Source organism: Pseudonocardia phyllosphaerae (assembly GCF_046546475.1).
In the GTDB taxonomy this organism is placed as follows: Bacteria; Actinomycetota; Actinomycetes; order Mycobacteriales; family Pseudonocardiaceae; genus Pseudonocardia; species Pseudonocardia phyllosphaerae.
This window is the reverse complement of the sequence record NZ_JBKGXS010000005.1, coordinates 57,369-171,346: the sequence shown is the minus strand read 5'-3', so window position 1 is coordinate 171,346 and position 113,978 is coordinate 57,369. Positions and strand designations below refer to the sequence as shown.

The following is a 113,978-nucleotide window of genomic DNA, read 5'->3' as shown; positions in this document are numbered from 1 at the left end:
GCCCGTCGCCGTCGAGCAGCGCCAGGCCCGCCCGGTCGCGCAGTGCGGCCCAGTGCCCCCAGGTCGTGCCGTCGGTGGGCACCGGCGCGCCCTGCTCGACGATCCCGCCGAGATCCGGGTAGTGCGCCAGCAGCTCCCGCTGCTCCCCCGCCGGGGCCGCGAACAGCTCCTCCTGCAGCGCGGCGCGCAGCGACTCGCGGTCGGTGTACCCGCCGCGGGCGTGCACCCGGGCGGGTACCTCGGTCGGGCCCTCGAACAGCCTGCCGAGCAGGTCGGCGAACCGGGCGCGGTCGTAGCCTGCGACCTCGTCGTAGGGCACGGCGTCGGGGCTCACGGTGTCCGGAGCCGGTGCGGCCGGGCTCCGGCGCCGTCCGATGTGGAAGAACAGCAGGTTGAGCCCGATCGCGACGATGCTGCCCGCGGTGATCCCCGAGCCCAGGACGATCTGTGCCCAGCCGGGGAGCGCGTTCGCGACGTCGGGCTGCACGGTCACGAAGAGCGCCACCCCCAGCCCGGACCCGACGACCACGACGTTGCGGTGGTCGGTGAAGTCCACCCGCGACAGCGTCTGGATCCCGACGACGGCGACAGTCGCGAACATCGCCAGCGCCGCCCCACCCAGCACCGGGTGCGGCACGGCGGCGACCAGCGCCCCGGCCTTCGGCACCAGCCCGAGCAGGATCATGAACACCCCGGCCGCGGTGACCACCCACCGGCTGGAGACGCGGGTGAGCCGCACCAGGCCGACGTTCTCCGCGAAGCAGGTGTAGGGGAAGGAGTTGAGGACCCCGCCCAGGGTGGTGGCGACGCCGTCGGCGCGCAGGGCGCGGGCCACGTCGTCCGGGCCGACCTTCTTGTCGACGATCTCGCCGGTCGCGACGACGTCGCCGGTCGTCTCCACCGCGGTGATCATCATGACGACGACCATCGAGACGATCGCGGCGGCCGAGAACTGCGGCCATCCGAAGTGGAACGGCGTGGTCACCCCCAGCCAGGCGGACTCGTGCAGCTCGGAGAGGTCGACCAGGCCGAACGGGACCGCGGCCAGGGTGCCCAGTACCAGTCCGGCGAGCACCGCGACGGTGGCGAGGAACCCGCGGAACAGCCGCTGGATCAGCACGATCACCGCCAGCGTGCCGAGCGCGAGCGCCAGGTACAGCGGGTTGCCCGGATCCGGCGCGGTGGAGCCGCCGACGGCGTCCTGCGCGGCGACCGGCAGCAGCGCCAGCCCGATCACGGTGATCACCGTGCCCGTGACCACCGGCGGGAAGAACCGCAGCAGCTTCGCGAAGTACGGCGCGGCGAAGAACGTGAGCAGCCCGGCCACGATTACCGCGCCGTAGATCGTGGTCAGCCCCTGGACGCCACCGCCCGCGGCCGTCCCGATCGCGATCATCGGCGAGACCGCGGTGAACGTGACGCCCTGGAGCAGCGGCAGCCGCACCCCGACCTTCCCGATCCCGACCGACTGCAGGATCGAGGCGATCCCGCAGGTGAACAGGTCGGCGTTGATCAGGTGGACGAGCTCGGCGCCGGACAGACCGATCGCGTTCGCCAGCAGGATCGGGACGACGACGGCCCCGGCGTAGAACGCCAGGACGTGCTGCACGCCGTAGACGGCGAGCCGGGCCGGTGGCGGCACCCGGTCGACCGGGTGGGTCCCGGCGGTGCTCGTGGCGGTGGGTCGTGCTCGGCGCAGGCGTGTCACGGGGAACCTCGGCAGGGGCTGGATGCGGAGAACGTGCGGAGCCGCGAATGCGACCCGCATCACGGTCCTCCCGGCGGCGCGGGCCCCGGCACCACCGTTCCCGACGAACACGGCCCCTCGCGAACCCGGGAGTTTCGTAGGTTCGGACAGTCGACCCGGGCCGCGCGGACGATCACGGCGCCGGGCGGAACGCAGACGAAACAGGGCCGCAACGAGCCGTCGGTGGTGCCGGGGACGATCTCGGAGAGAATGCGGGCATGCACCTGAGCCCCCAGGAGCGGGACAAGCTCCTGATCCACGTCGCGGCCGACGTCGCGCGCAGGCGCCGCGAGCGGGGCCTGCGGCTCAACCACCCGGAGGCGGTCGCGCTGATCACCGAGCACGTCCTAGAGGGCGCCCGCGACGGGCGGACCGTGGCCGAGCTGATGTCGTCGGGCCGTGAGGTCCTCACCCGCGACGACGTGCTGGACGGCATTCCCGAGATGCTCGACTCCGTGCAGGTGGAGGCCACCTTCCCCGACGGCACGAAGCTGGTCACCGTGCACGGGCCGATCGCATGAGCGGCGGCGCGGGAGCCGGCGGCCCCGGCGAGATCCTGGTCGGCGACGAACCGGTGGAGCTCAACCCGGGCCGCGAGCGGGTCACGCTCACCGTGGTCAACGGCGCGGACCGGCCGGTGCAGGTCGGCTCGCACTACCACTTCGCCGCCGCCAACCCCGGCCTCGTGTTCGACCACGACGCCGCCTGGGGCATGCGGCTCGACGTCCCGGCGGGCACCTCGGTGCGGTTCGAGCCGGGTGTCGAGCGGGAGGTGACGCTGGTGCCGATCGCCGGTGCCCGCCGCGTCCCCGGCCTGCGCCCCGAGCGCGCCGGGAACCTCGACGAGCCGGGGTACGAGTCGTGACCGGGCCGGGCATCGACCGCGCCCGCTACGCCGACCTGTTCGGCCCGACCGTCGGCGACCGGATCCGCCTGGCCGACACCAACCTGCTGATCGAGGTCACCGAGGACCTGTCCCGCGGCCGCGGCTCCGGCGACGAGGTGGTGTTCGGAGGCGGCAAGGTCGTCCGCGAGTCGATGGGGCAGGCCGCGGTCACCGCGGCGCACTGCCCGGACCTGGTGATCACCGGCGCCGTGGTGCTCGACCACTGGGGCGTCGTCAAGGCCGACGTCGGGGTCAAGGACGGCCGGATCTGCGGGATCGGCAAGGCCGGCAACCCGGACACGATGGACGGCGTCGACCCGGCGCTGGTCATCGGGCCCGGCACCGAGATCCTCGCCGGCAACGGGAGGATCCTCACCGCGGGCGGCATCGACCCCCACGTGCACTTCATCTGCCCGCAGCTGGTCGAGACCGCGCTCGCCTCCGGGGTGACGACGCTGTTCGGCGGCGGCACCGGCCCGGTCGACGGGTCGAAGGCCACCACCGTCACGCCGGGCCCGTGGAACATCGGCCGCATGTTGCACGCCATGGACCACCAGCCGGTGAACGTGCTGCTCATGGGCAAGGGCAACACCGTGTCCGCCGAGGCGCTGCACGAACAGCTGCGCGCCGGGGCGGGCGGGTTCAAGCTGCACGAGGACTGGGGCACCACCCCGGCCGCGATCGACGCCTGCCTGCGGGTCTGCGACGAGACCGGTGTGCAGGCCGCGCTGCACTCCGACACGCTCAACGAGGCCGGGTTCCTGCAGTCCACCCTGGACGCCATCGCGGGGCGCTCGATCAACGCCTTCCACACCGAGGGCGCCGGTGGCGGGCACGCCCCGGACATCATCGAGGTCGTGTCGACGCACAACGTGCTGCCGTCGTCGACGAACCCGACCCGCCCGCACACCGTGAACACCCTCGACGAGCACCTCGACATGCTCATGGTGTGCCACCACCTGAACCCGTCGGTGCCCGAGGACCTGGCGTTCGCCGAGTCCCGGATCCGCCCGACGACCATCGCCGCCGAGGACGTCCTGCACGACCTCGGCGCGATCTCGATGATGAGCTCGGACTCCCAGGCGATGGGCCGGATCGGTGAGGTGGTCGTCCGGACCTGGCAGACCGCGCACGTCATGAAGGACAAGCGCGGCCCGCTGCCCGGCGACGGCCCCGCCGACAACCACCGCGCCCAGCGCTACGTCGCGAAGTACACGATCAACCCGGCGCTGGCGCACGGCGCGGGAGAGCACATCGGCTCGATCGAGGTCGGCAAGCTCGCCGACCTCGTGCTGTGGGAGCCGAAGTTCTTCGGGGTCCGCCCGCAGGTGGTGCTCAAGGGCGGGTTCGCGGTGTGGGCGCAGATGGGCGACGCGAACGCCTCCATCCCCACACCCGGCCCGGTCTACGGCCGCCCGATGTTCGGCTACGCGCACTCCCCCGCCGCGCTGGGGTCGCTGACGTTCATGGCGCGGTCCGCGATCGACGACGGTCTGCCCGAGCGCCTCGGCCTCGCGACGCCCGCGGTGCCGGTCGCCGACACCCGCGCCGTGCGCAAGGACACGATGGTGCTCAACGACGCCACCCCCGACGTGCACGTCGACCCGGACTCGTTCGAGGTGACGATCGACGGCGACGTCGTCGTCCCCGACCCGGTGTCGGAGCTGCCGATGACCCAGCGCTACTTCCTGTTCTGATGCCGGGTCTCGTGTCGCTGGTCCTCGCCGACGCCCGGTTCCCCGGCGGCGGGCACGTGCACTCCGGCGGGCTGGAGCAGGCCGTCGCGCAGGGCCTGGTAGACGACGTCGCGTCGCTGCACGCGTTCCTGCGCGGGCGGCTGCGGACGGCGGGGCTGGTCGCGTGCTGCGTCGCCGCGGCGACCGCGGTGCGGCTCGGCGACTTCGCCGCGCTCGACGCGGCGCTGGACGCGCGGACCCCGTCGGCGGCACAGCGCGAGGCGTCCCGGGCGCAGGGGAAGGCGTCGCTGCGCGCGGCGCGGGCGGCGTGGCCGTCACCGGAGCTGGAGACCCTGGTCGCGGTCGACCGGCGCCCGCACCACCCGCTGCTCGCGGGCCTGCTGATCGGGCTCGGCGGAGCGGGATCCGCCGGGGCGGGAGCGGCTGCGGACAACGCTGCCGGCACCGCGGCCGACGCGGCCCGCTGCGTCGGCTACCTGGCGGTCTCCGGGCCCGCCTCGGCAGCCGTGCGGCTGCTGGGGTTGGATCCGTTCGCCGTCAACGCCGCCGTCGTCGCGCTCGGGCCCGAGCTCGACGCGATCGCCGAGCAGGCCGTGGCGCACGCGTCCGGCCCGCTCGCCGACCTCCCGGCGCCCGGTGCGCCGGTCCTCGACCTCATGGCGGAGTCCCACGTCCGCCGCCACCACGAAAGGGTGTGCCTCTTTGCCTCCTGAGAACGCCGCCGGGACCGCCGGTCACGGGCACGGCCACATGATCAGCTTCGATCCGACCGAGACCGACCACGACCACCACGACCCGTCGCCGGCCGGTGGGCGCGCGGTGCGGATCGGGATCGGCGGGCCCGTCGGCTCCGGCAAGACCGCGCTGGTCGCGGCGCTGGCCCGCAGCCTCGCCGGGACGCTGCGGCTGGCCGTGGTCACCAACGACATCTACACCACCGAGGACGCCGACTTCCTGCGTCGCGCCGGTGTGCTCGCCGCCGACCGGGTCGAGGCGGTGCAGACCGGCTGCTGCCCGCACACCGCGATCCGCGACGACATCACCGCCAACCTCGACGCGATCGACCTGCTGGAGGAGCGGTTCGGCGACCTGGACCTGGTGCTCGTCGAGTCCGGCGGGGACAACCTCACCGCGGTGTTCTCCCGCGGGCTGGTCGACCGGCAGATCTTCGTCGTCGACGTCGCGGGCGGGGACAAGGTGCCGCGCAAGGGCGGGCCCGGCGTCACCACCGCCGACCTGCTGGTGATCAACAAGACCGACCTGGCGCCGCTGGTCGGCGCCGACCTCGGCGTGATGGCCGGGGACGCGGCCGAGATCCGCGGGGAGCTGCCGGTGATCCAGCAGTCGCTGGTCGAGGACCCGGCCGCGTCCGACGTCGGCGCCTGGGTGCTCGAGCAGGTCGCCGCCGTCCGCGCCGCGGTCTGAGCCCCGGGTGCGTGCCCGGGCAGCGCTGACCGTCGTACGGCGCGGCGGCCGCAGCGTCGTGACGACGCTGCGCGCGCAGGCGCCGCTGGCGCTGGTCCCCCGGCGCGGGACGGCCGGAGCCGCGAGCCGCGCCGCGCAGGTGCACCTGGTCGGGTCGGCGTCGACCCCGCTGATCGGTGACGACGTCGAGCTGGAGGTCACCGTCGGGCCCGGTGCGGCGCTGAAGCTGGCCGGGGTCGCGGCGGCGGTCGCGCTCGCCGGGTCCGGACGCGCGAGCCGCACCGTGCTGCGTGCCCGCGTCGCCGACGGCGGGTCGCTGACCTACCGGCCGGAGCCGACGGTGGTCACCGCCCGCGCCGACCACGAGACCCTGCTCGACGTCGACCTCGCACCGACGGCGTCGCTGCGGGCTCGCGACGTGCTCGTCGCCGGGCGCAGCGGCGAGACCTCCGGCCGCTACCGCGGCACCGTCCGGGTCACCGAGGACGGGCTCCCGCTGCTGGTGCAGACCCAGGAGCTGGGCGACCCGCTGCTCGACGGCTCCCCCGCCCACCTCGCCGGACGACGCGTGCTGGGCACCGAGGTCGTGATCGGGCCCGCAGGCACCGGCCCGGTCGAGCCCGCCGCCGGTGACTGGTGGAGCGTCTCCCCGCTGGCCGTGCGCGGTGCGCTGGCCACCGCCGTCGCCGACGACGCGGTGACCGCCGGACACCGGCTCGCCGCGGCACTCGCCGTACTGGACGGCGAGGCCGCGGCGGCCGCTGTCTGACCGAGTGCTGCGCGGGTCAGGCCTGCGCGGGCAGCACGTACTCCCCGGTCTTGTCCGTGCTCAGGCACAGCGAGCACACGTACTCGCCGGGCTCCTTGCCACTGGCGGTCATGTCCGGGCGCTCCAGCTCCTGGTGGCACACCGAGCAGGGCAGCACCGCCGACGACGGGTTGCCGTGCTCGTCGAAGCGCGGCAGGTCGATGCCGTCGTCGGTGCGGCGCAGGTACCAGCGGCCCTTCGTCGCGACCGCCAGCACCGGCGGCAGCACGATGCCGAGCACGATCGCGACCAGCGGCGAGTACGGCTGGATGCCGTCGCCGAGGCCACCGAAGAACGCCAGGATCGACACCCCGCCCGCCACGAGCAGCGACACGAAGCCGACCGGGTTGACCGGGTGCAGCATGCCGCGGCGGAACTCGGGCACCTTCGGCGAGATCTTCAGCAGGTACTTGTTGACCACGATGTCGGTCGCGACGACCACGATCCAGGCGATGCCCATGTTGGCGTAGAAACCGAGGATGGTGTTGAGGAAGTCGAACATGTTCGCCTCCATCAGCACCAGCGCGATCACCAGGTTGACGGCCAGGAACACCAGCCGTCCCGGGTAGCTGCGGGTGGCCCGGGTGAAGGAGTTCGTCCAGGCCAGCGAACCCGAGTAGGCGTTCGTGACGTTGATCTTGATCTGGCTGATGACGACCAGGATCACCGCCAGCGTCACGGCCAGCCAGGCAGGCATCAGGTCCTGGTAGATCAGCAGGAACTGGTGCACGGGCTCGTTCGCGACAGCCGCGCCGTCGGCGGTGTGTGCGATCAGGTAGACGGCCAGGAACAGGCCGACGGCCTGCTTCGCGGCGCCGAACAGCACCCAGCCCGGCCCGGCGAGCAGCGTCGCGGTCCACCAGCGGCGCGCGTTGTCCGGGGTCTTCGGCGGCATGAACCGCAGGTAGTCGATCTGTTCGGCGATCTGCGCGATCAGCGACAGGCAGACACCGGCGGCCAGCATGACCGAGCCGACGCTCGCCGCGCCCTGGCCCTTCTCCCCCCGGTAGGCGAAGAACGTGCCGAGCGAGTCCGGGTGCGCGATCAGCAGGTAGGCGAACGGCAGCACCATCAGGACCAGCCACAACGGCGTCGTCCACACCTGCAGGGTCGACAGCAGCGACATCCCGTAGACGACCAGCGGGAAGATCACCACCGTCGAGATGATGTAGCCCAGCCACTTCGGCAGCCCGAGGCCCAGCTCGAGCCCCTGGGCCATGATCGAGCCCTCGAGCGCGAAGAAGATGAACGTGAACGTCGCGAAGATGACGTTGGTGACGATCGAGCCGTAGTACCCGAAGCCGCTGCCGCGGGTGATCAGGTCGAGGTCGAGGTTGTAGCGGGCGGCGTAGTACGCCACCGGCAGCCCGGTCGCGATGATCACCAGGGCGAACACCGCGATGCCCCACAGGGCGTTCACGGTGCCGTAGGCGATCCCGATGTTCGCACCGATCGAGAAGTCCGCCAGGTAGGCGATGCCGCCCAGCGCCGTCACCCCGACGACGCCCGGTGACCACCGCCGGTAGCTGCGCGGGGCGAACCGGAGGGTGTAGTCCTCCAGCGTCTCGCGTGCCGCACCCGCCGCCGGAGCGGCCGGCGCGCTCCGCGTGATCGCGGGATCCATCTCCTGGGTCATGGTTCTCCTCTCGGGTGTCCCCGGAGGACAGATGCTCCGTTCGCGATGGGCGGTCATGGGTTTCCCGGGTGTGACGTCTCGGTGACGCCCGAACCGGACGTAGCGGACTTTCGCGGCGGCACGTGACGGTGATCTTTCCGCTCACGACGAGTGCATGACGTCTGCTCCGGACGCGTGCGCGCGAGGGGGTCCAGGCGTCACCGTCACCGTCGGCGACGTCCGGCTCGGCCGGGCGAGGGAGCGCCACGGATCCGGCACGACCTTCGGCGAGGAGACACCGCATGACCCTGGACGAGCGGGGCACCGCGACCGCGGCGGGCACGCCCGGCACGAGCGCTGCGGCGACGAACCCGGCGCACGATCCCCGGCTCACCAACGCCGACCTCGCCCCGCTGCGGACCCGGACCTGGCGCACCTACAACTACGTCGCGTTCTGGATGTCCGACGTGCACTCCGTCGGCGGCTACGTGACCGCGGGCAGCCTGTTCGCGCTCGGGCTGGCCGCCTGGCAGGTGTTCGTCGCGCTGATCGTCGGGATCGGGCTGGTGTACCTGTTGTGCAACCTGGTCGCGCGGCCCAGCCAGGAGTCCGGGACGCCGTACCCGGTGGTGTGCCGGGCGTCGTTCGGCGTGCTCGGTGCCAACGTCCCGGCGATCATCCGCGGGCTGATCGCGGTGGCCTGGTACGGCATCCAGACCTACCTGGCGTCGCAGTCGGTGGTCGTCGTGCTGCTGAAGCTGTGGCCCTCGCTGGGTGCGATGGCCGCACCGGACAGCGGGATCGCGGGCCTGTCCGGGCTCGGCTGGATCGCGTTCCTGGCGATGTGGGCACTGCAGGCGGCGGTGTTCTGGCGCGGCATGGAGGCGATCCGGCGGTTCATCGACTTCTGCGGCCCGGCCGTCTACGTCGTCATGTTCGCCCTGGCCGGCTACCTGCTGTACCGCTCGAACTGGGACGTCGACCTGAACCTCTCGGCCACCTCGGTGACCGGCTGGGCCGCGGTCCCGGTGATGCTCGGCGCGGTCGCGCTGGTCGTGTCCTACTTCTCCGGCCCGATGCTCAACTACGGCGACTTCGCCCGCTACGCCGTCTCCTTCTCCGCCGTCCGGCGCGGGAACCTGATCGGGCTGCCGGTGAACTTCCTGGTGTTCGCGCTGCTGGTCGTCGTCACCTCGGCGGCGACGCTGCCTGTCTACGGCGAACTGATCACCGATCCGGTGGAGACCGTCGCGCACCTGGACAGCACCACCGCCGTCGTGCTCGGGGCACTGACCTTCATGATCGCGACGATCGGCATCAACATCGTCGCCAACTTCGTCTCCCCGGCCTTCGACTTCTCCAACGTCGCGCCCACGAGGATCAGCTGGCGCACCGGAGGGATGATCGCCGCGGTCGCCTCGGTGCTAATCACGCCGTGGAACCTCTACTCCTCACCCGAGGTCATCCACTACACGCTCGACACGCTCGGCGCGTTCATCGGCCCGCTCTACGGCGTGCTGATCGCCGACTACTACCTGGTGTCCAAGCGCCGGATCGACGTCGACGCGCTCTACACGCTGTCCCCGGACGGCCGCTACCACTACCGCCGCGGCTACAACCCGGTCGCGATCGCGGTGACCGTCGTCGGGGCCACCGCGGCGATGCTGCTGGTGCTGCTCGGCTCGGCCGACGCCGCGGCGTACTCCTGGTTCGTCGGTGCGGTGCTCGCATTCGTCCTGCACGCGGTGCTCTCCCGGAGCCGGGCACGCGCCGCCGCCTGACCCGTCCTCGCCGATGCGCCCGGTCCCGCCCCGCGGAGCCGGGCGCATCGGCGCTTGACACCCCGGCGGCGGCGTCGAAGACTGCACTGTGCGCGGAACCACAGTTCCGCGATACGGAATCTGCGCAGGAAGCAGGCACGATGCACGACGCCGTTCCCCTCGACCGGTTCAACGCCGCCACCGCCGCCGAGCTCGACGAGCTGCTCCGGGCGTGCGTGTCCTCCCCCGCCTGGGCCGAGCGCATCCTCGCGGGCCGACCCTACGGCTCCATCGACGACCTGGTCGCCGCGGGCGAGAAGGCCGTGCGCGACCTGGACACCGGCGAGGTCGACGCGGCGCTGGCCGGGCACCCGCGGATCGGGGAGCGCACCGAGCGGTCGTCGTTCTCCGCCGACGAGCAGGCCGGGGTGCGGCGGTCCTCCGGCCAGGCCTGCGTGGACGGGGGCTCGTCCGGCCAGGGCTCGCCGGGCTCGGACTCCCCCGGCCCGGGTGACGACACCGCCGCCCGCCTCGCCGACGGCAACGCCCGCTACGAGGACCGGTTCGGGTACGTCTTCCTGATCCGCGCCGCAGGCCGCGACGCCGAGGAGATCCTCGCCGAGCTGGAGCGCCGCCTCGGCAACGACCCCGCCGCCGAACGCGCCGAGGCCGCCGGGCAGCTCGCGGAGATCACCGCGCTGCGCCTGCGCCGGGTGGTGACCCCGTGAGCAGCTTCTCCACCCACGTCCTCGACGCCGCCGCAGGCGCGCCCGCCACAGGCGTCCCGGTGACCCTCACCCGGGTGGACGGGCCCACGAGCACCGTCCTGGCCTCCGGCACCACCGACGACGACGGCCGCTGGCGCGCACCGGAGTCCGCCGCGCTCACCGCCGGGGTGCTGCACCGCATCACCTTCGAGACCCCGAGCGACTTCTTCCCGGAGGTGTCGATCGCGTTCCGCCCCCAGCGCACCGACCGCCACCACCACGTGCCGCTGCTCCTCTCGCCGTACTCCTACTCCACCTACCTCGGGAGCTGACCCATGCCCGTCCTCGGCCACACGCAGTACGGCAAGGCGGAGGTCCGCGTCGTGCGGATCTTCCGGGACACCGACACCCACGAGCTCGCCGACCACAACGTCTCGGTAGCACTGTCCGGCGAGTTCGCCGACACCCACCTGACCGGCGACAACACCCGGGTCCTGACCACCGACGCCATCAAGAACACGATCAACGCCTTCGCGAAGGAGGCCGGGGACGCGGTCCGTACCCCGGAGCTGTTCGGCCTGGAGCTGGCCCGGCACTTCACCGAGGTGCCGCAGGTGGAACGCGCCCGGGTGCGGATCGAGACCTATCCGTGGACGCGTCTGGAGCACGGCGAGACGCCGCACCCGCACGCATTCGCCCGCGACGGCAGCCACGTCCGCACCACCACCGTCACCCGCACCGCCGACGACGCCGAGTGGGTCGTCTCCGGGGTGGCGGGCCTGGTCGTGCTCAAGACGACCGACTCGGAGTTCCACGACTTCTACACCGACCGCTACACCACCCTGGCGCCGACGACCGACCGCGTGATGGCCACCGAGGTCACCTCGCAGTGGTGGCACGCCGAGCCGCCCGCGGACTGGAACCTCGCCTACTCCGCGGTGCTCGGCACGATGACCTCGGCCTTCGCCGGGCACCACTCCCGCGCGTTGCAGGAGACCCTCTACGAGATGGGCGTGCAGGTGCTCGGCGCGGAGCCGGGCATCGGCGAGATCCGGTTCTCACTGCCGAACAAGCACCACTTCCTGGTCGACCTCGCGCCGTTCGGGCTGAAGAACCCCGGCGAGGTCTTCCACGCCGACGACCGGCCCTACGGGCTGATCGAGGGCACCGTCCGGCGCGACGACACCCCCGACCCGGGCCCCGCGTTCGACCCCGGCCAGGGTTGGTGACCCCTCCCCGCCCCAAGATCGCCGCTTTGCCGGTGTTCCGTGCCGGATGGGGCACCGGACACCGGCAAACCGCTGATCATGCGGCCTCGGCGGCAGCGACGGCGTGCCGGATGCGGCGCACGACCATGTCCGGGCGGCGGTCCAGGTCGTCCCAGGTGAAGCGGAGCAGCCGCCACCCGGCCGCCACCAGCGCGTTGCCCTTGCGCCGGTCGTTGCGGAAGCGCTCCACGTCGACGTGCCACGCCCAGCCGTCGATCTCGACGGCGACCCGCTCGGCCGGGAACGCCACGTCGACCGCCCACTCCTCGAACGGCAGCGCCCGGACCCAGCCGTCGACCCCCGCCTGCCGGAGCAGGCCGAGCAGCCGTCGTTCCGCCGCGGAGTCGGCACGGTCGGCGGCCGCGACGAGCAGCTCCCCGGACCGGCGGCTGCCCCAGGATCCGAGCGTCCGGCAGTGGGCCTGGTGCAGCGCGTCGAAGGAGACCCACCGCTGAAGGGCACGGTCCAGGAACGTCGCACCGCCCGGCACCGCCGCCGCGGTCTGCAGGACCGTCAGCGGCGCCGAGGTGACCGCGACTCCGCGATGGCGGCCGACGTCGATCGGCGCCAGGTCCCGGCCGCGGACCCGCACTCCGCTGCGAGACGGCCGGTCGGTCCGGCGCGGCAGGGTCAGCTCGATCCGTTCCGGCGGCCGCTCCCACATTCCCAGCCAGTACGCCGCGGCGATCCCGCTGACCACGGCGTCGTCACCTCCCCACAGCGCGGCCGCGCGAACCCGGCCGTCGGCGGTCAGCCGGTGGCCCGCGACGAGGTAGACGCCGGGGTGCAGCTCCCGCCACCCTCCGGCGCCCCGGCGACGGGCGATCGTGCGGGTCGAGACACCGCACGCGAGGGCCTGCCGCCGTGCCACGACGCCGTCCTGCCGCGCGACGAGGTCGACGAGGTCCATCCGGGGAGCGTGCACATCCCGGCGTCCGGGCACGCCCGATCCGGTCGCACCGTTCGCGATGGCGACCGATGATCAGCGGATTGCCGGTCTCCGGTGCCACATCCGGCACCGAACACCGGCAATCCGCTGATCATGGTGCGCGGAGCACCGCTCAGGCGCTGGCGGCGTCGTGCCGGGCCATCTCGTCGGTGAGCGCGTCGGCGGCGGAGCGCAGCAGCGGCACCGCGGAGGCGATGAGGTCGTCGGTCATCCGGGTGGTCGGGCCGGAGATCGAGACGGCGGCGGGCAGCGGCCCGTCCAGGGCGACGGCGACGCAGCGGACCCCGAGCTCCTGCTCCCCCTCGTCGAGGGCGTAGCCGAGCGCGCGGACCTCGTCGATCTCGGCAGCGAACACGCCCACGTCGGTGATCGTCTGGTCGGTGTGGGCGACCATGTCGGTGTGCCGCAGGACGTCGCGGACCTTGTCGTCGGGCATCCGCGCCAGCAGCGCCTTGCCGACGGCCGTGCAGTGCGGCGAGACGCGGCGGCCGACCTCGGTGAACATCCGCATCGAGTGCCGACCGGGCTCCTGGGCCACGTAGACGATCTGGGTGCCCTCCAGTAGCGCGAGGTTGGCGCTCTCCCCCAGCGCGTCGACGAGCTCGACCAGCCGCGGCCGCGCCCACGTCCCGACCAGCCGGCCCGCGGTGTCGCCGATCCGGACGAGCCGGGGCCCGAGGGCGTACTCCCGCGGTGACTGCTGGCGGACGTACCCGCGCCCGGCCAGGGTCCGGACGAGCCGGTGGATCGTCGGCAGCGGGAGCCCGGACGTCGCGGCCAGGTCGGACAGGCTGACGGTGCCGCCGGCGTCGGCCATGGCCTCGAGCAGGTCGACAGCCCGCTCGACGGCCTGGACGGTGCCGGAACGGGCCGGCGCGGTCTCCGAGGGGGCCGCACCGGCGTCGTCGCCGGACTCGCTGTTCCGCATGACGGAAAGTCTAGCCGTGATCCGGGTCATGCTGCGGGACCTCCCCGCCCCCGGGGAGCCGCTCGACCGCGCCCCGGCGCAGCAGCCGTCCGCGCGGCGTCCCGGTCACGTCGACGTCGGCACCGGCCAGGATCGTGCGGCGCACCACCCCGGACAGCGACCGGCCGGAGTAGGCGCTGACCTTGTTCTTGTGCAGCAACCGATCCGGGTCGACGACGTACGCGGCGTCCGGTGCGAAGACGGTCAGGTCCGCGTCGTAGCCGAGTGCGATCCGGCCCTTGCTCGTCAGCCCGACCAGGTCCGCGGGCTTCGACGCCATCCACTGCACGACCTGCTGCAGCCCGATCCCCCGCCGGCGTGCCTCGCTCCACACCAGTGACAGCCCCAGCTGCAGCGACGACACCCCGCCCCAGGCCTGCCCGAAGTCACCGGAGTCGAGCAGCTTCAGCTCCACCGTGGACGGCGAGTGGTCGGACACGATGCAGTCGATCGTGCCCTCCAGCAGCCCTTCCCACAGCAGCTCCCGGTTCGAGGCCTCACGGATCGGCGGGCAGCACTTGTGCGTGGTGGCGCCGTCGGGGATCTCCTCGGCGAACAACGTCAGGTAGTGCGGGCAGGTCTCGGCGGTGATCCGGACGCCGTCGCGCCGGGCCGAGGCGAGCATCGGCAGCGCGTCCGAGCTGGACACGTGCAGCACGTGTGCCCGGGAGCCGGTCCAGCGCGCCCGCTCGATGACCTCGGCGATCGCCAGGTTCTCCGCGCCGCGCGGACGCGAGGCAAGGAACGAGGAGTAGCGGGCCCCGTTCGCGGCCGGTGCCTTGTCGATCGACCGGGAGTCCTCGGCGTGCACGATCATGACGGCGTCGAACGTGACCAGCTCGGCCATGTCGCGTTCCATCTCGTCGGCGTCGAGCGGCGGGAACTCGTCGACCCCGGAGTGCAGCAGGAAGCACTTGAACCCGAACACGCCCTCGTCGTGCAGGCCGCGCAGGTCACCGATGTTGCCGGGCACCGCACCGCCCCAGAACCCGACGTCGACGTAGGCCTGGTCGGCGGCGACCTTGCGCTTGACCTCCAGCGCCCCGACGTCGACGGTCGGCGGGATCGAGTTCAGCGGCATGTCGACGATCGTGGTGACCCCGCCGGCCGCGGCGGCCCGGGTCGCCGACGCGAAGCCCTCCCACTCGGTGCGGCCGGGCTCGTTGACGTGCACGTGCGTGTCGACGAGCCCGGGCAGCAGCACCTCGTCGTCGGCGAGCTCCAGGACGCGGTCGCCCTCGAGGCCGTTGCCGAGCGGCTCGATCGCGACGATCCGCCCGGCACTCACCCCGACCTCGCGGGGCTGCTCACCGGCCGTGGTCATCACACGGCGCGCGCGGACCACCAGGTCGAAGCGTTCGTGGTCGTGGCTCATGGGGTGTCCTCTCCCGCGGCCGGGGCGGGCCGCGCGGTCACGGCGGCCGGGACGTCGTCGTCCCCGGCGGGCCGGTCGGATCGGGTCTCGGACCGGGTCAGGGCGGACACGGCCGCGGTGACCAGGATGTTCACCACCAGCGCGACGACGCCGACGTTGAGGTGGCCGAGCGCGGCGGGCAGGAACGGGAGCAGCTGCCCGGTGTTGATCTTGCCGAGGGTCAGCCAGGTGACCACGACGACGCCGACGACCATCCCGGCCCCGGCGCCCCAGCGGGTCACCGGGTTGCGGCGCAGCAGGCTCGCGAGCACCGCGGGCAGCAACTGGGTGACGAACGCGTAGCCCAGGAGCAGCAGGTTCACGATCGCCGAGCCGCCCTGGAAGGTCAGGTAGAGCACGATCGCGGTGACCACCGGGACGAGGATCTTCGCGAGCCGGCCGACCTCGGCGTCGGTGGCGCTCGGGCGGACGAACTCGCGGTAGACGTTCTGCGCGAGCATCGTCGCCGACGTGGTCAGCAGCATCGCGCCGGGGACCAGCGCGCAGAACAGCCCGGCCGCACCGACCAGGCCGACCACCACCGGCGGCAGCGACTCCCGCGCGACCCGCAGCAGCGACAGGTCGCCCTGCGCCAGTCCGGGGACCGCGACCGACGCGGTGAGCCCGACGAAGATCACGAACAGCAGGATCAGCTGGTAGAGCGGCAGGAACATGGCGTTGCGCCGGAAGGTCTGCTCGTCCTTCGCGGCGTAGACCGCGCCGAAGTAGTGCGGCCACATGAAGAAGCCGAGCGCGGAGAGCAGCACCGAGGTGAGGAACCATCCGGTGTCGTGCGAGGCGTCGGCGAGAGCGAGGAAGCCGGGCTTCGCGGTCTCGACGGTGTCGAACATGGTCCCGAGGCCGCCGAAGAAGTGGACCGGGATGTAGATCCCGATCGCCACCACGACCACCAGCACCAGGATGTCCTTGAGCACCGCGTTCCAGGCGGCCGAGTGGATCCCGGCGACGATCACGTAGGCGGCCAGCACGATCGCGCCGATCCAGATCGCCGCGGTACTCGACAGCGCGCCGTAGCTGGTCTCCTCGACGATGATCCCGAGACCGGTGAGCTGGAGCTGCAGGTAGGGCACCATCGCGACGACGCCGATGATCGACACGAGCAGCCCGAGGCCGCGGCTGCGGTACTTGCGCACGAACCAGTCGGGCTGGGAGACCAGCCGCTCGCGGGCGGCGTAGCGCCAGATCGCCGGGGCCAGCCAGTAGGACATGACGTAGGCCAGGGCGCCGTAGCAGAGGATGTAGTAGGAGGCGCCGCCGTAGCTGTAGGCGTAGCCGCTGGCGCCCAGGAACGTGAACGTCGTGTAGATCTCGCCGGCGAGCAGCAGGAACACCAGGACCGAGCCGAACCCGCGGCCGCCGACGCTCCACTGCTCCAGGTCCATGTCCTTGCCGCGGCGCGACAGCAGGCCGAGCGCGAACGCCGCGACCAGGAACAGCACGAGCACGATCGGTGCGACGATCATCGGCGGGCACCCGCCTCGGGGTCACGGGTCCGGTTGACCGGGTCGGTGACGTAGACCAGCGACATGCAGACCGCGGTCAGCACCACCCAGGTGACCACCCAGAACAGCAGGAACGGCAGCCCCAGGACGTAGGGCTCGACGCGGTTCGCGAACGGTACGCCGCCGAGGAAGCCCAGCCAGGGCAGGACGGCGAGGCCGAACCGCAGGCCGCGGCCGGAGCCACGGCGCCTGCGCTCGGGTGGGACGTCGGTGTCGGTCATGTCGCCTCTCCCCCGGCCAGCGGGAACCCGCTGATCCTCTTCGGTCGTGGTGCGGCGTAGGTCCGCACCTTCGACGTCGTCAGTCCTTGGCGTACCAGCGACTCGGCGACGGTGACCGCCGCCGGTACCCCGTCGACCACGGGCACGCCGGTCTCGGCGCGCACGTGGTCCTCCAGCCCCGCCATCCCGCCGCAGCCGAGGCAGATCACCTCGGCCCGGTCCTCGTCGATGGCCAGCCGAGCCTGCTCCACGATCGCCGCGACCGCACGCTGCGGCTCCTGTTCCAGCTCCAGCACCGCCAGCCCGGAGGCGCGCACCGAAGCACAGCGCCGGTCCAGCCCGGCCAGCAGCAGCCGGTCGGCGATCAGCGGGACCGTGCGGTCCAGCGTGGTCACCACCGAGTAGCGGTGCCCCAGGTACATCGCCGTCGCGGCGGCGGCCTCGGTGATGTCGACGACGGGCACGTCGAGCAGCTCCTGCAGCGCCTCGCGGCCGTGCTCGCCGTACCCGGCCTGCACGACGGCGTCGAAGGGCTCCCCGGCACGCAGCAGCCGGGACACCGCGTCGGCCATCCCGACGGCGGCCAGGTAGCTCTCGAGGTTGCCCTCCACCGACTCCGCACCGAACTCCGGCGTGATCCCGACGATCTCGGTGCCGGGAGCGGCGACGGCGCGGGCGGAGGCGACGATCGCCTCGGTGACCGAGGCGGTCGTGTTGACGTTGACGACGAGGATGCGCACGTGCGCCCTTTCCGGATCGGCTGGTCAGTGGCGGGAGGGTTCCACGGAGATCGACTCGCCGGACACCTGCTCGTGGTGTTCCCCACGCGGCGCGAGGGCCACGGTGAGCACCGCCCCCAGTGCGGCGCCGACGAACCAGGAGAACGGGGCGGCGTCCTCGAGCGCCGGGACGAAGCCCAGCGCCACGGCGATCGCCGCGGACGGCACGAACGCGACGACGGCGCGCACGTTCACCCCGCTGCGGTAGTGGTAGGTCGTCCCGGGCCGGTCGGTGTAGAGGCCGGGGACGTCGATCCGGCCGCGGCGCACCAGCCAGTAGTCGGCCGCGACGATGCCGAACAGCGGCCCGAGCAACGCGCCGAGCACACCCAGGAAGTAGACGATCACGACCGGCGAGTCGTAGAGGTTCCACGGCAGGATCACGACGCCGATCAGCGCGGCGACGATCCCGGCCCGGCGGAAGTCCAGCGTGCGCGGCATCAGGTTGGCCAGCGCGTAGCAGGGGGCGACGAAGTTGGCCATGAGGTTGACCGCGACCGTCAGGACCAGCAGCGCGGCCGAGGCGAGCAGCAGCAGCGGGGTGTTCGGGATGGTCCGGACGACGTCGGCCGGGCTCTCGATGGTCTGCCCGTCGATCGTCAGCTGCCCGCCCGCGAGCACGACGGCGATGGCCCCGAAGAACAACGAGTTCGGCAGGATGCCCCAGAAGTTGCCGCGCCGGATGGCCCGCGCCGACGTCGCACCGCGGGTGAAGTCGCAGAAGTTCAGCAGGAACGTGCCGTAGATCGCGGTCCACAGCGACGCCCCGGCCAGGATCTGCCACCACATCGCCCCGCCGGTGAGCGGCCGCGGCGGCGCGAGCGCGATCGAGGGCCCGGTGCGCGCCAGCATCCAGACCGCCAGCGCCAGCAGCGTCAGCAGCACGACCGGGCCGGCGAACGCCTCGTAGCGGCGGATGCCCTCCATGCCGCGCAGCAGGATCGCCACCTGGAGCACCCAGAGGGCGAGGAAGCAGACCCAGCCCAGCCCGGACAGCCCGAGGAACTCGACGGCGTCCCACGCCGCCGCACCGGGCGCGACGGCCAGCACCATCACCATGAGGACCTGGGTGGCGAGGTACGTCTGGATGCCGAACCAGGCGATCGCGACGACGCCGCGGATCAGCGCGGGCAGCTGCGCGCCCCGCACCCCGAACGCGATGCGGGACAGGACCGGGAACGGGACCCCTGTCCGCCGGCCCATCTCGCCGGACACGGTGAGCAGGACCAGCAGTCCCAGCGCACCGAGGCCGAGGGCGGCGAGGATCTGCCACCCGCCGAGGCCGAGCGCGAAGAGTCCGAGGACGAAGCCGTAGTTGCCGAGGCTGTGCACGTCGCCGGCCCAGAGGGTGAAGATGTTGTACGCCCGCCAGGTGCGTCCGGTCCGCGAGGTCGGCGCCAGGTCGGCGTTGTAGAGCCGCGGCTCGAGGCCGGGCGGAGCGTCGCCGGCCGGGCCGTCGCCCGCCTGCCGCGCAGCGGCCTCGGCGCCTCGGGTGATGTCGGGTCCCGCCATTGGGCTCCCTCACTCATATTCCGCGATGCGGAATTACGGTGTTGACTGGCGAAATAAAGCTAGGAGCCGTCCGCACCGCCGTCAAGGACCCGGAGGCGACGGATCCGCAGGTGATCGACACGCACGGCCGCCCGGCAGCACCCTTGACACCCGCCCCCACGTTCTGGTCCAGTTCTAATCGCAGTACGAAACGGTGCTTCCGCATCGTGAAATCAACATCACGAAACAAGCGAACGGAGATCGACAGGTGACCGCACTGTTCTGTTCCGGCGACGCCATGCGCGGCGGCCGGCTGCACCACAACGTGTCGGACCACCCCTTCCTCGGCGAGGTCCGCACCGCGCCGCACTACCGGATGTTCTCCGTCCGCGACGAGTTCCCCGCCCTGGTCGAGGACCCGACCGGCGGCGTGCCCCTGGCGGGCGAGATCTACGACGTCCCGCTGTCGGCGATCCGCACCGACTTCCTGCCGGACGAGCCGCCGGAGCTGGAGCTCACCGTCATCGAGCTCGACGACGGCCGCGACGTCCTCGCCGTCGGGCTGCGGCCCGGCGTGCAGGAGAACCAGGCCGGCGAGCTCACCGACATCACCCGGCACGCCGGGTGGCGGGCCTACCGGGGCCTGCCCGACCCGGTCTGAACCGGGTCACCGACCGCATCCGACCTCACCGTGGAGGCCGCCCGTGTCCCCGCATTCCTTCCCCCTGCCGCTGACGGTCAACTGCTCGATCGTCTTCGGTGACCGCCCGATGCTCGAACGCCCCGCCGCCGCCGCGGCGGCCGGGTTCGAGCGCGTCGAGTTCTGGTGGCCGTTCGACCGGTCCGTCCCGGCCGACGCCGACGTCGACGCGTTCGTCCGCGCCGTCCGCGACGCCGGGGTGACCCTCACCGGCCTCAACTTCGACGCCGGCGACATGCCCGGCGGCGAGCGCGGCATCTTGTCCGACCCGCGGCGGGCGACCGCGTTCGCCGACAACGTCGAGGTGGCCGTCGGCATCGGCGAGCAGCTCGGCACCCTCGGGTTCAACGCCCTGTACGGCAACCGGATCGAGGGCGTCGCCGCGCAGGAGCAGGACGAGCTCGCCCGGGAGAACCTCGCCCTGGCCGCCCGCGCCGCCGCCCGGATCGGCGCCGTCGCGCTGCTGGAGCCGGTCAGCGGCACCGCCGCCTACCCGATCACGACCGCCGCCGAGGCCGTCGCGGTGCTCGACGCCGTCGGCTCGCCGGACCTGAAGCTGCTGCTCGACGTCTACCACCTGGCCGTCAACGGCGACGACCCGTCCGCGGCGATCGAGCGCTACGCCGACCGGATCGGCCACGTCCAGATCGCCGACGCCCCGGGGCGCGGCGAGCCCGGCACCGGGGAGCTGCCGATCGCCGCGCTCGTCGAGCAGGTGAAGGCCGCCGGCTACACCGGCCCGGTCGCGCTGGAGTACAAGCCCACCACAGCCGCGCCGTTCGCGTGGCTGGACGCGTTCGAGGGAGCACGCGCATGAGCACGGTCGCCTTCATCGGTCTCGGGATCATGGGCGGGCCGATGGCCCGCCACCTCGCCGGAGCCGGGTACGACGTCGTCGGGTTCAACCGGAGCCCGGAGAAGACCGAGCAGCTGGTCGAGGCCGGGGGCCGGGCCGCGGACTCGGCGGCCGGTGCCGTCGACGGCGCCGACATCGTCGCGCTGATGCTGCCCGACTCCCCCGACGTCACCGACGTCGTGACCGGGGCGGTCTTCGACACCGCCAAGCCGGGCACGCTGATCGTCGACTTCTCCACGATCCGCCCGGACGTCGCCCGGGACCTGGCGCAGCAGGCCGCGGACCGCGGCCTGCGCATGATCGACGCGCCGGTCTCCGGCGGCCAGGCAGGCGCCGAGAACGCCGCCCTGTCGATCATGGTGGGTGGCGCCGACGCGGACGTGGCCGACGCCCGCCCGCTGCTCGACGTCGTCGGGAAAACCGTCGTCCATGTCGGGCCGGCCGGGGCAGGGCAGACCGTGAAGGCCGCGAACCAGCTGATCGTCGCGGGCAACATCGCGCTGCTCGCCGAGGCGGTCACGTTCCTGCAGGCGCACGGCGCCGACCTGCCCGCCGCGATCGAGGTGCTCGGCGGCGGGCTCGCCGGGTCGGCGGTGCTGAACCAGAAGGCGCAGAAGATGCTCGACGGCGACTTCGCGCCCGGCTTCCGGATCGACCTGCACCACAAGGACATGGGCATCGTCGCCGAGTCCGCGCGCCAGGCCGGCGTCGTGACGCCGGTGGCCGCGCTCGTCGCGCAGCTGGTGGCCGCGACCCGCGCCGCGGGCGACGGCGACCTGGACCACTCGGCGCTGCTGCGCACCGTCGCGAGGCTGAACGGGGCGAGCTCATGACGCGCATGCGGACCGTCGACGCGGTCGTGCGGATCATGGAGATCGAGGGCGCCACCCAGGCGTTCGGCGTGCCCGGTGCGGCGATCAACCCGCTCTACGCGGCCATGCGCCGCCGGGCAAGCGAGGGCGGGCCGGGCATCCGGCACGTGCTGGCCCGGCACGTCGAGGGTGCCTCGCACATGGCCGAGGGCTACACCCGCTCCGGGGCCGGGAACATCGGCGTCTGCATCGGGACGTCCGGTCCCGCGGGCACCGACATGGTCACCGGGCTGTACTCGGCGGCGGCGGACTCCACGCCGATCCTGGCGATCACCGGGCAGGCGCCGGTGGCCCGGCTGCACAAGGAGGACTTCCAGGCCGTCGACATCGCGGCCGTCGCGGCGCCGGTCACCAAGATGGCGATGACGGTGCTGGAGCCCGGGCAGGTGCCGGGGGCGTTCGCCCAGGCGTTCCACCTGATGCGTTCCGGGCGGCCGGGCCCGGTGCTGATCGACCTGCCGGTCGACGTGCAGCAGGCCGAGATCGACTTCGACCCGGACACCTACGAGCCGCTGCCGGTGCACCGTCCAGCGGCGACGCAGGCGCAGGCGTCGAAGATCCTCGACATGCTGGCCGCCGGGGAGCGGCCGCTGATCGTCGCCGGAGGCGGGGTGATCAACGCCGACGCCTCCGCCGAGCTGGTGGAGCTGGCCGAGATCCTCGGCGTGCCGGTCGTGCCGACCCTGATGGGCTGGGGCGCGATCCCCGACGACCACCCGCTCGCGGCCGGGATGGTGGGGCTGCAGACAGCGCACCGCTACGGCAACGCGAGCTTCCTGGCCTCCGACGTCGTCGTCGGGATCGGGAACCGGTGGGCCAACCGGCACACCGGCGGGCTCGACACCTACACCCGCGGGCGCACGTTCGTGCACGTCGACATCGAGCCGACCCAGATCGGGCGGGTGTTCGCCCCGGACTACGGCGTCGTCTCCGACGCCGGGGCGGCGCTGCGGGTACTGCTCGACGAGGCCCGCCGCCGGCGCGACGCCGGGACGCTGCCGGACCGCACCGCGTGGGCCGAGGCGTGCCGGGAGCGGAAGGCGACGATGCTGCGCCGCACCCACTTCACCGACATCCCGATCAAGCCGCAGCGGGTGTACGAGGAGATGAACCGGGTGTTCGGCCCGGAGACCCGCTACGTGACGGCGATCGGGCTGTCCCAGATCGCGGCCGGCCAGTTCCTGCACGTCTACCGGCCGCGGCACTGGGTGAACTGCGGTCAGGCGGGGCCGCTGGGCTGGACGATCCCGGCCGCGCTGGGCGCCTCGGTCGCGGACCCGTCGTCGCCGGTCGTCGCGATCTCCGGGGACTACGACTTCCAGTTCATGCTCGAGGAGCTGGCCGTCGGGGCGCAGTTCTCGATCCCCTACGTGCACGTCGTGGTCAACAACTCCTACCTGGGGCTGATCCGGCAGGCGCAGCGGGCGTTCGAGATGGACTTCCAGGTGCAGCTCGGCTTCGACAACCTCAACGCCGACCCCGACGGTGACCTGCCGAAGGGCTACGGCGTCGACCACGTCCGCGTCGCCGAGGGGCTGGGGTGCGTCGGGCTGCGGGTCACCGACCCGGAGCTGCTGGAGGGCGCGTTGCGCCGGGCCGGTGAGCTGGCCCGCGAGCACAAGGTGCCGGTCGTCGTGGAGATCGTGCTGGCGCGGGTCACGAACATCGCGATGAGCGGCGGCGAGATCGACGCCGTCACCGAGTTCGAGGCCCTCGCGACCGGGCCGGAGGACGCGCCCACGTCGGTGGCGGGCCTGCCGTGACTCCGATCCTGCTCGCCCCGGACAAGTTCAAGGGCTCGCTCGACGCGGCCGGAGTGGCCGCGGCCCTGGCCGCCGGGATCGCCGAGGCCGACCCGGGCCGCGAGGTCCGGTGCTGCCCGGTCGCCGACGGCGGCGAGGGCACCGTGGCCGCCGCGCTCGCGGCGGGCTGGACGCCGGTCTCCGTGCCGGCGTCCGGCCCGACCGGGCGATGTCTCACCGCGACCTACGCCCGCCGGGACGGCACCGCGCTGGTGGAGCTGGCGGCCACGTCCGGGCTGGGGGTGCTGCCGTGCGGGGTGCTCGACCCGCTCGGGGCGGGCACCGAGGGCCTGGGCACGGTGATCGCGCACGCGCTCGACGCAGGGGCGACCGAGATCGTCGTCGGTCTCGGCGGGAGTGCGACGACCGACGGCGGCGCCGGGGTGCTGCGCGGCCTGGGTGCCCGCGTGCTCGACGCCGACGGCCGGGACCTGCCGCCCGGTGGGGCGGCGCTGGGTGCAGCGGACCGGCTGGACCTCACCGGGCTGCACCCGCGGCTGGGTGCGGCCCGGATCGTGCTGGCCGCCGACGTCGACAACCCGTTGACCGGCCCGCACGGCGCGGCCGCCGTCTACGGGCCGCAGAAGGGCGCCACCCCGGTCCAGGTCGAGCTGCTCGACGCGGCCCTGGGCCGCTGGGCCGCCGTGCTGGCAGCCGCGGCGAGCCGCGCGCCCCGCACCACCCCGGCTGCGCTGCGCGGTGATGCCGGGTACGGGGCGGCGGGCGGGGCCGGGCTGGGGCTCATCGCCCTGGCCGGCGCCGTGCTGCGGCCGGGGGTGGGCACCGTCCTGGAGCTCACCGGTTTTCCGGAGGCGTTGCGCGGGGCGGGGCTCGTCGTCACCGGCGAGGGCCGCCTGGACGCGCAGACGTTGCACGGCAAGGCCCCGGCGGGCGTCGCGGCGGCGGCCCGGGACGCCGGGGTGCCGGTCGTCGCCGTCGCCGGGCAGGTGGCGCTGAGCCCGGACGAGGTCGCCGGCGCCGGGTTCGCCGCGGCGCACGCCCTGACCGACCTCGTCGACGACCCCGCCGACGCCATGACCCGCACGGCGGCGCTGCTGCGCGAGACCGGCCGCCGGATCGCCCGCGACGAGACCGCCGCTGCGGCGGTCCTGCCTGGTAAGGAGAAGACATGCCCGACCCGTCCCTGACCGATCTGGCCTCCCGCGTGCTCGGCGCGTCGGTGGTCGCCGCCAACGACGAGTTCTTCGCCCAGCGCGAGAACCTGATCACCGCGGCGCCGCCGCGGTTCGACCCGGACGAGTTCGGGCTCAAGGGCAAGGTCTACGACGGGTGGGAGACCCGCCGTCGTCGTGAGCCGGGGTTCGACTGGGCGCTCGTCCGGCTCGGCGCGGCGGGGGTGGTCGACCACGTGGTCGTCGACACGGCCTGGTTCAAGGGCAACTACCCGCCTGAGGTCTCGGTGGAGGCCGCCTCGGTGGAGGGCTACCCCTCGGCGGACGAGCTGGCCAAGGCGACCTGGCACGAGATCGTTCCGCGCTCGGCGTGCGCCGGGCACACCGAGAACGTCTACGACGTCGCCGACGACCGCCGCTTCACCCACGTCCGGCTGCTGATCCATCCCGACGGCGGCGTCGCCCGGCTCCGGGTGCTCGGCCGGGTGCTGCCGGACCCGCGGTTCCTCGACGGCACCGTCGACCTGCTGGCCACCGAGAACGGCGGCTACGTCACCGGCTGCTCGGACGAGTTCTACTCCTCGCCCGCCAACATGATCGCGCCCGGGAAGGCACGGCACATGGGTGAGGGCTGGGAGAACGCGCGCCGGCGCGACGGCGGCAACGACTGGGTCGAGTTCGCCTTGGCCGCGGCAGGCGTGCCGCGCCATGTCGAGGTGGACACGACCTGGTTCGTCGGGAACGCACCCGGCTGGGTGACGGTGAGCGTGCGCGACGACCGCGCCGCGGACGCGGCGTGGCGGCCGCTGCTGGAGCGTGAGCCGGTGCAGCCGGACACCCGGCACCGGTTCCTGCTGCCCGACGCGGGCGCCGCCACGCACCTGCGCCTGGACGTGTTCCCGGACGGTGGGCTGTCCCGGCTGCGGCTGCCCGGCGAGCTCGACGCGACGTCGGCCGAGCAGCTGCGGCGGACGTGGCTCGCGGCGCTGCCGGAGGAGCATCGCGAGCGTCTGTGACCTCGGGCGCGCGACCGCCTGCCTGCGCCGGTGACTGTGACTGTGACGACCTGCTACGGCCTGCGACGAGCAGGAGGTGGCGAGGGCGGCTGCCCGGGCCGTGCCGGACGGCCCGGGTGGACGCCGCCGCGGGCGAGCGCGACCAGCATCTCGACGATCGCGTCGACCGACGGGTAACGACCCTCGGGCAGCGGGACGAGCTGGTGGCGGACCACGCCACTCACCCCCCACGCCTCGGCCTCGGCGAGGATCTGCCAGCGGGCGGCGGGCCAGTGCAGGCCGGCGAGCACGCGGCGCAGGTTGTGCCGGAGGCGTTCGACCTCCTGCGCGGGGTCGGGCGGACCGGCGGGACGCCGCGGCGCCGGGCGGAACGTACGGGGCGCCGGGTGGACCGTCGGCGCAGGTCCGATCGCGGCGGGGGACGTCGGCCCGGCCGGGGCGGGGGTCCCGGGCCGACGTGCTGCGGGGGCACTCACCCGTCAAGTGTGGGGCACGCCACATTGACCCGCCACCCCAGGGGGAGTATCGGAGCCCTCCGGTCAGGCGCGGCGGCGCCCCGACCACTCGGGTTCCACTGCGGCCCAGCCCAGTTCCCACGCCCGGTCCAGCCGCGTGCCCGTCCAGCGGACACCTCCCCGCCAGCACAGGGCCAGCAGCAGACTCGAGCCGACGAGCGTCAGCAGCCCGGCGGTGACCGCGACGACGATCGCGTCGCCGTCGGTGGTCGGCGGGGCCGTGAGGGCACCGCTGCGGTCGGTCCACAGCAGCACCTGGTCGCCGACGTCGGAGAACGCACCGAGCGCGGTGTCACCGGTGCGCGGGCGTCCGTCCGGCCCGGGCCAGCTCACCGTCGCCGCCTGCTGCCCGGCCTGCAGGTCCGCGAGCGAGGAGGCCCTGTGGACGACGACGCCGCGGACCGGGATCCGGGTGCCCTTCTCCGCGGCCGCACGCTCGTGCACCGGCTCGTACGACGACCAGGCCGCGAGCGCCGCCAGGACCAGGCCGCATGCCGCCACCAGCCCCAGGACGACGACGAGCACGTCACGCCAGCGGGTGGCGCGGCGGTGCATGCGGACGGCCTCGGACACCGCTGCGTGCGGTCCGTCGGTGCGGCCGGGCCCGGGTCCGGTTCGCATGCAGTCCTCCTGCCGTTCACAGCCGCCTCGGTCCGGCGACCACCTGTGGGCGTGGTCCGACGTCCTGACTACCCGGTGGTAGCGCGTGGTGATGCACCGGTGCGGCCGATATCACGCCGGTGGACGTACCGCCCGCCCGTTCGCCCGTTCGGCGCGGCGTTCGATCCGTTCGCCGCGCCGCCCCACCAGGGGGCAACCCGGAGGATCCGGACACGTCTGCATCATCGAGACGCCACCCGCACGGGTGACGCGGCACAGCACACACGAACCGGCGGGTCCCCGGCCGCCGGACATGCGAGGAGTACCGATGCGCGAGCACCCCCGAGCCCGCCGGACCGTGATCGGCGCCCTCGTGCTGGCCGCCGGGATCGGCCTCAGCGGGACCGCCGTCGCGGCCACCGCCGAGTCCGGCCCCAGCAAGGCCGCCCGTGCGGCGTGGGCCGAGTCGGCCGCGCCCGGCACACCCTGCTCGGTGTCGGTGCGTGCGTGCGTGGACCTGGAGACCCGGCAGGCCTGGCTGGTCGACAAGGGCAAGGTCGTGCGCGGGCCGCTGCGGGTCACCATCGGCGGCAAGGGCCAGGAGACCCCGGTGGGGCACTCGTTCCGGGTGTACCGCAAGGAGCGCGACCACCGCAGCGGCGAGTACAAGGGCCCGGACGGGCGTCCGGCGCGGATGCCGTACACGGTGTTCTTCGCCGACGGCGGCGTCGCCTTCCACGGCGGCAACCTCAACCGCGCCTCGGCCGGCTGCGTGAAGCTGGGCCCGAAGGACGCGCCGGCGTTCTTCGACTTCCTGCAGGTCGGGGACAAGGTCCAGGTCGTGCACGGCTCGGTGGAGCGCAAGGAGCGGGCCAAGGCACACGGCGGACGGTGACGCGCATCCCTGGCACACCCCTACCCCCCAGGGGTACGGTGGAGGCGTAGTGCACGAGGGAGGACCGGCGTGAACGGATACCACGACGCCAAGGACGCGTACCTCAAGCGGATGAGCCGCATCGAGGGACAGGTCCGCGGGCTCACGAAGATGATCGAGTCGGACAAGTACTGCATCGACGTCCTGACCCAGATCTCGGCCGTGAACAAGGCGTTGGAGGCCGTCGCCCTCGGTCTGCTCGACGAGCACCTCAAGCACTGCGTGGCCGACGCCGTCGCCGAGGGCGGCGGCATGGCCGACGAGAAGATCAGCGAGGCCAGCGCCGCGATCGCACGGCTGGTCCGTTCCTGATCCGACCGCTCCCCCACGCGAGGAAGGACAGCCCATGAGCGCCGCCACCTACACCGTCACCGGCATGACCTGCCAGCACTGCGTCGCCTCGGTCACCGAGGAGGTCTCCGAGATCGACGGCGTCACCGCCGTCGACGTCGACCTGCCGACCGGCGCGGTCACCGTCACCAGCGATGCCCCCCTCTCCGACGACGCCGTCAAGGCCGCCGTCGAGGAGGCCGGCTACCAGCTGGCCTAGGAGGCCGCCGTGACCAGCGTCCAGCAGCGTGACGGCGCCCCGCAGCACGAGGTCGAGCTCGCCATCGGCGGGATGACCTGCGCCTCGTGCGCGAACCGCGTCGAACGCAAGCTCAACAAGCTCGACGGCGTCTCCGCCACCGTCAACTACGCCACCGAGAAGGCGACGGTCTCCACGCCGTCGGGGCTCGGCCTCGACCGGCTGGTCGAGACCGTCGAGGCGGCCGGCTACACCGCCACCCCCGCCGGTACCGGCGAGGACACCGACCCCGACGCCGAGGTCCGCTCGCTGCGGGACCGGCTCGCCGTCTCCGCGGTGCTGTCGGCGGTCGTGATCGTGCTGTCGATGGTGCCCGCCTGGCAGTTCACGAACTGGCAGTGGGCGGCGCTGGTACTGACCCTGCCCGTGTGGGCGTGGGCCGGCGCCCCGTTCCACCGGGCCGCACTCACCAACGCCCGGCACGGCGCCGCGACCATGGACACCCTGGTGTCGCTGGGGACGACGGCGGCGATGGGCTGGTCGCTCTACGCCCTGTTCCTGGGCACGGCAGGCATCCCCGGGATGCGGCACGCGTTCACGTTCACCATCGAGCGCACGCACCACGCCGACAGCATCTACCTCGAGGTCGTCGCGGGCGTCATCACGTTCGTGCTGGCCGGGCGCTGGGCCGAGGCCCGCGCCAAGCGCCGGGCCGGGGCCGCGCTGCGGGCGCTGCTGGAGCTGGGGGCGAAGGACGTCGCCGTCCTCGGCGACGACGGCACCGAGCACCGCGTGCCGGTCGAGCGGCTCGCCGTCGGCGACCGGTTCGTCGTGCGGCCCGGCGAGAAGATCGCCACCGACGGCGAGGTCGTCGAGGGGCGGTCCGCGGTCGACGCGTCGATGCTCACCGGCGAGTCGCTGCCGGTGGAGGTCGCGGCCGGGGACACGGTCGTCGGGGCCACGGTGAACGCCGGTGGCCGGCTGGTCGTGCGCGCCACCCGCGTCGGGTCCGGGACCCGGCTCGCGCAGATGGCCCGCCTGGTCGAGGACGCGCAGAGCGGCAAGGCCGCCGTGCAGCGCCTCGCCGACCGGATCTCCGGCATCTTCGTGCCGGTCGTCATCGTGCTGGCGCTGGGCACCCTGGCCGCCTGGCTGGTGCTCGACGGCGACGTCACCGCGGCGTTCACCGCCGCCGTCGCCGTACTGATCATCGCCTGCCCGTGCGCGCTCGGTCTCGCGACGCCGACGGCGCTGCTGGTCGGCACCGGCCGCGGCGCCCAGCTCGGCATCCTGATCAAGGGCCCGGAGGTGCTGGAGTCGACGCGGCGGGTGGACACCGTCGTGCTGGACAAGACCGGCACCGTCACCACCGGGACGATGACGCTGCACGGCGTCTACACACCCGACGCCGTGGGCGCCGCGGGCCTCGGGCACGCGGGGTCCGGGGACGCTACGGACCTCAGGGACGCGGGCTCCGTGGACGCTGCGAGCTCCGGGAACGCTGCGAGCTTCGAGGACGCTGCGGGCTCCGGCAGTGCCGCCGAGGTGGCCGAGGCGACCGCACTGCGGCTCGCCGGGGCGTTGGAGGCCGCGTCCGAGCACCCGGTCGCCGCCGCGATCGCCGCGGCCGCGGCCGAGCGGACCGGCCCGCTGCCCGCGGTCACCGGGTTCGCCAACCACCCCGGGCTCGGCGTCGAGGGCGTCGTCGACTCCCACGACGTGCTCGCCGGGCGCCCGCGGCTGCTCGCCGAGCACGGGATCGCCCTGACCGGTGAGCTGGCCGCGGCCGCCGAGCGGGAAGCCGCCGCCGGGCGCACCGCCGTCGCCGTGGCCTGGGACGGCGTCGCCCGCGCGGTGCTCGTCGTCGCCGACCGGATCAAGGACACCTCCGCGGAGGCCGTCGCCGGGTTCCGCGACCTGGGGATCACCCCGATGCTGCTGACCGGGGACAACCGGGCCGTCGCCGAGTCGGTGGCCCGCGAGGTCGGGATCGCCGCGGACGCCGTCGTCGCCGACGTGCTGCCGGAGGAGAAGCTGGCCGTCGTCGAACGGTTGCAGGGCGAGGGGAAGGTCGTCGCGATGGTCGGCGACGGCGTCAACGACGCCGCCGCCCTGGCCCGCGCCGACCTCGGACTGGCCATGGGCACCGGTACCGACGTGGCCATCGAGGCCTCGGACATCACCCTGGTGCGCGGCGACCTGCGCGCCGCGGTGGACGCGATCCGGCTGTCCCGCAAGACACTCGGCACGATCAAGAGCAACCTGTTCTGGGCGTTCGGCTACAACACCGCCGCGATCCCGCTGGCCGCGTTCGGGCTGCTCAACCCGATGCTCGCCGGTGCGGCGATGGCCGTCAGCTCGGTGTGCGTGGTGCTCAACAGCCTCCGGCTCCGCAGCTTCCGCGCACACGCCGTCTGATCGCCGGCCCAGGCGTCCGGCTGTCGTCGCGGCGCACCCCGCGCGGTCGCCCCCTGTCCACGCCGTCGCCGTGATCACCGATTCCGAGGGGTTCGGTGCCAGAAGTGGCACCGAACCCCTCGCAGCTGCCGATCATGGGCTCGGCGCCGCCACGCGCACCCGTCCGGCTCACAAGATCACCGTTCTGCCGGTGTCCGGTGCCACATACGGCACCGATCACCGGCAAACCGCCGATCATGGGCGGCTCCGGGCCATGGGCAGCCCATGATCACCACATCCGAGGGATCCGGTGCCGGAAGTGGCACCGGATCCCGCACGGCCGCTGATCATGGGCGCCGCGGTCAGCCGGCCAGCAGGACCTGGGTGCCCTCGGGGACCGCGTACGCCTCGGTGATCTTGTTCAGCTCGCCCTGGTAGTACAGGACCTGCAGGCCGAACACGAAGCAGAGCAGCAGGCCGATCACCGGGTTGCAGGTGACTGCGATCCCCGCGGAACGCTGGGCGGCGGCGATCCGGTTACCGGTGTTGTAGAACGAGATCAGCGTCGCGATGCCGGTCCAGCTCAGGAACAGCAGCACCAGCATCGGGCCCGCGACGGGCTGCGTGCGGCGCGGGTCGAAGTCCGCCATCTCGCGGTGGATCTTGTAGTACCAGACGAGGCTGTAGATCCCGAGTGTGATCAGCGGCAGGCCCAGCCACACGGCGACCGGGCCGCGGCACTTCATCGCGGCGCCGGTAGCGCCCCAGCCGGGTCCCGTCAGCTCGCCCGGCCGCCACGGCGCGACCTCGACGTCGCTGATCATGGACGCGCGGCAGCGCACGGGGAGGCCGGGCAGACGAGATCACCGTTCTGCCGGGCATCGGTGCCACGTCCGGCACCGGACACCGGCAGATCGCCGATCATGGGCAGCCCACGAGCCACCGGATCAACGCGGCAGAGGACGTCGCCGCCGGAGATGGGACCGAACCCCTCGTCGCGGCCGATCATGTACGGCGAGCGGCCCCGGACACGCGAACGGGCCGGGGCGCGAGCGAACTCGCGGCCCCGGCCCATCAGCTCGAGGTCCGGCCCGTCGACTCGCGGCCCGGCCCATCAGCTCGAGGTCCGGCCGATCAGCTCGCGGTCCGGCCCGTCGACTTGCCGCCCGGCCCATCAGCTCGCGGCCCCGGCCACCTGTGGTGGCGACGAGCGTCAGCTGGACGCGGCGGTCCGCCTCGGCAGGACCCATCCCGGACGCGGGAAGTGGCAGGTGTAGCCGTACGGGAACTTCTCCAGGTAGTCCTGGTGCTCCGGCTCGGCCTCCCAGAAGTCCCCGGCCGGCACGACGTCGGTGGTCACCCGGCCCGGCCAGAGACCGGAGGCGTCGACGTCGGCGATCGTGTCGAGAGCGACCTTCCGCTGCTCGTCGGTCAGGTAGAAGATCGCCGACCGGTAGCTGCGGCCGACGTCGTTGCCCTGCCGGTCCTTGGTCGACGGGTCGTGGATCTGGAAGAAGAACTCCAGGATGTCGCGGTAGGAGATCACCTCGGGGTCGAAGACGATCTCGACGGCCTCGGCGTGGTCGCCGTGGCGGCGGTACGTGGCGTTCGGCGTCCGGTCGTCGCCGGTGTAGCCGACGCGGGTGGACACGACCCCGGGACGCTTGCGGATCAGGTCCTGCACGCCCCAGAAGCACCCGCCCGCGAGTACGGCGGTCTCGGTCACGTCTGCACCTCCTGCTCTGTGGTTCCGCTCCGGTCAACACCACGACGTCCTGCGGTGTTCCGCCGCGGAGCCGACGAGAGATCCGTTACGCCGAGCATACGAGCGTCGGGGGACCTTCGGCCCTACGACGGGCTCCCCCGCCTGCCGACACTCGTCCCCGGACCGGCTCGCCCGCCTCGAGCGATGCCCCCGACCCGGGGCGGACGGGCCGGTCCTGCACGTCCGGGCCCCGCGCGGCGGCCGGCTCACTCCGTCGCAGGGACCGCGCCCTCGCCGGTGTCGTCCGAGTCCTCGGCCCCGGTCTCGTCCGCCGGGGGCGCGACCGACTCGTCGGCCGGCTCCGGGTCGGGCACCGTCGGGTCGTGCCGGTCGATCTGCTCGCCCAGGTAGCGCAGCAGCACCGCGACGACGGCAGCGACCGGCACCGCGAGGAACGCGCCGCCGATCCCGCCCAGCGAGCTGCCCGCGGTGACCCCGAGCAGCACGACCGCGCCGTGCAGCTTGAGGCTCTGCCCCTGCAGGAACGGCTGCAGGACGTTGCCCTCGAGCTGCTGCACGACCACGATCAGGATCAGCACCAGCAGAGCCGTCGTCAGGCCCTTGGTGACCAGCGCGATCAGCGCCGCGAGCGCCCCGGCGACCACCGCACCGACGATCGGGATGAACCCACCGAGGAAGGTCAGCACGGCCAGCGGCAGCGCCAGCGGGATGCCGAGGACCAGCAGCCCGATCCCGATCAGGATCGCGTCGATCGCGCTGACCAGGGCCTGTACCCGGATGAACCCGCCGAGCACCGCCCACATCCGGCCGAGCACCTCGGCGATGTGCCGGCCCGCGCGCGGCCCGACGACGCCGACCAGCCACGGCACGAACCGCGGGCCGTCCTTGACGAAGAAGAACGCCAGCACCAGGGCCAGGACCAGGTTCAGCAGCCCGGACGCGAACGCCGTCACCCCGGTCAGCACACCACCGGCGATCGAGCTCGCGGACTGCTGGAGCTGCTGGGTGCCCTGGTCGAGGATCTGGCCGAGCTGACCGTCGCCGAGGTTGAACGGCGGGCCCTCCAGCCAACCCCGGATCTGCCCGATCCCGGCGACGACGCCGTCGGCGATCTGCTGGGTCTGCTCGGCGACCGACGGTGCGATCGCCACGAAGATCCCCGCGACGACGCCCACGGCCACCAGCAGCACGATCGCCGCGGCCAGCGCGGCGGGCACCCCGCGCCGGATCAGCCAGCCCGCCGGGGGGCGCAGCACCGTGGTCAGCAGGATCGCCAGCACGATCGGCCAGACGATCGACCAGAACAGGCCGATCACGTAGCCGATGATCACCAGCCCGAGACAGATCAGTGCGAACCGCAGGCTCCAGCGGGCCAGCCAGGTGACGCCCGTCCCGATCGCCGCGCCGCGCGTCCGCTGCGCGCCGTCCTCCATCATCAGACCCCGTCCGGTGCTCGTGTGTGCTCCGGACGAACCCTATCCGCGGACGCCCGCTCCGGCTGCCGGCGCCACGGCGTCGGCCGTCACGGCCTCGTCGAGCCGCGGCGTCGCGATCCGCCGCGCGATGGACACCAGCTCCCCGGCCAGCAGCGGCAGCGGGTCCGCGGACGGCAGCACCAGCGCCACCGGCGCCTCCACGGGCAGGTCGTCCAGCGGGACGGTCGCCACCCCGGCGGGCCACGCCAGCGAGCGCGCCCACACCTCGGGCAGCACGCTCACCCAGCGCCCGGTCGCGACGTGCGAGACCAGCGCCACCAGCGAGTCGGTCTCCAGCCGCGGGGTGACCTCCATCCCACGGCGGGACAGGGCGTCGTCGAACAGCTCACGGCTGCGCATGCCCTTGTCCAACAGGCACATCGGCAGGTCCAGCAGGTCCTGCCACTCGGGCGGGTCCTTGCGGCCGGCGAGCAGTGCCGTGCCGGCGATGAGGACGAGGCGCTCGTCGTAGAGGTGCAGGACCTCGAGCTCGGCACCGGGGTTCTCCGGCGGGTGCACGATGGCCGCGTCCAGCTCCAGGCGCCGCAGCCGCTCGAGCAGCTCGCCCGAGCCGAGCCGGGTGTCGAGCCGGACCCGGACCAGCGGGTGCGCGGTGCACAGCGGGTCGGTGAGCAGGGTGGCGGTGCTCGTCGCGGCCGGGATGACTCCGAGGCGCAGCTGCCCGGTGAGACCGTCCTTGAGCGCCGCGACCTCCTGCTTGAGGGAGTCGTGGTCGGCGAGGATCCGGCGGGCCCACCGTACGAGCCGCTCCCCCTCCGGCGTCAGGCCGTCGAAGCGGTGGCCGCGCCGCACCAGGGGGACCTTGAGCTCGTGCTCGAGCTTGCGGATCGCCTCGGACAGGGCCGGCTGGGACACGTGACAGGCCTGCGCGGCGCGGGCGAAGTGCCGCTCGCGGGCCAACGCCACGAAGTACTCGAGCTGGCGGAACAGCATGCGTCATTCCACCACGCGCTAACGCGTCACCGCGCAGGGTCCTCGCCGCCGGGTCAGTGCTCCGCGGACGGCGAACCCCCCAGGTCACGCCCTGTGTCGGACACGCTCCGCACCTTCGGAGCCGATGCCCCTTCCGAAGCAGCAGATGCGGACTCGGAGTCCGTGAGGGAGCCCGCGGAGGACGGCGTCGTCGGGTACGACGAGGACTCCTCGGGAGGAGGGGGCGGCGACCCGCCGGAACCCCGGACGTGGCCGCGGCCACGGGCGGCACCGCGCTGGCGGACCTCCTCCTGGTGCGCGTGGCGGGTCCGCAGGATGCTGCTGGCCAGCGCGGCCAGGCCGACGATCACGACGCCGAGCACCGCCATGCTGACCAGCAGGACCGGGTAGGGCGCGGCACCGGAGCCGAGCGCGAGCAGCAGCGGCGTGAGCAGCCCGCCGTGTGCGAGACCCTGGTAGATCGAGGTCGCCGAGGACAGCCCGTCCTTCGGCGCGAGCCGCTCCATCTCGCGCAGCCCGGCGGCGAGCACCAGGCCGTAGCCCGACCCCAGCCAGGCGGCGGCGAACACCACCAGCCCCGGGGAGTCCCAGGCGGCGGCCCAGGCACCCACGCACAGCCCGATCACGACCATGATCAGCGCGAAGAGAATGGCCCGGGCGCTGCCCTCGCGGTCGATCCGGACCGCGATCGGCTGCGAGATGATCCCGACGCCGAGCGTCACCGCCGCGACGATCCCGCTGAACAGCGGGGCGTAGGACGCGACCTTGTCCGCGACCAGCGACGGCAGCACGACGTAGGCGACGGTGGCCGCGGCGAACACCGCGGGCCCGGCGGGCAGCACGATCCGGCGGAACCGCGGATGCCGGATGGCCTCCCAGTTCACACCCCGCTTGCCGTGCGGGACCAGATGCGGCGGGACGCCGTCGGGCAGACCGCGCAACGCGAAGTACGCACCGAGGGTCAGCGCCGCGTGCACCAGCACCGGGATGATCGCCGGGTAGGGCAGGAACTGCATCATGATCCCGGACGCCAGCGCACCGCCACCGAAACCTCCGGCGGCGGTCAGCGTGGCGCGGCGGGCGCCGGCCCCGGGCGGACCGTGGCCGACCGACAGCTCACCGACCCAGGCCGTGCCCGCGGAGAGGATCACCCCGCAGGACAGGCCGGTGACGAAGCGGCTGATGAAGACCGCGGTCTGGCCGAGCTCCCCGAACGGCGTGGCGGCGCTGAGCAGCAGGCTCGCGCAGCAGGACAGCAGCAACGCGTGCTTGACGATCTTGCGGCCGTGCCGGTTCGACGCAGGCCCACCCCAGAGCAGGGCCGGCAGCAGGCCCAGCAGGTAGATGCTGAACATGGCCGCGACCCGCAGGCTGGACCAGTGCTCGTCGAGGCGGTACACCGTGGCCATCGGCGTGAACTGGTTCACACCCCAGGCTCCGACGAACACAGCCATGGCGGCGCGTACCCACGGCCGTCCGGCTAACTGCAGCATTCTGCGGGCGGCCCTTTCCTCAGGAACGAATGAAGGATCGGGCGCCACGAGATCGCGCCCGATTTTCCGCGCGACCTCGGCAGCGCGCGCTTCCGACGGTATGGGCCGGACCGGTGCGCGTCAAAACGTTCTATCCGATACCCCGACAGGCCCCGCCTATGGCCGCAACTGCGGAACCGATCACGACTTCAACTCCGGAAATGCGTCGTCGCGCCACTCGGTGACAGCCACGCCCTCGGCGTCGTCGCGTTCGCGGGCCCGCAGTTCCACCCGCCGGATCTTTCCGGAGATCGTCTTGGGCAGCTCGGAGAACTCGAGCCGCCGCACCCGCAGGTACGGCGCCAGATTGTCGCGCGTATGCCGGAAGATCGCCAGTGCCGTTTCCCGATCGGGCGTGAAGCCGGGCGCGAGGGCCACGTAGGCCTTCGGGACGGCGAGGCGCACCGGGTCCGGCTGCGGCACGACCGCGGCCTCCAGCACCGCCGGGTGCTCGACGAGCACGCTCTCCAGCTCGAACGGCGAGATCTTGTAGTCGCTGGCCTTGAACACGTCGTCGGTGCGCCCGACGTAGAACAGGTAGCCGTCGTCGTCGCGGGTCGCGGTGTCGCCGGTGTGGTAGAAGCCGCCTGCCATCGCGTCGGCGGTGCGCTCTGGCATGTCCAGGTAGCCGGCCATGAGGCTCACCGGCCGCTGGGCGAGGTCGATGCAGATCTCGCCCTCGCGCTCGGAGACCTCCCCGGTGGCCTCGTCGACCAGGACCACCGGGACGCCCGGCAGCGGCCGGCCCATCGACCCGGGCTTCACGACCTGGCCGGGGGTGTTGCCGACCTGGGCGGTGGTCTCGGTCTGGCCGAACCCGTCGCGCAGGGTCAGCCCCCACTGCCGTCGCACCTGCTCGATGATCTCCGGGTTCAGCGGCTCCCCGGCCGCGATGACCTCGCGCAGCGACCCCGGGCCGCCGGACAGGTCGGCCTTGATCAGCATCCGCCACACCGTCGGCGGCGCACAGAACGTCGTGACGGCCTTCTCGCGGAGCTGGGCGAGCAGCGCCGCGGCGTCGAACCGGGCGTAGTTGTGGACGACGATCGTCGCCCCGGCGATCCACGGCGCGAAGAAGCAGCTCCAGGCGTGCTTGGCCCAGCCGGGCGAGCTGATGTTGAGGTGCACGTCGCCGGGGGCGATGCCCAGCCAGTACATCGTCGAGAGGTGCCCGACCGGGTAGGAGACCTGGGTGTGCTCGACGAGCTTCGGGCGGCTGGTGGTGCCGGAGGTGAAGTAGAGGAGCAGCCGGTCGTCCGGGGCGGTGCCGGGGTGCTCCAGCGCGGAGTCGTCGGGCGAGTCGACGTCGGTGTAGCCGGTCCAGCCGTCCGCGGAACCGCCCACGGCGATCGCCACCCGCCCGTCGAGCAGGCCGTCGAACTTCTCCGCGCACGCGACGTCGGCGACGACGAACCGCGCGCCGCCCCGCTCGAGGCGGTCGGGCAGGTCGACGGCGCCGAGTGCGGTGGTCGTCGGCATGATCACCGCGCCGAGCTTCATCACCGCGAGCATGGTCTCCCACAGCTCGACCCGGTTGCCCAGCATCACCAGCACACTGTCCCCGCGCCGCACGCCGAGACCGGCCAGGCCGCGGGCCAGCCGGTTCGACCGGCGGCGCAGCTCGTCGTAGGTCCAGGCGCCCTCGCTGCCGTCCTCCTCGACGATCCGCAGCGCGGTGCGGGTGTCGCCGTCGGCGATCACGTCGAACCAGTCGTGCGCCCACTGGAACGGACCGTCGAACTCCGGCCACCGGAAGTCGGCCACGGCCTTGTCGTACTCGTCGTGCTGGGCGACGAGCCGGTCCCGGGCGTCGCGATAGATCTCGTGGTTGGTGGCCGGCATCTGCTGCGCTCCTCGTCGAGCTCGGGCTACGGTCGCCGAGCAGCATGGTCGGGCCCGGGAGGACCGCGGTACCGACCGAAGTCGGTACGGCGCGAGGAGGCGACGGTGACGATCGATGCCGGTCCCCCGCGCCCGGACGTCCCCCACTCCGACGGCGCCGGCTCCGACGGCTCCGACGACGCCGTGCGCCGCGCCGTCGACGAGGTCCTGCCCCGTCACCTGGCCGAGTTCGGCCGCCGCACCGGACTGCCGGTGGTGTTCGGCGGCAGCACGCACGCCGTCGCCGGGGAACGGCAGCTCACGATCAGCCGGCTCAGCGGCACCTACGGCGAGTCGCTGCGGCTGCTCAACGTCGTCGCCGGGCGCGGCCTCGGCGGCGCGGCGATGGTCCGGGCGATCCCCTGCCGCGTCACCGACTACGCCTCCACCACCGGCATCACCCACGACTACGACCACGTCGTCGTGGGCCGCGAGCGGCTCACCTCGATCCTGGCCCAGCCGGTCGTCGTCGCCGGGGCGGTGCGGGCGGTGGTCTACGGCGCCGTGCGTGACGACGGCCCGATCGGCGACGTCGCCGTCCGCAACGCCGTTGCCGCGACCGCCCGCTTCGGCCACGAGGTCACCGGGCTGCTGGCCCGGCGGGCCCGGCCCGAACCCCTCGCGCCCACCGCGGCCGGGGCGCTCGACGAGCTGGCCGAGCTGGCCCGCAGCACCGGCGACCCCGCGCTGCGCGCCCGCCTCGCCCGGATCCACGACGAGCTGACCGGCCGTAACCTCTCTCCCGCACCGCAGCCGGGCGTTCCGGGCCCCTCGCTGACCCCGCGCGAGGTGCAGGCGCTGCGGCTGGTGGAGACCGGTGCGAGCAACGCCGAGATCGCCGCCGAGCTGGGGATCACCGTGGTGACGGTGAAGGCCTACCTGCACTCGGCCATGCGCAAGCTCGACGCAGGAAACCGGGTCCGGGCGGTCGTCACCGCGCGGACGGCCGGGCTGCTCTGAACGCGGGTCGGCTGTTCGGTTCCCCCGGACCCCGTTACACTCCGACGTCATGTCGCCGAGTGATGACACGTCGTTCCGGGTTGGGCGCGACCCCGACCTGGCCTTCGACGCGCTCGCCGACCCCATCCGCCGCCAGATCCTCGCGGTGCTGTCCGAGACCGAGTCCTGCAGCGCGGGCGAGCTGGCCGAGCAGATCACGACGGTCGGCCGCACGGCGGTGTCGACGCACCTGCGGGTGCTGCGCACGGCCGGGCTGGTCCAGGAGCGCCGCGAGGGCCGCTACCGGTACTACTCGATCGAGCCCGGTGGCGCCGCCGCCGATGTCATCGCGTTGCTGCGCACACTGTTCCGCTCCTCGCTGGACGACGCACGATCGGCCGCCGAGGACAGCGCGGCCCGGCCCGTGCGCGACGCCGCCGGATGACCCTGCGGGAGCAGAGGACACGCTGAGGTGGGCACGCTCGCGATCGGGGTGGACGAGTTCGCCGCCGTCGCGCCGAGCCTGGTGTTCGACCAGTTCGGCCGGGACGGGAGCGGCTGGCTGTTCGGTGCCGCCTGCGACCGCGTGGAGGTCGGTGCCGTGGTCACCCTGCGGGCCCCGCTCGGCGGCGGCCCGCCGGTCGAGATCCTCGGCCGGATCAGCGAGCTGCGCCGCCCGCGCTCGCTGACGATCACCCACGACCAGCCATGGCGGGGCCGGATCCGGCTGCGCTTCTCCCCCGCCCCCGGCGGCACCCGCATCCGGCTCGACGCCGAGATCGACGAGCAGGGCCTGGAGTGGCTGATGCGCCGGCGCGGGCACCCGGTGCGCGACCGGGAGCCGTCCGGGCCACGGCTCGGGGCGCTGACCAGCAGGTCCGGGTCGGGGAGCCTGTTCGCCGCGGCCGTCGGGAACGTCGCGGCACTGGCCGTCGACGAGATCAACGCCGCGGACGGCGTCGCGGGCCGGCCGGTCGAGCTGCTGCAGGGCGACGACGCGACCGACCCCGGCACCGGTGCGCTGGAAGCGCTGCGGCTGGCCCGCGCGGGTTGCCGGACGATCCTGCTGACGACGACCTCGGCGACCTACGACGCCGTGTCCGCCGCGCTGGAGGGCCAGGACGTCCTGGTCCTGCTGACCAACATGAACGAGGGCGGCGGCGAGTCCCGGCTACGGATCCGGCTCGGCGAGCGGCCGCAGACCCAGCTCCGCCGGGCCGCGGTCCCGCTGATGCGCTCGGCCGGCGGGCACCGCTGGTTCCTCGCAGGCAACGACTACGTGTGGCCGCGCACGGTCAACGCCATCGCCCGCGAGGTGCTGCCCGAGCAGGGCGCGACGCTGGTCGGCGAGAGCTACGCCGCACTGGGCGCCCGGGACTTCACCCCGCTGATCGAGCGGATCGCCGCGTCCGGCGCGGACATCGTGCTGAACACCTTCGTCGGCGCCGACGGGGCCGCGTTCGAACGCCAGTGCCACGCGATGGGACTGCGGGACAGCGCGATCAGCCTCGCCCCTGCGATGGACGAGGCATCCCTGGAACGCATCGGCGCCGACGCCGCGACCGGCATCCACGGCGTCTCCGGCTACTTCCAGCACCTGCAGACCGAGCGGAACGGGACGCTGCTGGAGCGCTACCGGGAGGCCTTCGGCCCGTGGGCTCCCCCGCTGTCGTCGCTGTCGGAGTCGATGTTCGAGGCGATCCACGTGTGGGCCGCCGCGGCACGCAAGGCCGGTGGCGTCGACCCGTACGCGGTGGCCGACGCGATCCGGCACGGCCGGTTCGAGGTGCCCCGCGGCACCATCTGCATCGACGGCGCCGACCACGCCGACCGGCACCTGCACCTGGCCACGGCCCGGGGCGGGACGTTCGTCGCGATGACCGACTCCGGGCGACGCCGGTAACGGCGACCGGTCGTTCCGTGTTTCGATCTTGTCAATGCGTCGCTATCCATTGACATGACCATCTTCGCTTCCTAGCTTTCACGCATCCACGGATGTGAGGAGAGCCGCTCGATGGCAGCACCGAACCCGATACCTCCCCCCGACGGGGCCGCGATCGCAGCGCTGAACGAGCACTACGCCTTCGGGCTGTCCGAGGCCGAGCAGGCCGAGTTCGGCCCGGCCGTCGCCGCGACGCTGGCCGCGTCCGAGCGCGTCGAGGAGCTCTACCGGCAGAGCGCGCCGCAGGCGCCGCACCGGGAGTGGAGCGAGCCCGCGGACAACCCGCTCGGCGGCTGGTACGTCACCACGTCGGTCGCCGGAGCCGCCGAGGGCCCGCTGGCCGGGCGCACGGTCGCGCTGAAGGACAACATCTCCCTGGCCGGCGTGCCGATGACCAACGGCTCGCGCACCGTCGAGGGCTTCGTCCCGCTGCGCGACGCCACGGTCGCGACCCGGCTGCTCGAGGCCGGGGCGACGATCACCGGCAAGGCGGTCTGCGAGGACCTGTGCTTCTCCGGTGCGAGCTTCACCTCGCAGCCGGAGCCGGTGCGCAACCCCTGGGACCCGTCGCGCAACTCCGGCGGCTCGTCCAGCGGCAGCGCGGCGCTGGTCGGCAGCGGCGCCGTCGACCTCGCCGTCGGCGGCGACCAGGGCGGGTCGATCCGGATCCCCAGCTCGTTCTGCGGGACGGTGGGCCACAAGCCGACCCACGGCCTGGTGCCCTACACCGGCGCGTTCCCGATCGAGTCCACGATCGACCACCTCGGCCCGATCGCCCGCACCGTGTCCGACGCGGCGCTGATGCTGAACGTGCTGGCCGGTGTCGACGGCTACGACGCGCGCCAGCCCACCGTCGTCGACGAGGTCGACTACCTCGCGACGCTCGGCGAGTCGGCGTCCGGGCTGCGGGTCGGCGTCGTGACCGAGGGCTTCGGCCGGCCGGAGAGCGACCCGGCCGTCGACGAGGCCGTCCGCGACGCCGTCGAGACGCTGCGCGGCGCCGGGCTGACCGCCGAGGACGTGTCGATCCCCTGGCACCTCGACGGGTTCGCGGTCTGGAACGTCATCGCCACCGAGGGCGCGGCGTACCAGATGCTCGACGGCAACGCCTACGGCCAGAACTACGACGCGCTCTACGACCCGGAGCTCGTCGCGCACTACGCACGGCAGCGGATCGAGCGGGGCGCGGAGCTGTCGAAGACGGTGAAGCTGGTCGGGCTGTCCGGCCGCTACACCTTCGAGCACGCCGGCGGCGCCTACTACGCGATGGCCCGCAATCTCGCCTACGAGCTGCGCGCCGCCTACGACCACGCCCTGACCAGCTACGACGTGCTGGTCATGCCGACCCTGCCCTACACCGCGCCCGAGCTGATCTCCCGGGGCTCCCCGCTGGAGACCTACCTGCCCACGGCGCTCGGCATGGTCGGCAACTGCGCCCCGTTCGACGTCAGCGGCCACCCGGCCGCGTCGGTCCCGGCCGGGCTGGTCAACGGCCTGCCCGCCGGGCTGATGGTGATCGGCAAGCGCTTCGACGACGCAACCGTGCTGCGCGTCGCGCACACCTTCGAACAGGCCGTCGGCGGCTTCCCCGCCCCGCCGGCGCTCACCACCGTGGGAGGAAACCGATGAACGGAGTCTTCGACCTCGGCGGCACCGACGGCATGGGCAAGGTCGACAACGACCACATGTCCGAGCCGGTGTTCCGCGCCGACTGGGAGCGCGTCGTGTTCTCCATGTTCGCCCAGAGCGCCCGCGCCGGGCTGTTCAACGTGGACATGTTCCGGCACGGCATCGAGCAGATCGAGCCCGCCGACTACCTGCTCTCCAACTACTACGAGCACTGGCTGCACTCGATCTCGCACTACGCCGAGGCCGCAGGCGTCATCGACGCCGACGAGCTCGACCGGCGCACGCAGTACTACCTGGAGAACCCGGACGCGCCGCTGCCGGAGAAGGAGACCGACCCCGAGATCGTGGAGTTCGTGAACTGGGCGTCGGCCAACGGCTTCCCGGCGAACCGGGAGTCGGACAAGACCGCGCAGTTCTCCGTCGGTGACGAGGTCGTCATCTCCGACGACAGCCCGTACGGCCACACCCGCCGCGCCCGCTACATCCGCGGCAAGCGCGGCGTCATCACCGGGGCGCACGGCACCTACCTGTACCCCGACACCGCGGGCAACGGCCTCGGGGACTGCCCCGAGCACCTCTACACCGTGAAGTTCGACGCCACCGACCTGTGGGGCCCCGAGGTCGCCGACCCCAACGGCACCGTCCACTTCGACGTGTGGGAGCCCTACCTCACCCTCGCGCCTGCCACCGCCACCCAGGGAGCCTGACCCATGTCCGAGACCCGTACCGACACCGCGCTCCGCTCCCAGGAGGAGATCGCCGCCCGGGTGAAGGCCCTCGAGGCGATGCTCATCGAGAAGGGCGTCATGACCACCGCGGCCGTCGACCGGCTCGCCGAGATCTACGAGAACGAGGTCGGCCCGCAGCTGGGCGCCAAGGTCGTCGCGAAGGCCTGGGTGGACCCGGACTTCAAGAAGCGGCTGCTCGAGGACGCCTCCGCGGCGTGCCGCGAGGTCGGCGTCGGCGGCCTGCAGGGCGAGGAGATGGTGGCGGTGGAGAACACCGACACCGTGCACCACGCCATCGTCTGCACGCTGTGTTCCTGCTACCCGTGGCCGGTGCTGGGGCTGCCCCCGAACTGGTACAAGGCGCCGGCCTACCGCGCGCGCATCGTCCGCGAGCCGCGCAAGGTCCTCGCCGAGGACTTCGGCCTGGAGCTGCCGGACACCGTCGAGATCCGGATCTGGGACTCCAGCTCCGAACTGCGCTACTGGGTGCTGCCGCAGCGCCCGGCCGGCACCGAGGGTCTGTCGGAGGAGCAGCTGGCGACCCTCGTCACCCGCGACTCGATGATCGGCGTCGGCCTGCCGAAGTCCGCCACCGAGGTGGCGCAGTGAGCGGCGCCGAGGAGCACGACGGCATCCGGCCCGGCGCGACCGAGCTGGGCGACGCGCGCCGCCGCGTCGAGCAGCTGATCTGCGACATCCCCGGCACGGACAAGCCGTTCGACGAGCCGTGGGAGCTGCGCGCGTTCGCGATGGCGGTGGCCGCGTACCACGAGGGCCACTACGAGTGGAGCGAGTTCCAGCTGTCGCTGATCCGGTCGATCCAGCGCTGGGAGTCCGGCGAGGGCGACGAGCCCTGGAGCTACTACCTGCACTGGCTCGAGGCGCTGGAGACGACGCTGGCGAGCAGCGGCGCGCTGTCGGACTCCGCGGCGCTCGACGACCGCACCCGCCAGGTGCTCGCCACCCCGCGCAACGCCAACCACCACGAGGCGCACCGCGAGCCGGTCGCGATCGCCCCGGCGCTGCGCTGACACCGAGCACCACGAACAGCCGAGCGCCCCGCACGCCGGTGGCCCGGTCCGCGACGACACGGGCCGGGCCACCGGATCAGGTATGCCTGTCCCCATGACCTTCCCGGACGATCCGGCCGCCGTCCCGGTCGCCACGGCGCCGCTGGGCGACCGGTTCGTCGCCCGGCGCGGCCGTCCCACGGGCTTCACCCCGGCCGATCTCGTGTTCGGCGCCGGGCTCGACGACGCGATCGCCCGGGTGCAGCGCGAGCGGGGTGCGCGCACCCGTGCCGTCGCCGCGATCCTGCTCCTCGACCGCTACGCGCTGCGCCTCACGCCGCCGGTGCTGGCCGCGTTCACCCAGCTCGACGTGCTGCTCGACGCCCGCCCCGCCGCCGTGTCGCTGGGCCCGGACGAACGGGTCCCGGGCTGGGTCGCGTTCGCCGCCGACGGCGTCCCCGCCCACGGCGACCGCGCCGCGCTCCGCCGCAGCCTGCTCACCGAGGGGCTCCTGCCCGTCGCCGACGCCCTGGCCGCCCGCACCCGGGCGAGTCCGCGGCTGCTGCGCGGCGCCGTCGCACACGCCGTGGCGCTGTCCTATCTGCACCTGTCCTGGCCCTGCCCGGACCACGACCGCCACACCGGCGCCGCCCGGGAGCTGCTGTGCGCGGCCGAGCTGGACGAGCTGGTCGCCGTGGACGACGTCGTCGTCGACGGGCGGGCGTGGACGTCGGTGGAGCGCCGCACCTGCTGCCTGGCGTTCCGCTGCACCGGGGCACACGGCTGGTGCGGGACCTGCCCGTGCCGCCCGGCCGCCGACATCGCCGCCGACGTGGCCGCCGCCTGCCGCTCCTACGCCGCCCGGCACCCCTGAGGTACACGCCGCCACCGCTCGCCGCGCGAGTACCGGCTCACAGCGGGTCGGACGGCACCTGCTCCAGCGCCCGGGTGACCTGCGCGAGCACCGGGTGCCCCGGGTCGAACGGGGTCCCGTCGACGGCCGCGATCGGGCGTACACCGGTGGCGTTGGTGGCGAACGCGGCGTCGTAGCCGCCCAGCTCGGCGAGGGTGACGGTCGCGTCGGTCTGGGTGACCGTGCCGGGCAGCGCCTCGCGCAGCAGGGCGCGGGTGACGCCGGGCAGTGCCGGGCCGGACGGCCACACCACCGTGCCGTCGCGGACCAGGCCGATGTTCCAGGTGCTGCCCTCCAGCACGACACCGCCGGGCCCGGTGAACAGGACGTCGTCGGCGCCGGCGCGCTCGGCGGTGCGGCGCAGGTGCATCGTCGGGAACAGGCCGACGCTCTTCACGTGCGGCAGGTACCGCTCGTGCTCGACGGCACGCACCCGGATCGGACGCGGCGGCCCGGCCGGGGCCGGGCGGGCACTGACCACGAACTGCGGTGACGCGCGCCCGCCGAGGTGCCCGAGGGCGAGGTCCGGATCGGCGACGGTCACCCGCACCACCACCGCACCGGACGCGGGCGCGACCGCACGGACCCGATCGCGCACGGCGTCCACGTCCAGCTCGGTACCGAACAGGGTGCGGCAGTCCTCGCGCAGCCGGGCCAGGTGCCGGTCGAGGCCGCGGACCCGACCGTCGACGGGGAGCACGGTGGTGAAGTGGCCGTAGCCGGTGATCGCCAGTGCGCGGAGCAGCGCCTGCTCGTCCGGGGAGGCGACGGTCATGGGGCGAACGGTGTCACACCGGCTGCCCGGTGACGGTCCCGGCGGGGCATCCTGGTCGGTCCGTGATCCACCGAGGACGAGGCCCCAGGACATCGATGCGCGCACTGCTGGTCGACAACCACGACTCCTTCACGTTCAACCTGTTCCACCAGCTGGCGCAGGTGACCGGGAGCGAGCCGGAGGTCGTCGCCAACGACGACCCGCGGTGGCGACCGGACATGCTCGACTCGTTCGACGCCGTCGTCCTCTCCCCCGGTCCGGGCACCCCGCACCGGCCCGGTGACGTCGGGATCTGCGCCGGCCTCGTCCGGCAGGACCGGGTGCCGGTGCTCGGTGTCTGCCTCGGGCACCAGACGATCGCGGCGGCGTACGGCGCGCGGGTCGGGCACGCGCCGGAGCCGGTGCACGGCCGCGTCTCGGCGGTGCACCACGACGGCACCGGGCTGTTCGCGGGGCTGCCGGACCCGGTCGAGATGGTGCGCTACCACTCGCTGGCGGTGACCCGGCTCCCGCCGGAGCTGGTCGCGACCGCATGGACCGGCGACGGTGTCCTCATGGGACTGCGGCACCGCGACCTGCCGCTGTGGGGCGTGCAGTTCCACCCGGAGTCCGCGGCCAGCGAGCACGGCATCGTGCTGCTGGCGAACTTCCGGGACCTGGCCCGCTCGCGCCGGGCCGCGACGGCACCGCGGGTCATGGCGCCGGGGGCATCGCCGGACCCGTCCACGCGCCCCACCGCGCGCACGCCGCGGCGGCTGCGGGTGCTGGCCGAGCAGGTGACCGGCCCCGCGGATGCCGGCACGATCGACACCGGGACAATTGACACAGAGGCCGCGTTCGACGCGCTGTTCCGGCGCGGGCAGCACCCGTTCTGGCTGGACAGCAGCGCCCCCGGTGGCCCGCTGGGGCGGCTGTCGGTGCTCGGCGACGCGTCCGGCCCGCTGGCCCGCACCGCGCACGCGTCGGTACCCGACGGGACGGTCACGGTCCGCTCCGCGGCCGGCACCGAGGTCGTCGCGAGCGGGTTCCTGGACTGGCTCGACCGTGACCTCGCCGGGATCGACACCACGGTGCCGGAGCTGCCGTTCGGCTTCGCGCTCGGCTGGGTCGGGTGGCTGGGCTACGAGCTCAAGGCCGAGTGCGACGGCGACGCCGCGCACCGCAGCGACGTCCCCGACGCGTCGATGGTGTTCTGCGACCGTGCGCTGGTCATCGACCACCACGCGGGCACCGCGCACCTGCTCGCTCTGGTCGAGGACGGTGCTCCGGACGGCCCCGAGGAAGACACCGCAGGCGACGGCCCTGGGGACGACGGCTCTGCGGGCGACGGCCCTGGGGACGACGGCTCTGCGGACGGCACCGGGCGCGACGCCGAGGCGGCCGCCCGGGAGTGGCTGCGCTCCGCGGCGGACACGCTGGCCGGGCTCGCTCCCCTGCCCGAGCCCGATCCGGCCCCTGTCGGGGTGACGGCCGGGGTGGCCCTGCGCCACGACCGCGACACCTACCTCGACCTGGTGCAGGCCTGCCGCGCCGAGATCGCCGACGGCGAGACCTACGAGGTCTGCCTGACCAACCAGATCACCGCCGAGGCCGGCCTCGACCCGTGGACGGCCTACCGGCGGCTGCGCCGCGACGCCGCCGCCCCGTTCGCCGCGTTCCTGCACTTCGGCGACGTGGCGGTCCTGAGCGCGTCGCCGGAGCGGTTCCTGCGGGTCGGCGCCGACGGCGTCGCCGAGTCGCGGCCGATCAAGGGCACCCGCCCGCGCGGGCGCACCGGCGCCGACGACGCCCTGCTGCGCGACGACCTCGCGCACGCGGAGAAGGACCGCGCCGAGAACCTGATGATCGTCGACCTGGTGCGCCACGACCTCGGCCGCTGCGCGGAGGTCGGGTCGGTCGTCGCCGACCCGCTGTTCGCCGTCGAGACCTACCCGAGCGTGCACCAGCTGGTCAGCACGGTGCGGGCCCGGCTGCGGCCCGGCACGAGCGCGGTCGACATGGTGCGGGCCGCGTTCCCGCCCGGCTCGATGACCGGTGCCCCGAAGATCCGCACCATGGAGATCCTGGACCGGTTGGAGGGCGGCCCGCGGGGTGTCTACTCCGGCGCGATCGGCTACCTCTCGCTGACCGGCGCCGCGGACCTCAGCGTGGTCATCCGCACCGCGGTGCTGCACGACGGGCGGATCGGCTACGGCGTCGGCGGGGCGGTGATCGCGCTGTCGGACCCCGATGCCGAGTTCGAGGAGACCGCGGTGAAGGCGGGGCCGCTCCTGCGGCTGCTCGGGGCGTCGTTCCCGGGCCGGCGCACTCCGGTGGTTGCCGCGCCCGCCGACGGGTAGCCCACGACCGGAACGCCCCCACATCTCCAGGAGGAACCGTGAAGGTCGTCGCCGTGCTCTACCCGGACGACAACCCCGACCGCCACCCGGACGTCCTGGCCAGCGCGGTGCGCGGTCTCGACCTGGGCGACCACCTGGCCGACGCCGGCCACGAGCTCGTCCTCACCAGCGAGACCGGGGAGAAGCTCGACGAGCTGCTCACCGACGCCGAGGTACTGATCACCACGCCGTTCTGGCCGGTCTACTTCGACGCCGACCGGATCGCGAAGGCGTCGAGCCTGAAGCTGGCGATCACCGCGGGTATCGGCTCGGACCACATCGACTCCGACGCCGCCGTCGAGCACGGGATCACGGTCGCCGAGGTGACCGGGTCGAACGTCGTCGCCGTCGCCGAGCACAACGTGCTGCAGATCCTCGCGCTGGTCCGCAACTTCGTGCCCGCCCACGAGCAGGTCGCGAACGGCGACTGGGACGTCGCGGAGGCCTCCCAGGAGGCCCACGACCTGGAGGGCAAGACTGTCGGGATCATCGGTCTCGGCGCGATCGGCGGACGCACTGCGCTGCGGCTCAAGGGTTTCGACGTCACGATGCTCTACCACGCCCGGCACCGCCGCAGCCCCGCCGAGGAGGCCACGCTGGGTGTCCGCTACGCGCGCCTCGACCACCTGCTGGAGACCTCCGACGTCGTCTGCGTCGCGGTGCCGCTGACCGACGGCTCCAGGGCGCTGTTCAACGCCGAGCGGATCGCGTCGATGAAGAAGGGCGCGTGGATCGTCAACACCGCCCGCGGCGCGATCGCCGACGCCGACGCCGTCCGCGAGGCCTGCGAGTCCGGGCAGCTCGCCGGTTACGCCGGTGACACCTGGTACCCGCAGCCGGCACCGGCGGATCACCCGTGGCGGACCATGCCGCGCAACGCGATGACCATCCACTACTCCGGTATGACCGTCGAGTCCCAGGTCAAGATCGCCGACGGGGTGCGGGAGATCCTGGACCTGTTCCTCGCGGGCGAACCGGTGCCCGAGGACTACGTGGTGGCCGCGCCGCAGGAGTGAGGTCGCGGCACGATGGACCGATGAGCGGATCGGTCGACGCCGTCGTGGTCGGGGCGGGGCACAACGGGCTGGTCGCGGCCAACCTGCTCACCGACGCCGGCTGGAGCGTCCTGGTCTGTGAGGCGGCCGAGGCGCCCGGTGGCGCGGTGCGCTCGGCGGAGATCACCGCGCCCGGCTTCGTCAACGACCTGGGCAGCGCGTTCCACCCGTTGGGGGCGGCGTCGCCGGTGCTCGGCGGACTGGACCTGCCCGCGTACGGGCTGCGCTGGCGGCACGCCCCCACCGTGCTCGCCCACCCCACCCTCGACGGGCGGTGCGCGGTGCTGCACCGCGACGTCGACGACACCGCCGTGACGCTGGACCTCGACCACCCCGGCGACGGCGACGCCTGGTACGAGCTGGTCTCGCAGTGGGACCGGATCGGCGACGACGTGCTGGCCGCCGCGCTGCGCCCGTTCCCGCCGGTCCGCGCGTCGGCACGGCTGCTGCGCACGCTCGGCACCGGGGACGCGCTGCGGCTGGCCCGGATGCTCGTCGCCCCGGTGACCCGCACCGCGCAGGAACGGTTCGGCGGGTCGGCGGCGGCACTGCTGCTGGCCGGGAACGCGCTGCACACCGACCTCGGCCCGGACGCCGCCGCGAGCTCCGCCTACGGCTGGCTGCTGGCGATGCTCGGGCAGCGGGTCGGGTTCCCGGTCCCGGAGGGCGGTGCGGGCGCGCTGACCGACGCGCTGGTGGCGCGGCTGACCGCCCGCGGCGGGCGGATCGACTGCGACCGGCCGGTGACCGAGGTGCTGATCCGGCGGGGCCGTGCCGCCGGGGTCCGGGACGCGTCCGGGGACACGGTGCGGGCCCGCCGCGCGGTGCTCGCCGACGTCGACGCGCCACGCCTGTACCGCGAGCTCGTCGGCGAACAGCATCTGCCGGCCCGGTTCGTCGCCGACCTGGACCGGTTCCAGTGGGACTTCTCGACGGTGAAGATCGACTGGGCGCTCGACGGGCCGGTGCCGTGGACCGCCGACGGCGCGCACGGCGCCGGGACCGTGCACCTGGGCGCCGACGTCGACGGGCTGCGCCGCTACGCCGGTGCCCTCACCGCGGGGCGGCTGCCGGAGACCCCGTTCCTGCTGTTCGGGCAGATGACCACGGCCGACCCGTCCCGGTCCCCCGCCGGGACGGAGTCGGCGTGGGCGTACACGCACGTGCCCCGCGGGCTCGGCTGGGGCCGCGACGACGTGCTGCGCTGGGCCGACCGCATGGAGCAGGTGGTCGAGGCCCACGCGCCGGGGTTCCGGTCGCTGGTCCGCGCACGTGCCGTCGCCGGGCCCGCGGACCTGCAGGCAGGCAACGGCAACCTCGTCGACGGCGCCATCACCGGCGGCACCGCCGCGGTGCACCAGCAGCTGGTGTTCCGCCCGGTCCCCGGGCCGGCGCGGGCCGACACCCCGGTGCCGGGGCTGTTCCTGGCCGGGGCGTCCGCGCACCCGGGCGGTGCGGTGCACGGCGGGCCGGGCGGGAACGCTGCCCGGGCGGCGCTGGCCGCGTCGGGCCCGGCGGGGCCGGTGTACCGGGGCGCGATGCGGTTCGCGCACCGGCGGCTGTACGGGCCCGCCTGAACCGCGACGTTCTCGGACCGGCTACGGGAACGGCTGGGCCACGGCTCCGTCGTGCGGGCCGCAGGACGGCCGGATGCGCAGCTCGTAGTCGCTCAGCACGTGCGCCGCGGGCACGGGCTCCGCGGCGCCGGCTGCCCGGCCGAGCAGCTCGACGGCCGTGCGGGCCATCGCCCCCAGCGGCTGCACCACCCCGGACAGCCGCGGCACGCAGTACTCGGAGGCCTCGGTGCCGTCGAAGGAGATGACCGCGACGTCGGCGGGGACCCGCAGCCCGGCCTCGTCCGCGGCCACCAGCAGCCCGATGGCCTGCTGCTCGTTGGAGGCGAACACCGCCTCCGGCCGGTCGGCGCCGGCCCGGGCGAACAGGGCCCTGCCCGCGTCCAGCCCGCCGCGGCGGCTGAACGGCGCCTCGACGACCCACCGCGGGTCGGGGTCGAGACCGGCCGCGGTCAGCGCGTCGTGCCAGCCGGCGAGGCGGTCGCGGGCGGGGTCGAGACCGGCCGGGCCGGCGGTGATCCCGACGCGGGTGTAGCCGTGGCCGAGCAGGTGCTCGGTGACCACGCGGGCCGCGCCCACGTTGTCGATCGACACCGACATCGAGACCGCGGCGGACACCGGGGCGGCCGGGTCGTCGCGGTCGGCGGTGCGGGCGTCGCGGTCGAGGATCACGACGGGCACCCCGTTGCCGGTCAGCGTGCCCAGGGCCGGGCTGTTGTCGACGCCGACGAACAGCAGCCCGTCGATCCGCCGCCGCATGAAGGTGTCGATCAGCTCGGACTCACGCTGCTTGCTCTCCGCCGAGTCGCCGAGCAGCACGACCTTCCCGACCGCCGAGGTCGCCTCGTCGACGGCGTGCGCGAGCGCGGCGAAGAACGGGTTGGCGATGTCGGGCACGATCAGCCCGTAGGTGCCGGTGGCCCCCGACGCCAGCGCCTTCGCGATCGTGTCCGGGACGTAGCCGACCTGCTCGATCGCGGCCAGGACACGTTCCCGGGTGGCCGGCGCGACCGGCCGCGGTCCGTTGTTGACCACGTAGCTCACGACGGCCGTCGACGTCCCGGCGACGCGGGCGACGTCGGCGCGGGTCACCCGACGCCCGGCCCGCTCCGCGCTCACCGCCGCTCCCCCGCCGTGGCGCCCGGCGGTCGCTCCGGCGGTGTCATCAGGACCGGCGGTGTCGCCCGGATCGGCTGAGTGGCCCGGACCAACGGGGCCACCGGCACCGGCAGGGCCGGCGGAGTCGAGGCCGGCAGGGTCATCGGTCGCACACGGCTCCTCTCGGTCACCAGTCGTCCACCCACGGTGTCTACGCGCGTCACATCCGGCGTCAGGACCCTAGGCAGCGTCTGCGCCACAGGACAACCCCGGCGAGGTCCGGGGGCCGGACCGGCCGGTGTGCCGCGGCACCGGTTGCGTGCCCGGCCGGGCACCGCGCCGCACCGGGTGCGACCCGCCACAGGACCGGCGGCCCCGCCGCGGCGATCCTTTACAGTGGAAACAACCGGTCCGGGTGATCTCCGCGCACCGGACCGACCAGCAGGAGGCGGCATGACCACGGGCTCCGATGTGGAGACCGGCACCCCGGACACCCCCGGCACCCGGACCGGCGGCGGGACCGACACCGAGACCTCGCTCCGGTCGCTGTCGGCGCTGCTCAGCCGGGCCGAGCGGTACACCTCGCGCCGGCTCGACGCCGTGCTCGTCCGCCACGACCTCACCCCCGACCGCTGGCGCACCCTGGACCTGCTCTCCGACGGCCACGGCCGCACGATGTCCGAGCTCGCGGAGCGGCTGCTCGTTCCCGGCCCGACGATGACCAAGATCGTCGACCGGCTCACCGACGCCGCTCTGGTCTACCGCGCCGTCGACGAGCGGGACCGGCGCCGCGTCGTCGTCCGGATCTCCGACGCCGGGCAGGAGACCCTGGCGGCGCTGCAGTGGCGGGTCGACGAGGTCGAGCGCGAGGTCCTCGCCGACCTCGACGACGACGCCCCGGCCCTGCTCGAGCTGCTGGCCCGCCTCGGCTCCTGAGCTGCGTCCCGACCGGAGCCCTGACCGGGGCCCGCTCACACCTGCACGTCGAGATCGGTCAGCACGTCGAACTGCAGGCCACCGGCCCGGGCCAGGTAGATCTGCTGCACCAGGTGCCGGTCGTGCAGCCGGACCGCACCGCGCGGGCTCTGGTAGCCGGGCACCTGCCCGGACGCCGCCGCGACCACCTCCGGGTCCAGCGACCCGGCCGTCTCGGCCAGGCGTGCCAGCAGGGTCAGCCCCTCGAAGCACGACTCCCCCGGTGAGGTCAGCGCGGGCGCCCCGGCGCCGAGCCGGTCGACGTAGCGGCGCTCGAAGTCCAGGCCGCACGGCGAACCGAGCGTCTCGAAGTACCCGGCGACGGAGTGCACGCCGACGTTGTCCTCCGGCGCGGAGCCCATGAGCATGTTCTCGTCCATCAGCGGGCTGAGCCGCACCATCCGCTCGGCGAGCCCGGCGCGGGCGAACTCCCGGTTGAACGCGACCGCGTCGGAGCCGAGCAGGAACATCAGCACACCGCCGGGCACGCCGCTCGCGGCGCCGTCGCGCAGGCCGGCCACCACGTCGGAGAAGTCGCGGGTGCCGAGCGGCACGAAGATCTCCCGGTCGACGTGCAGGCCCAGCTCGTCGGCGTAGTGGGCGGCGGCGCGGGCCGAGGCACGCGGCCAGATGTAGTCGCTGCCGACGACCGTCCAGCTCCGGACACCGGCCTCGGTGCGCATCCAGTGCAGCGCCGGACGCAGCTGCGCGCCGGGGGTCTCACCGGTCAGGTACACCCCGGGCGCGCGCTCGCCGCCCTCGTAGACCGCGGTGTAGACGTAGGGCACGCTGCCGCGCAGCCGGTCGGCGACGCTGCGCCGCACCGCGGAGGTGTGCCAGCCGACGACGGCGTCGGCGCGGCCGGTGGCGGTGAGCCGCTCGACCTCGTCGGCGACGGCGCCGGGGCTGCGGCCGCCGTCGACGGCGTGCAGCTCGACCCGCCGGGACAGGATCCCACCGGCCTCGTTGATCTCGGCCGCGGACAGCTCGCCGCTGGCCCGGCAGGACGGGCCGTAGATCCCCGACGGCCCCTGCCCGGGAACGACGAAGGCGACCGTCAGCACGTCGTCGGCCCCGTCGGCGGCTCTCTCGGCGACTCGGTAGCCGCCGGCCCTGTACCCGTTCCCGTCCATCGCACCCGAGTCTCGTCCGCCCGCGTTGCGTGCGGGTTTCCGCGCTGATCCGTCCCCGTTGACACCCTGCTTCGGTGCTGAATAGTTTCCGATGGAAGCTTTGACGGAGCAAGCCCGAGGAGGCAGCACCATGCGGCACGGAGACATCTCGGCCAGCCCGGACACCGTCGGCGTCGCGGTCGTCAACTACAAGATGCCGCGGCTGCACACCACCGAGGAGGTCCTGGACAACGCCCGGAACATCGCCGAGATGGTCTCCGGGCTCAAGCAGGGCCTGCCCGGGCTCGACCTGGTCGTGTTCCCCGAGTACTCGACCATGGGGATCATGTACGACCAGCAGGAGATGTTCGCGACGGCCGCGACGATCCCCGGCCCGGTCACCGAGATCTTCTCCGAGGCGTGCCGGAGCACCGGGGTGTGGGGCGTCTTCTCCATCACCGGTGAGCAGCACGAGGACCACCCGGACAAGCCGCCGTACAACACGCTGGTGCTGATCGACGACCAGGGCGAGATCGTGCAGCGCTACCGCAAGATCCTGCCCTGGAACCCGATCGAGGGCTGGTACCCGGGTGACTCCACCTACGTCACCGAGGGCCCGAAGGGCATGAAGATCTCGCTGATCATCTGCGACGACGGCAACTACCCCGAGATCTGGCGCGACTGCGCGATGAAGGGCGCCGAGCTGATCGTGCGGCCACAGGGCTACATGTACCCGGCCAAGGACCAGCAGGTCATGATGGCCAAGGCGATGGCATGGGCGAACAACTGCTACGTCGCGGTCGCCAACGCCACCGGCTGGGACGGCGTCTACTCCTACTTCGGGCACTCCGCGATCGTCGGGTTCGACGGCCGCACGCTGGGCGAATGCGGCGAGGAGGACTACGGCGTGCAGTACGCACAGCTCTCCCTCGGCGCGATCCGCGACGCCCGCTCCCACGACCAGTCGCAGAACCACCTGTTCAAGCTGCTGCACCGCGGCTACACCGGTGTGCACGCCGCGGGCGACGGGGACAAGGGCGTCGCCGAGTGCCCGTTCGACTTCTACAAGCTCTGGGTCACCGACGCGCAGAAGGCGCAGGAGGCCGTCGAGTCGATCACCCGCAGCACGATCGGCGTCGCCAGTGCCCCGGTCGGCGACCTGCCCCACGAGAAGGAGCGGGAGGCCTGAGCGGTCGATGCCCTACCTCACCGACCGCTTCCACCAGCAGAATCCGCAGCACGGCGACAACCACCGGGCGCCGAACCGCACCGGGACCTTCGACGCCGCCGCGGTGATCGACGGGGTCCGGCGCGCCGTCCTGGGTCAGCCCGACGCCGTCGACGCGCTGGAGCGGGCGCTGACCATCGCCCAGGCCGGGTTCGGCGACCGGGAACGCCCGCTGGCGAGCATGCTGCTGGTCGGGCCGACCGGCGTCGGGAAGACCGAGATCGTGCGCCGGCTGGCCGCCGAGCTGCGCTCCGGGCCCGACGACCTCTGCCGGATCGACATGGGGCGGCTGTCCCAGGAGCACTACGCGGCGTCGCTGGCCGGGGCGCCGCCCGGCTACGCCGGCAGCAAGGAGGGCTCCAGCCTGTTCGACAAGGCCACCGTCGAGGGCGACCCGATGACACCGGGGATCGTGCTGTTCGACGAGGTCGAGAAGGCGCACCCGGTGGTGCTGCGGGCCCTGCTGGGGGTGCTCGACCACGGCGGGCTCACCCTCGCCAACGGCGAGCAGAAGCTCACGTTCCGCAACAGCTTCGTGTTCCTGACCTCGAACCTCGGGTCGGCCGGGCTGGCGCGGCGCCGCGCGGCGCGGTGGTGGCGCCCGGTCGAGCGGGCCGGGGAGAGCGTGCCGCGGGTCGCCGACCTGCTGGACCGGCACGAGCAGCACACCGTCGACCGGGCACTGCGCACGCACCTGGCGCCGGAGTTCCTCAACCGGCTCGACGACGTCGTCCGGTTCCGCGGGATCTCCCCGGACACGGCGCGGAACATCGTGGAGCTGCGTCTCGACGACGCCCGCGCCCGCTTCGGGCGCCGCGAGGTCACCCTCGACGCCGGGCCGGACGCCGTCGACGCGCTGGCCCGCGCCGGGTTCGACCCGGTCTACGGCGCCCGCGCGCTGGCCCGGGTGGTGCGGGAGCAGGTGCTGCTGCCGGTGGCCCGGGCGCTGGTGGAGCACCGGCGCGCCGGGGAGGGCCCGCTGCATCTGCGGCTGGTCGCCGGTCCGGGGACGGACGGGGTGGACGTGGTGCCGGCCTAGCGTTCGCGCAGACCGATCCGGTCCAGGAAACCCAGCGCGCGCCCGACCAGCTCACCGGCGGCGACGGCGTCGTAGGAGGGCAGGGAGTCGTCGGCGAACAGGTGCTCGGCGCCGGGGTGCAGGACCAGCTCGGCGCCGTCGCCGACCAGGGCGACGATCTCGCGGGCGGCGTCGAGGTCGCCCTCGCCGGAGAAGTACGGATCGTCGGCCATGCCGTGGATCTGCACCGGGACGCCGTCCGGCCACGGCCCGAACGCCCACGGCCCGGTCAGCGGCACGCAGCCCTCCAGCAGCAGCGCGCCGGCGGCGCCGGGGCGGGTCTGCGCGAGCCGCTGGGCGTGCATGGCGCCGTAGGAGATCCCCGCGTAGACCAGGTTCTCCGGCAGCTCCGCGGCGACGGCGTCGGCGCGCTCGTCCAGGTCCGGGCGGCTCTGCGCGTAGGCGAAGCCCTCGTCGATGGTGGCGAAGACGTGGCCGTCGTAGAGGTCGGGGACGTGCACGACGTGCCCGGCGGCGCGGAACCGCTCGGCGAGTGCGAGCACCCCGGGCGTGCGCCCGAGGACGTGGTGGAACAGCAGTACCTCGGTCATCGTCTCCCCCGCTCGTCCGACCGGCCCCCGCCGACGCGGTCAGTGTGCCCCGACCCGGCGTCGTTCGTCGCGCAGGAACCGGCGCAGCACCAGTGCACCGGTGGCGCCGAACCCGAGGCACAGCCCGACCCACACGCCCGGCGCACCCCCGCCGAACACGAACGCGCACAGCAGCATCGCCGGGACACCGACGCCCCAGTAGCCGATCAGGCTGGCGCGGAACCCGATCTTGGTGTCACCGAGGCCGCGCATCAGGCCGACGGCGATGTTCTGCCCGCCCTTGGTTGCCTGCTGCACGATCGCCAGCACCAGCAGCGTCGTCGCGATCGCGTGGACGGCCGGGTCCTGGGGCCCGAGGAACAGCCCGAGCACCGCGGCCGGAGCGGCCAGGTAGAGCACCGCGAGCACCACCTGCAGTGCCCCGGACAGCGCGAACGCCCGGGCCGCGATCCGCCGTGGCTCGTCGGTGTCGCCGCGCCCGACCGCCCGGCTGACCAGGATCGACGCGCCCTGGGAGAGCCCGATCGTGACCTGGTAGGCGATGTAGGCGATGTTGTTGACGACGTTGTGCGCGGCCAGCGCGACCGGCCCGAAGATCCCCATGACGACCGTCGCGACCGAGGTGATCCCGGCCTCGGAGGCGAAGGTGAGGCTGATCGGGGCGCCGAGCCGGACGATCTCGCCGATCCGCCGCGGGTCGGCCCGCCAGCCCTGCAGCGACAGCGCCGGGGTCAGCTGCGGGTCGCGGCGCACGAGCGCGAGGTAGGCCAGGAAGCTGAGCAGCTGCACCAGCGTCGTCGCCAGGCCGATGCCGGTGACGCCGAGCAGCGGCATCCCGAACCAGCCGTGCACGAAGCCGCCGTCGAGCGCCAGGTTCACGCCGATGGAGGCGATCGTGACGCCGAGCAGCGACCCGGCGCGGTGCATCCCGACGGCGTACTGGCGCAGCACCTGCAGCCACAGCATCGGGACCAGCCCGGGGGCGAGCGCGGCCATCATCGGCAGCGCCGTCGCGACGACCGCCGGGGCCTGCCCGAACAGCGGCAGCACGAACCCGAGCCCGACGAGCACCGCGGCGGCGAGCAGCCCGGTGAGCGTGGCGACGGCGAACGACGCGCGGACCAGCGCGCGCACCTCGTCGTCCCGGGCGGTGGGTGGGCTGTTGTCACCTGCGGCGGGTGGGCCGTTGTCACGGGTGCTGGTGGAGGGTGCGTGGCCGCGCTCGTGGCGGCCCACCGTGCCGGCGACCAGGTTGCCGACCGGGGTCACCAGCCCGACGCCCATCGTGCGGATCTGGTTGTAGAGCAGTGCCGCCAGTCCCCCGCCCGCGACGGCGTCGACGCCGAGGTCGGCCATCATCACCAGGTCGGTGGTGACCAGTGCGACCTGCGCGAGCTGCACGCCGGCCAGCCGGGAGCCGATGGCGACCAGCGGGCGGACGCCGTCGCGGCGGGGGTGGGTCATCCGATGTGCATAGCAGCCGCCGCGCCGGCGTCGACGCGGTCGTGCCAGATCCCACCCGGGTGTTCGACGACGAGCGGGCCCAGGTTGCACGGCCCGAGGCAGCCGACCGGGCTGACCTGCGTGCCGGTGCCCCGGGCCCGCGCGGCGAGCTCGCGGGCGGTCGCGCCGGCTCCATGGGCGGTGCAGCGCGGGCCGCGGCAGACGAACAGGTGCCGGTCGGGGACCTCGAGCACCGACCAGGCGGGGCTGCGGAACGCGGCCGGGGACGCGGTGACCGGTTTGCCGTCGTCGTCGCCGAGGCGGGCCAGCGCGGCCGCGAACCCCTCCGACGACGACGGCCCGGCGCCCAGCCGGATCTCCAGCGCGGCGTCGCGGGTCTCGCGCCAGTTCGCGATCGTCCGCTCGGTCCAGGTCGTCAGGTAGCGGTCGGCGGGCAGCGCCACCGGCACGACCAGCACGCCGTCGTGCCCGGCCGCGACGAGGTCGTCGAGCACCTGGTGCAGCGACGGTTCGCCCTGGTCGAGGTGGGCGGCGAGCACCGGCCCGGGCCGGTGCGCGGCGACGGCGGCGGTGAGCCGGCGCAGTGCGCGGTCGTCGACGCCGGCCGGGGTGGGGCGGACCATGAGGACCATCGGGCGGGTGTCGGGCACCGGCGCATGCTAGATCATCTGACGAGCTGTTCAGGTGTGACAGAGGAAATGCTCGACGGTCACGCGACCTGGATGCGCTGGTCGCCGACGACGTACTCGATGGCGAGGTCCCCACCGACGGCCTCGAGGTAGCTGCGGATCGTCCCGACTCTCGCGCTGTCGAGATCGCCGCGTTCGATCTTGGACACCTGGCGCTGCCCCACGCCGATGCGCTCGGCCAGCTGGGATTGCGTCAGCCCCGCCTGCTCGCGGAGTTCGCGCAGGCGGAAGGCGCGTACCTCGGTGAGCAAACGGTGCTTGTGCTGCTCGATCCGCGCCCGCTGGGCGGGGCCGGCCGGACGCTTCGCCGCGTAGTCCTCGTAGCTGAGAGCCATCTCGGTCACTCCCGTCCCAGGGATGTCAGGTGTTCGTCGAACAGGTCATCGGCGATGGGGATGGTGGCGCCGTACCAGCGCACCCAGTTCCCGGCCTTGTTCCCCGCGACAAGCATGATCGCTCGCCGCTCCGGGTCGAACGCGAACAGGATCCTCAGCTCACTCCTGCCGGAGGAGCCCGGTCGAAGCTCCTTCATGTTCTTGTGTCGGGAGCCCCTGACGGTGTCCACGAGCGGGCGCCCCAGCTGGGGCCCGTGGTCCCTCAGGATCTCGACGGCCGCCATCACCTGCTCCCATGAGTTCTCGTCGAGCGAGTCGAGCCAGCTCTCGATATGCTCGACGTCCACGCTCCACACCCAGCACAGTCTAGACCCTGCAAGGTCTGAGATCCACGCTGCGAACCTCGTCGACCCCATCCCGTCGGCGCACCCGGCGCGTGCTCAGCCGAGCATCGACGGGTAGTCCTTCGGCACCACGTCCTGGTCCTCGCCGGGTTCCTCCGCCTGTGCGGCCATCGCGTCGATCCGCTCCTGCTCGGGCTGTGCGAACAGGTACTGGCAGTACATCGCCCCGAGCTCCTGGTTCTCCTCGGCGAGCGGGCGGAGCAGCTGCTCGTAGGCGGCGAACGCGGACGCGTGGTCGCCTGCGGCGAGCGCCAGCTCACCGGCCAGCACGTAGGCCCCGAGCAACGCCTGCGACGTGCCACGCCCGGACGCCGGAGAGGCACAGCAGGCCGCGTCCCCGAGCAGCACGACGCGCCCCCGCGACCAGGTGTCCATCCGGATCCGAGTCATGGCGTCGAAGTACAGGTCGTCGGCGTCGGCGAGGCGTTTCAGCAGCTCCGGAGTCTCCCAGCCCAGGACCGCGGTGTGCTCGGCGAGCAGGCGTTTCGCCTCGTCGGTACCGACCCGGGCGTCCACTGCGGGGACGTCGCCGCGGTACATCAGCCCGACCCGCAGCGCGGGCTCACCATCGGGGCCGTCACCGACGCCGACCACCATCGACGCCGCGCCCTCGCCGTCGGACATGGCGCGGCCCTCGCGGCCGAGCCCCAGGTAGTCGCCCGTCCCGAAGTAGCCGAACCGGACACCCAGGTCGTCGGCGAAGTCCCGCTCGGGCCCGAAGACGAGCGCACGGACCCCGGAGTGCGCCCCGTCGGCCCCGACGACCAGGTCGAACCGCTCGGTCGCACCGCCGGCGAAGGTGACGTCGACGCCACCGCCGGCGTCGTCGTGCTCGGCCAGGGCGGTCACGTGGTCACCGAAGCGGTACTCGGCCCCGGCGTCGGCCGCGGCGCGGTGCAGGGTCGCGATCAGCTCGTCGACCGGCACCTCGAGCTCGCCGGCGAACAGCACAGCCGGCATGACCGCGACCGGCGCGCCGTCGTCGTCGACGATCGTGCAGTCGCCGGCCTCGGTGTCGTGCTCCCGCAGCTCGTCGAGCAGGCCCATGCGGTCGAGCACGGTCATCGCGGACCCGCGGAAGTCGACGGCCTGCCCGCCGCTGCGCAGCCCCGGAGCCCGTTCGACGACGGTGGGCCGGAACCCGAACCGCCGCAGCCAGTAGGCGAGCGTCGACCCCGCGACACCTGCGCCGGAGACGAGGACCCGTGGTCCCTCGGTTGCCGTCATCGTGGTTCTCCCAGGTGGTGTCGAAGGAACGACGCCGTGGCGTCCAGGACCCACGGGGCGCCGTAACGCGGGTCGGCGTGCCCGGCGCCGCCGAGGACGAGCAGATCCGACTCGCGTCCGGCGGCGACGAGGGCCTCGTGCAGCCGCCTGCTCTGCTCGACCGACACCTGCTGGTCCCGGTCACCGTGCACGATCAGTGTGGGGGGTGCCGCCGCCAGCCGCTGGTGCAGCGGGCTCGCCGCTCGCGCCTGGTCGACGTCGAGGTCCTCGACGGTGGTGCGCAGATACTGCGCGTCGGGCGGGACGCGGACGAACCGTCGCTCCATCTCGGTGCGCGCGAGCCGGGCGAGGAGGTCGGTCGGGCCGAACCAGTCGGCGACGGCGTCGACCCGCTCGCCCTCGTCGGCGGCGGTCAGCGCGGCCATCAGCGACAGGTGCCCGCCGGCGGACCAGCCGGCGCACCCGACCCGGCCGGTGGCGAGCCCGAACCGCTCCCCCTCGGCACGGACCCAGCGGACGGCGGCGCGGACGTCCTCGACCGAGGCCGGGAACGCACCCGCGTCACCGAGCCGGTAGTCGGCCGACGCGACGGCGATGCCCCGCTCGGCGAGCCCGCGGCAGGTGGTGGCGGCGTCGTCGGTGCGGCTGCCCAGGAACCAGGCGCCGCCGTGCAGCCAGAGCGTGACCGGATGCGGGCCGGGGCCGTCGGGCAGGTGCAGGTCGAGCAGCAACGGCTCGCCGGCGGGCGCGGCGAACTCCACGGCCCCCTCGGTGCGCATGCCCCCGACGGTACCAACTGCAACTGATAATCAGCACCGTTAGTATGCTGGGTTCGACGCCGACCCCCGAGGAGGAAACGTGAAGGTCCGCAAGTCGCTGCGGTCGCTGAAGAGCAAGCCGGGCGCCCAGGTCATCCGCCGGCACGGCAAGGTCTTCGTGATCAACAAGAAGAACCCGCGGTACAAGGCCCGCCAGGGCTGATCACCCCGGCCCCGGTTGCCCCGAGGGGCACCCTCGTCGCCACCGGCGGCAGCGAGGGTGCCCCTCGGGGCAACGGGAGGGGTGCACGGCGCGGAGGCAGCGCGACCGGGGCGGCCGCTCAGACCGCCGCCAGCGTCGTCCGCAGTGCGAACGGGTCCGGCAGCGCGGCCCAGCCGTCCGCCCCCAGTGCCAGCTCGTCGTCGTCGAGCTCGCAGTCCGCCAGCAGCTCCGCGACCTCGGCGGCGTCGACCTCGTCGCCGGTCAGCGCGAGCACCGTGCCCCGGTCCCCGTGCGGCGAGCCCAGCGCCAGCAGGCTCTCCAGTGGCGCCTCACCGCTGTCGCCACCGTCGCCCCCGCCGTCACCGCCGTCGGCGAGCCAGGTACCGGCCGGCTCGAACCCGACCTCCGGCCCGACCCCCGCCCAGGCCACACGCCACTGCGGCACCGACGCCACCCACAGCACGCCGCGCGACCACACGCAGCCGGCCGCGATCGCGCCGATCCGCTCGGCGAGCCGGGTCGGGTGCAGCGGGCGCTCCGCGCGGCAGACGACGGTGCGGTAGACCCCGCCGCTGTCGTCGCGCACCGGGACCACGACGGCGCCGGGCCGCGTCCGCGACCGCACCTCGCGGCGGTCGTAGCGCCCCGGCTCCGGCTTCGGGAGCCCCGCGGCGGCGTCGCTGGAGGTGGCCCGGGCCCGCGGCGCGAGGTGCTCGAGCAGCGACAGACCGCGCCGCACCGGCCGTGCACCGGCCCGGACGACGTAGGTGTCGCACCAGTTCAGCGCCCCGACGACGAACTCGCCGACGGTCCGCTCGTCACCGGGGACCGTGGCCAGCCCGGCGTCGGCCATCGTCACCGGCGACCAGAGCCGGTCCTCCAGCCCGTCCAGCTCCACAGCGGCCACGACCGACTCGACCTCGACCCCGGAGGCGTGCCCGTCGCCGTCGACCCGGTCGGCCGCATCGGCACCACCGGCACCGCCGGTCCGCCCGGCCCGCTCGGCCACCAGGTCCAGCACGAGGTCGGCGTCCATCCCGGTCGGCAGCGCGACCACCACCGGCACGCCGCCGGCCTCGCAGCCGGTCCACGGGTCGTCGAACAGTTCGGCCAGGTCCGCGCGCACGACCTCGGCGATCCCGCCGGTGCCGGTCGTCAGCGACTCGACCGCTCCTCCGCCCGGTCCGATGCCACCGCGCCCGATCCGGTCGAGGCCCTGCCCCGTCCGCCGGTAGCTCAGGCTCGCCGCGCCGGTCGCGGCACACAGGTCGCGCACCGCCAGCGCGGAGGACGACGCCGTCAGCGCGGTCACGATCGTCAGTCGGGTCATGCCGCCACTATACGACATCGATTTTCATTAACGGCCGGGCCGACAGGGTCGTGGGGCCGCGGGGACGATCATCTCCGTAGGCTTGGCCGCATGGCCCACCTGCTGGTCGTGGAGGACGACGACGTCATCGGCCGTGCCCTCATGGCCGGGCTGGCCGCGCTCGGGCACGAGGTCGACCGGGTCGCCACCGGCGCCGACGCCGTCGAGCGGGCCGCGGCCGGGGACCTCGCCCTGGTGCTGCTGGACCTGGGCCTGCCCGACCGCGACGGCGTCGGCGTGTGCCGGGAGATCCGGGACCTGTCGCCGTCGTCGGTGATCGTCGTGCTCACCGCCCGCGACGACGAGATGGACGTGATCATCGGCCTGGAGGCGGGCGCCGACGACTACCTGACCAAGCCGGTGCGCCTGGCCGAGCTGCAGGCCCGGGTCCGCGCCCACCTGCGACGCGCCGAGACCGCCCCGCTCCCGGCCGGGCCGGCCGCCGGTGACCGGGTGGTGCTCGGCGACCTGGAGATCGACCGCGACCGGCACGAGGTGGTGCTCGGCGGCCGCCCGTTGCCGCTGCGGATCAAGGAGTACGACCTGCTCGTCCGTCTGGCCGCCGACGCCGGCCGTGCCGTCACCCGCGAGACGCTGCTCGCCGACGTCTGGGACCCGCACTGGTTCGGCTCCACCAAGACCCTCGACGTGCACGTGGCCGGGCTGCGCCGCGCGCTGGCCCGCGACGACCTGTGCGTCCCGGTGATCACCACGCTGCGCGGGCACGGCTACCGCCTCGACCCGCCCGGCACCGGGCCCGCCGAGTAGGCGGCCGGGATGCGCAGACGGATCATCACCCTCGCGCTCGCGATCGGCGTCCTGTCGATCGGGCTGTTCGGGGTGCCGCTCGCCGCGGTCGTCGGGGTCTATCTGATCGGCGAGGAGCGCGCCGAGCTGAACCGGACCGCGGACATCGCGGCGCTGACCGTCGCGGTCGACCTGTCGCACGGCGAGCCGATCCGGCTGCCGCCGTCGCACGGCCGTTCGGTCGCCGTCTACGACGACACCGGCGCCCGCATCGCCGGGTCCGGGCCGCCCCGCGCCGACGGCCCCACCCGTACCTCGCTCGGCGGCGTCGAGGGTCCGGTCAGCCGTGGTGGCGTCACCGCCCTGGCGATCAACGGTGTCGCCCCGCCCACCGGCGCGGTGCGGGTGGAGGGTTCCCGCACCGAGACCTGGGCCCGGATCGCACTCGCCTGGGGTGTGATGGCGGTGCTCGCCGCCGCCGTGCTTGGCATCGTCGTCGCGGTCGCGCGGCGGCAGGCCCGGCGGCTCGCGACGCCGCTGGAGACGTTGTCCCACACCGCCCGCCGGCTCGGCGACGGCGACTTCCACGCCCGCTCGGACCGCACCGGGATCCCCGAGATCGACTCGGTCGGCGCCGACCTCGACGCCACCGCGGAACGGCTCGGCACGCTCGTCGCCCGGGAGCGCCGCTTCGCCGCCGACGCCTCGCACCAGCTGCGCACCCCGCTCACCGGGCTGCGGCTGCGGCTGGAGACCGCGCTCGCCGACCCCGGCGCCGACCCGCGGGCGGCGATGACCGACGCCGTCCGCTCCGCCGACGGCCTGGAACGCACCGTCGCCGACCTGCTGGCCCTTGCCCGGCGCGACGCCGCCGGACCGCACGGCGGGCCGGCGGGCGAGCCGCCGCTGGACCCCGCGCCACTGCTCGACGAGGTCCGCCGGACCCGGGCCGCCCCGCTGGCCGCCGCGGACCGCGAGCTGCGCCTGCGGGTCGACGACGACGTCCCCCGGCCGTCGGCCTCGGCGGCGGCGGTCCGCCAGATCCTCGCGGTGCTGGTCGACAACGCCGTCGTCCACGGCTCCGGGACGGTCGTCGTCGCGGTGCGGGACCTGGCCGGGGCGGTGGCCCTGTCGGTGTCCGACGACGGCGACGGCCCCGCATCCGGCGACCCGTTCCGCCGCGAACCCGGCCCGGACACGGGCGGGCACGGCATCGGGCTGCCGCTGGCGCGCAGCCTCGCCGAGGCCGAGGGCGGGCGCCTGGAGCTGACCGGCACCCACCCGACGACGTTCACCCTGCTCCTGCCGGTGCGCGCCGGGTCCGGATGAGACCCCCTGTTCTTACCGGCCGCTAACCCGGGACGAACCGGACGCGTACCCGGCGGCGCCTAGCGTCGTATCCGACCACCGGCAGCGAGGAGACGCACGTGTCGAACCGACCCCCGGGCGCGCGTCCGGGTGCCGACCCGACCGTGCCGTTCCGCCGGGCCCCGTGGCCCGAGGCCCCGCGGCCGCGCCGCCGATGGGCGAGCGGGCTGCGGGTGGCCGTCGCGGTGCTGTCCGCGGTCGTCCTGCTCACCTCCGGCTACGCGTGGTCGGTGCTGCGCCAGGTCACCGGCGGGCTGGGCACCGGCTCCTCGCTCGCGGCGACGGCGTCACCGGACGGGGCGACCGACGTCCTGCTGATCGGGCTGGACAGCCGTACCGACGCCCACGGCGACCCGCTGCCCCGCGAGGTCCTCGACCGGCTCGACGCCGGTGACGACTCGGGCACCGTCAACACCGACACGATCATGCTGCTGCGGGTGCCGAACTCCCCCGGCCGCCCGGCCACCGTCGTCTCCATCCCGCGCGACAGCTACGTCCCGATCCCCGGCTTCGGCACCCACAAGATCAACTCGGCGTACGCGCGGGCGGCCGGACAGGCCCGCTCGCAGCTGACCGCGCAGGGTGTCACCGGCTCCGCCCTGGAACGACGCGTGGACGAGGCCGGGCGCACCGAGCTCGCCGCCACGGTGGCGGACCTGACCGGCGTCGCCGTCGACCACTACGCCGAGGTGAACCTGGCCGGGTTCGCGCAGGTCACCGAGGCCGTCGGCGGGGTCCCGGTGTGTCTGAACGCGCCGGTGCACGACACCTACTCCGGCGCCGACTTCCCGGCCGGCGAGCAGATGCTGCAGGGGCCGGCGGCGCTGTCGTTCGTCCGGCAGCGGCACGGGCTGCCCCGCGGTGACCTGGACCGGATCGTGCGCCAGCAGGCGTTCCTCGGGTCGCTGGCCCGCCAGGTGCTCGACGCCGGGACCCTGCTGGACCCGGCCGAGCTGGGCCGGATCTCCGACGCCGTGGGCCGCGCCGTGGTCGTCGACCAGGGCTGGGACCTGGTCGGATTCGGGGTGCAGGCCGCGGGGACGACCGGCGGGGACATCGCGTTCGGCACGATCCCGACCGTCCGCGACGACCTGCGGACCCGCGGCGACGGGACGGCCGTCGAGGTCGACCCCGAGGCGGTACGCGGCTACGTCGCAGGCCTCGTCGACGGCCCCGCCGCAGACACAGCCGCCGATACCGCCGGGCCCGGGGCCGCGGCTCCCGACGCCACCCGGCCCGCCGCGGTCGACACCCCGGTGGCACCGGCCGCGTTCGCGACCGGACCGGGCTCACCGGCGCCCGCCCGGGCACCGGCACAGCCACCGTCGGCACTCCCCTGCGTCAACTGACCCGGGCTCACGTCCCGGGCGGGGCGACCTTCCCGACGTCGAAGAAGTGCCCCAGCACGGGGCGCCCGTGCTTCGCGGCGTCGAGGCTGATGCCGTCGACGTTGATCCGGCCCTGGCGCAGGTAGTCGTGACCCACCTGCCCCCAGGCGACCCGGGAGCCGTCGACGTTGAAGAAGTAGCGGTAGCCGGCGTCGTGCAGGTAGCGGTACTTGTCGCCCGCGTAGGGCTCGATCCCGGCGATGTCGGCGCCGTAGGGGTAGATCAGCAGGTCGGTCGGCCCGATGACCGGCTCCACCTCGGCCTTCCACAGGGCGTCGTCGCGGCGGATGGTCTCGGCGCTGCTCTTCGCGAAGTCGATGTGACCCCAGGAGTGCGAGGCGAACTGCCAGCCCTGCGCCTTCATCGCGTCGGCGACGCGGCGGGCCGTGTCGATGTCGGCGGCCAGGTGCGGGTTGCGGCCGCCGCCGTAGACGCTCGGCGAGGTGCGGTAACCGAGGACGCCGTTGTAGCCGGTCATCCCGATGACGCCGCGGGCGCCGTCGTGGGAGAAGTCCGGGTGCTGGGCCACGAAGTCGTCGACGATCGGCATGACGTCGTAGGCGCCGACGTGGGTGTGCCGGTCGCGGTCGACGTAGGTGTTGCGGACGCGCCCGGCGGAGTCGACGACCAGGTTGCTCGCGAAGCCGTCGCCGTCCATGTACTCGTAGTAGGACACGTCGTCGATCGACAGGACCAGCGGCTTGCGGCCCGGCGGCAGCTCCAGCCGGCGCGCGGTCATCGTGCCGTCCGGCCCGGGGGCGGCCAGGGCGTGCGGGTCGACCAGCACGTAGCCGCGGCTGTAGAGGTCGTCGAGCGCGGTGCGGAACTGGTCGACGGTGACCATGAAGTCGTGGAAGCCCTTGCCGGAGTGCGGGTCGGCGAAGGCGCGCTGCGGGTCGACGATCAGCGAGTGGAAGAACAGGTGCGAGACCCCGGCGGGGTCGGTCGTCACCGCGGCCGGGCCGGTGGCGGGCGGGGCCTGCACGGGCGGCCGGGGCGGCTCGGGGTCCTCCTCGTCCGGCGCGGGGCCGGTGGCCGAGGGCTCCGGCCCCGCGGGATCCGGAGGCGGGGCGGACGGTGCCGTGCTCCACGACCGGGCGGCCGAGCCGACGTCCGGCAGCGGGATCACCCCGCCGAGCAGCAGCACCGCCAGGGCCAGCGTGCCGACCAGTGCGGCGAGCAGCCCCACCTGTGTTCCAGAACGCACGACCCCTCCCGTGTTCTGCGGCGTCGGTGCGAATCATTCACGATCAGGTCCGCATCCGGCTGCGCCGACACCCGGTACGACGGGTGAACGTGGCATGGCCGGAACTTTCCCTCCGGGAACCGGAGCCGGCTGCACAACACAATTCTTCCCGGCCGATAACCCACCCCTAACCATCGTGTACCCACCGCCCGGAATGACCATCTCCGCCTGCTCGCGCCGACAGTTTCCGTCTGCACTGCATCCGGCTTCGTCGCAGGCCAACGCTTCGTCTGCGACGTTCGACGTTCGTACGAACCCCCTTCATCGACACGGCGAAATCGTGTGCGTAATGTCGACGGCAGCCATTCCACAGAAACGTCCATGCCCCGTTTCCCGAAGGACCGTCATGCTGCAGTACGGCCCGGGCACCGTTCCTCTGCGCCCGGTTTCACCCGCTTTCCGCCCCGGTGTGCTCTCCGGCGGGCCCGCGACTCCGCCCCGGACCCTCTGGGACGTCCTCGCGACGACCGTGGCCCGTTTCCCGGACGCCCCGGCGATCGAGGGCGCCGACCGGACGCTGACCTACCGGTCGCTGCGCGCAGCGGTGGAGGACCTCGCGGCGCGCCTGGGCGGGCTCGGGATCGGGCCGGGCGACCGGGTCGGCATCCGGGTCCCGTCGGGGACCGTCGACCTCTACGTCGCGGTCCTCGCCGTGCTGCGGTCCGGCGCCGCCTACGTCCCGGTCGACGCCGACGACCCGGCCGAGCGGGTCCGCACCGTGGTCACCGAGGCCGGTGCCTGCGCGGTGATCGAGGAGGACCTGCGGGTGCTGCGGGGCCCGGTGCCGCCGCGGGGCGGGACCGCGGTGACCGGACCTGGCCCGGCCGACGACGCCTGGGTCATCTTCACCTCCGGCTCCACCGGCAGGCCCAAGGGTGTCGCGGTGACCCACCGCAGTGCCGCCGCCTTCGTCGACGCCGAGGCAGGCCTGTTCTGCCGCGACGCCCCGCTCGGGCCCGGCGACCGGGTGCTCGCCGGTTTGTCGGTGGCCTTCGACGCCTCCTGCGAGGAGATGTGGCTGGCCTGGCGGCACGGCGCCTGCCTGGTCCCGGCCCCGCGGGCGCTGGTCCGCTCCGGGACCGAGTTCGGCGACTGGCTCGTCGAGCAGCGGATCACCGTCGTGTCCACCGTCCCGACTCTGGCCGGGCTCTGGACGGCCGAGCAGCTGCGCGGCATCCGGCTGCTGATCCTCGGTGGCGAGGCCTGCCCGGAGCCGCTGGCGCACCGGCTCGCCCGTGCCTGCGGCGAGGTCTGGAACACCTACGGGCCGACCGAGGCCACCGTCGTCGCCTGCGCGGCCCGGCTCGACGCCGACGGGCCCGTCCGGATCGGCCTGCCGCTGGCCGGGTGGGAGCTGGCCGTCGTCGACCCGGCGACGGGCATGCCGGTGCCCGACGGCGACGTCGGCGAGCTGCTGATCGCCGGGGTCGGTACCGCCCGCTACCTGGACCGGGCCAAGGACCTCGACCGGTTCCCCGCCGTCCCGGTACTCGGCTGGGACCGCGCCTACCGCTCCGGTGACCTGGTGCGCGCCGAGCCGGCCGGTCTGAGCTTCGTCGGCCGCGCCGACGGCCAGGTCAAGATCCGCGGTTTCCGGGTGGAGCTGTCGGAGGTCGAGGCGGTGCTGATGGCGCTGCCCGGGGTCGCCCAGGCGGCCGTCGCGGTGCACGAGCCGCGGCCCGGGGTGAAGGAGCTGGTCGCGTTCTACCGGGCCGGGCCCGGCGCCGGCCGCGTCGACGCCGGGGAGGTCACCGCGCAGCTGCGGGACCGACTGCCGTCGCACATGGTCCCGGCGTTCGTCGAACCGCTCGCGGTGATCCCGACGACGACCAGCGGGAAGGTCGACCGCGGCGCGCTTCCCGCCCCGACGGTGCGCGACGCCGGGGCCGTCGTCGCCCCGGCGACCGGGTCCGAGGCCGCGCTCGCGGCGCTGCTGGCCGACCTGCTCGGGGTGCCCGCGGTGTCGGTCGAGGCCCACCTGGTCGACGACCTGCGGGCGGACTCGCTGACCCTGGCCCAGTTCGCCGCGCGGGTGCGTGAGCAGCGCGGGCCCGGTTGCACGCTGGGGATGCGCCGGCTCTACCTCAACCCGACGGTGCGCGCGCTCGCCGCCCACCTGGACACTACCGACACCGCTGCCACCGCGCCGGAGCCGTGTCCGGCCGCCCGGCACACCCCGTCCCGGCCGCGCCGCTGGGAGTACCTGGCCTGCGGGGCCGCGCAGCTGCTGCTGCTCGTGCTGGGTGCCGCGGTCGCGGCGACGCTGCTGTGGGGCGACGTCGAGTGGCTCGACGACGCCACCGGCGCCCTGGACCTCTACGGCCGTGGCGTCGCCGCCCTGGCCGTCACCTTCGCGGTGCTCGCGGTGGTCCCGGTCGCGGCGAAGTGGCTGCTCGTCGGTCGCTGGAAGCCTTCCGAGATCCGGATCTGGAGCCCGCAGTACCTGCGGTTCTGGCTGGTCACGACGCTGCTGCGGACCAGCCCGATGCTGCTGTTCGCCGGGTCCCCGCTCTACCTGGTGCACCTGCGGGCGCTCGGTGCGCGGGTCGGGCGCGGCGCGGTGGTGTTCTCCCGCACGACCCCGGTCTGCACCGACCTGCTCGAGATCGGCGAGGGCGCCGTGGTCCGCAAGCGCAGCTCGTTCACCGGGTACCGGGCCGAGGCCGGGACGATCGTCACCGGGCCGGTCACCATCGGGGCCGGCGCGGTCGTCGCCGAGTCCACCCACCTCGACGTCGGCTCCGCGGTGGGGGCGTACGCCCAGCTCGGGCACGCGTCGTCGCTGCCGCGGGGTGTGCGGGTCCCGGACGGGCTGGCCTACGCCGGCTCCCCCGCCGTCGCGTGCGGTTCGGACTTCCGCGGGCCCGCCCCGGCGCGGGTGACCCGGCTGCGCCGCGTCGTGTTCGCGACGCTGCAGCTGCTCGTCCCGCTGCTCACCGCCCCGGCCGTGCTGACCCTGGCCGACCGGCTCGTCGGCGACGGGCCGCGGATCACCGCACTGATCGACGGCCTGGGGCCCGCCGACCTGCTGCGGCTCTGCTTCTCCGGAGCCGGGCTCGCCTGGTCGGCCGGGTTCCTCGCCGCGACGCTGCTCGCGGGCCTGCTCGCGGTCGCCGTGCTGCCGCGGGCGGTGGCGCTGCTCGTCCGCCCGGAGCGGGTGCACCCGCTGTACGGGTTCGCCCACTGGTGCGAACGGACGATCGCCGCGCTGAGCAACGTGCCGTTGTACGTGCAGCTGTTCGGGGACAGCTCGTACGTCGTCGGCTATCTCCGGCTGGTCGGCTACCGGATCGGGCGCGGCGGGCAGACCGGCTCGAACTTCGGCGCCGACGTCTCCCACGAGGTCCCGCACCTGGTGTCGGTCGGCCCGAACACGATGGTCTCCGACGGCGTCTCCTTCGAGACCGCGGAGTTCTCGGCCACCTCGTTCCGGCTGGTCCCGGCCACGCTGGGCGCCGACTGCTTCCTCGGCAACGTGCTGTCGGTCCCGGCCGGGAGCCGGATCGGCGACGGCTGCCTGGTCGGCACGAAGACGATGGTCCCCGCCGACGGCCCGATCCGCCGCGACGTCGGGCTGCTCGGCTCCCCGGCGTTCGAGTTCCCCCGCGCCCGCACCGAGGACCCGCGGTTCACCCTCACCCCGGCACGGCTGCGGGAGCGGCTCGCCGCGAAGGACCGGCACAACCTGGTGACGATGGCGCTGTTCCTGCTCGTCACCTGGGTCCGGTTCCACCTGGTGCTCACCGTCGGGCTGGTCGCGGCGGCGGCACTGCCCATCGCCGGGCCGCTCGCCGTCGGTCTCGGTGCGCTCGGGGCCGCGGTGGCCGACCTGGCCGTCGCGGTACTCGTCGAGCGGGCGGTCACCGGGTTCCGGCGGCTGACCCCGCGCTACTGCTCGATCTACGACCGCTACTTCTGGTGGCACGAGCGGTTCTGGAAGCTGTCGATCCAGCCCTCGCTGCTCAACGGGACACCGTTCAAGGCGTTCGCCTGGCGGCTGCTGGGGGTGCGGATCGGCCGCCGGGTGTTCGACGACGGCGTCAGCATCAGCGAGAAGACCCTGGTCGAGATCGGCGACGACGCCACGCTCGGCGCCGGGGTCGTGCTGCAGGCGCACTCGATGGAGGACGGGATCTTCCGCTCCGACCACATCCGGATCGGCGACGGCGTCACCCTCGGCGCGGGCGCGTTCGTGCACTACGACACCGGGATCGGCGACGGTGCGGTGCTGGACCCGGACTCGTTCCTGATGAAGGGCGAGCGGGTCGGCGCCGGTGCGGTGTGGCGGGGCAACCCGGCCGGCCCGGTCACCTGAGGGTTCCCGGCCCGTCCCGGTGCCCGGTCGGATACAGCTGCCCGTTCGCGCGCGCGTGCCCATTCGCGCGCGCGTGCCGGTTCGCGCGCGGGTGCCGGTTCGCGTGCGGGTGCCGGTTCGCGCGCGGGGTGCGTGGGAGCGCGCCGTGCGGGTAACCCCTTCCCATGAGCGACACGACAGTGGACCTTCTCGTCGTCGGCGGCGGCCCGGCCGCGCACCAGGCCGCCGCGTCCTACCGGGACAACGGCGGCGCAGGACCGATCCTCGTCGTCTCCGACGACGACACCGCGCCCTACTTCCGCCCCTCGCTGTCCAAGGAGCTGCTGGTCGGCGAGACGACCGCCGACGACCTGCCGCTCGGTGACCTCGACGGCGTCGAGCTGCGCACCGGCACCACGGTCACCGAACTCGCCCCGAAGGAACGCACCGCGACCGTCGACGGGCAGACCGTCACCTGGCAGCAGTGCATCCTCGCCACCGGCGCCGGCCCGGTGCACCTGCCCATCCCCGGTGACGACGAGGCCCACCACCTGCGCAGCCTGGCCAGTGCCCGCAACCTGATCGACTCCCTCGACGGCGCGGAGACCGCCGTCGTCGTCGGGTCGGGGTTCATCGGCTGCGAGGTGGCGGTGTCGCTGGCCCGCCGCGGGCTCACCGTGACCCTCGTCGGGCGGGAGGCGGTGCCGCAGGCCGCGCGCCTCGGCGAGCGGGTCGGGACCGAGATCGGGCGCTGGCTGCGGCAGGAGAACGTGCTGATGCGCGGCTCCGCCGAGGTGACCTCGATCGAGGTCGTCGACGGGCGGCGCCTGGTGCACATCGACGGCGGTGACCCGGTCGCCGCGGACGTGGTGCTGGTCGCGGCGGGTGCTGCGCCCCGCTCGGAGCTGGCCGACGACGCCGGGCTGCCGGTCGAGCACAAGCGGGTAGTCGTCGACGAGCACATGCGCACCGATGTGCCGGGGGTGCTGGCCGCAGGGGACGTCGCCTACGCGCGCAACGCCGCCGCGGGCCGGCACCTCGCCGTCGAGCACTGGGACGACGCCGAGACCATGGGCGGCATCGCCGGCACCACCGCCGCGGGCGGCGAGGCCACCTGGGACACCCCGCCCGGCTTCTGGACCGACCTCGGCGAGTACTCGCTGCAGTACACCGGCTGGGGCGACGGCTTCGACCGGGTCGCGTTCGTCGAGCACCCGGACGGCGGGTTCACCGCCTGGTACCAGAAGGACGGCACCGTCTGCGCCGTCGCGACGTATCAGGCCGACGAGGACTTCGAGAAGGGCACCGAGCTGGTGCGCACCAACGCGCCGGCGTCCGACGTCCCCGGCGACCCGGCCTGGTCCGACGCCTGAGACCGGCCCGGAGCCGGCCCGCAGGCCGCCGAGCCGCAGGCCGGTCCGCCGGGCCGGTCCGCAGCCGCGCACCCGTTCCGCGAACGCGCAGCCGACCAGGTGAGCGTCCCCGGAACGGGTGCGCGTTCGGCGGGCGCAGCTCCACGACACGACGGACACGGGAACGGCGCGAGGACGGCGCAGAAGCGACACGGCCCCTCGGTGGGTGACGCGGGGCCCCGTCGCGGGTACTCCCCTGCCGTGACCGACCACGACTCCCAGGACAGCGACGCACGTGGCCTCTCCCCGGAGGAGGCCCGCCAGGACCCGCAGCGCGCCCTCGACGAGGCCGAACAGCGGATCCTCGGCGAGCGCGAACCCGAGGACCGGGACCGGGACGACGAGGAGCCGACCCCGGCCGGCGACGACGAGAACACCGGCGTCGACGCCGAACCGGCCGACTGAGCTCCCACCATCCGGGCCGGAGGCGCTCGGCGGGCGCGACACCCCGCGGACGTCGGCGACGCAGGCATCCGGGGACAACCGACACCCCTGCTGTTGTCCCTGCGGGACAACGTCGTCGCCACGGGTCCGGCCTAGCCTCGCGAATGGGACCGGCACCGACGGCGGTCCGCGGCTCGGGAGAGGGGACGGCCATGGCGGACGCAGGACGCACCGGCACCGCGCTCGGCATGATCGAGACGAGGGGTCTGGTCGGCGCGATCGAGGCCGCCGACGCGATGGTCAAGGCCGCGAACGTCGAGGTCGAGGGCTACCGCACGCTGCGCAACGGGCAGGTGTCGGTGCTGGTGCGTGGGGACGTCGGCGCGGTCACCGCCGCCATCGCCGCGGGCCGGGTCGCCGCAGCGCAGACCGGTGAGCTGTACACCAGCCACGTCATCCCGCGTCCGGCCGGGGACACCGAGACGATGGTGACCGGCTCGGTCCAGCCACCCCGCTGACCCGGCGACGGCGCCCGGGCTCACACCGGGTCCGGGCCCTCGTCCTCGTCGGCCCGGGTCACCTGCAGCAGCCGCAGCGCGAAGTCCGCCCGCATCCGGTCCTCGTGCCGGCTCAGGTCCAGTCCGGTGAGCTGGCGGATCCGCTCCAGCCGGTAGCGCAGCGTCTTGTGGTGCACGAACAACCGGTCCGCCGCGAGCTTCTGCGAGCAGTCGGCGTCAAAGAACGCGCGCAGGGTGCGCACCAGCGAGCCGTCGTTGTCCCGGTCGTAGTCGAGCAGCGGACCGGTGACCTCGTCGACGAAGGTCTGCAGGTCCGGGTCGTCGCCGGAGCCGAGCAGCAGCCGCACGATCCCCAGCTCCTCGTAGAGGAACACGTCCTGCCCGCCGAACCGGGTGGCCGCCGACAGCGCGGTGCGGGCCTCGTTCAACGCGCTCGGCAGGTCGACGACCTCGCGGCGCTCCCGGCTGATCCCCCAGGTCAGCCGCAGCTCCGGCAGCTCCTCGTGGATCGCCGCGGAGAACGCGGTCACCAGCTCGCGGGCCGCCTTGCGATCCAGGTCCGCGGCGATCCCGACGATCAGGTCGCCACGCAGGCTGGCCAGGGCGAGCCCGTGCCCGTGCAGGGTGCGGACGATCCGCAGTACCCGGCGGCGGACCCGGTCGGTCTGCGAGGTGTCCCAGCCGTGCTCGGCGGCGACGGCGGCGAGGTCGTCGATCCGGCCGTGCAGCACCCGCAACCCGCCGGTGAGGTGCACCCCGAGCTGCTGGGCCCGGGTGCGTGCGGCGATCCGGTGCTCGACGGGGCCCTGCAGCAGATCCCACAGCACCTGCTCGGCGGCCTCGGCGCGGGCCCGTCCGGCGGCACGCTCGCGCAGCAACGCCAGCGAGCAGGCCATCGCCACCTGCCCGGCGACGACGTCGACGAGATCGTCGGTGCGCCCGGTGCGGGCGATGAGCATCTGGCCGACCTGGTCCCCGTCGGCGTGCACCGGCCGGGCGACGACCTGCCGGTTGCGCAGCGTCGGGGTGGCGTTGCCGCCGGTCGTCACGGGCAGCACCGCCGGGAGCTGGGAGACCAGGTCGCGTGAGCGGTGCCCGGCGACGCGTTCGCCGTCCGGGCCGTAGACGGCGATCTCGCAGCACAGCTCGGTGGCGACGGCGCGGGCGACCGCGGGCAGCCCGCCGCCGCCGATCACGGTGCGCAGCAGGTCCTGCTGCAGCCGCGACGCCCGGTCGACGACGGCGACGTGGCGCTGCAGCGCGTCGTGGGCGTGGCCCAGCTCGGCTGCGGCGGCGGTCTGCTCGTCGTGCAGCCGGGCGTTGTCGATGGCGATCGTGGCGAAGTCGGCGAGAGTGACCATGCGGCGCACGTCGTTGTCGGTGAACACCGAGCGACGCCGCCGCCACACCTCCAGCACGCCGAGGAACTCGCCGTGCAGCTGCAGCGGGACGGCCAGCGCGGAGCGGGTCTCCTCCCGCTCGGCCAGGGACATGAAGTCGTCGCTGATCGTGCGGTCGTCGAGGTAGGAGTCGACGCGCGCGGGCTCCCCGGTGAGGAACACCAGCCCGGCGACGCCCTGGCCGCGGTGCATCCGCAGCCGTGCGGTCTCGGTGGCACGGTTGCCGACGCAGGCGCGCATGCGGACGACGTCGTCCTCGCGCAGCATCACCCCGCAGATGTCGGAGTCGAGCAGCCGCAGCGTCTGCTCGGCGACGGTGAGCAGCACCTGGTCGAGGTCGCGCACGGTCAGCAGCCGCCGCGACACCTCCCGGACGGCCTCGGTCTCCGCGGCGACGGACTCGATCTCGCCGCGGGCCCGGGTGCCCTGCAGCTGCAGCGACAGCCACGCCCGCCCGTGCCGCAGCCGGGCGAGTACCTCGCGGCCGGGCCGGATGTCGGGGTCCCAGCACAGCGCGGCGGGCCCGTCCGGGCCGTGGACCAGGCCCGATGCGCCGTCGGCGGCGCCGGTGTCCGGTCCGCCCACCGGCAGCCCGGCGACGCCGATCCCGGAGCCCGCGAGCACCGACCAGCGGCCGTCGCGCCAGGCGCAGACCGACACCGGGGTCCCGGCCGCGGCGGAGGCGTGCCGGGCGAGCTCGTCGGCGGCGGTGACGGGGTCGGCGGGGACCGAGGCCAGCAGCCGGTCGAGCCGCTCGTGCCCCTCCTCGCCGGCGAGAGCCGGGCCGGACGGGTCCAGCGTCGTCATCCCCCACCCCCGTCGGTCAGAGCACGATCAGCGACTTGAGCGTACGTCGCTCGGCCATGCGGCGGTACGCCTCGGGAACGTCGTCCAGCGACACCGTCTCTCCCACGACGACCGTCGGGTCCAGCACCCCGGACCCCAGCAGCGCGACGAGCGCGTCGCCGTCGCGCATGACGTCACCGATCGCGAAGCGCAGGGTCAGCTCGTCGGCGAACGCGCGGCCGGCCTGCAGCGACCAGTCCCCGGTGTGCACGCCGACCGAGACGACGGTCCCGCGCCGCCGGACCAGGCCGAACGCGGTGTCCAGGCCCCGCGGGCCCCCGATCGCGTCGACGACGACGTCCGCGCCGCGCCCGTCGGTGAGCCGCCGGACGGCGCCGCCGGCATCGTCCGGGGCGACGGCGACCGAGCCCTCCGCCGCGGCCAGCGCCCGCCGGGCCTCGACCGGCTCGACCAGCAGCACCGTCCCGGCTCCGCAGGCCTGGGCGGCGAGCGCGGTGAGCTGCCCGACCGGTCCCCCGCCGACGACGGCGACGGTGTCCCCGGGCAACGGATCGGCGCGGCGGACGGCGGCGTAGCCGGTGGCGAGGGTGTCGCCGAGGAACACCGCGGCGTCGTCGCCGACGGCGTCGGGCAGGGGCCGCAGCACGGTGTCGGCCCACGGCACCCGCACCAGCTCGGCCTGTGCGCCGTCGAGCGCCGGGCCGAACGCGGTGCCGGTGCCGAAGAAGCGGCGCCCCGGGCACTCCCAGTGGTCGCCACGCCGGCACCACCAGCAGGACCCGCACGCGGTGAAGTCCGCGCCGACGACCCGGTCCCCGGCCCGGTGCCCGACGACGGCGGCACCGGTCGCGACGACCTCGCCGACGAACTCGTGCCCCAGCACGGTGCCCGGGGCGTGCGCGGTGCCGGGGTCGAGCCCGTCGCCGTGCGCGACGGTGTGCAGGTCGGTGCCGCACACCGCGGCCCGCCGCACCCGTACCAGCGCGTCGGCCGGTTCCTCGATCCGCGCTTCCGGGACGTCGGTGACCCGCACGCCGCCGTCCCCGGCGAAGACCACGGCCCTCATGTCGCTCCCGTCACGCCGCCGCGGCGGACTCCGCGAGGTCCGCCAGGCGCTCCCGGATCCGGGCCGCCGCCTCGTGCAACGCCTCGAGCTCGGCCGGACGCAGGTCCAGCTCGACGATCCCCCGCAGCCCCCCGCGTCCCAGCCGGGCCGGGAGCCCGGCGTAGACACCGGAGATGCCGTAGCTGCCGTCCGCGTACACCGCGGCGGGCATGACGTCGCCGGAGTCGGCGGCCATCGCCAGCACCATCCGGGCCGCGGACATGCCGGGCGCCATGAACGCGCTGCCGCTGCGCAACAACCCGACGACCTCGCCACCGGAGGCGCGGGCGCGCTGCACGATCGCGTCGAGCTCGTCGGCGGCGATCGCGTCGGCGAGCGGGCGGGTGCCGACCGTCGCGGCCGAGAGCGGGATGACCATCTCCTCGCCGTGGCTGCCGAGCGCCCACGCCTGGATCCGGTCCGCGCGCGCGGCGCCGGTGAGCGCGGCCAGCGCCTGGAAACGAGCGGTGTCGAGCACCCCGGCCATGCCGAGCACCCGGTCCGACGGGAAACCGGACGCCGTCCAGGCGTGCTGGGTCATCTCGTCCAGCGGGTTGGTGACGACGACGATCACCGCCTGCGGCGACGTCGCGGCGACCCGGCGGGCGACGTCGCCGACGATCGCGGCGTTCGTGCTGATCAGATCGGAGCGGGTCATGCCGGGGGTGCGCGGCTTCCCCGCGGTGATGACCACGTAGTCGGCCGGGCCCGCCTCCTCCACGGTCCCGGCGCCGCGCACCCGGGTGTCGAAGCCGGACAGCGCCGCGGTGTGGGTGAGGTCGAGCGCGATCCCCGCGGCACGGCCCTCGTCGATGTCGACGAGCACGACCTCGCCGAACACGTCGGCGTCGGCCAGGCGCATGGCTGCGACCATGCCGACGTTCCCGGCGCCGACGACGACCACCCGCCCGGTGTTTCCGGCGGGCGCTCCCCCGGGCCGCACGGCCGCGGGCAGCGGGGCGCCACGCCGGTAGAGCGCGCCCGACGGCGGCCGCAGCGGTGGTGGCGGAGCACCCTGGGCGCCACCGTGCCCTCGCCCGGCCGGCGAGGGCGACAGCGGTGCGCCCCCGGCTCCGGTCGCCGCACTGTCCGGCCCGGCGCTCCCCGGCCCGGCACTCCCGAGCCCGGCATTCCCCGGCGCCGCCGGCCCGGCGTTCCCCGCCGCATCCGTCCCGGCCACGATCTCGACGTCCAGCTCCCGGGCCCGCTCCCGCGCCAGCGGCGTCACCACGTCCCGCGGGCCGACCCGCAGCACCCCACCGTCGCCCACGGCCCCGTCGACCTGAGCCGCTCCGATGACGGTCACCGCGTGTCCTCCCGGCCGTGCACGGTCTCCAGGGCGGCGACGGCGGCGTCGCGCGCGGACTGGACCTCGCTCTCGGTGCCGGACAGGAACATCCGGCCGAACCGGCCGACCGCGCGCAGCTCGATGACGGTGATGTTCGCGGCCTTCTCGGCCTCGTTGGCCGCCATCGAGATGTAGGCGGCCGGGGCGACCTCCATGACGAAAAGGCTCTGCCCGGGCATCAGCATGGATCCCTTGCGCCACTTGTTGAGCAGCTGCGCCTGGTACGGGTGCACGTTGGTGATGAACTGGGTGGAGGCGATCGTCGGGCGGATCCGGTCGGCCTCGGTCATGCCCAGCTCGTCGAGGATCGCCTGGCCGGACGCGAGCACCTCGGCCTGCTGCTCGGAGTGGATCTCCAGCAGCCCGAACTCGCGCTCGATGATCTGCAGTGCGGGGCGCACCCCGGCTGCCTTGAGCGCGATGTCCGCGGCGCGGAACACCTCGTTCCCGGGGGCCATCTCGATGTAGAGCTCGGCCATCCCGGCGATCGGGACGTCGCCGGGGCTGGTGGCCGCGATGTGCGCCGCGCACTGCGGCTGCATGCGGTCGATGAACGCGTAGGTGCGCAGCGTGGGGGTGGGTGTGCTCATGCCGCGGCCCTCGCGATGCCGAGCGGGGTGATGAGCAGTGCGTGCGGATAGGTCACGACGGTTCGCTCCAGGTACCTGGCCAACACGGTCTCCGCGCCGGCGATCATCAGGGCACCACCCGCGATGTGCAGGGGCAGGTCCTCGGCGCCCGCGGTGAGCACGCGGACGTTCTCCGCGATCCGCTGCAGGCCGGGGACCAGGACCGGGAAGGCCTCGTCCGGGTGGGCGCGTTTGTAGGGCTCGGCGTCCTCGACGGCGATGCCGAGACCACCGGCGAGCATCAGGTCGAGGTGGTGGCCACCGCCGGGCCGGTCGTCGAGCCGGACGAGCTCGCCGCCGCGGTAGACGCCGACCCCGGTCGAGCCGCCGCCGACGTCGACGACGACCCCGTCGTGCACGCCGAGCGTGCGCTGCGCGGCGTCGACCTCGTCGACCAGCACGGCGTCGTCGAACCCGGCGGACTCGCAGACGTAGGCGCACGCCCGGGCGTCGGTGACCGGGATGCACGGCGGATAGGCCGTCGCGGCCGTCGCGAGGCGGGTGCCGAGCCCGGCCTCGGCGCGTTCGCGCAGCCGGCGGACCGCAGCGATGGCCCGGGCGAAGTCGACGACGACGCCGTCGGCCAGCGCCCCGGACGGGTGGGCGTCCACCCACACCGGGTACTGCGCCCCGTCGCCGGAGACGGCGAGCACGGTGAGCACGCAGCTCGCCGTGCCGAGGTCGACCCCGGTGCGCAGCGACGACGCCGCGGCCAGCGCAGCGGCGGCCGGGGCGTCGGGTACCCCGTCGCGGGCGACGGCCTGCGCGGTCGCCGCGGCGGCGGTGAGCAGCGCCTCGGGGCCCTGCGCCGCAGCGGAACCGGCCCGGCAGGAGACAGTGGGAGCGGTCATGGTCACAGCTCCACCGGGTCGTAGACGGTGCGCCACGGCCGTACCTCGTGCGCGATCCGCTTGATGTTGATCAGGTGCAGCGGGGTGACGTTGTCCGAGCAGATCGAGCCGCTCCACGTCCCCGTACCGAGCTGGAACGACGGGTCGACGTCGGTGGAGTAGCCCATCCCGCCGAACAGCGCGGGCGTGTTGACCACGATGCGCCCGGCGGGCAGCGAGCCGAACGGGGCGACCTCCTCCGGGTCGGCGGCGTGCACCGCGGCGGTGTGCCCCTCCCCGTCGAGGGCCAGGATCTCGCGGCAGCGCCGCAGGCCGGCGGCCGGATCGGGCTCCCGGTACACCGACAGCACCGGCCCGAGGATCTCCCGGGACAACGGGGTGTCGACGCCGACGGAGCCGAGCGTGCAGGCCAGCACGCGGGTCGCCGTCGGCACGCCGAACCCGGCGAGCTCGGCCAGTTGCACCGCGGTCCGGCCGACCGACGCGGGCCGCATCGCCCCGCGCTCGTCGAACAGCACCCGGGCCAGCGCCGCCTGCTGCGGTGCGTTCATCCAGTACGCGCCGCGCTCGCCGAACGCGGCCAGGAACGGCTCCGCCACGTCCTCGACGACGACGACCGACTGCTCGGCCACGCACGCCGTCCCGTTGTCGAACGACTTCGACGTGATGATCATTTCGGCGGCCTCGGCCGGGTCCGGGACGCTGCGGCCGACGTAGGCGGGCACGTTCCCGGCACCGACGGCGATCGTCGGCTTCCCGCTGGAGTACGCCGCGCGCACCATCCCCGGCCCGCCGGTGGCGAGCACGAGCGCGATCTCGTCGCGGCTCATCAGCTCCCGGGTGGCGGGCAGCGTCGGGTTCTCCAGGCACGACACGAGCCCCTCCGGGGCACCCGCGCCCACGGCGGCCTCGGCCATGATCTCGGCGGCGCGCAGCGTGCACCGTGCGGCCCGCGGGTGCGGGGCGTGCACGATCCCGTTGCCGGACTTGACCGCCGCGAGGCTCTTGAACAGCGCCGTCGACGTCGGGTTGGTGACCGGGATGATCCCGGCGATCACCCCCATCGGGGTACCGACGGCGGTGACGCGGGCGTCGTCGTCGACCCAGAGGACGCCGATCGCGCGACGATCCAGCATCCAGCGGGCGACGAAGCCGGTGTTGTAGCGGTTCTTGTAGATCTTGTGCTCGTAGACGCCGTAGCCGGTCTCGTCGACGGCGAGGCGGGCGAGCTCCTCGGCGGCCTTCGTCCCGGCCCGCGCCATGGCGCGCACCCAGTGGTCGAGGGTCTCCTGGTCGACGCCCTCGAGCGAGGTGAAGGCCTCGCGGGCGGCGCGGGCCTTGGCCCGGACGTCGGCCAGGCCTGCCAGGTCGGCGTCGAGGCCGGCCGGTGCGCCGGTGGCTGCTGCGGTCATCTCCACCCCTCGGTGATCGGCTCAGCTGGGTTCGCTCGGGATCCGGCTCAGCTCTTGGGGCGGGTCAGCGACGTGAGGATGCCCTCGGTCTCGTCGTGCGGGCGCGGGATGACGTGCACGGAGACGACCTCGCCCGCCTTCCCGGCGGCGACCGCGCCGGCGTCGGTGGCGGCCTTCACCGCGCCGACGTCGCCGCGGACCATGATCGTGACGAGGCCGCCGCCGATCTCCTTGTGCCCGAGTACCTGCACGTTCGCGGCCTTGACCATCGCGTCGGCGGCCTCGATCGCGCCGACCAGACCCTTCGTCTCGATCAGGCCCAGCGCGCCGCGCAGGGTGGGGGCGGCCGGGGCCTCGCTCGTCGGAGCCATGGTGTCCTCCTGGGTGTGCCTGGTTCTGGGTGTGCCGGGTTGGGGTGGCGGGGCCCTGCGGGCGCAGGGACCGGGATCAGGATTTCTGGTAGGTGACCGCGCCGTCCCGTACGACGGTGTCGGCGATGCCGACGACCGCGCGGTCGGTGGGGACGTCGGCGCCGGCGGCGATCCGGGCGGCACCGCCGGTGGCGACGAGCACGAGCTCCCCGACGCCGGCTCCGACGGTGTCGACGGCGACGTAGCCGGTGACGTCCGGCGCGCCGCCGGTGCGCGCGTCGGCGCCGGTCGTCGCATCGGTGCCGGTCGTCGCATCGGTGCCGGTCGTCGCATCGGTGCCGGTGGTCGCGTCGGCGACCAGGAGGAGGGTGAACCGCTCGAGCCCGGGACCCTTGATCGTCGAGACGACCTGGCCGAGCACCGTCGCCAGCTGCATGCCCGGGCCACCTCCGTCGGTGTGTGGCGGCCCCTCGTGTGAGCGGGGCCACCGTCGCTCCGGGACAGTAGGACCGCGATGATCCGGTCGGCGTTATCCGTCCGGGACAACGTCGGCCGTGGCCGTTGTCCACCGGCGCCGTGGCCGCGACGGGTACGCGAGCGGGAGTGTGCAGGGTGTCGAGCACGTGCCCGCGCCAGGAGGTTCACCGGTGATCCGCCCCGAGGACGCAGAGTTCCACACCCCCACCAGCGACGACCCGCTCTGGGCCGAGACCAACTACTTCGGTCTCTACGCCGGGCAGGACACCGACCGGCCGGTGAACATCGGGCTCTACGCCCTGCACCGCAAGCCGATCGGGATGGTCGGCTCGACGGTGTCGATCAACTCCCGGCGGGTGCGCGAGCCGTGGGCCGCCGAGTACTGGGACGCGCAGAACCTGCCCGTGCCCGAGAGCCTGCTCGACTACGAGCTGCCCAACGGGCTGAAGGTCGTCGCCACCGACCCGAACCGGGTGTGGGACGTGTCGTACTCGGACCCGGCGGCAGGGGTGGAGATCCGGTTCCGCTACACCGCGATCATGCCGGCGTACGACATCAACGACCCCGGCATGGACCCGCTGGCCGCCGACCGGGACATGGCCAAGACCTGGGGGCACGCCTACGCCGGGCACTTCGACCAGTCCGGGCACTACGAGGGCGAGCTGTCGGTCCGCGGCCGGACGCTGCCGATCGACTGCGTCGCGACGATGGACCACAGCTGGGGCGTGCGCGCGGAACGGCAGACCTCGCGACTGTCCTGGCTGCACGCCCACTTCGGCGGCGACCTCGTCGTGCACGGGCTGTTCGACTTCGACACCGCGAACGGGCCGGACGGTGACTCCCCGCTGCGGCTGACCCACGGCTACCTCGTCGAGAACGGCAAGCTGCACGGCCTCGACGGGGGCAGCGGCCTGACCCGGCGCCGCGGCCTCTACCCCGAGCACATCGCGATCGAGGTGACCGCAGGCGACCGGCGGCTGACGGTGGAGGGCGAGGCGCTGACCACGTTCCCGTGGCAGTCCCAGCCGGGCGTCGTCGGGCACAACGCGTTGCTGCGCTGGACCGGCGAGGGGCGCACCGGCTACGGCGAGTGCATGGACTTCATCGGGCTCGGCGAGCTCGGTGAGGTCTACAGCCGCCCATGAGCACCCCGCCGGTACGCGCGGTCGTCTTCGACCTCGACGGCACCCTGGTCCAGACGCGGCTGGCCTCCTGGGAGGTCTTCGAGCCGATCAGCCGCCGGCACGGTCTCGGGGTGGACACCCCGGGGCAGTACTTCGGCCTGTTCCGCGGCAACGTGTTCACCTCGATCCGCAGCCTCTGCTCCACCGACGAGCAGGCGCGGGCGGCGACGGCGGACTTCCTGGCTGCGCTGCGGTCGTCCTACTCGCCGCCGCTGGTGCCGGGCATGCAGGCGGTGGTCCGGAGGCTGGCGTCGGAGTGCACGCTCGCGGTGATGTCGTCGAATGCGATGGAGGTGCTGCGGCGGGTGCTGGTCGACAACGACCTCGCCTACTGCTTCGCGCACGTGTTCGGCGGCGACGTCGCCCCGGACAAGCGGGCGGCACTGCGCACCTTCCTCGCCGACGCCGGCAGCGGTTTCGGCCGTCGCTGCTCCGCCGACTACGACGAGGGCGGTGAGGCGGCCCGTCCGGATCCCGCGACGACGGTGCTGGTCACCGACACCGCAGGCGACGTCCGGGACGCCCGCGAGGTCGGCGTGCGCGTCGTCGGGGTGACCTGGGGGATGCACACCGCCGCCGAGCTGACCGAGGCCGGCGCCGAGTTCGTCGCGCTCTGGCCGCAGGAGGTGCTGTCCTACCTGCTGGGCGACGACGCCGCCCGGGAGCCGGCCGACGCGTGCGCGGTGCCCTCCCACCGGGTGCCCGGCTCCGAGCCCGGCGACGACTGCGGATGCGGGTGCTCCGGAGGTGCGGCCTGCCCCGGTCCCGCCGATGGAACCGGAACCGCGACGTCCGCCGCACCTGCCGGGAACCCCGCCGGGGCTGCCGGGGGCTCCGCCGAGGCTGCCGGGGGCTCCGCCGAGGCTGCCGGGGGCTCCGCCGAGGCTGCCGGGGGCTCCGCCGAGGCCCCCGGCGCCCGGCGGCGCCGACGGCGCCGGGAGGCCGCGGCCCTCGTGCCGGCCTCCCCCGCCCCGTCTCCCGGCCCCCACCCCGGCACCGCCGTGACCGGCCGCGACCCCCTGCTCGACGCCGTCCGCCGGATCTGCGGCTGAGCCCCGCCCCGGGGTCCCGGCACGGACTGCAGGCGCACACCGGTGTGGTCAACGCTCGCGCGATCAGGTGCGCGTTCACGACTCCGGTGAGCGCCTGCGCTGGTTCGACCGGTCCTCGGCGAGGCCGCCCACGGTGCCCGGTGCCGGAGGCCGGCGGGAGAGCCCCGATGCCGATATGACCCCGATGCCGAGATGACTCAGTAGGTGAGGTGTTCCCCAGGGGGATCGGTCGGCTCCCACGCAGCGCGGACGGCCCACGGCGGGTAGCCGCACCCACGACGAGCCGGCCGGGTTCGCACCCGACCGGCCCGCCCGCCGCGGCTCGTCCCACCGCACGCCGGTGCGCTACCCCGCCAGCGCCGCCTTCCCCAGCGCCAGCACCAGCGGCCGCGCTCCGTCGGCCTCGACGGCGAACCGGCGGAACCCCAGCCCGTACAGCTGTGCGGCGGCCTCCTCCGGGACCTCGCCGGACAGCCGCATCCCGACCGGGCGACCGTCGTGCTGTGCCCGCGCGACGTCGCCGAGCAGCGTGCGCACCATCGGGTCCAGCGCCGTCCGCGGGTCCACGGGCAGCAGCCCGCGGCGCAGGTAGTCGTCGAGCGGCTCGGCAGTGAGCAGCTGCCGGGCGGGGATCCCGAACACCGCGGCCTGCAACGCCCGTACCTCCACCCACAGGACGTCGACGGCGTCCCCGATCGCCGGGGCGTTCCCGGCGGCCCGCGGCCCGGTCAGGTAGGCCCCGACCGACACCGGACCGCCGATCTCGTCGGCGATCGCCCGCAGCGCGGCCGCCTCGGCGGGGTCGGACAGGTGCCGTACGGCCAGGTGCACGCCGGAGGTACGGCCGGCGTTGGCGGCGGCCCGGTTCAGCCCGCGCAGCTGCGCGGCCACCAGCGCGGGACGTCCGAGCGGGAGCCCCAGCTCCGGGTGCCGCGTCGTGATCGCGGTCTGCTGCAGCATCTCCCGGGCCTCGTCGGCAACCAGGTCGATCGCCCGCACACCCACGTCGAGTTCACCGGTCCCGGCCAGCAGCGGGGTGAACTCGGCCTCGACGAGCTCGGCGATCCGGTCGAAGCGGTCGTCGGCCCCAGCAGCGGCATCGGACGCGGGGCCGAGCAGCTGCGCGACCAGGCCCTCGATGTGCCCGGTCGCGGCGAGGACGTCGTCGATACCGGTGACCAGGCCGGATGCACCGGCCTCGCGGGCACCGTCCACGTCGGCGGGCAGGGTGACCTTGACCAGCACCTCGCACTCCGACGCCCGGCTCGCCGCGGCCAGCACCGCACCGAGCGCACCGGTCGCGGCGGCCGGGGTCGCGGTGCTGATCCGCCCGGCGAACAGCTCGCCGCCGGCTCCGTCGAGGGAGACCTCGTCGCCCTCGACGACCGTGCGGCCGCCGACGGTCAGGGTGCGCGCCTCGGCGTCGATGGTGATCGCGCCGGCGCCGACGACACACGCCGTCCCCAGCGCCCGTGCGACGACGGCCGCGTGGCTGGTCGAGCCGCCAGTGGCGGTGACGATGCCGCGGGCGGCGATCATCCCGTGCAGGTCGGCGGGGCTGGTCACCGCGCGCGCGAGCACGACGTCCTCACCGGCCTCGGCACGCTCCTTCGCCCGGTCCGGGTCGAGGACGAGCACCCCGGACACCTGCCCCGGGCAGGCGCCGGTCCCGGTCGTGAGCCGCCGGCCCTCGTCGCGGGCGCGGGCGACCTCGTCGTCGTCGAAGCCGGGACGCTGGACCTGGCGGACCTGCTCCGGCGTGAGGTTGCGCAACGCCGCCGCGGGGCTCACCTCGCCCTCGGCGAGGAAGTCCGCCGCGATCCGAACGGCCGCCTCCGGGGTCCGTTTGGCGCTGCGGACCTGCAGGAAGTACAGCGTGGAGTGCTCCACGGTGAACTCGATGTCGAGCACGTCGGCCCGGTCGCGTTCCAGGTCGGCGCAGGTGCGGCGCAGCTCGTCGAGCACGTCCGGGGCGAGCGCCTCGGTGACCGGGTCGGGGGTACGGGTGCCCGCGACGACGTCCTCACCCTGGCTGTGCGCGAGGTACTCGCCGAACAGGCCGGGTTCACCGGTCGCGGGGTTGCGGGTGAACACCACGCCGGAGCCGGAGTCGTCGGAGACGTTGCCGAACACCATCGACTGCACGACGACCGCGGTGCCCAGGTCGTGCGGGATCGCGTGGAACTCGCGGTAGGTGCGGGCGCGACGGGTGTTCCAGGACCGGAACACGGCCTCGATCGCGCCGATCACCTGTGCCTGCGGGTCGTCGGGGACCGACTCGTCGTCGGACTCGGCGAGGGACTGCTCGCACGCGGCCCAGATCCGGTCGTAGACCTCGCCCGCGTCCTCACCGGGGTCGACCGCGGCGACCAGTTCGTCGATCCCGTCGCCGGGGTCGAGCGCCCCGAGCACGGTCTCGGCGTACATCGCGTGGAAGCGGGCGACGAGGTCGGCGACGAACCGGCTGTCCCCGGTCGCGGCGGCCACGGCCCGCGCGACCTCGCGGTTGATGCCCAGGTCGAGGATCGTGTCCATCATCCCGGGCATCGAGATCGGGGCCCCGGACCGCACCGACAGCAGCAACGGCTGCGGGCCGCGTCCGAACGTCTTCCCGGAGCGCCGCTCCAGCTCCGCGAGCCGGGCGGTGACCTCCTCGGCCAGCCCGGCGGGCAGTGCCTTCTCCCGCAGGTAGCTGCGGCATGCGTCGGTGCCGATCACGTAGCCGGGCGGGACCCGCAACCCCTGCTGGCTCATCCGGGCCAGGCCGCTGCCCTTGCCGCCGAGCCGGTCGACGTCGGCGGGGTCGGCCTCGTCGAAGGTGAGCGTGAACCCGCGGGAGCCGCCCGCCGACGGCCCGGAGGTCTGCGGTTCGGTCACCGTCACTCCGCCCGCTCCCGGCCCAGGGTGCGCAGCAGGTCCTCGTGGAACTCGAACCAGATGTTGTGCACCGAGTCGATCGTCGGCGACGACACGTACTCGTGCCGCCCCTGGTCGACGGCCTCGACGGCGGCCTCGAACCGCTGCGGGTAGCGGCCGAACCGCGCGTCGTGCCCGGCCAGCGCGTCGAGCAGCGGGGTCAGCTTCGCGATCAGCTTCTCCAGCCGGTCGATGACCTTGCCGTCGTGGTCGGGGTCGGTGTGGTCGTTGGTGACCTTCCTCCCGCCGACGTCGATCTGCTGCCAGGACGACATCGTCGTCAGGAACTGGGCGTTGGTCGTCTCGAACTTCGCCACCAGGGCGAGCACCTCGTCGTCGGTGCGGACGTCGGCGTAGTGCTCGGCGGCGGCGCGGGCCAGCGCCGGCTCGGCCTCGTCGGTGGGCAGCGCCGACCCGCCCGCGACGACGACGAGCCCCTGCCCCGCAAGCCTTTCGAGGATCTCGTCGACGCGGTCCTGCTCGATCCCGGACGCCGCGGCGACGACGTCGGGGCTCGCCATCTTCTTCAGCGCGACGACGTCGAGGACGTCGTAGCCGCTCTTGTCCAGCACGACTGCGGTCATGGAGGTGTCCCTTCACGGAGGCGGGCGACGCGGCGGGGAGCGCCGCGCCGCCCGATGGGCCGGCTCGTGTCGGAGGCGGACCTACAGCCAACGGCCCTTCGAGTGCCGCAGGCTCGCGTTCTCCGGGAAGGGCAGGTAGCCGGCGCCGGAGAAGATCTTGCTTGGCACCGTCTCCTGGGCGAACCCGCGCTTGGTGATCTCGTAGTAGTAGTTCGCGACGCGCTGGTCGATCTCCCACAGGTCGTAGTCGCGGCAGGCCTTCTCGTAGGTCCCGGCCAGGCGCATGTGCGGGAGGATCATGTCGATGTAGTAGACGTACTGGCCGTTCCAGATCAGGTCGCGGCGGCACATCTTCGACGTCTTCGAGTAGAGCTTGAGCGTCGCGGTCTGCACCCGGCCGAGGTGGTCGGCGAGGTCGTCGATGGCGATCGGGTACACCTCGCCCATCGGTGTGTTCCACTTCTCGCGGGCGAACACCGCACCGCCGACGACGGCCTCGATGTAGTTCTTGGGCCGGGTGAACGTCGTGGAGATGTCGTTGACCCGGATCTCCTCGAGACCCATCTTCTCCGGGTCGATGATCAGCGCGAGGGTGTAGCAGTGCGGCAGGCCGGCGTCCTCGCAGACGTCGGACCAGTGGAAGACCTCCTCGTTGACGAACAGGTCCCGCAGGATCAGCAGCTTGCCGTCGGGCAGCTCGTACGGGCCGGTGTCGCCGAGGCCGAGGCGGCAGTCGTAGTGGTCGAGGAAGGCCAGCAGCTCGGCGGCGGCGTTGAACTGGGTGAACGCGCCGTGCTTGGCGCTGCCCGGTTCCAGCTCCTCGGTCTGGGCGACGAGCTGGTCGAGGAAGTCCTGCTCGTGGATGCGGCAGCGGTAGCGGTCCTGGGAGTTGAGGATGTATCCGTCCTGGCGCTTGCCCCAGAGCACGCGCTGCATGAACTTGAGGATCTCGTTGGACTCCCCGACGTACTCATCGGGCTTGATCGCCTCGAGCGCCAGCAGGCCGCAGCGGCCCATGCCGAACCCGACGGCGCCGATGCACCAGTCGTGCACGGCGTTGACCTTGGTGCCGATCTCGCGGCGCGCGGTCGCCCCGATGTCCATGATCCCCTGCGCGCCACCGACCTCGCGGGTGGTCATCGCCATGATCTCGGGCCACCGGTAGAACTCGTGCATGAAGGCCAGGATCTCGTACTCCTGGCGGGGGATCATGCCGCTGACGCCCTCGGTGGCGCGCATGACCAGCACGTCCCAGATGTTCCAGGCGAGGTAGTTGTTGAGGTCGTTGAGCTCGTCGATGGTGAACTCGTCGCGGAGGACGTCCTCCTTCGACACCTTCTCCAGCACGCCCGACTTCGCGCGCGCCTTCATCATCTTGTCGCCCTTGATCCCGTCGGTGACGGGCTCCATGCCGACGAAGTTGCCGGTGTAGGTGAGGTCCTGGAAGCGGAGGCCGTCGTCGCCCTCCTCGTAGCGCTTCTTGTAGGTCGCCTTCTTGCCCTCGGTGGTGGTCACTGCGCTGTGCTCCTGTCCCGGTTCGCCCGCGTGGAAGAAGATCGGTCGTGCTGGTGGCGCCGTCGCCGTGCCGGTGCCGGTCCCGCTCAGTCGTCGGCGACGACCCGGCCGACCTCGTTGTCGCTGCAGTCGAGGCGCACCTTGCGGCCGTCGAGCGCCTTGGCGATCTCGTCGAAGTGCGCCGGGTCGGTGTTGCCGACGACGTAGCGCGACTCGCTGTCGGTGAGGTGCGCGGTCATCACGCACGGGGTCTGGAACTCCCGGGAGAGGATCCCCAGGTGCGACTCCGGGGCGCCGGACATGGTGATGACGCCGATCGCGCCCATCGACAGGGCGGGCGCCAGGAAGGTCGTCGTCCCGCCCTGGACGAGCAGGATGTGCTCGGCGAGCTTGCCCGACTGGATCAACGAGATCACGTCGGCCGGCGAGGACAGGTACTTCACCGTTCCGCTCGGGGACTTGGCGGTGTCGAAGACGTTGTAGCCCTCGGCCAGCACGTCGGCCATGGAAGTTCCTCCTTGAACTCGGGTGGGCGCTGCACTCGGGTGGGACGTGGCGATCGCATCGGACCGTCGCCAACTCTGGTTCCCGCCGTCCCGGCCTCGCGACGTTGCGTGGGTCACAGTGCCCGCGACGTCCACGGTGTCCGATGGAACGCGCGGACAAAAGTGACCGGGCGACTTGTCCTGCGGGGACAGCCACCGCCTCCGGCCGGCCGCGGTCCCGCCTGTGGCGCGTGACGGCGCGCAACCCACCGGGGACCGGGAGCGATCCGCCGTGGCTCCGTTACCGCGAGGGGTCGGTGACTGGGTCGGTGCTTCCGGCCGGACCAGTACTTCCGGCTGGGCCGGCGCTTCCGTGCTTCCGGCTGGGCCGGCGCTCCCAACTGAGCCGGCGCCATCCGCCGGGGACGGTTCGCCGGGTTCCGGGAGTGAGTTGTCGGGCCGGGGACGGCTCGCCGACGCCGCGGCGGAGGCGATCAGAACGGCGCTGGATCATCGTCGGTTCCGTCCCGGGGTTCCGGGATCGTCGGCTGTGCCCCGGCTGCGGGCCGGGCGAGCCTCGAGCGCGCCGGTCTCGGCCCCTCGGTGCCGGGGTCGATCACCCGCCGCTCCGCGACGCCCTCGCTGACCACCGTGTCCTCGGTGAAGACGCGATAATCCTTCGGGTACGTCGTCGACTGGTAGCCGTCGGGGCTGATCCAGGTCAGCCCACCGTCGGGGCGCACCAGTGCGTGCCATCCGGTGACGTCTTTGAGCTTGTGGTGGCGTTGGCAGAGCCCGAACAGGTTGTGGTCGACGGTGTGGCCGTCCTTGCCCCAGTCCTGGTGATGATCCAGATCGCGGATGCGGCGTTCGCAGTCCGGACCACGACAGGTGCCGTCACGGCCGTGGACGTGATCGTGCAGATTCGCCGGAGGCCGGTAGGTGTTGCGTCCGTAGTCGAGCAACTGCCCGGTGACGGGGTCGGTGACCAGGCGTTTCCAGTCACCACCGGCGGCCAGGGCGCGGGCGGTGGTGGCGGGGATCGGGCCGTGGCCGGTGATCTCCCCGGGCCGGCTACCGCCGAGCAGGGTGTCGAGCCCGACCACGACCTGGATCAGCGGCTTGCGGCCGATCGTGGCGTTGGGGTCGGGCTTACACGCGAGGACTTCGGCGACGGCGGTGGCGATGATCTCGGGGTCCACTCCGGTCAGCTCGGCGATCGCTGCGCCGGTCGCTGTGGGAGTCGCTGCGATGGTCATCGTGCCGGTCGCTGCGTTGGTCGCTGTGCCGGTTGTGGCCTCGGCGGCCTGTGCAGTGCCGGCTCCGGTCGCGGAGCCTCGCTCGGACGCTTCGTTCGAGGCGCGCGCGGCACCGGTGGGATGCGCGGGGCGCGTCGCCGCCGGTACACCAGCGCCGGTGCCGGTCGTCGTGTCCGCTGCGGCGTCTGCCGGGTGGCGACTGTTGACCACAGTGCTCACCGCGGCTATCACCGAGGTCAGGTCGGTGATCGTGACCGTGCCCTGCAGCAGTTCGTGGGCGAGGTCGCAGCGGCGTTGCGCCAGCGTCCGCGGGTCCTCGCTGCCCAGGGAGCGGACGAGCCGGTCCAGGGAGTTCCAGGACGCCTCGGTCTGCGCGGCGGAGCCGGACAGCCAGAGGGAGCCCATGCCGTTGTCGTTGCGGCTGATCGAGACCTCGCGGTCGTCGAACGCCCGCTGATGACGGCGAGCGGCGCCGTCGGGGTCGGCGCGGTGGATCGCGGTGCGCAGCCGGGCGCGGAGCCGGGTCTGGGTGATCGTGGACGCGCCGGGCAGGATCGCAGCCTGCACCGCACGGGCGGCGTCGTCGTCGAGGATCTGGGTGGACTCGGCGATCGCCTCGGCGGCACGTTCCCCGATCCGCCCGGCCTCCCACTCGGCGAGAGTTTCCGGCAGTACGCGGTAGAGGCGTTCGGCCATGCCGAGTTCGCCGCGGGCCTGGTCCTCGGTCAGATGCGTCGCCATCGCCACCTGGGAGGGCAGCCAGCGGGCCACCGGCACCGCAGTCTTCCCGGTGGCATCGGGGACGGGTGCAGTGCTGCCCGGTGGGTGTCGTTCGACCAGGGCGCCGAGCAGGCGGGTGCGGACCGCTCCGGCCCAGCGTTCCAGCTGCACCGCGGCCTCGACGGTCTTCAGCAGCTCACGGTCGGAGAGATCCTCGGGTACCGCAGCGGTGGCTTCGCACAACGCGGCGAGGGTCCCGCCGGGCGGCATGTGCCCGGCGAGTGCCTCTTCGACCGTTGTGTCGACCACGTGTTCGATTCTACCGGAGTATGCAGCCAGTTCTCCAGTAAAAGTTGCGGTCATTCGGCGCAGGGATCCGACCGTTGAACGGTGCAGGCGCGGACGATGACGGGGACGTGAGGGGCGGCTCGGTCGGGTTCGCGGCCTCGACCGCGTCCTCTGCCGTGCTCACACAGAGGCGGACTGGCACGCGCGCTGCCCTGCAGCTGGCGACACCGTCGTCGCCTACGGCCTTGATCGTCGGTTTGCCGGGGATCGGTGCCATATCCGGCACCGAAGACCGGCAGAACGCCGATCATGGGCCCTCGCCGAGCCGGGCACCCGACAGACCGGGCATCCGATCAGTAACGGCCGCGGCCCCGTCACGCCAGCGTGGTCACGACCTCCACCCGCGACTGCGGCGGCGGCATGGCGGCGATCTCCCCACGCACCTCACGCGCCGCGGCGGCCAGCTCGCCGTCGTGCAGCAACCGGTCCAGCGACTCGGCACCCCCCAGCCCGTCGCCGTGCCAACCCAGCGCGTCACCGGTGCCGAATCAGCGCGTCGCCGGTACCGACACCCCGACGGCCTCCGCAGCGGCTTGCACGTCGCGGCGCGGCAGGAACACGGTGATGGCCGCCGCAGCGAGGGCGGCGGCCGCACCCAGCACCAGAGTGATCACGAACGCGGCCTCCGACGGCAGCGCCGTCCCACCGGACGTCACGGTCAGCTGCGCCAGCAGCACCCCGACGACGGCGCTGGCGATCGAGGTCCCCATCGCCCGCATGAGGTTGTTCAGACTGTTCGCGGCCGCGGTCTGGCTCAGCGGAGCCGCCGCCATGATCAGCGACGGCATGGCGCCGTACGCGAGCCCGATCCCGGAGCTGATCACCACCGCCGACACCAGCAGCTGCCAGACCGCGCCGTGGAACACCGCTCCCAGCCCGTACCCGGCGGCGACGACGACCGCCCCGGCCAGCAGCGTCGTCCTCGGTCCGGACGCCGCGCTGATCCGCGCCGACACCGGCGACATCGCCATCATGCACAGTCCGCCCGGCGCCAGGACCAGCCCCGCGACCAGGATCGACTGCCCCAGCCCGTAGCCGGTGGCCTCCGGCAGCTGCAGCAGCTGCGGGTAGACCAGCGACATCGCGAACATCGAGAACGCGAACACCACCGACGCCGCGTTGGTCAGCAGCAGCCCGCGCCGGGCGCTGACCCGCAGATCCACCAGCGGCTGCGGGGTGCGCAGCTCCCAGCGCCCCCAGAGCAGCACGGCGACCACCGCGACCGCGAACAGCGACAGTGTCAGCGGAGAGCCCCAGCCCCAGCTCGCACCCTTGGAGACCGCGACCAGCAGCGCGACGAGCGCGACCGAGATCCCGACGGCGCCGACGCCGTCGAACCGGCCGCCGGCGCGCTGCGGGGACTCCGGGACGATCGTGAGCACCAGCCCGGTGACGGCCGCCCCGACCAGGCCGGCGGCCCAGAACAGCACGTGCCAGTCCAGGCTCTGCGCGACCAGCGCCGACAGCGGCAGCCCCAGCGCTCCCCCGACGCCGAGCGAGGCGCTCATCATCGCCGTCGCCGAGCCGAGCCGGTCCGCGGGGAGCAGGTCGCGCATCAGGCTGATCCCGAGCGGGACCACCCCCGCGGCCAGCCCCTGCAACGCGCGCCCGACGACCAGCGGGACGAGCGACGACGACAGCGCCCCGAGCACCGAGCCGCACACCAGCACCACCAGGCAGACCAGCAGCATCCGGCGTTTGCCGACCATGTCCGCCAGCCGTCCGACGACCGGGGTGGCGACGGCCCCGGCGAGCAGCGTCGCGGTCACGATCCACGCGGTGTCCGCCGGTGCGGAGCCCAGCAGCCGCGGGAACTGCGGCAGCAGCGGCACCACCAGCGTCTGCTGCAGCGAGACCACGATGCCCGCCGCCGCGAGCACCGCGACCAGCAGGTTCGACTGCCTCCCGGTGACGGGCTCGATGCGGGGCGGGGCGGGCGTCATGCGGAACTCCTGTCGATCGGGGGCGTCGAGGTCGACCACGATTAAATCATGTGCTTGACTTAAGTCGTGACCGCTCGTGCCCGCTCCGACCGCAGCACCGCCACCCGCGAGGCGATCCTCGACGCCGCCGAGCGGCTCTACGCCGAGCACGGCGTGTACGCGGTGTCCAACCGCGCGATCGCCGAGGCCGCCGGGCAGGGCAACAACGCCGTCGTCGGGTACCACTTCGGGACCCGCACCGACCTCGTCGAGGCGCTGGTGCACCGGCACGCGGAGCCGATCGACCGGCTCCGCGAGGCGATGCTGGAGCATCTGCCCGTCGAGCCGGGCGTCCGGGACTGGGTCGCCGCACTGGTGCTCCCGACCGCGCAGCACCTCGAGGAGCTCGGCAGGCCGACCTGGTTCGCCCGGTTCGCCGCGCAGCTCATGACCGACCCGGCGCTGCGCGAGATCATGGTGCGCGAGTCGCTCACCTCCCCCGCGCTGAGCGCGCTGCTCAGCGGGCTGAACGCCTGCCTGCCCGCCCTGCCCGACGACGTCGCCGCCGAGCGCGCCGACATCTGCCGCCTGCTGCTCGTGCACCACTTCGCCGAGCGCGAGCGGGCGCTGGCCGACGGCTTCCCCACCCCCCGCGCGAGCTGGACCGACGCCGCCACCGGACTCGTCGACGCGATCGTCGGCATCTGGACGGCGCCGGTCACCACCGGCACCGGAGCCCACCTCGACCCGAAGGAGCACACGTGACCGACCTCGCCGACGTCCGTACCGGAGTCCCGCCCCGCTACCCGATGCCGCGCGACGGCCGCTGCCCGTTCGACCCTCCGCCCGAGCTGGGCGGCACCCGCGACGAGGGGCGCCTCACCTCGGTCCGGCTGGGTGACGGGACCGTCGCCTGGCTGGTGCCGCACTACGCCGACCAGCGCAGCCTGATCACCGACAAACGCCTCAGCTCCGACGCCTCGCTTCCCGGCTACCCGCACGAGGGCCGGATACCCGACGGCGCCAACCGGATCGGCTTCATCCTCATGGACGACCCGGAGCACGCGCGGCTGCGCCGGATGGTCACCGCGCCGTTCTCGCACCGGCGGATCCGCGCGATGCGCCCACGCGTGCAGGAGCTCACCGACCGGCTGATCGACGACATGCTCGCCGGGCCGCAGCCTGCCGACCTGGTCGAGGCGTTCGCGCTGCCGCTGCCGTCACTGGTGATCTGCGAGCTGCTCGGCGTCCCCTACACCGAGCACGGCTTCTTCCAGGAGTGCAGCCGGATCATGATCGACCGGCGGTCCTCGGCCGACGAGCGCGGCGCCGCGTCGGGCCGGCTCGCCGAGTATCTCGCGGAGCTCGTGCAGCGCAAGAGCACCGAGCCCGGCGACGACCTGCTCACCGGCCTCGCCGAGCGGGTCACCGCCGGTGAGCTGACCGCCGACGACGCCGCCGGCATCGGCGTCCTCCTGCTGGTGGCCGGGCACGAGACGACCGCGAACATGATCGCCCTCGGCACCCTGGCGCTGCTGGAGAACCCCGGCCAGCTGGCCCTGCTGCGCGACCACTCCGACGACGAGCAGGTCGTCAACGGCGCGGTCGAGGAGCTGCTGCGCTACCTGACCGTCACCCACAACGGCCGCCGCCGCGTCGCGCTGGAGGACATCGAGTTCGCCGACCACACCATCCGCGCCGGCGAGGGCGTGATCTTCCCGAACGACATCGGCAACCGGGATCCCGAGGTCTACGACCGGCCCGACGACCTCGACCTCACCCGCGACGCGCGCCATCACCTCGCATTCGGGTTCGGCGTGCACCTGTGCCTGGGGCTGACGCTGGCCCGGATGGAGCTGCAGGTCGTCTACGGGACGCTCTACCGGCGCATCCCGACGCTCGCCGCCGCCGAGCCGTTGTCCGACGTGGCGTTCAAGCACGACGGGTCGGTCTACGGGGTGCACCGGCTGCTCGTGACCTGGTGAACGGCCGGGCCGGAACGTCAGCGCGCCAGCGGCAGGAACCGTCGGTAGGCCGGGACCGCCGCGGCCGCGACGACCAGGTGCATCAGCCCGAGTGCGATCCCGCCGACCGCGCTGAACGACACCGCGACCCACGCGTCGGGGATCAGCGACAGGACGACCACGACGGGTACCAGCACCCGCAGCACCCGCGACGGCGTCGCCGTGACACGGCGGATCACCTGCCAGCCGATCGCGCCGACGAGCGTGCCGATCAGGGTGAACAGCAGGAACGTCTGCGGCTGCAGGCCCATCACCGTCGACACGTCCGCGCCGAGGGCCTGGGCGGCGAGCGAGAGCAGGAAGTTGACGATGCCGGACGCGACCGTCGCGGCGACGACGGCCAGCGCGATGCCGGCGACGGCGGAGCGGGGCGCGACCCGGGCGGAGCCTGCGGCGGATGCGGTCATGGCGAGCTCCTCGGCGGAGGTGTGACGTCCCTGTGCAGGAAGAGTCCTCCCGCCTCGTCGGCGGATTCAAGTGCCTGCCGCACACTCACAGCAGAACTTCAGGCTCCGGTCCTCACAGGACGCCCTGCTCCGCGGTCCCCGCCGGCAGCGCGTCCATCCGCGTCACCTCCGGCGGACCCGCGACCAGCCCGTCGACGGCACGGCGCAGCGCGGCGATCGGCTCGCCGTTCGAGTGCGCCGCGAGGTCGTCGCGGCTGCTCCACTTCTCGACCAGCACGACGGAGCCGTCGTCGGCGTCGTGGATGGCGTAGAGCTCGCAGCCCGCCTCGTCGTGCACGGCCGGGATCACCCCGCGCAGTGCCTCGACCAGCTCGGACTGCCGCCCCTCGGCCGGGCGGAAGACAGCGATGACGACGACGGCGGGCACAGGGTCTCCTGACGCGACGGGAGCGGGGTCGGGCCGACCGTAGACCCGGCGCCTCCTGCGCGACAGTGCAAGTCCACCCGTTCCCCGGGGTGCGGTGCTCAGTAGTGCGTGCCGACTCCGGTCTGCTGGGCGATCCAGCCCGCCAGCCGGTCGCTGCGCGCGGTCGTCTCCTCGCCGTGGTGCGGGCAGACCGGGCCGTTGACCTCGGTCGCCACCAGCTTCGCCGAGCTGCCCGAGCCCGACACGAACGGTGCGCCCGAGTCGTAGGGGCAGGCGCTGGTGTCCTTCTGCGGGCCGGTGGCCTTCGCCGTCATCCCGGTCTCGCTCACGCCGGTGACCTCGTAGTCGGCGACCTGCAGCCGGTCCGGCCGGTGCTGCGGGTTCTCGACGCCGTCGGTCGAGCCCCAGCCCGCCAGGGTGAGCTCGTCACCCACCTGCGGGGCGGAGTCGCTGACCGGCAGCGGGTCGGTCGAGGTGATCTCGCGGTCGAGCTCGAGCAGGACGACGTCGGCGTCCTTGCGCTGCACCGCCCGCACCGCGCGGGCCGGCGTCCGGTCCCGATCCCGGCCGACGGTCACGTCGATCTCGTAGCGGGGCTTGCCGCTGATCTCGTTGCGGTCGCCGTCGTGCACGCAGTGCCCGGCGGTGATCACCCAGCGCGGGGCGACGAGTGCGCCGGAGCACGCGCTGGAGTAGACGGTGCCGTCCGACCGCTCGATCCGCGGCATCGACAGCGCGGCCGCGAAACCCGCCTGCCCCGGGGCGGCGTCCTGCCCGTCGGTGATCGCCTGGGCCGACGTGGCCGTCGCGGTGAGGGCCGCGCCGACGACCAGCGCCACCGCGCCGATCGCTGCCCGGCGTCCTGCGGTTCTGAACATTCGTCGCCTTCCAGGTGCGCTCGCGGCCGCTCGGTGAGCGGCGGGGCCGGTTGCCCGCACACTCGATCAACGACCGGGGTCCGTGCCGGTCACGTACTGGCCACCGGACGGCCGTCGCGGCAGGGTGGAGAGGGGCCGCACCCGGCCCGGGCCGACGGAGCTGGAGCGCCGCATGAACACCGCCACCGGGCGCACGAACACCACCACCGGGATCGATCCGTCCACGCAGGACACCGGCGCTGCGCTGGCCGAGATCGAACGCCGCGTGCTGTGGCTGTCCACCGCGATCGTCGACGCCGCCAACCGGCACGGGGACCCGAGCGGGCTGAAGGTCGGCGGGCACCAGGCGTCGTCGGCGTCGCTGGTCACGATCATGACGACGCTCTGGTTCGAGCACCTGCGCGCCCAGGACCGGGTCTCGGTCAAGCCGCACGCCTCACCGGTGCTGCACGCGATCAACTACCTGCTCGGCGAGCTCGACGAGCGCCACCTCAGCACGCTGCGCAGCTTCGGCGGGCTGCAGTCCTACCCGTCGCGGGCGAAGGACCCCGACCCCGTCGACTACTCCACCGGCTCGGTCGGCATCGGCGCCACCGCCCCGATCTGGGGTGCGCTCGCGCGGCGCTACGTGCAGACCCACTTCGGCGACGACGGAGGCGGCGACACCGCCGACGGCCCTGTCCCCGCCGGCCCGCACCCCGGGCGGCAGTACTCGCTGGTCGGCGACGCCGAGCTCGACGAGGGAGCGGTCTGGGAGGCGATCCTCGACCCGATGGTCGGCGAGCTCGGCGAGGTCGTGTGGATCGTCGACCTGAACCGGCAGTCGCTGGACCGGGTCGTGCCCAACATCGGTGCACCGCGGATCGAGGGCATGTTCGCCGCGGCGGGCTGGCAGGTCCTCACGGTCAAGTACGGACGGCTGCTGCACGAGCTGTTCGCCCGGCCCGGCGGCGACGCGCTGCGCACCCGGATCGACACCATGGAGAACCCGGAGTACCAGCGGCTGCTGCGCTGCGACGCGGCCGAGGTCCGCGACCGGCTCCCCGGCGACGACGCGGGCCTGGCCGCCCTGGTCGCCGAGCTCGACGACGCGACCCTGCTCGCCGCCGTCCGCAACCTCGGCGGACACGACGCGGACGCGCTCGGCGAGGCGTTCGCCGGCATCGACGACACCCGCCCGACGGTGATCCTGGCCTACACCGTGAAGGGCCACGGACTCGCCAGTGAGGGGCACCCGCAGAACCACGGCTCGATCCTGACCGCCGAGCAGATGGGCGAGCTCGCCGACGCCGTCGGCGCCGACCCGGAGCACCCGTGGCGGCGTATCTCCCCCGCCTCACCGGCCGGCGAGCTCGTCGTCCGCACGGCGGAACGCCTGCGCCGCAAGCCGGTCATCGACCACGCCGTCCCGCCGATGCCGACCGATGTGGGCCGCACCCCGACCGGGCGCGCGACCACCCAGGCCGCGCTCGGACGCGCGCTGCTCGACCTCACCCGCGAGGCGCCCGCCGCAGCGGCACGGGTGGTGACGCTCTGCCCGGACGTGTCGTCGTCGACCAACCTCGGCGGCTGGGTGAACAAGGTCGGGGTGTGGTCCACCGCCGAGCGCAAGGACTGGTTCGACGACGACCCCGAGACGATCCTGCACTGGCGGGAGCGGCCGACCGGACAGCACCTGGAGCTGGGCATCGCCGAGGGGAACCTGGTCGGTGCGCTCGGCGAGCTGGGCGCGACGTGGTCTCGCTGGGGCGAGCCGGTGCTGCCGATCGGGGTGCTCTACGACCCGTTCGTCGAGCGCGCGCTGGAGCCGTGGTCGTTCGGGATCTACGCCGGCGGACAGTCCATCCTGGTCGGAACCCCGTCCGGGGTGTCGCTGGCACCCGAGGGCGGCGCGCACCAGTCGATCACGACGCCGTCGGTGGGACTGGAGCAGCCGGGCTGCGTGGCCTACGAGCCGGCGTTCGCGATCGACGTCGAATGGACGCTGCTCGCCTCGCTGGCCCGGCTCGGCCGCCCGGACGGGACGAGCGCGTACCTGCGGCTCTCGACGCGTCCGGTGGACCAGTCGCTCGCGGCCGTCCCGGCGGATCCGGCGGCGCGGGAACGCCGTCGCCGCCAGGTCGTCGCCGGTGCGTACCCGTTGCGCCGCAGCGGCTCCGCACCGTCGTTGACGATCGCGGTCACCGGGGCGCCGACGACCGAGGCGCTCATCGCCGCGGACCGGCTGGAGGAGCTGGGTCACGCGGTCGACGTCGTCGTGGTGACCAGTCCGGGCCTGCTGTTCGACGCGGTGCAGGCCCGGTCCGGGCGCCCCGCCGCGGCGCAGGCCGAGCCGTGGATCCTGGAGTCGGCGTTCCCGGCGCGGCGGGCGTCACCGCTGGTCACGCTGCTCGACGGGCACCCGCACACCCTCGCGTTCCTCGCCGGAGTCAACCGGGTGCCCGCCACGCACCTGGGCGTGACGCGCTTCGGGCAGTCCGGGGACCTGGCCTCGGTGTACGCGCACCACGGGCTGGACGCGGACACCGTCGTGGGGGCGGCGCTGGATCTGCTGTGAGCGGCGCGTCCGCCTAGGGTCGACGCCGTGACTGCACGCACGGTCCGCCGCGCCGTCGAACGCGACGTCCCCGACCTGGTCCGGCTGCGCGCGGAGATGTTCCGCGCGATGGGCACCCCCGGCCACGACGCACCGTCCTGGCAGGCCGCGGCCGCCGGCTGGTTCACCGAGCGGATCGGCGACCCGCGGTTCTGCTTCGCCGTCGTCGAGACCGGCGGTGCGGTCGTCGCCACGGCCATGGGGATCCTGCGGGAGTCGGCGCCGTCGCCGGGCTCCTCGGAAGGTGACGCCCTGATCGGCAACGTCTGCACCGATCCCGGCGCGCGCCGTCAGGGGCACGCGCGGGCCGCGTTCGACGAGGTCGTCGCGTGGGCCGCGGAGTCGGGCGCCGGGCGGGCGGAGCTGATGGCGACCGACGAGGGCCGCGGCATGTACGAGGCCGCGGGGTTCCGGGTGACCCACGCTCCGGCGATGCGCGCGGTTCTGCGGACGAACGCGAGATAAACGGAGCCCTTTCCGTTTATGCTGGCGTCGCAGGTACACGATCCCTCGCATCCCCATGGGAGCAGGCATGTCCTACGACCTCGCCGGCCACTCCGTCCGCCGCATCGGCTTCGGCGCGATGCAGCTCCCCCGCCTCGCCGACGACCCCGCGGCCGCGCACACGCTGCTGCGCCGCGCCGTCGAGCTGGGCATCGACCACGTCGACACCGCCCAGTTCTACGGCGACGGCCTCGCCAACCGGTTCCTCCGCGAGGCGATCCGGCCCGAGGACGGCGTGCTGATCGTCAGCAAGGTCGGCGGCGACCCCGACCCTGGCGGCACTCCCCCGATCCGTAGCGCCCAGCGCCCGGAGCAGCTGCGGGCGAGCGTGCACGACAACCTGCGCAGCCTCGGCCTCGACCGGATCCCGCTGGTGAACCTGCGGCGCATGGACGACGGTCCGATCAGGGCCCACGGCGACCAGGTCGTCGACGTCGACGACCAGATCGCGGAGATGGTCGCGATGCGCGACGAGGGCCTGATCGGCGCCATCGGGCTGAGCTCGGTGCCGCTGGAGACGGTCCGCCGCGCCCTGCCGGCCGGCATCGCCTGCGTGCAGAACTCCTACAGCCTGCTCGACCGCACGCACGAGGACATCCTCGAGCTGTGCACCGCCGAGGGCATCGCGTGGGTGCCGTACTTCCCGCTGGGCAGCGCGTTCGCCGAGCTGCCGAACGTCACCGACGCCCCGGCCGTGATCGCCGCCGCGGAGCACATGGCCTGCAGCCCCGCCCAGGTCGGCCTGGCCTGGCTGCTGCAGCACGCGCCGAACGTGCTGCTCATCCCGGGCACCGCGGACGTCGCGCATCTGGAGGCGAACGTCGCCACCGAGGACGTCCTGCTCGACCGCGCCACCATCACCGAGCTGGACGCAATCGCGGCGCCCGCCGTCGGGTAGCGACCCGGCGCCGTCGGCGCCGAGCCGGGCGGTCGTAACACGCCGGGCCGATGCTCCGAGGGTCCTCACATCCGGCCGACGGCGCCCGCGACATCCCCCAGCGCGGCGACGCCGGCCGGACCCCGTCCCGCGTGCCACGGAGGTCCGGTCATGGTCGAACCGCACGGATCTTCAGCCGGCTCTCCCGGAGACGCCGCAACGACCCCCGGCTCCGGCGCCCGCGCCGTGCGGGGCTGGGCGGTTGTCCTCGGCCTCGCCGTCGCCGTCGCCCTGGTGGCACGGGCCTTCGCCGCCTCCCTCACGGCCGGGAGCCTGCTCGTGGGCGTCGCCGCACTCTTCGCCGTTCTGCTCGTCGCCGGACGCGCCGGCGCCGGTAAGGACGAGCGCGGCCGCACCGACGGGATCCGGGTCGCGGTCGAGGCACGGGCGACGGTGACCCCGGCCGGTGGCTGCGCCTGGTGCGGGCACCCGGGTGCGCACCGGGCGGACAGCGGGCACGTCGTGCATCCGGCCGTCTGGCACGCGCTGGAGGTCGAGGAGGCGATCCGCCGCGCGGTCGACGGCCCGGACGGCGTCGTCGCCTACTGAGCGCCGGCCTCCGGGCCCTCCCGGAAGCTCTTGATCAGCTCACGTCGCATGATCTTGCCGGTGGACGTGGCCGGCAGGGACTCGACGAACCGGACCAGCCGCGGCCGCTTGTACGCGGCGAGCCGGGTACCGGCGTAGGCGATGATCTCCTCGCCGGTCACCGTCGCCCCGTCGGCGCGTACGACGTAGGCGCAGGCCAGCTCGCCGCGGACGTCGTCGGGAACCGGGCCGACCGCGACCATCGCGACTCCCGGATGCCCGGCCACGACGCGTTCGATCTCGGCCGGGTACACGTTGTAGCCACCGGTGATGATCATGTCCTTGCGCCGGTCGACGACGAAGACGTGCCCGGTCGCGTCGAGAGTCGCGATGTCGCCGGTGTGCAGCCAGCCGTCGGGCTCGAGCACTTCGGCCGTCGCGTCGGGGTTCCCGTGGTAGCCGAGCATGACGATCGGACCGCGGATCAGCAGCTCACCGGGCTCGCCGGTCACGGCGTCGCGGCCCGGGTCGGCCAGGTCGGCGATGCGCACCTCCACCCCGGGCAGCGAGACGCCGATCGAACCGGGCACCGGCGGGGCGTGCAGCGCGTGCGTGGTGCCGAGCCCGGAGATCTCGGTCATCCCCCACAGCTCGATCAGCGGGGCTCCGCTGCGCTGCTGCCAGCGGTCGATCGTCGACAGCGGGATCGTCTGGCCGCCGACTGTGCAGCGCGTCAGCGACGTCAGGTCGGTCCGCTCCAGGTCGGGGTGCGCGAGCAGCATCGCGTACATCGCCGGGACGCCCTCGAACAGCGTCGCCCGGTGGGCCGCGATCAGCGTCAGCGCCTTGGCCGGGTCGAAGCGCTCCATCAGCACGACGGTGCCGCCGGCCAGGAACGTCCCGTTGATCACGACGTTGCCGTAGACGTGCGGTGCGGGCAGCGCGGTGACGACGACGTCGTGCTCGGTGCGCCCGTGCATGGTCGCGGTGAGCGCGCAGTTGAGCAGCACTGCCCGGTGGCTCTGCACCGCGCCCTTCGGATGCCCGGTGGTACCGGAGGTGTAGCCGATCGTGCTGGGTGCGTCCGGGTCGACGTCGCAGGGCTCGAACGGGCCGGCACCGGTGCCGCTGCCGTCAGCAGGGCCGGAGCGCTCGTCGAGCAGCGCCGCGAAGTCGACGGCCTCGTCGTGCGCGCCGGCGTCGAAGGTGACGACGGTGTGCAGCTCCGGCAGCTCCCGGGTCAGCTCGACCACACCCGCGGCGTGCTCCCCACCGGTCATGACGACGGCGGCGGCACAGTCGCGCAGGACGAACGCCAGTTCCTCGGGGGTGAGCATGACGTTGACCGGGTTGACGACCGCGCCCGCCTTCAGCGCCCCGTGGTAACCGACGACCCACTCCCAGCGGTTCTGCGCGTAGAGCGACACCGGCTGCCCGGGGCGGACGCCACGCCCCACGAGCGCGACGGCGATCCGGTCGCTGAGCCGGTTGAGCTCGTCGAACCCGAACCGGCGCTCGCCGCAGATCAGGGCGGTCCGGTCGCCGAACCGGGCCGCGGCGGCGGGCAGGATCTCACCGGGACCGCGCATCGCTCGACCTCCTCGTCGGACAGTGGGTGGAGCAGGGGTGGAACCGGCGGGACCGGGCGACGCGCCCGGCCCCGCCGGGTGCTCAGACCGAACCGGGGACCTTGTTCAGGGTCAGCGACTGCCAGTTCGTGTACTCGGTGAGCCCGTGCAGCGAGTTCTCGCAGCCGATGCCGGACTGCTTGTGTCCGCCGAACGCCTGGTACGGCGAGTACTGGTGAACCTCGTTGAGCCACACGGTGCCGGCCTCGAGCCGCCGGCCGATCCGCTCGATCCGCTCCAGGTCCGCGCCCCACACGGTCGCACCGAGACCCCAGTCGGTGTCGTTGGCGCGGGCGATGACGTCGTCCTCGTCGGTCCAGCGGACCAGCGGCAGGATCGGGCCGAACGGTTCCTCGCGGACCAGACGGGAGGTCTCCGGCGGGTCGTCGACCAGGGTGACCGGGACGAACCAGCCGGGCGCCGACTCGTCGATCTCGCCGCCGAGGGCGAACGTGTGGCCCTGGGCCCGGGAGTCGGCGAAGTACTCCTTCACCTTCTCGTACTGCGGGGCGTTCTGGATCGGGCCGAGCCCGGTGTCGGACTCGGCGCCGTCGCCGACCTTCACGGTGCGGGCGTAGGCGACGAGCGCGTCGCGGACGGCGTCGTAGACGTCGGCGTGGATGTAGAGGCGCTTGGCCGCGTTGCAGAACTGCGCGTTGTTCTGGAACGCCGCCCAGAACAGCTGCGGGGCGATCCGCTCCGGGTCGACGTCGGGCAGCACGATCGCCGGGTCGTTGCCGCCGAGCTCCAGGGTGAGCCGCTTGAGGGTGCCCGAGGCCGATGCCATGACGCGCTTGCCGGTCTCGGTCGAGCCGGTGAAGGCGATCTTGCGGATGTCCGGGTGCTCGCTGATCCGGCGGCCGAGGTCGTCCCCGCCGCAGACGACGTTGAACACCCCGGGCGGCAGCAGGTCCGACACCAGCTCGGCGAGCTTCAGCGTGGTCAGCGGGGTGAACGGCGAGGGCTTGACGACGATCGTGTTCCCGGCGACCAGCGCCGGCGCGATCTTCCAGACGGCGAGCAGGATCGGGAAGTTCCACGGCGTGATGGCGCCGACGACGCCGAGCGGAGTGAACCGGGTGACGACGCGGCGCTCCGGCCCGTCCTCGACGATCTCGTCGGGCAGCGACTGCTTCGCGATCTCGCGGAACCAGGCGATCGAGCCGCCGACCTCCCACTCCGCGCCGGCGCGGGGCTTGCCCTGCTCACGGGTGAGCAGCGCCATGAACCCCTCGGCGTGCTCCTCCAGGCGGTCGCCGATCGCCGACACCAGGGCCTGGCGCTCCTCGATCGGGCGGGCCGACCAGCCGGGGAACGCGCGCCACGCGGCGGCGACGGCCTCGTCGAGCTCGGCGGCGGTGGCGTCCGGGACCGTCGCGATCACCTCGCGGGTCGCCGGGTTCACCACCTCGAACGTCGACGGTGCCGTCGCGGGCTCCCCGTCGATCGTCATCGTGTAGTCCCGGTCCAGGTCGACGTCGAGGGTGCTCGGCTGGGTCATGGGTCCTCCGTGACGTGCAGCGACGGTGCCGTGGGGCCTCCTGCGAGGTGACCGGGCCACCATCACCGGGATCGGTCGCCGCCCCCATCTCCGCGGGGGACAACCACGCCGCGGACCGTTGTCCCGGCGGGACAGGCCCCGACGCACCCCGGCCTCCGCATCGGTCGGCCGCCGGACCGGGAAGAGGCGAGGGCCGCTCGACGTTGTACGACAGGTCCGGCCCGCCCGGACGTACTGCCGATCGAGAGGAACCGTCGTGGCCCTGCCCCTTCCGTTGTCGATCCTCGACCTGGCCACCGTCACCGACGAGGAGACCGTGGGCCAGGCGCTCGAGGCCAGCACGACCCTGGCGCAGCGCGCGGAGGACTGGGGCTTCCGCCGCATCTGGTACGCCGAGCACCACAACATGCGCCGCATCGCCTCCGCCGCGACCAGCGTCCTGATCGCGCACATCGCCGCGCGCACCGAGCGGATCACCCTCGGCTCCGGCGGCGTGATGCTGCCCAACCACTCACCGCTGCAGGTGGCCGAGCAGTTCGGCACCCTCGCCGAGCTGCACCCCGGCCGGATCGAGCTCGGCCTCGGCCGCGCACCCGGCACCGACCAGGAGACCGTGCGCGCGCTGCGCCGCGACCCGCGTGCCTCGGAGCGCTTCGTGCAGGACGTTCAGGAGCTGCAGGGCTTCCTCGGCGAGGACAGCCTCGTCCCGAACGTCAACGCCTACCCCGGCCGCGGGACGAACGTGCCGCTGTCGATCCTCGGCTCCTCGCTCTACGGCGCCCAGGCCGCGGCCGCGCTGGGGCTGCCCTACGGCTTCGCCTCGCACTTCGCGCCGGACGCCCTGGAACAGGCGGTCGCGTTGTACCGCAAGGAGTTCAGGCCGTCTGCGCAGCTGTCCGAGCCGCGGGTGATCGCCGGGGTCAACGTGATCGCCGCGGACACCGACGCCGAGGCCCAGGAGGAGCTGCACCGGGTCCGGCGCCAGCGGGTGCGGATGTTCATCGGCCGTCGCGGGCGCTCGCTCACCGACGCCGAGGTCGACGCCGTGCTCGACAGCCAGGCCGGTGACCAGATCCGGAACATGACCCGCTACACCGCCGCAGGCACTCCGGACGTCGTCGCCCGGTTCCTGGAGGACTTCGCGGCCACCGCCGACGCCGACGAACTGATCGTCGCCGGGCCGGCCACCCGCCGGGACGCCTGGTGGCGCAGCTGGGAGCTGCTGGCGACCAAGGTGCAGAACGTGCAGTGAATCTGCCCGGGTTCCGACACCCGGCAGGACCCACTCCGTTCGCTTGGTCGTTGGTGATCATCGAGTGCCGGTCGCAGCATCAGGTGAACCGAACCGGTGACTACTGCTCGACCGAGCCCCGACGTCAGCCCGCTTCCTCGATGAGCAGGCGAATGCCGTCGACCAAGGCCTGCGCCTGCCAGTCCGGCCACTCCGAAATGCGGCCTGCCAGATGGCGAGTCAACGCAATGCGCAGGTCGGCCACCGTGTCCTCCCCCTGCGGTGTCAACACGAGCAGCGTGGCCCGGCCGTCGTCGGGGTCGGGGCGGCGTTCGATCAGGCTCGCCCTCTGGAGCCGATCGGCATACCGGCTGGCGCCGGACCGATCGATGCCGACTTCGTCGGCCAGCCGTGCCGCGGTCTGGGGCCCGAGCCGGCCGAGGCCACTCAGCACCGGGTAGGTCTGGCGATCGACGCCGGTCGGGGCCGCGTCGAGCACCGCGTCGTAAAGCGCGCTCCGATTGCGCCGCAGCAACAGCCGCCCCAAGACCTGCTCCAGGTCACGCGCCAGCTCCATGCTCGCCATCCGGCAACTATACGTGCAAGTCACACGGATTGCGCGTACGGTCATGCGTGCAGATCGCACGCAGTTGCCGAGGGGGTCACATGGATGCCAACCGTTCCGACTCCGCGGACCGCGACTGGGATCCCGTTCCCGTCGGTCGAGCACACAGCCTGGCAATGAGGCCGGTGCTCGTGCTGGTCACCCTCGTCGCCAGCGTCATCAGCTCGTTCGGAGCGCCGCTCATCCCGACAGTCGCTCGCGACTTTCATGAGCCGCCGAGTGCGGCGCAGTGGACGTTGACAGTCGCGCTGCTCGTCGGCGCCGTGAGCTCCCCGATCCTGGGCCGGCTCGCCGACGGCCCGCATCGGCGGACGACCATGCTGGGCGGCCTGACCCTGGTCACGGCGGGTGGAATCGTGGCCGCACTGGCGGGAAGCCTGACGGTGCTCATAACCGGCCGCGCCCTGCAGGGCGTCGGGCTCGGCCTGGCACCGCTCGCGATCGCCACCGCTCGCGACGAACTGCCCCAGGCCGAGGTCGGTCCGGCGATCGCACTGCTGTCGGTATCGGCGGGAGCCGGTCTCGGCCTCGGTTACCCGATCAGCGGCGTACTCGCTGACGCGTGGGGGCTTGCAGGCGCCTACTGGTTCGGGGCGGCCGTATCCGGCGTCGCGCTGCTCTGTGTCGCAGCGGTGGTGCCCTCGAGTGCGCGCCGCAACCCAGGTGAACGGTTGGACTGGCCCGGCGCCGTACTCCTCACGTCGGCACTGGTCCCCCTACTGGTGGCCGCGGCGGAAGGAACGGACTGGGGATGGAGTTCTCCGGTGATCATCATCCTGTCGCTCGTCGGCACGACGCTCCTCGCCATGTGGGCCGTTCAGCAGCTGCGAGCCGAGAATCCGCTGGTCCAGCTCCGTCTGCTCCGCCATCCGTCGGTGCTGGCCGCCGACGCATGCGCCCTCGTGCTCGGTGCCGCGATGTACATGGTGCTGTCAGCGGTAACTCAGTTCGTGCAGTCTCCACGCTCGGGCGGGTTCGGCTTCTCCGCTTCAGCCGTGACAGCGGGCCTCGTACTCGTCCCACTCTCCATGTTCATGCTGGGCAGCTCCCACCTCCTGCCTGCCGTGGTCACCCGCCTCGGAGGTCGGGCGGTGCTGACGCTGGGCTGTCTGGTGACTTCAGTGGGATGCGGGTTCTTCGCTGTGTTCCACGACGCCCTCTGGCAGGCGTTCGTCATGTCGGCAGTCCTGGGAGTCGGCCTGGGGACAACATTCGCGGCGATTCCCGGCGTGATCGTCCAGGCGGTTCCGGGACGGGAGACCGGGAGTGCCATGGGCTTCTACCAGGTGGTCCGTTTCGCCGGCTTCTCGATGGGCAGCGCGCTGACCGCGAGCGTCCTGGCCGCCCATGCCGACGCTGCCGGACAGCCGGCCATCGACGGCTACATCCTTTCCCTTGGGGCCTCGGCCGGAATTTCCGCCCTCGCGGCCTTACTTGCTTGGCTACTACCGGGGTGGGCCTCGCACACCAGCGGCATCTGACCTCCGTGGTCGACACACCTCGGGGACCGCTCCCGGCCGGTCGTCGCTCCGCGGACGCTCACCCGTTCCCGGGGGCGCTTACGCGATCGGGTGCGCGCCTTCGGAAACTGGTGAGCGTTCGCCCACGGAGGCGGCGACCGTTCGGGGCGGAGCACGGCGTGTCGCCACCCTCGCGAACCGTCCCGGTACGCAGCGTCGATCATCCGGAAAGTTCTTCGCGCGGAAGCGAATTCGATGCCCGTCCCGTGTCGATCCGGCGGTGCCGAATCGGTTAGATGGACCCGTGAACTCGATCGTCCACCTCGTCGTCGGGACCCGCCCCGAGGCCGTGAAGCTCGCCCCGCTCGCGCTGGAGATGCGTGCCGCCAGCCTCGTCGACCCGGTTCTCGTCGCCACCGGCCAGCACCCGGCCATGGTCCGGGACACCCTCGCCGACTTCGGCCTCGTCCCGGACGTCACCCTCACCCTGGACCGCCGCTCCGGCGAGCAGGCCGAGCTCGTCGCCCGGCTGGTCCCCGAGCTCGACGCCGTCGTCGCCGGTGGCTCGTCGGCCGTCGTCGTCCAGGGCGACACCACATCGGCGCTCGTCGGCGGGCTGGTCGCGATGTGGCGGCACGTGCCGGTCGTGCACCTGGAGGCGGGGCTGCGGTCCGGCGACCTCGCCGCGCCGTTCCCGGAGGAGGCCAACCGGCGCATGCTCGGGGTGTTCGCCGACCTGCACCTCGCCCCGACCGCGACCGCCGAGGCCGCGCTGCGCGCCGAGGGTGTCGACGGGCCACGGCTGCTGCGGGTCGGCAACACCGTCGTCGACGCCGCCGCCGCGATCGCCGCGCACGCCGTCGGAACCCCGCCCACCACGCCCGAGCTGGCCGCCGTCGACGCCGAGGTCGCCGCAGGCCGCCGGCGCCTGCTGCTGGTCACCGCACACCGCCGCGAGTCCTGGGGCGCCCCGCTGAACAGGGTGCTGCGCGCGGTCCGCGAGATCGTCGAGGCGCACCCGGACGTGGTGTGCGTGCTGCCCGCGCACGCCAACCCGGCCGTGCGGGCCCAGGTCGACGCCGCGCTGGCCGGGGAGCCGCGCATCGTCGTCACCGACCCGCTGCCCTACCGGGACCTGTGCCGGATGCTGTCGCGGGCCACCCTGGTGCTGTCGGACTCCGGCGGGATCCAGGAGGAGGCGCCGACGTTCCGGGTCCCGGTGCTGGTGCTGCGCGACGTCACCGAGCGGACCGAGGCGGTCGAGGCCGGCTGGGCCCGGCTCGTCGGCACCGACGACGGCGCCATCGTCGCCGCCGCGAAGGAGCTGCTCGCCGAGGACCGGTCGCTGCCCACCGCCCCCAACCCGTTCGGCGACGGCCGCGCCGCCGCCCGCAGCGCGCAGGCCGTGGCCTGGCTGCTGGGCCGGGCCGAGCGCCCCGAGTCGTTCACCGGCTGACCGCGGCGGCCCGTTCCGCGATGAAGTGATCATTTCGGCGCCGTCGCGCCACGACCGGCCCGGTGGAGGATCCGCCGGGCCAGGAGAGGGACCCGTGGGATACGCAGCACTGGTCGCGTCCGCCGTCGCGGCCGCGATCGGGATCGTCTGCCAGACCTACGCCGCTCGGCGCGCCGAGCGGCGTGGCGGCGTCGACCCCGGCCTGCTGGCCCGGCTGGCCACCGACCGCGTGTACCTGCTCGGCTTCACCGCCCAGGTCGCCGCGTTCGTGCTCGCGTTCCTGGCCCGCGGCACGCTCCCGCTGTTCCTGGTGCAGGCCGGGTCCTCGGCCGCGGTCGGGGTGGCCGCGGTGCTGGCCTGGTTCGTCCTCGGCTGGCGCGTCGGGCGGGCCGAGGTCGTCGCGCTGGTCGTGCTGCTCGGCGGGCTCGTGCTGCTCGTCGGCGCCGCGCACCCGAGCACCGCGGGGACCGTCGGCCCGGTGCTCGGCTGGACGTTGCTCGCCGGTCTGGCCGTGACCGCGGCCGCCGCGGTCCCGGCGTCACGGCTGCACGGCGGCCGCGGCGTCGTCGCGATGGGGGTGCTGGCGGGGATCGCGTTCGCGATCCTCGCGATCGCCGCCCGCCCGGTCGCCGGGCTGGGGTCGGTGTGGGCGATGGCGCTGTCCCCGCTGGCCTGGCTGATGGTCGGCTCCGCGCTCGTCGGGCAGCTGATGCTGGCCGGGGCGCTGCAGCGCGGGTCGGCGACCGCCGCGGCCGCGTCGATGGACGCGACGACGTGCGTGGTCGCCTCCGCCGCCGGCCTGGCCGTGCTCGGCGACGCCGTCGTCGACGGCCGCGGCTGGTGGGTCGCCGCCGGGCTGGTGCTGGTCACCGCCGCGGTCGCCGCGATGGCCGTGGTCGGACGGCCGGTCGACGACGCCCGCGGGCACGCCGCCGCACCCGGACCGGCACCCGCACCCGCACCCGACCCGGCAACTGACCCGACCCCCGGCAGCGCCCTCCCGGACGGAGCCCGCTCGTGACCCCCCGCCCGACGGCGAGCGTCTCGCTCGACCTCGACAACCTCTGGGCCTACCTCAAGACCCACGGCGACCCCGCCTGGGAGTCCCGGCCGTCGTTCCTGCCCACCGCCGTCCCACGGCTGCTCGAGGCGCTCGGCGGGCACGGGCTGCGCAGCACCGTGTTCGTCGTCGGCGCCGACGCCGCCCGCGACGACGGCGCGGCCGCGGTCGCCGCGTTCCACGCCGCCGGGCACGAGGTCGCCAACCACTCCTGGGGCCACGAGCCGTGGCTGCACCGCTACTCCCCCGCCGAGCTGGAGGCCGAGGTCGTCGACACCGGCGACGCGATCGTCGCCGCCGGTGCGCCCCGCCCGGTCGGGTTCCGCGGGCCCGGGTTCAGCCTCACCCCCGGGCTGGTGCGGGTGCTCGACCGGCACGGCTACACCTACGACTCCACCGCGCTGCCCACCTGGATCGGGCCGCTGGCCCGCGCGTTCCACAACCGCTCCGCCGCGACGACCGACGCCGGTGAGCTGTTCGGCCCGGTCTCCGACGCCGTCGGCCCGCTGCGCCCGCACGTCTGGTCCGGGACCGGGGTGCTGGAGCTGCCGGTGACGACGATGCCGCTGGCCCGGGTCCCGATCCACGGCTCCTACCTGCTGCAGCTGCACCAGGCGTCGCCGCGGCTGGCGCTGACCTACTTCCGCACCGCGCTGCGGCTCTGCCTGCTGCGCGGGGTGGAGCCGACGTTCCTGCTGCACCCCACCGACGTCCTCGACGCGACCGAGGCGCCGGGCATGGCGTTCTTCCCGGGAATGGCGGTGCCGGGGCCGGAGAAGGCCCGGCTGCTCACCGCGGTGCTGGACATGCTGCGCGAGCGGTTCGACGTCGTCGGGACCGGGGAGCACGCCGCCCGGATCCGGGCCCGGGCCGGGTTCGCGACCCGCGACGTCGCCCGCGCCGGGAGCCGTCCCGAGCAGGTGCCCGCATGAGCGCCGTGCTGGAACGCCGGGTCCCGCCGCGGGTCGCGCGGGCCGGGTCGGTGCTGCTCGCGGCCGCCGCGGGGCTGCTCACCCTGCGCTACGTGCTGGTCAGCTGGGCCGGGCGGATCCCGGTCGACGCCCGCTTCCCCTACACGAACCTGATCATGAGCGACTTCCGGGACGCCGTGTGGCTCCCGGGACGCATGCTCGGCGCGGGCGGCGACCCCTACGACGAACCCTCGTTCCTCGCGCTGTTCCCGCACACCCAGGGCTTCAGCCCGTACACGCCGTCGCACCTGCTGCTGACGGCGTGGGCGTGGCCGCTGCCGTGGCCGGTCGCGACGCTGGTGTGGTCCGCGGTCACCGGGGTGGCGCTGGCCGCGATGGGTGCCTGGACCGGCTGGGCCGCCGCCCGGCT

At 73.7% G+C, this 113,978-nt stretch carries 105 protein-coding genes (2 of these 105 cut by a window edge); 56 read left to right on the top strand and 49 right to left on the bottom strand.

Annotated elements, in window-relative coordinates; translation table 11 throughout:
• Window positions 1–1,708, bottom strand: the 5' portion of a protein-coding gene (locus ACLE50_RS12895) for a solute carrier family 23 protein (protein WP_410943737.1). 206 nt of this gene lie to the left of the window's left edge; 1,708 of the gene's 1,914 nt are visible here — the first part of the coding sequence; its start codon is at window positions 1,706–1,708; its stop codon lies off the left edge, out of view.
• 257 nt (window positions 1,709–1,965) lie between these two features.
• Between ACLE50_RS12895 and ACLE50_RS12890 the strand changes: the two genes are divergently transcribed.
• From ACLE50_RS12890 to ACLE50_RS12865, 6 genes are read left to right on the top strand one after another with little or no spacing between them, the layout of a single operon-like run.
• On the top strand, window positions 1,966–2,268 hold the full coding sequence (locus tag ACLE50_RS12890; protein WP_410943736.1) for an urease subunit gamma: 303 nt from the start codon (window positions 1,966–1,968) through the stop codon (window positions 2,266–2,268).
• Complete coding sequence (locus ACLE50_RS12885; protein ID WP_410943735.1) at window positions 2,265–2,612, top strand: urease subunit beta; 348 nt, start codon at window positions 2,265–2,267, stop codon at window positions 2,610–2,612. Before ACLE50_RS12890 ends, ACLE50_RS12885 begins: the two co-directional genes overlap by 4 nt.
• A complete protein-coding gene (locus tag ACLE50_RS12880) occupies window positions 2,609–4,330 on the top strand; it encodes an urease subunit alpha (RefSeq protein WP_410943734.1) in 1,722 nt (573 codons plus the stop codon). The genes ACLE50_RS12885 and ACLE50_RS12880 overlap by 4 nt, the downstream gene beginning before the upstream one ends.
• A complete protein-coding gene (locus ACLE50_RS12875) occupies window positions 4,330–5,043 on the top strand; it encodes an urease accessory protein UreF (protein WP_410943733.1) in 714 nt (237 codons plus the stop codon). Before ACLE50_RS12880 ends, ACLE50_RS12875 begins: the two co-directional genes overlap by 1 nt.
• A gap of 37 nt (window positions 5,044–5,080) precedes the next feature.
• On the top strand, window positions 5,081–5,755 hold the full coding sequence (gene ureG / locus ACLE50_RS12870; protein ID WP_410943732.1) for an urease accessory protein UreG: 675 nt from the start codon (window positions 5,081–5,083) through the stop codon (window positions 5,753–5,755).
• Between the two features lie 7 nt (window positions 5,756–5,762).
• Entirely contained in the window at window positions 5,763–6,524 is a 762-nt protein-coding gene (locus tag ACLE50_RS12865) for an urease accessory protein UreD (protein WP_410943731.1), read from the top strand.
• A 16-nt stretch (window positions 6,525–6,540) separates the two neighbouring features.
• Here the strand turns inward: ACLE50_RS12865 and ACLE50_RS12860 are convergent, their stop codons facing one another.
• Window positions 6,541–8,199 carry a purine-cytosine permease family protein gene (locus tag ACLE50_RS12860; RefSeq protein WP_410943730.1) on the bottom strand — a complete coding sequence of 553 codons (1,659 nt, stop codon included), beginning with the start codon at window positions 8,197–8,199 and terminating at the stop codon, window positions 6,541–6,543.
• 281 nt (window positions 8,200–8,480) lie between these two features.
• Between ACLE50_RS12860 and ACLE50_RS12855 the strand changes: the two genes are divergently transcribed.
• From ACLE50_RS12855 to pucL, 4 genes are all read left to right on the top strand, one after another.
• Window positions 8,481–9,959, top strand: a complete 1,479-nt coding sequence (locus tag ACLE50_RS12855; protein WP_410943729.1) for an NCS1 family nucleobase:cation symporter-1 — start codon at window positions 8,481–8,483, stop codon at window positions 9,957–9,959.
• 140 nt (window positions 9,960–10,099) lie between these two features.
• Window positions 10,100–10,666: a 2-oxo-4-hydroxy-4-carboxy-5-ureidoimidazoline decarboxylase gene (uraD, locus tag ACLE50_RS12850; RefSeq protein ID WP_410943728.1), complete on the top strand. Its 567-nt coding sequence runs from the start codon at window positions 10,100–10,102 to the stop codon at window positions 10,664–10,666.
• Entirely contained in the window at window positions 10,663–10,977 is a 315-nt protein-coding gene (gene uraH, locus ACLE50_RS12845) for a hydroxyisourate hydrolase (RefSeq protein WP_410943727.1), read from the top strand. Before uraD ends, uraH begins: the two co-directional genes overlap by 4 nt.
• A 3-nt stretch (window positions 10,978–10,980) precedes the next feature.
• Window positions 10,981–11,874, top strand: coding sequence for a factor-independent urate hydroxylase (gene pucL / locus ACLE50_RS12840; protein ID WP_410943726.1), 894 nt, complete (start codon window positions 10,981–10,983; stop codon window positions 11,872–11,874).
• Between the two features lie 76 nt (window positions 11,875–11,950).
• On the opposite strand, the gene ACLE50_RS12835 is transcribed toward pucL, so the two are convergent.
• The 7 genes from ACLE50_RS12835 to ACLE50_RS12805 all read right to left on the bottom strand — a co-directional run bounded on the left by ACLE50_RS12835 (window position 11,951) and on the right by ACLE50_RS12805 (window position 19,278).
• A complete protein-coding gene (locus tag ACLE50_RS12835) occupies window positions 11,951–12,823 on the bottom strand; it encodes a DUF559 domain-containing protein (RefSeq protein ID WP_410943725.1) in 873 nt (290 codons plus the stop codon).
• Between the two features lie 151 nt (window positions 12,824–12,974).
• Window positions 12,975–13,790: an IclR family transcriptional regulator gene (locus ACLE50_RS12830; protein ID WP_410943724.1), complete on the bottom strand. Its 816-nt coding sequence runs from the start codon at window positions 13,788–13,790 to the stop codon at window positions 12,975–12,977.
• Window positions 13,791–13,800: 10 nt separating this feature from the next.
• Window positions 13,801–15,204, bottom strand: a complete 1,404-nt coding sequence (gene allB / locus ACLE50_RS12825; RefSeq protein WP_410943723.1) for an allantoinase AllB — start codon at window positions 15,202–15,204, stop codon at window positions 13,801–13,803.
• Window positions 15,201–16,727: a sodium:solute symporter family protein gene (locus ACLE50_RS12820; RefSeq protein ID WP_410943722.1), complete on the bottom strand. Its 1,527-nt coding sequence runs from the start codon at window positions 16,725–16,727 to the stop codon at window positions 15,201–15,203. Before ACLE50_RS12820 ends, allB begins: the two co-directional genes overlap by 4 nt.
• A complete protein-coding gene (locus tag ACLE50_RS12815; protein WP_410943721.1) occupies window positions 16,724–16,987 on the bottom strand; it encodes a DUF3311 domain-containing protein in 264 nt (87 codons plus the stop codon). Before ACLE50_RS12815 ends, ACLE50_RS12820 begins: the two co-directional genes overlap by 4 nt.
• Complete coding sequence (locus tag ACLE50_RS12810; protein WP_410943720.1) at window positions 16,984–17,727, bottom strand: aspartate/glutamate racemase family protein; 744 nt, start codon at window positions 17,725–17,727, stop codon at window positions 16,984–16,986. The genes ACLE50_RS12815 and ACLE50_RS12810 overlap by 4 nt, the downstream gene beginning before the upstream one ends.
• Before the next feature lie 24 nt (window positions 17,728–17,751).
• The gene (locus ACLE50_RS12805; RefSeq protein ID WP_410943719.1) at window positions 17,752–19,278 is read right to left on the bottom strand and encodes an NCS1 family nucleobase:cation symporter-1; all 1,527 of its coding nucleotides are present in this window, start codon (window positions 19,276–19,278) and stop codon (window positions 17,752–17,754) included.
• A 247-nt stretch (window positions 19,279–19,525) separates the two neighbouring features.
• Between ACLE50_RS12805 and ACLE50_RS12800 the strand changes: the two genes are divergently transcribed.
• From ACLE50_RS12800 to alc, 6 genes are read left to right on the top strand one after another with little or no spacing between them, the layout of a single operon-like run.
• Window positions 19,526–19,918, top strand: a complete 393-nt coding sequence (locus ACLE50_RS12800; protein WP_410943718.1) for an allophanate hydrolase-related protein — start codon at window positions 19,526–19,528, stop codon at window positions 19,916–19,918.
• Window positions 19,919–19,961: 43 nt separating this feature from the next.
• Window positions 19,962–20,774, top strand: a complete 813-nt coding sequence (locus tag ACLE50_RS12795) for a hydroxypyruvate isomerase family protein (RefSeq protein ID WP_410943717.1) — start codon at window positions 19,962–19,964, stop codon at window positions 20,772–20,774.
• Window positions 20,771–21,646, top strand: a complete 876-nt coding sequence (locus tag ACLE50_RS12790) for an NAD(P)-dependent oxidoreductase (protein WP_410943716.1) — start codon at window positions 20,771–20,773, stop codon at window positions 21,644–21,646. Before ACLE50_RS12795 ends, ACLE50_RS12790 begins: the two co-directional genes overlap by 4 nt.
• A complete protein-coding gene (gcl, locus tag ACLE50_RS12785; RefSeq protein ID WP_410943715.1) occupies window positions 21,643–23,448 on the top strand; it encodes a glyoxylate carboligase in 1,806 nt (601 codons plus the stop codon). The genes ACLE50_RS12790 and gcl overlap by 4 nt, the downstream gene beginning before the upstream one ends.
• Window positions 23,445–24,635 carry a glycerate kinase gene (locus tag ACLE50_RS12780; RefSeq protein WP_410943714.1) on the top strand — a complete coding sequence of 397 codons (1,191 nt, stop codon included), beginning with the start codon at window positions 23,445–23,447 and terminating at the stop codon, window positions 24,633–24,635. The genes gcl and ACLE50_RS12780 overlap by 4 nt, the downstream gene beginning before the upstream one ends.
• Complete coding sequence (gene alc, locus ACLE50_RS12775) at window positions 24,617–25,636, top strand: allantoicase (protein WP_410943713.1); 1,020 nt, start codon at window positions 24,617–24,619, stop codon at window positions 25,634–25,636. The genes ACLE50_RS12780 and alc overlap by 19 nt, the downstream gene beginning before the upstream one ends.
• A 53-nt stretch (window positions 25,637–25,689) precedes the next feature.
• Here alc and ACLE50_RS12770 read toward each other — a convergent pair whose 3' ends face one another.
• The gene (locus tag ACLE50_RS12770) at window positions 25,690–26,112 is read right to left on the bottom strand and encodes a DUF2795 domain-containing protein (RefSeq protein ID WP_410943712.1); all 423 of its coding nucleotides are present in this window, start codon (window positions 26,110–26,112) and stop codon (window positions 25,690–25,692) included.
• 63 nt (window positions 26,113–26,175) lie between these two features.
• A complete protein-coding gene (locus ACLE50_RS12765; protein ID WP_410943711.1) occupies window positions 26,176–26,772 on the bottom strand; it encodes an Rv1733c family protein in 597 nt (198 codons plus the stop codon).
• A gap of 307 nt (window positions 26,773–27,079) precedes the next feature.
• On the opposite strand from ACLE50_RS12765, the gene ACLE50_RS12760 reads away from it, so the two are divergent.
• The 4 genes from ACLE50_RS12760 (at window position 27,080) to ACLE50_RS12745 (ending at window position 30,632) form a co-directional block, all read left to right on the top strand.
• Window positions 27,080–27,646: a L,D-transpeptidase gene (locus ACLE50_RS12760; RefSeq protein ID WP_410943710.1), complete on the top strand. Its 567-nt coding sequence runs from the start codon at window positions 27,080–27,082 to the stop codon at window positions 27,644–27,646.
• Window positions 27,647–27,715: 69 nt separating this feature from the next.
• Window positions 27,716–27,997, top strand: coding sequence for a metal-sensitive transcriptional regulator (locus ACLE50_RS12755; protein WP_410943709.1), 282 nt, complete (start codon window positions 27,716–27,718; stop codon window positions 27,995–27,997).
• Between the two features lie 34 nt (window positions 27,998–28,031).
• Window positions 28,032–28,235: a heavy-metal-associated domain-containing protein gene (locus ACLE50_RS12750; RefSeq protein WP_410943708.1), complete on the top strand. Its 204-nt coding sequence runs from the start codon at window positions 28,032–28,034 to the stop codon at window positions 28,233–28,235.
• A gap of 9 nt (window positions 28,236–28,244) precedes the next feature.
• Entirely contained in the window at window positions 28,245–30,632 is a 2,388-nt protein-coding gene (locus ACLE50_RS12745; protein WP_410943707.1) for a heavy metal translocating P-type ATPase, read from the top strand.
• Between the two features lie 341 nt (window positions 30,633–30,973).
• Here ACLE50_RS12745 and ACLE50_RS12740 read toward each other — a convergent pair whose 3' ends face one another.
• The 6 genes from ACLE50_RS12740 to ACLE50_RS12715 form a co-directional block, all read right to left on the bottom strand.
• A complete protein-coding gene (locus ACLE50_RS12740) occupies window positions 30,974–31,435 on the bottom strand; it encodes a DUF4234 domain-containing protein (RefSeq protein ID WP_410943706.1) in 462 nt (153 codons plus the stop codon).
• A gap of 389 nt (window positions 31,436–31,824) precedes the next feature.
• Complete coding sequence (gene msrA, locus ACLE50_RS12735; protein ID WP_410943705.1) at window positions 31,825–32,337, bottom strand: peptide-methionine (S)-S-oxide reductase MsrA; 513 nt, start codon at window positions 32,335–32,337, stop codon at window positions 31,825–31,827.
• Window positions 32,338–32,582: 245 nt separating this feature from the next.
• The gene (locus ACLE50_RS12730; RefSeq protein WP_410943704.1) at window positions 32,583–33,773 is read right to left on the bottom strand and encodes an AI-2E family transporter; all 1,191 of its coding nucleotides are present in this window, start codon (window positions 33,771–33,773) and stop codon (window positions 32,583–32,585) included.
• Window positions 33,774–33,812: 39 nt separating this feature from the next.
• Window positions 33,813–34,766, bottom strand: coding sequence for a LysR family transcriptional regulator (locus tag ACLE50_RS12725; RefSeq protein ID WP_410943703.1), 954 nt, complete (start codon window positions 34,764–34,766; stop codon window positions 33,813–33,815).
• A 53-nt stretch (window positions 34,767–34,819) separates the two neighbouring features.
• Entirely contained in the window at window positions 34,820–36,220 is a 1,401-nt protein-coding gene (locus ACLE50_RS12720; protein ID WP_410943702.1) for an MFS transporter, read from the bottom strand.
• 219 nt (window positions 36,221–36,439) lie between these two features.
• Entirely contained in the window at window positions 36,440–38,140 is a 1,701-nt protein-coding gene (locus ACLE50_RS12715) for an AMP-binding protein (RefSeq protein ID WP_410943701.1), read from the bottom strand.
• 105 nt (window positions 38,141–38,245) lie between these two features.
• On the opposite strand from ACLE50_RS12715, the gene ACLE50_RS12710 reads away from it, so the two are divergent.
• From ACLE50_RS12710 to ACLE50_RS12675, 8 genes are all read left to right on the top strand, one after another.
• Entirely contained in the window at window positions 38,246–39,139 is an 894-nt protein-coding gene (locus ACLE50_RS12710) for a helix-turn-helix transcriptional regulator (protein ID WP_410943700.1), read from the top strand.
• A 49-nt stretch (window positions 39,140–39,188) separates the two neighbouring features.
• Window positions 39,189–39,563 carry an ArsR/SmtB family transcription factor gene (locus ACLE50_RS12705; RefSeq protein WP_410943699.1) on the top strand — a complete coding sequence of 125 codons (375 nt, stop codon included), beginning with the start codon at window positions 39,189–39,191 and terminating at the stop codon, window positions 39,561–39,563.
• A gap of 27 nt (window positions 39,564–39,590) precedes the next feature.
• Complete coding sequence (locus ACLE50_RS12700) at window positions 39,591–41,021, top strand: ABC transporter substrate-binding protein (protein WP_410943698.1); 1,431 nt, start codon at window positions 39,591–39,593, stop codon at window positions 41,019–41,021.
• A gap of 111 nt (window positions 41,022–41,132) precedes the next feature.
• Window positions 41,133–42,689, top strand: a complete 1,557-nt coding sequence (locus tag ACLE50_RS12695) for an amidase (RefSeq protein WP_410943697.1) — start codon at window positions 41,133–41,135, stop codon at window positions 42,687–42,689.
• Complete coding sequence (gene nthB / locus ACLE50_RS12690) at window positions 42,686–43,396, top strand: nitrile hydratase subunit beta (protein WP_410943696.1); 711 nt, start codon at window positions 42,686–42,688, stop codon at window positions 43,394–43,396. The genes ACLE50_RS12695 and nthB overlap by 4 nt, the downstream gene beginning before the upstream one ends.
• A gap of 3 nt (window positions 43,397–43,399) precedes the next feature.
• Window positions 43,400–44,026, top strand: a complete 627-nt coding sequence (nthA, locus tag ACLE50_RS12685; protein ID WP_410943695.1) for a nitrile hydratase subunit alpha — start codon at window positions 43,400–43,402, stop codon at window positions 44,024–44,026.
• Complete coding sequence (locus tag ACLE50_RS12680; RefSeq protein ID WP_410943694.1) at window positions 44,023–44,448, top strand: nitrile hydratase accessory protein; 426 nt, start codon at window positions 44,023–44,025, stop codon at window positions 44,446–44,448. The genes nthA and ACLE50_RS12680 overlap by 4 nt, the downstream gene beginning before the upstream one ends.
• 94 nt (window positions 44,449–44,542) lie before the next feature.
• Window positions 44,543–45,301, top strand: a complete 759-nt coding sequence (locus tag ACLE50_RS12675) for a hypothetical protein (RefSeq protein ID WP_410943693.1) — start codon at window positions 44,543–44,545, stop codon at window positions 45,299–45,301.
• Window positions 45,302–45,338: 37 nt separating this feature from the next.
• On the opposite strand, the gene ACLE50_RS12670 is transcribed toward ACLE50_RS12675, so the two are convergent.
• Entirely contained in the window at window positions 45,339–46,115 is a 777-nt protein-coding gene (locus tag ACLE50_RS12670) for an aminotransferase class IV (protein ID WP_410943692.1), read from the bottom strand.
• A gap of 95 nt (window positions 46,116–46,210) precedes the next feature.
• On the opposite strand from ACLE50_RS12670, the gene pabB reads away from it, so the two are divergent.
• Genes pabB through ACLE50_RS12655 form a run of 3 tightly spaced genes read left to right on the top strand, consistent with a single transcriptional unit; the run spans window position 46,211 to window position 51,125 of the window.
• The gene (gene pabB / locus ACLE50_RS12665) at window positions 46,211–48,454 is read left to right on the top strand and encodes an aminodeoxychorismate synthase component I (protein WP_410943691.1); all 2,244 of its coding nucleotides are present in this window, start codon (window positions 46,211–46,213) and stop codon (window positions 48,452–48,454) included.
• A 38-nt stretch (window positions 48,455–48,492) separates the two neighbouring features.
• Window positions 48,493–49,509 (top strand): NAD-dependent formate dehydrogenase, encoded by a 1,017-nt coding sequence (locus ACLE50_RS12660; RefSeq protein ID WP_410943690.1) that lies wholly within the window; start codon window positions 48,493–48,495, stop codon window positions 49,507–49,509.
• A 20-nt stretch (window positions 49,510–49,529) separates the two neighbouring features.
• A complete protein-coding gene (locus ACLE50_RS12655) occupies window positions 49,530–51,125 on the top strand; it encodes a phytoene desaturase family protein (protein ID WP_410943689.1) in 1,596 nt (531 codons plus the stop codon).
• A gap of 21 nt (window positions 51,126–51,146) precedes the next feature.
• Here ACLE50_RS12655 and ACLE50_RS12650 read toward each other — a convergent pair whose 3' ends face one another.
• Window positions 51,147–52,241 (bottom strand): LacI family DNA-binding transcriptional regulator, encoded by a 1,095-nt coding sequence (locus ACLE50_RS12650; RefSeq protein WP_410943688.1) that lies wholly within the window; start codon window positions 52,239–52,241, stop codon window positions 51,147–51,149.
• A gap of 432 nt (window positions 52,242–52,673) precedes the next feature.
• Here ACLE50_RS12650 and ACLE50_RS12645 point away from each other — a divergent pair, with 432 nt between their 5' ends.
• Window positions 52,674–53,156, top strand: coding sequence for a MarR family winged helix-turn-helix transcriptional regulator (locus tag ACLE50_RS12645; RefSeq protein WP_410943687.1), 483 nt, complete (start codon window positions 52,674–52,676; stop codon window positions 53,154–53,156).
• 35 nt (window positions 53,157–53,191) lie between these two features.
• On the opposite strand, the gene ACLE50_RS12640 is transcribed toward ACLE50_RS12645, so the two are convergent.
• Window positions 53,192–54,328, bottom strand: a complete 1,137-nt coding sequence (locus tag ACLE50_RS12640) for a substrate-binding domain-containing protein (protein ID WP_410943686.1) — start codon at window positions 54,326–54,328, stop codon at window positions 53,192–53,194.
• A 130-nt stretch (window positions 54,329–54,458) separates the two neighbouring features.
• On the opposite strand from ACLE50_RS12640, the gene ACLE50_RS12635 reads away from it, so the two are divergent.
• Both ACLE50_RS12635 and ACLE50_RS12630 read left to right on the top strand, forming a co-directional pair.
• Window positions 54,459–55,496 carry an aliphatic amidase gene (locus tag ACLE50_RS12635; RefSeq protein ID WP_410943685.1) on the top strand — a complete coding sequence of 346 codons (1,038 nt, stop codon included), beginning with the start codon at window positions 54,459–54,461 and terminating at the stop codon, window positions 55,494–55,496.
• Window positions 55,497–55,503: 7 nt separating this feature from the next.
• Window positions 55,504–56,574, top strand: a complete 1,071-nt coding sequence (locus ACLE50_RS12630) for an AAA family ATPase (protein WP_410943684.1) — start codon at window positions 55,504–55,506, stop codon at window positions 56,572–56,574.
• Here the strand turns inward: ACLE50_RS12630 and ACLE50_RS12625 are convergent.
• From ACLE50_RS12625 to ACLE50_RS12595, 7 genes are all read right to left on the bottom strand, one after another.
• Window positions 56,571–57,164, bottom strand: coding sequence for a dienelactone hydrolase family protein (locus tag ACLE50_RS12625; RefSeq protein WP_410943683.1), 594 nt, complete (start codon window positions 57,162–57,164; stop codon window positions 56,571–56,573). The two genes, ACLE50_RS12630 and ACLE50_RS12625, sit on opposite strands and share 4 nt — an antisense overlap.
• Before the next feature lie 39 nt (window positions 57,165–57,203).
• Window positions 57,204–58,628, bottom strand: coding sequence for an MATE family efflux transporter (locus tag ACLE50_RS12620; protein WP_410943682.1), 1,425 nt, complete (start codon window positions 58,626–58,628; stop codon window positions 57,204–57,206).
• Window positions 58,625–59,278, bottom strand: a complete 654-nt coding sequence (locus ACLE50_RS12615) for a (2Fe-2S) ferredoxin domain-containing protein (protein ID WP_410943681.1) — start codon at window positions 59,276–59,278, stop codon at window positions 58,625–58,627. Before ACLE50_RS12615 ends, ACLE50_RS12620 begins: the two co-directional genes overlap by 4 nt.
• A 59-nt stretch (window positions 59,279–59,337) precedes the next feature.
• Complete coding sequence (locus ACLE50_RS12610) at window positions 59,338–59,652, bottom strand: helix-turn-helix domain-containing protein (RefSeq protein WP_410943680.1); 315 nt, start codon at window positions 59,650–59,652, stop codon at window positions 59,338–59,340.
• A gap of 5 nt (window positions 59,653–59,657) precedes the next feature.
• Complete coding sequence (locus ACLE50_RS12605; RefSeq protein ID WP_410943679.1) at window positions 59,658–60,008, bottom strand: type II toxin-antitoxin system RelE/ParE family toxin; 351 nt, start codon at window positions 60,006–60,008, stop codon at window positions 59,658–59,660.
• 84 nt (window positions 60,009–60,092) lie between these two features.
• Window positions 60,093–61,283, bottom strand: a complete 1,191-nt coding sequence (locus tag ACLE50_RS12600) for an FAD-dependent monooxygenase (RefSeq protein ID WP_410943678.1) — start codon at window positions 61,281–61,283, stop codon at window positions 60,093–60,095.
• Window positions 61,280–62,062, bottom strand: a complete 783-nt coding sequence (locus ACLE50_RS12595; RefSeq protein WP_410943677.1) for an alpha/beta hydrolase fold domain-containing protein — start codon at window positions 62,060–62,062, stop codon at window positions 61,280–61,282. Before ACLE50_RS12595 ends, ACLE50_RS12600 begins: the two co-directional genes overlap by 4 nt.
• A 79-nt stretch (window positions 62,063–62,141) precedes the next feature.
• Here ACLE50_RS12595 and ykgO point away from each other — a divergent pair, with 79 nt between their 5' ends.
• The gene (ykgO, locus tag ACLE50_RS12590) at window positions 62,142–62,264 is read left to right on the top strand and encodes a type B 50S ribosomal protein L36 (protein WP_410943676.1); all 123 of its coding nucleotides are present in this window, start codon (window positions 62,142–62,144) and stop codon (window positions 62,262–62,264) included.
• A gap of 118 nt (window positions 62,265–62,382) precedes the next feature.
• On the opposite strand, the gene ACLE50_RS12585 is transcribed toward ykgO, so the two are convergent.
• The gene (locus ACLE50_RS12585) at window positions 62,383–63,594 is read right to left on the bottom strand and encodes a GTP-binding protein (RefSeq protein WP_410943675.1); all 1,212 of its coding nucleotides are present in this window, start codon (window positions 63,592–63,594) and stop codon (window positions 62,383–62,385) included.
• Between the two features lie 90 nt (window positions 63,595–63,684).
• On the opposite strand from ACLE50_RS12585, the gene ACLE50_RS12580 reads away from it, so the two are divergent.
• The 3 genes from ACLE50_RS12580 (at window position 63,685) to ACLE50_RS12570 (ending at window position 67,097) form a co-directional block, all read left to right on the top strand.
• Window positions 63,685–64,401: a response regulator transcription factor gene (locus ACLE50_RS12580; RefSeq protein ID WP_410943674.1), complete on the top strand. Its 717-nt coding sequence runs from the start codon at window positions 63,685–63,687 to the stop codon at window positions 64,399–64,401.
• A gap of 9 nt (window positions 64,402–64,410) precedes the next feature.
• Window positions 64,411–65,709 (top strand): sensor histidine kinase, encoded by a 1,299-nt coding sequence (locus tag ACLE50_RS12575; protein WP_410943673.1) that lies wholly within the window; start codon window positions 64,411–64,413, stop codon window positions 65,707–65,709.
• Between the two features lie 98 nt (window positions 65,710–65,807).
• Window positions 65,808–67,097, top strand: a complete 1,290-nt coding sequence (locus ACLE50_RS12570; protein ID WP_410943672.1) for an LCP family protein — start codon at window positions 65,808–65,810, stop codon at window positions 67,095–67,097.
• A 7-nt stretch (window positions 67,098–67,104) separates the two neighbouring features.
• On the opposite strand, the gene ACLE50_RS12565 is transcribed toward ACLE50_RS12570, so the two are convergent.
• On the bottom strand, window positions 67,105–68,343 hold the full coding sequence (locus ACLE50_RS12565; RefSeq protein WP_410943671.1) for a polysaccharide deacetylase family protein: 1,239 nt from the start codon (window positions 68,341–68,343) through the stop codon (window positions 67,105–67,107).
• Between the two features lie 385 nt (window positions 68,344–68,728).
• Between ACLE50_RS12565 and ACLE50_RS12560 the strand changes: the two genes are divergently transcribed.
• From ACLE50_RS12560 to ACLE50_RS12545, 4 genes are all read left to right on the top strand, one after another.
• The gene (locus ACLE50_RS12560) at window positions 68,729–72,697 is read left to right on the top strand and encodes a Pls/PosA family non-ribosomal peptide synthetase (RefSeq protein WP_410943670.1); all 3,969 of its coding nucleotides are present in this window, start codon (window positions 68,729–68,731) and stop codon (window positions 72,695–72,697) included.
• A 164-nt stretch (window positions 72,698–72,861) separates the two neighbouring features.
• Entirely contained in the window at window positions 72,862–74,049 is a 1,188-nt protein-coding gene (locus ACLE50_RS12555) for an NAD(P)/FAD-dependent oxidoreductase (protein WP_410943669.1), read from the top strand.
• 240 nt (window positions 74,050–74,289) lie between these two features.
• Window positions 74,290–74,493 (top strand): hypothetical protein, encoded by a 204-nt coding sequence (locus tag ACLE50_RS12550; protein WP_410943668.1) that lies wholly within the window; start codon window positions 74,290–74,292, stop codon window positions 74,491–74,493.
• A 191-nt stretch (window positions 74,494–74,684) separates the two neighbouring features.
• On the top strand, window positions 74,685–74,990 hold the full coding sequence (locus ACLE50_RS12545) for a BMC domain-containing protein (RefSeq protein ID WP_410943667.1): 306 nt from the start codon (window positions 74,685–74,687) through the stop codon (window positions 74,988–74,990).
• A gap of 20 nt (window positions 74,991–75,010) precedes the next feature.
• Here ACLE50_RS12545 and ACLE50_RS12540 read toward each other — a convergent pair whose 3' ends face one another.
• From ACLE50_RS12540 to ACLE50_RS12505, 8 genes are all read right to left on the bottom strand, one after another.
• Entirely contained in the window at window positions 75,011–77,197 is a 2,187-nt protein-coding gene (locus ACLE50_RS12540) for a helix-turn-helix domain-containing protein (RefSeq protein ID WP_410943666.1), read from the bottom strand.
• A 16-nt stretch (window positions 77,198–77,213) separates the two neighbouring features.
• Window positions 77,214–78,263, bottom strand: a complete 1,050-nt coding sequence (locus ACLE50_RS12535; RefSeq protein ID WP_410943665.1) for an alcohol dehydrogenase catalytic domain-containing protein — start codon at window positions 78,261–78,263, stop codon at window positions 77,214–77,216.
• 10 nt (window positions 78,264–78,273) lie between these two features.
• Window positions 78,274–79,608, bottom strand: coding sequence for a malate dehydrogenase (locus ACLE50_RS12530; protein WP_410943664.1), 1,335 nt, complete (start codon window positions 79,606–79,608; stop codon window positions 78,274–78,276).
• Entirely contained in the window at window positions 79,605–80,240 is a 636-nt protein-coding gene (locus tag ACLE50_RS12525; RefSeq protein ID WP_410943663.1) for a BMC domain-containing protein, read from the bottom strand. Before ACLE50_RS12525 ends, ACLE50_RS12530 begins: the two co-directional genes overlap by 4 nt.
• On the bottom strand, window positions 80,237–81,130 hold the full coding sequence (eutJ, locus tag ACLE50_RS12520; RefSeq protein ID WP_410943662.1) for an ethanolamine utilization protein EutJ: 894 nt from the start codon (window positions 81,128–81,130) through the stop codon (window positions 80,237–80,239). Before eutJ ends, ACLE50_RS12525 begins: the two co-directional genes overlap by 4 nt.
• A gap of 2 nt (window positions 81,131–81,132) precedes the next feature.
• A complete protein-coding gene (locus ACLE50_RS12515) occupies window positions 81,133–82,542 on the bottom strand; it encodes an aldehyde dehydrogenase family protein (RefSeq protein WP_410943661.1) in 1,410 nt (469 codons plus the stop codon).
• 47 nt (window positions 82,543–82,589) lie between these two features.
• On the bottom strand, window positions 82,590–82,913 hold the full coding sequence (locus tag ACLE50_RS12510) for a BMC domain-containing protein (RefSeq protein WP_410943660.1): 324 nt from the start codon (window positions 82,911–82,913) through the stop codon (window positions 82,590–82,592).
• 76 nt (window positions 82,914–82,989) lie between these two features.
• Window positions 82,990–83,349: a EutN/CcmL family microcompartment protein gene (locus tag ACLE50_RS12505; protein ID WP_410943659.1), complete on the bottom strand. Its 360-nt coding sequence runs from the start codon at window positions 83,347–83,349 to the stop codon at window positions 82,990–82,992.
• Between the two features lie 211 nt (window positions 83,350–83,560).
• On the opposite strand from ACLE50_RS12505, the gene ACLE50_RS12500 reads away from it, so the two are divergent.
• Window positions 83,561–84,535, top strand: coding sequence for a DUF7064 domain-containing protein (locus ACLE50_RS12500; protein WP_410943658.1), 975 nt, complete (start codon window positions 83,561–83,563; stop codon window positions 84,533–84,535).
• Window positions 84,532–85,626 (top strand): HAD family hydrolase, encoded by a 1,095-nt coding sequence (locus ACLE50_RS12495; protein ID WP_410943657.1) that lies wholly within the window; start codon window positions 84,532–84,534, stop codon window positions 85,624–85,626. Before ACLE50_RS12500 ends, ACLE50_RS12495 begins: the two co-directional genes overlap by 4 nt.
• Before the next feature lie 345 nt (window positions 85,627–85,971).
• Here ACLE50_RS12495 and ACLE50_RS12490 read toward each other — a convergent pair whose 3' ends face one another.
• The 6 genes from ACLE50_RS12490 to ACLE50_RS12465 form a co-directional block, all read right to left on the bottom strand.
• Window positions 85,972–88,503 carry a pyruvate, phosphate dikinase gene (locus ACLE50_RS12490; RefSeq protein WP_410943656.1) on the bottom strand — a complete coding sequence of 844 codons (2,532 nt, stop codon included), beginning with the start codon at window positions 88,501–88,503 and terminating at the stop codon, window positions 85,972–85,974.
• Window positions 88,504–88,505: 2 nt separating this feature from the next.
• Window positions 88,506–89,126, bottom strand: coding sequence for a hypothetical protein (locus ACLE50_RS12485; RefSeq protein ID WP_410943655.1), 621 nt, complete (start codon window positions 89,124–89,126; stop codon window positions 88,506–88,508).
• 81 nt (window positions 89,127–89,207) lie between these two features.
• Window positions 89,208–90,641 (bottom strand): hypothetical protein, encoded by a 1,434-nt coding sequence (locus tag ACLE50_RS12480; RefSeq protein ID WP_410943654.1) that lies wholly within the window; start codon window positions 90,639–90,641, stop codon window positions 89,208–89,210.
• A gap of 86 nt (window positions 90,642–90,727) precedes the next feature.
• Window positions 90,728–91,147, bottom strand: coding sequence for a PEP-utilizing enzyme (locus ACLE50_RS12475; RefSeq protein WP_410943653.1), 420 nt, complete (start codon window positions 91,145–91,147; stop codon window positions 90,728–90,730).
• A gap of 473 nt (window positions 91,148–91,620) precedes the next feature.
• A complete protein-coding gene (locus ACLE50_RS12470; protein WP_410943652.1) occupies window positions 91,621–93,414 on the bottom strand; it encodes a DUF222 domain-containing protein in 1,794 nt (597 codons plus the stop codon).
• 527 nt (window positions 93,415–93,941) lie between these two features.
• A complete protein-coding gene (locus ACLE50_RS12465) occupies window positions 93,942–95,396 on the bottom strand; it encodes an MFS transporter (protein WP_410943651.1) in 1,455 nt (484 codons plus the stop codon).
• 66 nt (window positions 95,397–95,462) lie between these two features.
• Here ACLE50_RS12465 and ACLE50_RS12460 point away from each other — a divergent pair, with 66 nt between their 5' ends.
• Together ACLE50_RS12460 and ACLE50_RS12455 are read left to right on the top strand one after the other, a co-directional pair.
• On the top strand, window positions 95,463–96,140 hold the full coding sequence (locus ACLE50_RS12460) for a TetR/AcrR family transcriptional regulator (protein WP_410943650.1): 678 nt from the start codon (window positions 95,463–95,465) through the stop codon (window positions 96,138–96,140).
• A gap of 44 nt (window positions 96,141–96,184) precedes the next feature.
• A complete protein-coding gene (locus ACLE50_RS12455; RefSeq protein WP_410943894.1) occupies window positions 96,185–97,360 on the top strand; it encodes a cytochrome P450 in 1,176 nt (391 codons plus the stop codon).
• Window positions 97,361–97,377: 17 nt separating this feature from the next.
• Here ACLE50_RS12455 and ACLE50_RS12450 read toward each other — a convergent pair whose 3' ends face one another.
• The 3 genes from ACLE50_RS12450 to ACLE50_RS12440 all read right to left on the bottom strand — a co-directional run bounded on the left by ACLE50_RS12450 (window position 97,378) and on the right by ACLE50_RS12440 (window position 99,111).
• Window positions 97,378–97,806, bottom strand: coding sequence for a DUF6069 family protein (locus ACLE50_RS12450; RefSeq protein WP_410943649.1), 429 nt, complete (start codon window positions 97,804–97,806; stop codon window positions 97,378–97,380).
• Window positions 97,807–97,918: 112 nt separating this feature from the next.
• On the bottom strand, window positions 97,919–98,233 hold the full coding sequence (locus tag ACLE50_RS12445; protein ID WP_410943648.1) for a putative quinol monooxygenase: 315 nt from the start codon (window positions 98,231–98,233) through the stop codon (window positions 97,919–97,921).
• Window positions 98,234–98,331: 98 nt separating this feature from the next.
• Complete coding sequence (locus ACLE50_RS12440) at window positions 98,332–99,111, bottom strand: S1 family peptidase (RefSeq protein ID WP_410943647.1); 780 nt, start codon at window positions 99,109–99,111, stop codon at window positions 98,332–98,334.
• Window positions 99,112–99,283: 172 nt separating this feature from the next.
• On the opposite strand from ACLE50_RS12440, the gene ACLE50_RS12435 reads away from it, so the two are divergent.
• From ACLE50_RS12435 to ACLE50_RS12420, 4 genes are all read left to right on the top strand, one after another.
• Entirely contained in the window at window positions 99,284–101,668 is a 2,385-nt protein-coding gene (locus tag ACLE50_RS12435; protein WP_410943646.1) for a transketolase-like TK C-terminal-containing protein, read from the top strand.
• Window positions 101,669–101,695: 27 nt separating this feature from the next.
• The gene (locus ACLE50_RS12430) at window positions 101,696–102,172 is read left to right on the top strand and encodes a GNAT family N-acetyltransferase (RefSeq protein WP_410943645.1); all 477 of its coding nucleotides are present in this window, start codon (window positions 101,696–101,698) and stop codon (window positions 102,170–102,172) included.
• Window positions 102,173–102,227: 55 nt separating this feature from the next.
• Complete coding sequence (locus ACLE50_RS12425) at window positions 102,228–103,109, top strand: aldo/keto reductase (protein WP_410943644.1); 882 nt, start codon at window positions 102,228–102,230, stop codon at window positions 103,107–103,109.
• A gap of 150 nt (window positions 103,110–103,259) precedes the next feature.
• Window positions 103,260–103,697 (top strand): hypothetical protein, encoded by a 438-nt coding sequence (locus ACLE50_RS12420; RefSeq protein WP_410943643.1) that lies wholly within the window; start codon window positions 103,260–103,262, stop codon window positions 103,695–103,697.
• Here the strand turns inward: ACLE50_RS12420 and ACLE50_RS12415 are convergent.
• Both ACLE50_RS12415 and ACLE50_RS12410 read right to left on the bottom strand, forming a co-directional pair.
• The gene (locus tag ACLE50_RS12415; protein ID WP_410943642.1) at window positions 103,691–105,265 is read right to left on the bottom strand and encodes a class I adenylate-forming enzyme family protein; all 1,575 of its coding nucleotides are present in this window, start codon (window positions 105,263–105,265) and stop codon (window positions 103,691–103,693) included. The genes ACLE50_RS12420 and ACLE50_RS12415 overlap by 7 nt on opposite strands.
• An 82-nt stretch (window positions 105,266–105,347) precedes the next feature.
• Window positions 105,348–106,805, bottom strand: coding sequence for an aldehyde dehydrogenase family protein (locus ACLE50_RS12410; protein WP_410943641.1), 1,458 nt, complete (start codon window positions 106,803–106,805; stop codon window positions 105,348–105,350).
• 256 nt (window positions 106,806–107,061) lie between these two features.
• Between ACLE50_RS12410 and ACLE50_RS12405 the strand changes: the two genes are divergently transcribed.
• On the top strand, window positions 107,062–108,057 hold the full coding sequence (locus ACLE50_RS12405) for an LLM class flavin-dependent oxidoreductase (RefSeq protein WP_410943640.1): 996 nt from the start codon (window positions 107,062–107,064) through the stop codon (window positions 108,055–108,057).
• 124 nt (window positions 108,058–108,181) lie between these two features.
• Here the strand turns inward: ACLE50_RS12405 and ACLE50_RS12400 are convergent, their stop codons facing one another.
• Window positions 108,182–108,622 (bottom strand): MarR family winged helix-turn-helix transcriptional regulator, encoded by a 441-nt coding sequence (locus tag ACLE50_RS12400; RefSeq protein ID WP_410943639.1) that lies wholly within the window; start codon window positions 108,620–108,622, stop codon window positions 108,182–108,184.
• A gap of 164 nt (window positions 108,623–108,786) precedes the next feature.
• Here ACLE50_RS12400 and ACLE50_RS12395 point away from each other — a divergent pair, with 164 nt between their 5' ends.
• From ACLE50_RS12395 to ACLE50_RS12375, 5 genes are all read left to right on the top strand, one after another.
• Window positions 108,787–110,142, top strand: a complete 1,356-nt coding sequence (locus ACLE50_RS12395; RefSeq protein ID WP_410943638.1) for an MFS transporter — start codon at window positions 108,787–108,789, stop codon at window positions 110,140–110,142.
• Between the two features lie 283 nt (window positions 110,143–110,425).
• Window positions 110,426–111,577, top strand: coding sequence for a non-hydrolyzing UDP-N-acetylglucosamine 2-epimerase (gene wecB, locus ACLE50_RS12390; RefSeq protein WP_410943637.1), 1,152 nt, complete (start codon window positions 110,426–110,428; stop codon window positions 111,575–111,577).
• Between the two features lie 94 nt (window positions 111,578–111,671).
• A complete protein-coding gene (locus ACLE50_RS12385; protein WP_410943636.1) occupies window positions 111,672–112,598 on the top strand; it encodes a hypothetical protein in 927 nt (308 codons plus the stop codon).
• Window positions 112,595–113,569, top strand: a complete 975-nt coding sequence (locus tag ACLE50_RS12380) for a polysaccharide deacetylase family protein (RefSeq protein ID WP_410943635.1) — start codon at window positions 112,595–112,597, stop codon at window positions 113,567–113,569. The genes ACLE50_RS12385 and ACLE50_RS12380 overlap by 4 nt, the downstream gene beginning before the upstream one ends.
• Window positions 113,566–113,978, top strand: the start of a protein-coding gene (locus ACLE50_RS12375) for a glycosyltransferase family 87 protein (protein WP_410943634.1). It continues 865 nt past the right edge of the window; the window shows 413 of its 1,278 coding nt (coding positions 1–413); its start codon is at window positions 113,566–113,568; the stop codon falls past the right edge of the window. Before ACLE50_RS12380 ends, ACLE50_RS12375 begins: the two co-directional genes overlap by 4 nt.

Excerpts from the sequence above, each read along its gene's own strand:
- ACLE50_RS12890 (WP_410943736.1), top strand. The coding sequence starts at position 1,966 with ATGCACCTGAGCCCCCAGGAGCGGGACAAGCTCCTGATCCACGTCGCG.
- ACLE50_RS12885 (WP_410943735.1), top strand. The coding sequence starts at position 2,265 with ATGAGCGGCGGCGCGGGAGCCGGCGGCCCCGGCGAGATCCTGGTCGGC.
- ACLE50_RS12875 (WP_410943733.1), top strand. The coding sequence starts at position 4,330 with ATGCCGGGTCTCGTGTCGCTGGTCCTCGCCGACGCCCGGTTCCCCGGC.
- ureG (WP_410943732.1), top strand. The coding sequence starts at position 5,081 with ATGATCAGCTTCGATCCGACCGAGACCGACCACGACCACCACGACCCG.
- ACLE50_RS12860 (WP_410943730.1), bottom strand. The coding sequence starts at position 8,199 with ATGACCCAGGAGATGGATCCCGCGATCACGCGGAGCGCGCCGGCCGCT.
- ACLE50_RS12855 (WP_410943729.1), top strand. The coding sequence starts at position 8,481 with ATGACCCTGGACGAGCGGGGCACCGCGACCGCGGCGGGCACGCCCGGC.
- uraD (WP_410943728.1), top strand. The coding sequence starts at position 10,100 with ATGCACGACGCCGTTCCCCTCGACCGGTTCAACGCCGCCACCGCCGCC.
- pucL (WP_410943726.1), top strand. The coding sequence starts at position 10,981 with ATGCCCGTCCTCGGCCACACGCAGTACGGCAAGGCGGAGGTCCGCGTC.
- ACLE50_RS12835 (WP_410943725.1), bottom strand. The coding sequence starts at position 12,823 with ATGGACCTCGTCGACCTCGTCGCGCGGCAGGACGGCGTCGTGGCACGG.
- ACLE50_RS12830 (WP_410943724.1), bottom strand. The coding sequence starts at position 13,790 with ATGCGGAACAGCGAGTCCGGCGACGACGCCGGTGCGGCCCCCTCGGAG.
- allB (WP_410943723.1), bottom strand. The coding sequence starts at position 15,204 with ATGAGCCACGACCACGAACGCTTCGACCTGGTGGTCCGCGCGCGCCGT.
- ACLE50_RS12820 (WP_410943722.1), bottom strand. The coding sequence starts at position 16,727 with ATGATCGTCGCACCGATCGTGCTCGTGCTGTTCCTGGTCGCGGCGTTC.
- ACLE50_RS12815 (WP_410943721.1), bottom strand. The coding sequence starts at position 16,987 with ATGACCGACACCGACGTCCCACCCGAGCGCAGGCGCCGTGGCTCCGGC.
- ACLE50_RS12805 (WP_410943719.1), bottom strand. The coding sequence starts at position 19,278 with ATGGCGGGACCCGACATCACCCGAGGCGCCGAGGCCGCTGCGCGGCAG.
- ACLE50_RS12790 (WP_410943716.1), top strand. The coding sequence starts at position 20,771 with ATGAGCACGGTCGCCTTCATCGGTCTCGGGATCATGGGCGGGCCGATG.
- gcl (WP_410943715.1), top strand. The coding sequence starts at position 21,643 with ATGACGCGCATGCGGACCGTCGACGCGGTCGTGCGGATCATGGAGATC.
- alc (WP_410943713.1), top strand. The coding sequence starts at position 24,617 with ATGCCCGACCCGTCCCTGACCGATCTGGCCTCCCGCGTGCTCGGCGCG.
- ACLE50_RS12765 (WP_410943711.1), bottom strand. The coding sequence starts at position 26,772 with ATGCGAACCGGACCCGGGCCCGGCCGCACCGACGGACCGCACGCAGCG.
- ACLE50_RS12760 (WP_410943710.1), top strand. The coding sequence starts at position 27,080 with ATGCGCGAGCACCCCCGAGCCCGCCGGACCGTGATCGGCGCCCTCGTG.
- ACLE50_RS12750 (WP_410943708.1), top strand. The coding sequence starts at position 28,032 with ATGAGCGCCGCCACCTACACCGTCACCGGCATGACCTGCCAGCACTGC.
- ACLE50_RS12740 (WP_410943706.1), bottom strand. The coding sequence starts at position 31,435 with ATGATCAGCGACGTCGAGGTCGCGCCGTGGCGGCCGGGCGAGCTGACG.
- ACLE50_RS12730 (WP_410943704.1), bottom strand. The coding sequence starts at position 33,773 with ATGATGGAGGACGGCGCGCAGCGGACGCGCGGCGCGGCGATCGGGACG.
- ACLE50_RS12725 (WP_410943703.1), bottom strand. The coding sequence starts at position 34,766 with ATGCTGTTCCGCCAGCTCGAGTACTTCGTGGCGTTGGCCCGCGAGCGG.
- ACLE50_RS12720 (WP_410943702.1), bottom strand. The coding sequence starts at position 36,220 with ATGGCTGTGTTCGTCGGAGCCTGGGGTGTGAACCAGTTCACGCCGATG.
- ACLE50_RS12715 (WP_410943701.1), bottom strand. The coding sequence starts at position 38,140 with ATGCCGGCCACCAACCACGAGATCTATCGCGACGCCCGGGACCGGCTC.
- ACLE50_RS12705 (WP_410943699.1), top strand. The coding sequence starts at position 39,189 with ATGTCGCCGAGTGATGACACGTCGTTCCGGGTTGGGCGCGACCCCGAC.
- ACLE50_RS12695 (WP_410943697.1), top strand. The coding sequence starts at position 41,133 with ATGGCAGCACCGAACCCGATACCTCCCCCCGACGGGGCCGCGATCGCA.
- nthB (WP_410943696.1), top strand. The coding sequence starts at position 42,686 with ATGAACGGAGTCTTCGACCTCGGCGGCACCGACGGCATGGGCAAGGTC.
- nthA (WP_410943695.1), top strand. The coding sequence starts at position 43,400 with ATGTCCGAGACCCGTACCGACACCGCGCTCCGCTCCCAGGAGGAGATC.
- ACLE50_RS12675 (WP_410943693.1), top strand. The coding sequence starts at position 44,543 with ATGACCTTCCCGGACGATCCGGCCGCCGTCCCGGTCGCCACGGCGCCG.
- ACLE50_RS12670 (WP_410943692.1), bottom strand. The coding sequence starts at position 46,115 with ATGACCGTCGCCTCCCCGGACGAGCAGGCGCTGCTCCGCGCACTGGCG.
- pabB (WP_410943691.1), top strand. The coding sequence starts at position 46,211 with ATGCGCGCACTGCTGGTCGACAACCACGACTCCTTCACGTTCAACCTG.
- ACLE50_RS12655 (WP_410943689.1), top strand. The coding sequence starts at position 49,530 with ATGAGCGGATCGGTCGACGCCGTCGTGGTCGGGGCGGGGCACAACGGG.
- ACLE50_RS12645 (WP_410943687.1), top strand. The coding sequence starts at position 52,674 with ATGACCACGGGCTCCGATGTGGAGACCGGCACCCCGGACACCCCCGGC.
- ACLE50_RS12640 (WP_410943686.1), bottom strand. The coding sequence starts at position 54,328 with ATGGACGGGAACGGGTACAGGGCCGGCGGCTACCGAGTCGCCGAGAGA.
- ACLE50_RS12635 (WP_410943685.1), top strand. The coding sequence starts at position 54,459 with ATGCGGCACGGAGACATCTCGGCCAGCCCGGACACCGTCGGCGTCGCG.
- ACLE50_RS12630 (WP_410943684.1), top strand. The coding sequence starts at position 55,504 with ATGCCCTACCTCACCGACCGCTTCCACCAGCAGAATCCGCAGCACGGC.
- ACLE50_RS12625 (WP_410943683.1), bottom strand. The coding sequence starts at position 57,164 with ATGACCGAGGTACTGCTGTTCCACCACGTCCTCGGGCGCACGCCCGGG.
- ACLE50_RS12620 (WP_410943682.1), bottom strand. The coding sequence starts at position 58,628 with ATGACCCACCCCCGCCGCGACGGCGTCCGCCCGCTGGTCGCCATCGGC.
- ACLE50_RS12610 (WP_410943680.1), bottom strand. The coding sequence starts at position 59,652 with ATGGCTCTCAGCTACGAGGACTACGCGGCGAAGCGTCCGGCCGGCCCC.
- ACLE50_RS12600 (WP_410943678.1), bottom strand. The coding sequence starts at position 61,283 with ATGACGGCAACCGAGGGACCACGGGTCCTCGTCTCCGGCGCAGGTGTC.
- ACLE50_RS12595 (WP_410943677.1), bottom strand. The coding sequence starts at position 62,062 with ATGCGCACCGAGGGGGCCGTGGAGTTCGCCGCGCCCGCCGGCGAGCCG.
- ACLE50_RS12585 (WP_410943675.1), bottom strand. The coding sequence starts at position 63,594 with ATGACCCGACTGACGATCGTGACCGCGCTGACGGCGTCGTCCTCCGCG.
- ACLE50_RS12580 (WP_410943674.1), top strand. The coding sequence starts at position 63,685 with ATGGCCCACCTGCTGGTCGTGGAGGACGACGACGTCATCGGCCGTGCC.
- ACLE50_RS12575 (WP_410943673.1), top strand. The coding sequence starts at position 64,411 with ATGCGCAGACGGATCATCACCCTCGCGCTCGCGATCGGCGTCCTGTCG.
- ACLE50_RS12560 (WP_410943670.1), top strand. The coding sequence starts at position 68,729 with ATGCTGCAGTACGGCCCGGGCACCGTTCCTCTGCGCCCGGTTTCACCC.
- ACLE50_RS12555 (WP_410943669.1), top strand. The coding sequence starts at position 72,862 with ATGAGCGACACGACAGTGGACCTTCTCGTCGTCGGCGGCGGCCCGGCC.
- ACLE50_RS12545 (WP_410943667.1), top strand. The coding sequence starts at position 74,685 with ATGGCGGACGCAGGACGCACCGGCACCGCGCTCGGCATGATCGAGACG.
- ACLE50_RS12540 (WP_410943666.1), bottom strand. The coding sequence starts at position 77,197 with ATGACGACGCTGGACCCGTCCGGCCCGGCTCTCGCCGGCGAGGAGGGG.
- ACLE50_RS12535 (WP_410943665.1), bottom strand. The coding sequence starts at position 78,263 with ATGAGGGCCGTGGTCTTCGCCGGGGACGGCGGCGTGCGGGTCACCGAC.
- ACLE50_RS12525 (WP_410943663.1), bottom strand. The coding sequence starts at position 80,240 with ATGAGCACACCCACCCCCACGCTGCGCACCTACGCGTTCATCGACCGC.
- eutJ (WP_410943662.1), bottom strand. The coding sequence starts at position 81,130 with ATGACCGCTCCCACTGTCTCCTGCCGGGCCGGTTCCGCTGCGGCGCAG.
- ACLE50_RS12515 (WP_410943661.1), bottom strand. The coding sequence starts at position 82,542 with ATGACCGCAGCAGCCACCGGCGCACCGGCCGGCCTCGACGCCGACCTG.
- ACLE50_RS12510 (WP_410943660.1), bottom strand. The coding sequence starts at position 82,913 with ATGGCTCCGACGAGCGAGGCCCCGGCCGCCCCCACCCTGCGCGGCGCG.
- ACLE50_RS12505 (WP_410943659.1), bottom strand. The coding sequence starts at position 83,349 with ATGCAGCTGGCGACGGTGCTCGGCCAGGTCGTCTCGACGATCAAGGGT.
- ACLE50_RS12495 (WP_410943657.1), top strand. The coding sequence starts at position 84,532 with ATGAGCACCCCGCCGGTACGCGCGGTCGTCTTCGACCTCGACGGCACC.
- ACLE50_RS12485 (WP_410943655.1), bottom strand. The coding sequence starts at position 89,126 with ATGACCGCAGTCGTGCTGGACAAGAGCGGCTACGACGTCCTCGACGTC.
- ACLE50_RS12475 (WP_410943653.1), bottom strand. The coding sequence starts at position 91,147 with ATGGCCGACGTGCTGGCCGAGGGCTACAACGTCTTCGACACCGCCAAG.
- ACLE50_RS12465 (WP_410943651.1), bottom strand. The coding sequence starts at position 95,396 with ATGACGCCCGCCCCGCCCCGCATCGAGCCCGTCACCGGGAGGCAGTCG.
- ACLE50_RS12455 (WP_410943894.1), top strand. The coding sequence starts at position 96,185 with ATGCCGCGCGACGGCCGCTGCCCGTTCGACCCTCCGCCCGAGCTGGGC.
- ACLE50_RS12450 (WP_410943649.1), bottom strand. The coding sequence starts at position 97,806 with ATGACCGCATCCGCCGCAGGCTCCGCCCGGGTCGCGCCCCGCTCCGCC.
- ACLE50_RS12440 (WP_410943647.1), bottom strand. The coding sequence starts at position 99,111 with ATGTTCAGAACCGCAGGACGCCGGGCAGCGATCGGCGCGGTGGCGCTG.
- ACLE50_RS12435 (WP_410943646.1), top strand. The coding sequence starts at position 99,284 with ATGAACACCGCCACCGGGCGCACGAACACCACCACCGGGATCGATCCG.
- ACLE50_RS12425 (WP_410943644.1), top strand. The coding sequence starts at position 102,228 with ATGGGAGCAGGCATGTCCTACGACCTCGCCGGCCACTCCGTCCGCCGC.
- ACLE50_RS12420 (WP_410943643.1), top strand. The coding sequence starts at position 103,260 with ATGGTCGAACCGCACGGATCTTCAGCCGGCTCTCCCGGAGACGCCGCA.
- ACLE50_RS12415 (WP_410943642.1), bottom strand. The coding sequence starts at position 105,265 with ATGCGCGGTCCCGGTGAGATCCTGCCCGCCGCCGCGGCCCGGTTCGGC.
- ACLE50_RS12410 (WP_410943641.1), bottom strand. The coding sequence starts at position 106,805 with ATGACCCAGCCGAGCACCCTCGACGTCGACCTGGACCGGGACTACACG.
- ACLE50_RS12400 (WP_410943639.1), bottom strand. The coding sequence starts at position 108,622 with ATGGCGAGCATGGAGCTGGCGCGTGACCTGGAGCAGGTCTTGGGGCGG.